General features: G+C 72.5%; 88 protein-coding genes, 3 rRNA genes, 2 pseudogenes and 2 riboswitches (1 of these 95 running past the window's edge). Of the genes and pseudogenes, 71 read left to right on the top strand and 22 right to left on the bottom strand.

The window, feature by feature from the left end; translation table 11 throughout:
- The 11 genes from OG310_RS29005 to OG310_RS29055 all read left to right on the top strand — a co-directional run.
- Positions 1 to 323, top strand: the 3' end of a protein-coding gene (locus OG310_RS29005; RefSeq protein WP_329458795.1) for a PH-like domain-containing protein. The gene continues 358 nt to the left of window position 1, outside the view; only the last 323 of its 681 coding nucleotides appear in the window; its start codon lies off the left edge, out of view; the stop codon is at positions 321 to 323.
- Positions 320 to 1,468, top strand: a complete 1,149-nt coding sequence (gene carA / locus OG310_RS29010; RefSeq protein WP_329458796.1) for a glutamine-hydrolyzing carbamoyl-phosphate synthase small subunit — start codon at positions 320 to 322, stop codon at positions 1,466 to 1,468. The genes OG310_RS29005 and carA overlap by 4 nt, the downstream gene beginning before the upstream one ends.
- On the top strand, positions 1,461 to 4,781 hold the full coding sequence (gene carB / locus OG310_RS29015) for a carbamoyl-phosphate synthase large subunit (RefSeq protein ID WP_329458797.1): 3,321 nt from the start codon (positions 1,461 to 1,463) through the stop codon (positions 4,779 to 4,781). Before carA ends, carB begins: the two co-directional genes overlap by 8 nt.
- Before the next feature lie 8 nt (positions 4,782 to 4,789).
- Positions 4,790 to 5,899 (top strand): quinone-dependent dihydroorotate dehydrogenase, encoded by a 1,110-nt coding sequence (locus OG310_RS29020; RefSeq protein ID WP_329458798.1) that lies wholly within the window; start codon positions 4,790 to 4,792, stop codon positions 5,897 to 5,899.
- Positions 5,896 to 6,753 carry an orotidine-5'-phosphate decarboxylase gene (gene pyrF, locus OG310_RS29025; protein WP_329458799.1) on the top strand — a complete coding sequence of 286 codons (858 nt, stop codon included), beginning with the start codon at positions 5,896 to 5,898 and terminating at the stop codon, positions 6,751 to 6,753. The genes OG310_RS29020 and pyrF overlap by 4 nt, the downstream gene beginning before the upstream one ends.
- 220 nt (positions 6,754 to 6,973) lie before the next feature.
- Positions 6,974 to 7,297: an integration host factor gene (locus OG310_RS29030; RefSeq protein ID WP_329458800.1), complete on the top strand. Its 324-nt coding sequence runs from the start codon at positions 6,974 to 6,976 to the stop codon at positions 7,295 to 7,297.
- Positions 7,298 to 7,335: 38 nt separating this feature from the next.
- Positions 7,336 to 7,899: a guanylate kinase gene (gene gmk / locus OG310_RS29035; RefSeq protein WP_329458801.1), complete on the top strand. Its 564-nt coding sequence runs from the start codon at positions 7,336 to 7,338 to the stop codon at positions 7,897 to 7,899.
- Positions 7,900 to 8,027: 128 nt separating this feature from the next.
- On the top strand, positions 8,028 to 8,300 hold the full coding sequence (gene rpoZ / locus OG310_RS29040) for a DNA-directed RNA polymerase subunit omega (protein ID WP_225015046.1): 273 nt from the start codon (positions 8,028 to 8,030) through the stop codon (positions 8,298 to 8,300).
- Positions 8,301 to 8,442: 142 nt separating this feature from the next.
- A complete protein-coding gene (gene coaBC / locus OG310_RS29045; protein WP_329460449.1) occupies positions 8,443 to 9,651 on the top strand; it encodes a bifunctional phosphopantothenoylcysteine decarboxylase/phosphopantothenate--cysteine ligase CoaBC in 1,209 nt (402 codons plus the stop codon).
- A gap of 283 nt (positions 9,652 to 9,934) precedes the next feature.
- A complete protein-coding gene (gene metK, locus OG310_RS29050) occupies positions 9,935 to 11,158 on the top strand; it encodes a methionine adenosyltransferase (RefSeq protein ID WP_329458802.1) in 1,224 nt (407 codons plus the stop codon).
- A 470-nt stretch (positions 11,159 to 11,628) separates the two neighbouring features.
- Positions 11,629 to 13,764, top strand: coding sequence for a primosomal protein N' (locus OG310_RS29055; RefSeq protein ID WP_329458803.1), 2,136 nt, complete (start codon positions 11,629 to 11,631; stop codon positions 13,762 to 13,764).
- Positions 13,765 to 14,146: 382 nt separating this feature from the next.
- On the opposite strand, the gene OG310_RS29060 is transcribed toward OG310_RS29055, so the two are convergent.
- A complete protein-coding gene (locus tag OG310_RS29060) occupies positions 14,147 to 14,776 on the bottom strand; it encodes a hypothetical protein (protein ID WP_329458804.1) in 630 nt (209 codons plus the stop codon).
- A 329-nt stretch (positions 14,777 to 15,105) separates the two neighbouring features.
- Between OG310_RS29060 and fmt the strand changes: the two genes are divergently transcribed.
- The 9 genes from fmt (at position 15,106) to OG310_RS29105 (ending at position 26,423) form a co-directional block, all read left to right on the top strand.
- On the top strand, positions 15,106 to 16,050 hold the full coding sequence (gene fmt, locus OG310_RS29065) for a methionyl-tRNA formyltransferase (protein ID WP_329458805.1): 945 nt from the start codon (positions 15,106 to 15,108) through the stop codon (positions 16,048 to 16,050).
- Between the two features lie 282 nt (positions 16,051 to 16,332).
- On the top strand, positions 16,333 to 17,793 hold the full coding sequence (locus OG310_RS29070) for an RsmB/NOP family class I SAM-dependent RNA methyltransferase (protein WP_329458806.1): 1,461 nt from the start codon (positions 16,333 to 16,335) through the stop codon (positions 17,791 to 17,793).
- A 125-nt stretch (positions 17,794 to 17,918) separates the two neighbouring features.
- Positions 17,919 to 18,602 (top strand): ribulose-phosphate 3-epimerase, encoded by a 684-nt coding sequence (rpe, locus tag OG310_RS29075; RefSeq protein WP_329458807.1) that lies wholly within the window; start codon positions 17,919 to 17,921, stop codon positions 18,600 to 18,602.
- Positions 18,603 to 18,923: 321 nt separating this feature from the next.
- Positions 18,924 to 19,910, top strand: a complete 987-nt coding sequence (locus OG310_RS29080; RefSeq protein ID WP_443078905.1) for a sugar-binding transcriptional regulator — start codon at positions 18,924 to 18,926, stop codon at positions 19,908 to 19,910.
- 444 nt (positions 19,911 to 20,354) lie between these two features.
- The gene (locus OG310_RS29085; protein ID WP_329458809.1) at positions 20,355 to 21,797 is read left to right on the top strand and encodes a GuaB1 family IMP dehydrogenase-related protein; all 1,443 of its coding nucleotides are present in this window, start codon (positions 20,355 to 20,357) and stop codon (positions 21,795 to 21,797) included.
- A 174-nt stretch (positions 21,798 to 21,971) separates the two neighbouring features.
- Positions 21,972 to 22,892 (top strand): RNA polymerase sigma factor SigF, encoded by a 921-nt coding sequence (locus OG310_RS29090; protein WP_443078750.1) that lies wholly within the window; start codon positions 21,972 to 21,974, stop codon positions 22,890 to 22,892.
- A gap of 151 nt (positions 22,893 to 23,043) precedes the next feature.
- Entirely contained in the window at positions 23,044 to 23,517 is a 474-nt protein-coding gene (locus tag OG310_RS29095) for an Lrp/AsnC family transcriptional regulator (protein WP_329458810.1), read from the top strand.
- Positions 23,518 to 23,718: 201 nt separating this feature from the next.
- Positions 23,719 to 24,534 (top strand): carbon-nitrogen hydrolase family protein, encoded by an 816-nt coding sequence (locus OG310_RS29100; RefSeq protein WP_329458811.1) that lies wholly within the window; start codon positions 23,719 to 23,721, stop codon positions 24,532 to 24,534.
- 182 nt (positions 24,535 to 24,716) lie between these two features.
- Positions 24,717 to 26,423 (top strand): flavin monoamine oxidase family protein, encoded by a 1,707-nt coding sequence (locus tag OG310_RS29105; protein WP_329458812.1) that lies wholly within the window; start codon positions 24,717 to 24,719, stop codon positions 26,421 to 26,423.
- A 453-nt stretch (positions 26,424 to 26,876) separates the two neighbouring features.
- Here the strand turns inward: OG310_RS29105 and OG310_RS29110 are convergent, their stop codons facing one another.
- Both OG310_RS29110 and OG310_RS29115 read right to left on the bottom strand, forming a co-directional pair.
- Positions 26,877 to 27,809, bottom strand: a complete 933-nt coding sequence (locus OG310_RS29110; RefSeq protein ID WP_329458813.1) for an LLM class F420-dependent oxidoreductase — start codon at positions 27,807 to 27,809, stop codon at positions 26,877 to 26,879.
- Positions 27,810 to 28,198: 389 nt separating this feature from the next.
- Positions 28,199 to 29,485, bottom strand: coding sequence for an MFS transporter (locus OG310_RS29115; RefSeq protein WP_329458814.1), 1,287 nt, complete (start codon positions 29,483 to 29,485; stop codon positions 28,199 to 28,201).
- Positions 29,486 to 29,528: 43 nt separating this feature from the next.
- Between OG310_RS29115 and OG310_RS29120 the strand changes: the two genes are divergently transcribed.
- The 12 genes from OG310_RS29120 to OG310_RS29175 all read left to right on the top strand — a co-directional run bounded on the left by OG310_RS29120 (position 29,529) and on the right by OG310_RS29175 (position 40,801).
- On the top strand, positions 29,529 to 29,843 hold the full coding sequence (locus OG310_RS29120) for a hypothetical protein (RefSeq protein WP_329458815.1): 315 nt from the start codon (positions 29,529 to 29,531) through the stop codon (positions 29,841 to 29,843).
- A gap of 68 nt (positions 29,844 to 29,911) precedes the next feature.
- Positions 29,912 to 31,087 carry an ROK family transcriptional regulator gene (locus tag OG310_RS29125; protein WP_329458816.1) on the top strand — a complete coding sequence of 392 codons (1,176 nt, stop codon included), beginning with the start codon at positions 29,912 to 29,914 and terminating at the stop codon, positions 31,085 to 31,087.
- 192 nt (positions 31,088 to 31,279) lie between these two features.
- A riboswitch (FMN riboswitch) is annotated at positions 31,280 to 31,410 on the top strand.
- A gap of 177 nt (positions 31,411 to 31,587) precedes the next feature.
- Positions 31,588 to 32,688, top strand: coding sequence for a bifunctional diaminohydroxyphosphoribosylaminopyrimidine deaminase/5-amino-6-(5-phosphoribosylamino)uracil reductase RibD (gene ribD / locus OG310_RS29130; protein WP_443078906.1), 1,101 nt, complete (start codon positions 31,588 to 31,590; stop codon positions 32,686 to 32,688).
- A complete protein-coding gene (locus tag OG310_RS29135; RefSeq protein ID WP_329458817.1) occupies positions 32,689 to 33,306 on the top strand; it encodes a riboflavin synthase in 618 nt (205 codons plus the stop codon). It abuts the gene before it with no gap.
- The gene (locus OG310_RS29140; protein WP_329458818.1) at positions 33,303 to 33,965 is read left to right on the top strand and encodes a nicotinamide mononucleotide transporter family protein; all 663 of its coding nucleotides are present in this window, start codon (positions 33,303 to 33,305) and stop codon (positions 33,963 to 33,965) included. Before OG310_RS29135 ends, OG310_RS29140 begins: the two co-directional genes overlap by 4 nt.
- Positions 33,962 to 35,260 carry a bifunctional 3,4-dihydroxy-2-butanone-4-phosphate synthase/GTP cyclohydrolase II gene (locus OG310_RS29145; protein ID WP_329458819.1) on the top strand — a complete coding sequence of 433 codons (1,299 nt, stop codon included), beginning with the start codon at positions 33,962 to 33,964 and terminating at the stop codon, positions 35,258 to 35,260. The genes OG310_RS29140 and OG310_RS29145 overlap by 4 nt, the downstream gene beginning before the upstream one ends.
- Positions 35,261 to 35,449: 189 nt before the next feature.
- Positions 35,450 to 35,956: a 6,7-dimethyl-8-ribityllumazine synthase gene (gene ribH / locus OG310_RS29150; protein WP_329458820.1), complete on the top strand. Its 507-nt coding sequence runs from the start codon at positions 35,450 to 35,452 to the stop codon at positions 35,954 to 35,956.
- A 13-nt stretch (positions 35,957 to 35,969) separates the two neighbouring features.
- The gene (locus tag OG310_RS29155) at positions 35,970 to 36,242 is read left to right on the top strand and encodes a phosphoribosyl-ATP diphosphatase (protein WP_329458821.1); all 273 of its coding nucleotides are present in this window, start codon (positions 35,970 to 35,972) and stop codon (positions 36,240 to 36,242) included.
- Positions 36,243 to 36,461: 219 nt separating this feature from the next.
- Positions 36,462 to 37,307 (top strand): ATP phosphoribosyltransferase, encoded by an 846-nt coding sequence (hisG, locus tag OG310_RS29160; protein ID WP_329458822.1) that lies wholly within the window; start codon positions 36,462 to 36,464, stop codon positions 37,305 to 37,307.
- 168 nt (positions 37,308 to 37,475) lie between these two features.
- Complete coding sequence (locus OG310_RS29165) at positions 37,476 to 38,012, top strand: PH domain-containing protein (RefSeq protein ID WP_329458823.1); 537 nt, start codon at positions 37,476 to 37,478, stop codon at positions 38,010 to 38,012.
- Between the two features lie 183 nt (positions 38,013 to 38,195).
- Positions 38,196 to 39,698, top strand: coding sequence for a hemolysin family protein (locus tag OG310_RS29170; RefSeq protein WP_329458824.1), 1,503 nt, complete (start codon positions 38,196 to 38,198; stop codon positions 39,696 to 39,698).
- Positions 39,695 to 40,801 (top strand): hemolysin family protein, encoded by a 1,107-nt coding sequence (locus OG310_RS29175; RefSeq protein ID WP_329458825.1) that lies wholly within the window; start codon positions 39,695 to 39,697, stop codon positions 40,799 to 40,801. Before OG310_RS29170 ends, OG310_RS29175 begins: the two co-directional genes overlap by 4 nt.
- Before the next feature lie 159 nt (positions 40,802 to 40,960).
- Here OG310_RS29175 and OG310_RS29180 read toward each other — a convergent pair whose 3' ends face one another.
- On the bottom strand, positions 40,961 to 42,895 hold the full coding sequence (locus OG310_RS29180; protein WP_329458826.1) for an AAA family ATPase: 1,935 nt from the start codon (positions 42,893 to 42,895) through the stop codon (positions 40,961 to 40,963).
- A gap of 414 nt (positions 42,896 to 43,309) precedes the next feature.
- The gene (locus OG310_RS29185; protein WP_329458827.1) at positions 43,310 to 43,939 is read right to left on the bottom strand and encodes a uridine kinase family protein; all 630 of its coding nucleotides are present in this window, start codon (positions 43,937 to 43,939) and stop codon (positions 43,310 to 43,312) included.
- Positions 43,940 to 44,148: 209 nt separating this feature from the next.
- On the opposite strand from OG310_RS29185, the gene OG310_RS29190 reads away from it, so the two are divergent.
- Both OG310_RS29190 and OG310_RS29195 read left to right on the top strand, forming a co-directional pair.
- On the top strand, positions 44,149 to 45,528 hold the full coding sequence (locus tag OG310_RS29190; protein WP_329458828.1) for a peptidase C39 family protein: 1,380 nt from the start codon (positions 44,149 to 44,151) through the stop codon (positions 45,526 to 45,528).
- Between the two features lie 210 nt (positions 45,529 to 45,738).
- Positions 45,739 to 46,431 (top strand): TetR/AcrR family transcriptional regulator, encoded by a 693-nt coding sequence (locus OG310_RS29195; protein ID WP_329458829.1) that lies wholly within the window; start codon positions 45,739 to 45,741, stop codon positions 46,429 to 46,431.
- A gap of 286 nt (positions 46,432 to 46,717) precedes the next feature.
- Here the strand turns inward: OG310_RS29195 and OG310_RS29200 are convergent, their stop codons facing one another.
- On the bottom strand, positions 46,718 to 47,119 hold the full coding sequence (locus tag OG310_RS29200) for a hypothetical protein (protein ID WP_329458830.1): 402 nt from the start codon (positions 47,117 to 47,119) through the stop codon (positions 46,718 to 46,720).
- Positions 47,120 to 47,324: 205 nt separating this feature from the next.
- On the opposite strand from OG310_RS29200, the gene OG310_RS29205 reads away from it, so the two are divergent.
- The 4 genes from OG310_RS29205 to fxsA all read left to right on the top strand — a co-directional run bounded on the left by OG310_RS29205 (position 47,325) and on the right by fxsA (position 51,496).
- Positions 47,325 to 47,765: an Lrp/AsnC family transcriptional regulator gene (locus OG310_RS29205; RefSeq protein WP_329458831.1), complete on the top strand. Its 441-nt coding sequence runs from the start codon at positions 47,325 to 47,327 to the stop codon at positions 47,763 to 47,765.
- Between the two features lie 31 nt (positions 47,766 to 47,796).
- The gene (locus tag OG310_RS29210; RefSeq protein WP_329458832.1) at positions 47,797 to 49,437 is read left to right on the top strand and encodes an amidohydrolase; all 1,641 of its coding nucleotides are present in this window, start codon (positions 47,797 to 47,799) and stop codon (positions 49,435 to 49,437) included.
- Positions 49,438 to 49,990: 553 nt separating this feature from the next.
- Complete coding sequence (locus OG310_RS29215; protein ID WP_329458833.1) at positions 49,991 to 50,818, top strand: polyprenol monophosphomannose synthase; 828 nt, start codon at positions 49,991 to 49,993, stop codon at positions 50,816 to 50,818.
- A gap of 87 nt (positions 50,819 to 50,905) precedes the next feature.
- Complete coding sequence (gene fxsA / locus OG310_RS29220) at positions 50,906 to 51,496, top strand: FxsA family membrane protein (protein ID WP_329458834.1); 591 nt, start codon at positions 50,906 to 50,908, stop codon at positions 51,494 to 51,496.
- A 343-nt stretch (positions 51,497 to 51,839) separates the two neighbouring features.
- Here the strand turns inward: fxsA and OG310_RS29225 are convergent, their stop codons facing one another.
- The 4 genes from OG310_RS29225 to yczE all read right to left on the bottom strand — a co-directional run bounded on the left by OG310_RS29225 (position 51,840) and on the right by yczE (position 55,392).
- Positions 51,840 to 52,214: an RNA polymerase-binding protein RbpA gene (locus OG310_RS29225; protein ID WP_003959706.1), complete on the bottom strand. Its 375-nt coding sequence runs from the start codon at positions 52,212 to 52,214 to the stop codon at positions 51,840 to 51,842.
- A gap of 267 nt (positions 52,215 to 52,481) precedes the next feature.
- On the bottom strand, positions 52,482 to 53,870 hold the full coding sequence (locus OG310_RS29230) for an MFS transporter (protein ID WP_329458835.1): 1,389 nt from the start codon (positions 53,868 to 53,870) through the stop codon (positions 52,482 to 52,484).
- 68 nt (positions 53,871 to 53,938) lie between these two features.
- Complete coding sequence (locus tag OG310_RS29235) at positions 53,939 to 54,709, bottom strand: glycerophosphodiester phosphodiesterase (RefSeq protein WP_329458836.1); 771 nt, start codon at positions 54,707 to 54,709, stop codon at positions 53,939 to 53,941.
- A complete protein-coding gene (gene yczE, locus OG310_RS29240; RefSeq protein ID WP_443078751.1) occupies positions 54,706 to 55,392 on the bottom strand; it encodes a membrane protein YczE in 687 nt (228 codons plus the stop codon). The genes OG310_RS29235 and yczE overlap by 4 nt, the downstream gene beginning before the upstream one ends.
- Before the next feature lie 79 nt (positions 55,393 to 55,471).
- Here yczE and OG310_RS29245 point away from each other — a divergent pair, with 79 nt between their 5' ends.
- Positions 55,472 to 56,977 carry an SCO1417 family MocR-like transcription factor gene (locus OG310_RS29245; protein ID WP_329458838.1) on the top strand — a complete coding sequence of 502 codons (1,506 nt, stop codon included), beginning with the start codon at positions 55,472 to 55,474 and terminating at the stop codon, positions 56,975 to 56,977.
- 185 nt (positions 56,978 to 57,162) lie between these two features.
- On the opposite strand, the gene OG310_RS29250 is transcribed toward OG310_RS29245, so the two are convergent.
- Together OG310_RS29250 and OG310_RS29255 are read right to left on the bottom strand one after the other, a co-directional pair.
- Positions 57,163 to 59,028, bottom strand: coding sequence for a hypothetical protein (locus OG310_RS29250; protein ID WP_329458839.1), 1,866 nt, complete (start codon positions 59,026 to 59,028; stop codon positions 57,163 to 57,165).
- A gap of 57 nt (positions 59,029 to 59,085) precedes the next feature.
- On the bottom strand, positions 59,086 to 59,280 hold the full coding sequence (locus OG310_RS29255; protein ID WP_329458840.1) for a hypothetical protein: 195 nt from the start codon (positions 59,278 to 59,280) through the stop codon (positions 59,086 to 59,088).
- 257 nt (positions 59,281 to 59,537) lie between these two features.
- Here OG310_RS29255 and OG310_RS29260 point away from each other — a divergent pair, with 257 nt between their 5' ends.
- The 6 genes and pseudogenes from OG310_RS29260 to OG310_RS29285 all read left to right on the top strand — a co-directional run bounded on the left by OG310_RS29260 (position 59,538) and on the right by OG310_RS29285 (position 65,546).
- On the top strand, positions 59,538 to 59,954 hold the full coding sequence (locus OG310_RS29260; protein WP_329458841.1) for an ankyrin repeat domain-containing protein: 417 nt from the start codon (positions 59,538 to 59,540) through the stop codon (positions 59,952 to 59,954).
- A gap of 273 nt (positions 59,955 to 60,227) precedes the next feature.
- Positions 60,228 to 61,643, top strand: coding sequence for a HEAT repeat domain-containing protein (locus tag OG310_RS29265; protein ID WP_329458842.1), 1,416 nt, complete (start codon positions 60,228 to 60,230; stop codon positions 61,641 to 61,643).
- Between the two features lie 294 nt (positions 61,644 to 61,937).
- Entirely contained in the window at positions 61,938 to 63,056 is a 1,119-nt protein-coding gene (locus OG310_RS29270) for a glycosyltransferase family 4 protein (protein WP_329458843.1), read from the top strand.
- Positions 63,053 to 64,234, top strand: a pseudogene (locus OG310_RS29275) (glycosyltransferase); the annotation flags it as partial. The gene OG310_RS29270 and the pseudogene OG310_RS29275, both read left to right, overlap by 4 nt.
- Before the next feature lie 230 nt (positions 64,235 to 64,464).
- Positions 64,465 to 64,782 (top strand): GDSL-type esterase/lipase family protein, encoded by a 318-nt coding sequence (locus OG310_RS29280; RefSeq protein ID WP_329458845.1) that lies wholly within the window; start codon positions 64,465 to 64,467, stop codon positions 64,780 to 64,782.
- Positions 64,783 to 64,808: 26 nt separating this feature from the next.
- Positions 64,809 to 65,546 carry a hypothetical protein gene (locus tag OG310_RS29285; RefSeq protein WP_329458846.1) on the top strand — a complete coding sequence of 246 codons (738 nt, stop codon included), beginning with the start codon at positions 64,809 to 64,811 and terminating at the stop codon, positions 65,544 to 65,546.
- Between the two features lie 148 nt (positions 65,547 to 65,694).
- Here the strand turns inward: OG310_RS29285 and OG310_RS29290 are convergent, their stop codons facing one another.
- Genes OG310_RS29290 through OG310_RS29300 form a run of 3 tightly spaced genes read right to left on the bottom strand, consistent with a single transcriptional unit; the run spans position 65,695 to position 67,984 of the window.
- On the bottom strand, positions 65,695 to 66,603 hold the full coding sequence (locus OG310_RS29290) for a biotin-dependent carboxyltransferase family protein (protein WP_329458847.1): 909 nt from the start codon (positions 66,601 to 66,603) through the stop codon (positions 65,695 to 65,697).
- Positions 66,600 to 67,223, bottom strand: a complete 624-nt coding sequence (locus tag OG310_RS29295; RefSeq protein ID WP_329458848.1) for a 5-oxoprolinase subunit B family protein — start codon at positions 67,221 to 67,223, stop codon at positions 66,600 to 66,602. Before OG310_RS29295 ends, OG310_RS29290 begins: the two co-directional genes overlap by 4 nt.
- The gene (locus OG310_RS29300; RefSeq protein WP_329458849.1) at positions 67,220 to 67,984 is read right to left on the bottom strand and encodes a LamB/YcsF family protein; all 765 of its coding nucleotides are present in this window, start codon (positions 67,982 to 67,984) and stop codon (positions 67,220 to 67,222) included. The genes OG310_RS29295 and OG310_RS29300 overlap by 4 nt, the downstream gene beginning before the upstream one ends.
- 157 nt (positions 67,985 to 68,141) lie before the next feature.
- On the opposite strand from OG310_RS29300, the pseudogene OG310_RS29305 reads away from it, so the two are divergent.
- The 3 genes and pseudogenes from OG310_RS29305 to OG310_RS29315 all read left to right on the top strand — a co-directional run.
- Positions 68,142 to 69,674 (top strand): annotated as a pseudogene (locus tag OG310_RS29305) (hypothetical protein); the annotation flags it as partial.
- 101 nt (positions 69,675 to 69,775) lie between these two features.
- Positions 69,776 to 70,687 carry a hypothetical protein gene (locus OG310_RS29310; protein WP_443078754.1) on the top strand — a complete coding sequence of 304 codons (912 nt, stop codon included), beginning with the start codon at positions 69,776 to 69,778 and terminating at the stop codon, positions 70,685 to 70,687.
- 129 nt (positions 70,688 to 70,816) lie between these two features.
- Positions 70,817 to 75,670 carry a hypothetical protein gene (locus OG310_RS29315; protein ID WP_329458850.1) on the top strand — a complete coding sequence of 1,618 codons (4,854 nt, stop codon included), beginning with the start codon at positions 70,817 to 70,819 and terminating at the stop codon, positions 75,668 to 75,670.
- Between the two features lie 407 nt (positions 75,671 to 76,077).
- Here OG310_RS29315 and OG310_RS29320 read toward each other — a convergent pair whose 3' ends face one another.
- The gene (locus OG310_RS29320; protein ID WP_329458851.1) at positions 76,078 to 76,581 is read right to left on the bottom strand and encodes a hypothetical protein; all 504 of its coding nucleotides are present in this window, start codon (positions 76,579 to 76,581) and stop codon (positions 76,078 to 76,080) included.
- A gap of 483 nt (positions 76,582 to 77,064) precedes the next feature.
- Here OG310_RS29320 and OG310_RS29325 point away from each other — a divergent pair, with 483 nt between their 5' ends.
- The 5 genes from OG310_RS29325 (at position 77,065) to OG310_RS29345 (ending at position 81,770) form a co-directional block, all read left to right on the top strand.
- Positions 77,065 to 79,701 (top strand): nitrate- and nitrite sensing domain-containing protein, encoded by a 2,637-nt coding sequence (locus OG310_RS29325; protein WP_329460453.1) that lies wholly within the window; start codon positions 77,065 to 77,067, stop codon positions 79,699 to 79,701.
- Entirely contained in the window at positions 79,698 to 80,138 is a 441-nt protein-coding gene (locus OG310_RS29330; RefSeq protein ID WP_329458852.1) for a roadblock/LC7 domain-containing protein, read from the top strand. The genes OG310_RS29325 and OG310_RS29330 overlap by 4 nt, the downstream gene beginning before the upstream one ends.
- Positions 80,139 to 80,148: 10 nt before the next feature.
- Positions 80,149 to 80,544 (top strand): DUF742 domain-containing protein, encoded by a 396-nt coding sequence (locus OG310_RS29335; protein WP_329458853.1) that lies wholly within the window; start codon positions 80,149 to 80,151, stop codon positions 80,542 to 80,544.
- 124 nt (positions 80,545 to 80,668) lie between these two features.
- The gene (locus OG310_RS29340) at positions 80,669 to 81,238 is read left to right on the top strand and encodes a GTP-binding protein (protein ID WP_329460454.1); all 570 of its coding nucleotides are present in this window, start codon (positions 80,669 to 80,671) and stop codon (positions 81,236 to 81,238) included.
- Positions 81,225 to 81,770: an NUDIX domain-containing protein gene (locus tag OG310_RS29345; RefSeq protein ID WP_329458854.1), complete on the top strand. Its 546-nt coding sequence runs from the start codon at positions 81,225 to 81,227 to the stop codon at positions 81,768 to 81,770. Before OG310_RS29340 ends, OG310_RS29345 begins: the two co-directional genes overlap by 14 nt.
- Positions 81,771 to 82,000: 230 nt before the next feature.
- Here OG310_RS29345 and OG310_RS29350 read toward each other — a convergent pair whose 3' ends face one another.
- Complete coding sequence (locus OG310_RS29350; RefSeq protein WP_329458855.1) at positions 82,001 to 84,358, bottom strand: glycoside hydrolase family 31 protein; 2,358 nt, start codon at positions 84,356 to 84,358, stop codon at positions 82,001 to 82,003.
- A 422-nt stretch (positions 84,359 to 84,780) separates the two neighbouring features.
- Between OG310_RS29350 and OG310_RS29355 the strand changes: the two genes are divergently transcribed.
- Together OG310_RS29355 and OG310_RS29360 are read left to right on the top strand one after the other, a co-directional pair.
- Entirely contained in the window at positions 84,781 to 86,766 is a 1,986-nt protein-coding gene (locus OG310_RS29355; protein WP_329458856.1) for an acetoacetate--CoA ligase, read from the top strand.
- A 151-nt stretch (positions 86,767 to 86,917) separates the two neighbouring features.
- Positions 86,918 to 87,868, top strand: coding sequence for a hypothetical protein (locus tag OG310_RS29360; protein WP_443078756.1), 951 nt, complete (start codon positions 86,918 to 86,920; stop codon positions 87,866 to 87,868).
- A gap of 94 nt (positions 87,869 to 87,962) precedes the next feature.
- On the opposite strand, the gene ptsP is transcribed toward OG310_RS29360, so the two are convergent.
- Together ptsP and OG310_RS29370 are read right to left on the bottom strand one after the other, a co-directional pair.
- Positions 87,963 to 89,642, bottom strand: a complete 1,680-nt coding sequence (gene ptsP, locus OG310_RS29365) for a phosphoenolpyruvate--protein phosphotransferase (protein ID WP_329458857.1) — start codon at positions 89,640 to 89,642, stop codon at positions 87,963 to 87,965.
- A 74-nt stretch (positions 89,643 to 89,716) separates the two neighbouring features.
- Entirely contained in the window at positions 89,717 to 90,166 is a 450-nt protein-coding gene (locus OG310_RS29370) for a PTS sugar transporter subunit IIA (RefSeq protein WP_329458858.1), read from the bottom strand.
- A gap of 587 nt (positions 90,167 to 90,753) precedes the next feature.
- Between OG310_RS29370 and OG310_RS29375 the strand changes: the two genes are divergently transcribed.
- The 13 genes from OG310_RS29375 (at position 90,754) to OG310_RS29435 (ending at position 106,282) form a co-directional block, all read left to right on the top strand.
- Positions 90,754 to 92,278: ribosomal RNA gene (locus OG310_RS29375) — 16S ribosomal RNA — on the top strand.
- Between the two features lie 321 nt (positions 92,279 to 92,599).
- Positions 92,600 to 95,721 (top strand): 23S ribosomal RNA (locus tag OG310_RS29380).
- A gap of 80 nt (positions 95,722 to 95,801) precedes the next feature.
- Positions 95,802 to 95,918, top strand: a 5S ribosomal RNA gene (gene rrf / locus OG310_RS29385).
- The 16S, 23S and 5S rRNA genes sit together here, the layout of an rRNA operon.
- Positions 95,919 to 96,185: 267 nt before the next feature.
- Positions 96,186 to 96,794, top strand: a complete 609-nt coding sequence (locus tag OG310_RS29390) for a CDP-alcohol phosphatidyltransferase family protein (protein ID WP_329458859.1) — start codon at positions 96,186 to 96,188, stop codon at positions 96,792 to 96,794.
- A gap of 118 nt (positions 96,795 to 96,912) precedes the next feature.
- Entirely contained in the window at positions 96,913 to 99,408 is a 2,496-nt protein-coding gene (locus OG310_RS29395) for a mannose-1-phosphate guanyltransferase (RefSeq protein ID WP_329458860.1), read from the top strand.
- 133 nt (positions 99,409 to 99,541) lie between these two features.
- Positions 99,542 to 100,525, top strand: coding sequence for a DUF881 domain-containing protein (locus tag OG310_RS29400; protein WP_329458861.1), 984 nt, complete (start codon positions 99,542 to 99,544; stop codon positions 100,523 to 100,525).
- Entirely contained in the window at positions 100,522 to 100,854 is a 333-nt protein-coding gene (locus OG310_RS29405; RefSeq protein WP_031069011.1) for a small basic family protein, read from the top strand. Before OG310_RS29400 ends, OG310_RS29405 begins: the two co-directional genes overlap by 4 nt.
- A 4-nt stretch (positions 100,855 to 100,858) precedes the next feature.
- A complete protein-coding gene (locus OG310_RS29410; protein ID WP_329458862.1) occupies positions 100,859 to 101,653 on the top strand; it encodes a DUF881 domain-containing protein in 795 nt (264 codons plus the stop codon).
- A gap of 148 nt (positions 101,654 to 101,801) precedes the next feature.
- The gene (locus tag OG310_RS29415) at positions 101,802 to 102,665 is read left to right on the top strand and encodes an FHA domain-containing protein (protein ID WP_329460456.1); all 864 of its coding nucleotides are present in this window, start codon (positions 101,802 to 101,804) and stop codon (positions 102,663 to 102,665) included.
- A gap of 14 nt (positions 102,666 to 102,679) precedes the next feature.
- Positions 102,680 to 103,426, top strand: coding sequence for a transcriptional regulator FtsR (gene ftsR / locus OG310_RS29420; RefSeq protein ID WP_329458863.1), 747 nt, complete (start codon positions 102,680 to 102,682; stop codon positions 103,424 to 103,426).
- Between the two features lie 54 nt (positions 103,427 to 103,480).
- Positions 103,481 to 103,954 carry a bifunctional nuclease family protein gene (locus tag OG310_RS29425; RefSeq protein ID WP_006123076.1) on the top strand — a complete coding sequence of 158 codons (474 nt, stop codon included), beginning with the start codon at positions 103,481 to 103,483 and terminating at the stop codon, positions 103,952 to 103,954.
- 240 nt (positions 103,955 to 104,194) lie between these two features.
- Entirely contained in the window at positions 104,195 to 104,761 is a 567-nt protein-coding gene (locus OG310_RS29430; RefSeq protein WP_443078758.1) for a MerR family transcriptional regulator, read from the top strand.
- Between the two features lie 144 nt (positions 104,762 to 104,905).
- Positions 104,906 to 106,282 (top strand): DNA polymerase IV, encoded by a 1,377-nt coding sequence (locus tag OG310_RS29435; RefSeq protein WP_329458865.1) that lies wholly within the window; start codon positions 104,906 to 104,908, stop codon positions 106,280 to 106,282.
- Positions 106,283 to 106,742: 460 nt separating this feature from the next.
- On the opposite strand, the gene OG310_RS29440 is transcribed toward OG310_RS29435, so the two are convergent.
- Positions 106,743 to 107,153, bottom strand: a complete 411-nt coding sequence (locus OG310_RS29440) for a PRC-barrel domain-containing protein (RefSeq protein WP_443078907.1) — start codon at positions 107,151 to 107,153, stop codon at positions 106,743 to 106,745.
- Positions 107,154 to 107,323: 170 nt separating this feature from the next.
- A riboswitch (glycine riboswitch) is annotated at positions 107,324 to 107,420 on the top strand.
- A 187-nt stretch (positions 107,421 to 107,607) separates the two neighbouring features.
- Between OG310_RS29440 and gcvP the strand changes: the two genes are divergently transcribed.
- The gene (gene gcvP, locus OG310_RS29445) at positions 107,608 to 110,493 is read left to right on the top strand and encodes an aminomethyl-transferring glycine dehydrogenase (protein WP_329458867.1); all 2,886 of its coding nucleotides are present in this window, start codon (positions 107,608 to 107,610) and stop codon (positions 110,491 to 110,493) included.
- A gap of 204 nt (positions 110,494 to 110,697) precedes the next feature.
- On the opposite strand, the gene OG310_RS29450 is transcribed toward gcvP, so the two are convergent.
- Entirely contained in the window at positions 110,698 to 110,904 is a 207-nt protein-coding gene (locus tag OG310_RS29450; protein ID WP_329458868.1) for a DUF5999 family protein, read from the bottom strand.
- Between the two features lie 426 nt (positions 110,905 to 111,330).
- Positions 111,331 to 111,960, bottom strand: coding sequence for a hypothetical protein (locus tag OG310_RS29455; protein ID WP_329458869.1), 630 nt, complete (start codon positions 111,958 to 111,960; stop codon positions 111,331 to 111,333).
- A 696-nt stretch (positions 111,961 to 112,656) separates the two neighbouring features.
- On the opposite strand from OG310_RS29455, the gene OG310_RS29460 reads away from it, so the two are divergent.
- Positions 112,657 to 114,189 carry a glutamate--cysteine ligase gene (locus OG310_RS29460; protein WP_329458870.1) on the top strand — a complete coding sequence of 511 codons (1,533 nt, stop codon included), beginning with the start codon at positions 112,657 to 112,659 and terminating at the stop codon, positions 114,187 to 114,189.
- A gap of 178 nt (positions 114,190 to 114,367) precedes the next feature.
- The gene (locus tag OG310_RS29465; RefSeq protein WP_329458871.1) at positions 114,368 to 115,177 is read left to right on the top strand and encodes a CPBP family intramembrane glutamic endopeptidase; all 810 of its coding nucleotides are present in this window, start codon (positions 114,368 to 114,370) and stop codon (positions 115,175 to 115,177) included.
- Positions 115,178 to 115,343 lie beyond the last annotated feature (166 nt).

Genomic DNA, 115,343 nt, shown 5'->3' on the forward strand with positions numbered 1-115,343 from the left:
GGCCCGGGGCGAACGACTTCTTCGTACCGGCGGGCCGGCTCCGCGAGGCCCGGCTCGACAAGGGCATCGCGGGCAAGGTGCTCGCGGAGGGCGGCCTGCTGATCGTGACCTGGGAACACGGCGACAGGCTGCTCGACTCCGGCTTCCGCTCCGACCGCTCGGCGCAGCACGCCGCCTGGGTCACCGCCATCAACGCCGCGCGCCCGCCCGAGCGGGCCGCCGCCCCCGGTACCGCCGACGGGACGGCGAGGTCCGTCCCACCGGCGCACGCCACCACCGCACAGACCGCACAGACCGCCACAACGGAAGGCCCCGCACGATGACCCCCTCGTCCACCCGGGGAACCGCCCTCAGCCAGGCGTCCCCCGCCGTACTCGTCCTGGAGGACGGCCGCGTTTTCCGCGGCCGCGCCTACGGGGCAGTGGGGGAGACCTTCGGCGAGGCCGTGTTCTCCACCGGAATGTCCGGCTACCAGGAGACCCTGACCGATCCCTCGTACCACCGTCAGGTCGTCGTCATGACGGCCCCGCACATCGGCAACACCGGTGTGAACGACGAGGACCGCGAGTCGCGCAGGATCTGGGTCTCCGGCTACGTCGTACGCGACCCCGCGCGCGTCCCGTCGAACTGGCGCTCCCGCCGCACCCTCGACGACGAACTCGTGGAGCAGGGAGTCGTGGGCATCAGCGGCGTCGACACCCGCGCCCTCACCCGCCACCTGCGCGAGCGCGGCGCGATGCGCGTCGGCATCTTCTCCGGCGACGCGCTGGCCGGCGAGGACGCACTCCTGGAGCGCGTGCGGCAGGCCCCCGAGATGACCGGCGCGGACCTGTCCGCCGAGGTCACCACCGAGGAGGCCTACGTCGTGCCCGCGATCGGGAGGAAGAAGTTCACCGTCGCGGCGCTCGACCTCGGCATCAAGGGCATGACCCCGCAGCGCATGGCCGAGCGGGGCATCGAGGTGCACGTCCTGCCGGCCGCCGCGAGCCTGGAGCAGGTCTACGCGGTGAACCCGGACGGCGTCTTCCTCGCCAACGGCCCCGGCGACCCGGCCACCGCCGACCTGGGCGTCGTGCGCGGAGTCCTGGAGCGCGGTACCCCGCTGTTCGGGATCTGCTTCGGCAACCAGCTGCTCGGACGGGCGCTCGGCTTCGGCACCTACAAGCTCAAGTACGGGCACCGCGGCATCAACCAGCCCGTGCAGGACCGCACGACCGGCAAGGTCGAGGTGACCGCGCACAACCACGGCTTCGCCGTGGACGCGCCGCTCGACCGGGTCACCGAGACGCCCTATGGGCCGGCCGAGGTCACCCACGTCTGCCTCAACGACGACGTCGTCGAGGGCCTGCGCCTGGTGGACCGGCCGGTCTTCAGTGTCCAGTACCACCCCGAGGCCGCCGCGGGCCCGCACGACGCCGCGTACCTGTTCGACCGCTTCACCAAGCTCATGGAGGACCAGCGTGCCTAAGCGCACCGATATCCAGTCCGTCCTGGTCATCGGATCGGGACCGATCGTCATCGGCCAGGCCGCTGAGTTCGACTACTCCGGCACCCAGGCGTGCCGCGTGCTGCGCGCCGAGGGCCTGCGGGTCATCCTCGTGAACTCGAACCCGGCGACGATCATGACCGACCCGGAGATCGCCGACGCCACGTACGTCGAGCCGATCACCCCCGAGTTCGTCGAGAAGATCATCGCGAAGGAGCGTCCGGACGCGCTGCTCGCGACCCTCGGCGGCCAGACCGCGCTCAACACCGCGATCTCGCTGCACTCGGCCGGCACCCTCGACAAGTACGGCGTCGAGCTGATCGGCGCCAACGTCGAGGCGATCAACAAGGGCGAGGACCGCGACCTCTTCAAGGGCGTCGTCGCGGCCGTGCGCGACAAGATCGGGCACGGCGAGTCCGCCCGGTCCGTGATCTGCCACACGATGGACGACGTCCTCGGCGGAGTCGACGAGCTCGGCGGCTACCCCGTCGTCGTGCGCCCCTCCTTCACGATGGGCGGCGCGGGCTCCGGCTTCGCGCACACCGAGGAGGAACTGCGCCGCATCGCGGGGCAGGGACTGATGCTCTCGCCGACCACCGAGGTGCTCCTGGAGGAGTCCATCCTCGGCTGGAAGGAGTACGAACTGGAGCTGATGCGCGACCGCAACGACAACGTCGTGGTCGTCTGCTCCATCGAGAACTTCGACCCGATGGGCGTGCACACCGGCGACTCGATCACCGTCGCCCCCGCCATGACCCTGACCGACCGGGAGTACCAGACCCTCCGCGACATCAGCATCGCCGTGATCCGCGAGGTCGGCGTCGACACGGGCGGCTGCAACATCCAGTTCGCGGTCAACCCCGAGGACGGCCGGGTCATCGTCATCGAGATGAACCCGCGCGTCTCCCGGTCGTCCGCACTCGCCTCCAAGGCGACGGGCTTCCCGATCGCGAAGATCGCTGCCCGGCTCGCCGTCGGCTACACCCTCGACGAGATCCCCAACGACATCACCGAGAAGACGCCGGCCTCCTTCGAGCCGACGCTCGACTATGTCGTCGTCAAGGTGCCCCGGTTCGCCTTCGAGAAGTTCCCGGCCGCCGACTCCTCCCTCACCACGACCATGAAGTCGGTCGGCGAGGCCATGGCGATCGGCCGCAACTTCACCGAGGCCCTGCAGAAGGCGCTGCGCTCGCTGGAGAAGACCGGCAGCCAGTTCGACTTCACCGGCGGGCCGGCCGCGCACGGCGACAAGGCCGCCCTGCTGCGGACCGCGGCCATCCCCACCGACGGCCGCATCAACACCGTCATGCGGGCCATCTCGGCGGGCGCCACGCAGGAGGAGGTCTTCGACGCGACGCGGATCGACCCGTGGTTCGTGGACCAGCTGTTCCTGATCAAGGAGCTCGCCGACGGGATCGCGCAGGCCCCGGACCTCACCCCGGCCCTGCTCGCCGAGGTCAAGCGGCACGGGTTCTCCGACGCCCAGATCGCCGGCATCCGCGGGCTGCGTGAGGACGTCGTACGCGAGGTCCGGCACGCCCTCGGCGTCCGTCCGGTCTACAAGACGGTCGACACCTGCGCCGCCGAGTTCGCCGCGAAGACGCCGTACTTCTACTCCTCCTACGACGAGGAGAGCGAGGTCGCCCCCCGCGAGAAGCCCGCGGTGATCATCCTCGGGTCCGGGCCCAACCGCATCGGCCAGGGCATCGAGTTCGACTACTCCTGCGTCCACGCGTCGTTCGCCCTGCACGACGCCGGATACGAGACCGTCATGGTCAACTGCAACCCCGAGACCGTCTCCACCGACTACGACACCTCCGACCGGCTCTACTTCGAGCCGCTCACCCTGGAGGACGTCCTGGAGATCGTGCACGCCGAGAGCCAGGCGGGCCCGATCGCGGGCGTCATCGTGCAGCTCGGCGGCCAGACCCCGCTCGGTCTCGCGCAGGCACTCAAGGACAACGGCGTGCCCGTCGTCGGCACCTCGCCCGAGGCCATCCACCTCGCCGAGGACCGCGGCGCCTTCGGCCGCGTCCTCGCGGAGGCCGGACTGCCGGCGCCCAAGCACGGCACCGCCACGTCGTTCCCCGGCGCCAAGGCGATCGCCGACGAGATCGGCTACCCGGTCCTCGTGCGGCCGTCGTACGTGCTCGGCGGGCGCGGCATGGAGATCGTCTACGACGAGACGCGGCTCGCCTCGTACATCGAGGAGTCCACCGAGATCAGCCCCACCCGGCCGGTCCTCGTCGACCGCTTCCTCGACGACGCCATCGAGATCGACGTGGACGCCCTCTACGACGGCACCGAGCTCTACCTCGGCGGCGTGATGGAGCACATCGAGGAAGCCGGCATCCACTCCGGCGACTCCGCCTGCGCCCTGCCGCCGATCACGCTGGGCGGCTACGACATCAAGCGGCTGCGCGCCTCCACCGAGGCCATCGCGCGCGGCGTCGGCGTGCGCGGTCTGATCAACATCCAGTTCGCGCTGGCCGGGGACATCCTCTACGTGCTGGAGGCGAACCCCCGCGCGTCCCGCACGGTGCCGTTCACCTCCAAGGCGACGGCCGTGCCGCTCGCCAAGGCCGCGGCCCGCATCTCGCTCGGCGCGACCGTCGCCGAGCTGCGCGCCGAGGGGCTGCTGCCGCGCGCCGGCGACGGCGGCGACCTGCCGCTGGACGCGCCGATCTCCGTCAAGGAGGCGGTCATGCCGTGGTCGCGCTTCCGCGACATCCACGGCCGGGGCGTCGACACGATCCTCGGCCCGGAGATGCGCTCGACCGGCGAGGTCATGGGCATCGACTCCGTCTTCGGTACGGCGTACGCGAAGTCGCAGGCCGGGGCGTACGGCCCGCTGCCCACCAAGGGGCGTGCCTTCATCTCCGTGGCCAACCGCGACAAGCGCTCGATGATCTTCCCGGCGCGCGAGCTGGTCGCCCACGGTTTCGAGCTGCTGGCCACCTCCGGCACCGCGGAGGTGCTCAAGCGCAACGGCATCAACGCCACCGTGGTGCGAAAGCAGAGCGAGGGCGAGGGCCCGGACGGCGAGCCGACCATCGTCCAGCTGATCCACGCCGGGGACGTCGACCTCATCGTCAACACCCCGTACGGCACCGGCGGCCGGCTCGACGGCTACGACATCCGTACGGCGGCGGTCGCGCGCGCCGTCCCCTGCCTGACGACCGTGCAGGCACTCGCCGCGGCCGTCCAGGGCATCGACGCGCTCAACCACGGCGGCGTCGGCGTCCGCTCCCTCCAGGAGCACGCCGAGCGCCTGATCGCCGCCAGGAAGGACTGAGGCGCCTCATGTACGCCCTCCTCTTCCGGCTCGTCTTTCGGCGCATGGACGCCGAACGGGCCCACCACATGGCGTTCGGGTGGATCAGGCTCGCCGCGCGCGTGCCCGTGCTGCGTACGTACGTGGCGGCCACCCTCGCGCCCCGCCACGAGGAGCTGCGCACCGAGGCCTTCGGGCTGCGGATGCACGGCCCCTTCGGTCTGGCGGCGGGCTTCGACAAGAACGCCGTCGCGATCGACGGCATGGCGATGCTCGGCTTCGACCATGTCGAGATCGGGACCGTCACCGCGCGGCCCCAGCCGGGAAATCCGCGGACGCGGCTGTTCCGGCTGGTGCCCGACCGGGCCCTGATCAACCGCATGGGGTTCAACAACGACGGATCCGTGGCGGTCGCCGGCCGCCTCGGCGCCCGCCGGGAGGTCTTCCGTACGGTCGTCGGTGTCAACATCGGCAAGACGAAGGCCGCGCCCGAGTCCGAGGCCGTCGACGACTACGTCGCCTCGGCCGGGCGGCTCGCGCCGCACGCCGACTACCTGGTCGTCAACGTCAGCTCCCCGAACACGCCGGGGCTGCGCGACCTCCAGGCCGTCGGCCACCTGCGGCCGCTGCTGAGCGCCGTCAGGGAGGCGGCCGACGCCGCCGTGCCCGGGCGGCGGGTGCCGCTGCTGGTGAAGATCGCGCCCGATCTCGCGGACGAGGACGTCGACGCGGTCGCCGACCTCGCCGTCGAACTCGGCCTCGACGGGATCATCGCCACCAACACCACCATCGCGCGCGATGCTCTCGGCCTCGCGTCGCCTGCCACGCTGACCGGCGAGACCGGCGGCCTGTCCGGAGCGCCGCTCAAGGAACGGTCCCTGGAGGTCCTGAGGCGCCTGTACGCACGCGTGGGGGACCGGATCACCCTGGTGGGCGTCGGCGGCGTGGAGAACGCCGAGGACGCCTGGCAGCGGATCCTCGCCGGCGCCACCCTCGTCCAGGGCTACAGCGCCTTCATCTACCAGGGGCCCTTCTGGGCGTGTGCAATCCACAAGGGGCTGGCCGCGCGCCTGTCGGCGAGCCCCCACGCGACACTCGCCGACGCCGTCGGCGCCAATGTCAGGAAGGTGGCCGCGTGAGCCCCGCCGAGGCCTTCGGGGCACGCCTGCGGCGTGCCATGGACACCCGCGGGCCGCTCTGCGTCGGCATCGACCCGCACGCCTCGCTGCTCTCCGCGTGGGGCCTGGACGACGACGTCGCGGGGCTGGAGCGGTTCGCCCGCACGACGGTGGAGGCCCTCGCCGGGCGGGTCGCGGTGCTCAAGCCGCAGTCGGCGTTCTTCGAGCGGTTCGGGTCGAAGGGTGTCGCGGTCCTGGAGCGCACCGTCGCCGACGCGCGCGCGGCGGGCGCGCTGGTCCTGATGGACGCCAAGCGCGGCGACATCGGCTCCACCATGGCCGCCTACGCCGCGACCTACCTGGACCCGGGCTCCCCGCTGTTCTCCGACGCCGTGACGGTCTCCCCGTACCTGGGCTTCGGTTCGCTGCGGCCCGCCCTCGACGCCGCCGCCGCGAGCGGCTGCGGTGTCTTCGTCCTCGCGCTGACGTCGAACCCGGAGGGCGCCGAGGTGCAGCGGGCGACGGCCGCGGGCGGCCGCTCACTGGCCCAGGTGATGCTGGACCACATCGCGGCGGAGAACGCGGGAGCCGAGCCGCTGGGCTCCGTCGGCGCGGTCGTCGGCGCGACCCTCGGCGACGCGGGCGCGGACCTCGCCGTGAACGGGCCGCTGCTCGCCCCCGGGATCGGCGCGCAGGGCGCCACGCCCGCGGACCTCCCGGCGGTCTTCGGAGCCTCGGTGGGCGACGTCGTGCCGAGCGTGAGCCGCGCGATCCTGCGTCACGGACCCGGTGCGGCGGCTCTCGGGGAGGCCGCGGAGCGGTTCTCCGACGAGGTGAGAGCGGCTGTGGGCCACCGGAATGAGAGGTTCAGGTAAAGCCTGGAGTCGAAAAGAGGTGCAAAATGCCGGAAATACACCGGTCGGGCGATGCTGACCAGGGACTTTTCATCTGTTCTCGCTGACTCCGGCGGCCCAGGCCGATAGTCTCCCCACCAGAGCCAACGAGCGGGACATTGCCCGTTGCTCGCCTGGTGTGGGGGCGGAAGTCTCCTCACCGGTCCGTATCCGACAGTTCGACATCCGAGGTGACGTAGGCGTGGCTCTTCCGCCCCTTACCCCTGAACAGCGCAAAGCCGCGCTCGACAAGGCCGCCGCGGCTCGCAAGGAGCGGGCCGAGGTCAAGAATCGACTCAAGCACTCCGGTGCGTCCCTGCATGACGTCATCAAGCAGGGCCAGGAGAACGACGTCATCGGCAAGATGAAGGTCTCCGCACTGCTGGAGTCCCTGCCCGGCGTCGGCAAGGTCCGCGCCAAGCAGATCATGGAGCGTCTCGGCATCTCCGAGAGCCGCCGTGTACGCGGTCTCGGCTCGAACCAGATCGCCTCCCTTGAACGTGAGTTCGGCTCCACCGCGGCCTGACGTTTCCGGGCACGCCCGGGAAGCTGGATAATCGCTGCATGGCAGCAGAGGCACGTCAGCGACTGACCGTGCTCTCCGGACCCTCCGGGGTCGGCAAGAGCACGGTCGTCGCGCATATGCGCAAGGCTCATCCCCGGGTATGGCTCTCGGTGTCGGCCACGACAAGGAAGCCGCGTCCCGGTGAGCGTCACGGCGTCCAGTACTTCTTCGTGACGGACGACGAGTTCGACAAGCTCGTCGCCAACGGGGAACTGCTGGAGTGGGCGGAGTTCGCCGGGCACCGGTACGGAACGCCCCGCACCGCGGTCCTCGACCGGCTCGACGCGGGTGAGCCCGTACTGCTGGAGATCGACCTCCAGGGGGCCCGTCAGGTCAAGACGTCGATGACGGACTCCCGTCTGGTCTTCCTGGCCCCGCCGGACTGGGACGAACTGGTGCGCAGGCTGACCGGGCGGGGCACGGAACCGGCCGATGTGATCGAGCGCCGGCTGGCCGCCGCGAAGGTGGAGCTCGCCGCCGAGTCCGAGTTCGACACCACCCTGGTCAACACCTCCGTCGAGGACGTGGCGCGTGAGCTGCTAGCCTTGATGGAAGTGTCTTGATTCAGGACTTCTCGATCGGCTCGCCCGATCGGTGGCGTCGGCCCGACGGTTCGTCCCGATCCGTCAGGAGCGGCGTTCCACGGCTCCTGAATTCCTGAATCCCTGTTCAATCTTCGGAAGGCCAGAGAGTGTCCTCTTCCATGACCCCGCCCGAGGGCATCATCAACCCGCCGATCGATGAGCTGCTCGAAGCCACGGACTCCAAGTACAGCCTGGTGATCTACGCCGCGAAGCGTGCGCGCCAGATCAACGCGTACTACTCGCAGCTCGGTGAAGGTCTGCTGGAGTACGTGGGTCCGCTCGTGGACACCCACGTGCACGAGAAGCCCCTCTCGATCGCCCTGCGCGAGATCAACGCGGGGCTGCTGACCTCCGAGGCCATCGAGACCCCGGCCCAGTAGCATCGCGGGACGCTCACGCGGGTCGGTCATATGATCGACGCGTTGTCCACAGGCCCGGCAGACGACTGCCGGGCCTGTGGTGTGTCATGGGAGCAGCGGGTACGGGCGGACCGTCCCCCACGGAGCCGGGAGCAGGACCATGGTGGACAGGCCGAAGGTCGTTCTGGGAGTGGCCGGCGGGATCGCCGCGTACAAGGCGTGCGAGCTGCTGCGCAGGCTCACCGAGTCAGGGCACGACGTGACGGTGGTCCCGACGGCGTCGGCGCTGCACTTCGTCGGCGAGGCCACCTGGTCCGCGCTGTCCGGCCGGCCGGTGTCCACGGAGGTCTGGACGGATGTGCACGAGGTGCCGCACGTGCGGATCGGCAAGGCGGCCGACCTCGTCGTCGTCGCACCGGCGACAGCCGACGTCCTGGCCAGGGCGGCGCACGGGCTGGCCGACGACCTGCTCACCAACACCCTGCTGACCGCGCGCTGCCCGGTGGTGTTCGCGCCCGCCATGCACACCGAGATGTGGGAACACCCGGCCACCCAGGAGAACGTGGCCACGCTGCGGCGCCGTGGCGCCGTGGTGGTCGAGCCCGCCGTCGGCCGGCTCACCGGCGTCGACACCGGCAAGGGCAGGCTGCCGGACCCCGGCGAGATCTTCGAGGTCTGCCGGAGGGCGCTGGCGCGCGGCGTCCTGGCGCCCGACCTCACGGGCTGCCATGTGGTGATCAGTGCGGGCGGCACGCGCGAACCCCTCGACCCGGTCCGCTTCCTCGGCAACCGCTCCTCGGGCAAGCAGGGCTTCGCCCTCGCGAGGACGGCCGTGGCGCGCGGCGCGCGGGTGACCCTCATCGAGGCCAACACGGGCATGGCCGACCCCGCGGGTGCGGACGTCGTCCACGTCGGTACGGCCCTGGAGCTGCGGGACGCCGCTGTGAAGGCGGCCTCCGACGCGGACGCGGTGGTCATGGCGGCGGCCGTCGCCGACTTCCGCCCCGCCGACTACGCGCAGGGCAAGATCAAGAAGAAGGACGACGCCGAGCCCGCACCGCTGTCGCTGGTGCGCAACCCGGACATCCTGGCGCAGCTCGCCGCCGAGCGTCCCCTGCCGGGCCAGGTGGTCGTCGGCTTCGCCGCCGAGACGGACGACGTCCTGGCGAACGGCCGGAAGAAGCTGCTGCGCAAGGGGTGCGACCTGCTCGTCGTCAACGAGGTGGGCGCGCACAAGACGTTCGGCGCGGAGGAGAACGAGGCCGTGGTCCTCGCGGCCGACGGCGGCGAGACGCCGGTGCCGTACGGCCCGAAGGAGGCGCTCGCGGACACGGTCTGGGACCTGGTGGTGCCACGGTTGCGCAGGTCATGACAGTTCTGTCCGAATCCTGGGCGGTCATCCCGAGGCGTGGACGGCACGCCGATCGCAGGGGACGGCAAAAAATCCGGCAAAAGTGGTGATAAGCCCTTCCTGGGGCGTTCCGTGTCGGGGTAAGACGGACCACACCGCGCCCACGGAGCGAGATGCCTGGACTCCCGACGTGGGGCGACCGATAAACTGGCGCGAGAGTATGGCCGGGAGCAGCCTCCAGCCGTGCTCCAGCCGTTAATGATCAGCTGATCAGTCAGCAGCCGCTGCAACCCCAGGGAGCGATGTGTCCCGCCGCCTGTTCACCTCGGAGTCCGTGACCGAAGGTCACCCCGACAAGATCGCTGACCAGATCAGCGACACCATCCTCGACGCACTCCTGACCGAGGACCCCTCCTCCCGTGTCGCCGTGGAGACCCTGATCACCACGGGCCTCGTCCACGTCGCCGGCGAGGTGACGACGAAGGCGTACGCGCCGATCGCCCAGCTGGTCCGCAACAAGATCCTGGAGATCGGCTACGACTCCTCGAAGAAGGGCTTCGACGGCGCGTCCTGCGGAGTCTCGGTCTCCATCGGCGCCCAGTCGCCCGACATCGCCCAGGGCGTCGACACGGCGTACGAGAAGCGTGTCGGCGGTGCCGCCGACGGTGAAGAGGTCGACGACCTCGACAAGCAGGGCGCCGGCGACCAGGGCCTCATGTTCGGCTACGCCTGCGACGAGACGCCCGAGCTGATGCCGCTGCCGATCTACCTGGCGCACCGGCTCTCCCGCCGGCTCTCGGAGGTCCGCAAGAACGGGACCATCCCGTACCTGCGCCCCGACGGCAAGACCCAGGTCACCATCGAGTACGACGGCGACAAGGCCGTCCGCCTCGACACGGTCGTCGTCTCCTCGCAGCACGCGTCGGACATCGACCTGGACTCGCTGCTCGCGCCCGACATCCGTGAGTTCGTCGTGGAGCACGTGCTCCAGCAGCTCACCGAGGACGGCATCAAGCTGGACACCGAGGGCTACCGCCTGCTGGTCAACCCGACGGGCCGCTTCGAGATCGGCGGGCCGATGGGTGACGCCGGCCTGACCGGTCGCAAGATCATCATCGACACGTACGGCGGCATGGCCCGCCACGGCGGCGGCGCCTTCTCGGGCAAGGACCCCTCGAAGGTCGACCGCTCCGCCGCGTACGCGATGCGCTGGGTCGCGAAGAACGTCGTCGCGGCCGGCCTCGCCTCGCGCTGCGAGGTCCAGGTCGCGTACGCGATCGGCAAGGCCGAGCCGGTGGGTCTCTTCGTGGAGACGTTCGGCACTGCCACCGTCGACCACGAGAAGATCGAGAAGGCCATCGGCCAGGTCTTCGACCTGCGTCCGGCCGCGATCATCCGCGACCTCGACCTGCTCCGCCCGATCTACGCGAAGACGGCCGCCTACGGCCACTTCGGCCGGGAGCTGCCCGAGTTCACCTGGGAGCGCACGGACCGCGTCGACGCGCTCCGCGAGGCCACGGGCGTCTGACCCGCACCTCCGCGACGCACACCGGGGCCCGGCCCTCCGCCACAGCGGGGGGCCGGGCCCCGTCACGTCGGCGCCCCCCGAACGGGAGCCCACCCGCACCGCCGCGTGGACCGCGCCCGGGCTGCTCGCGCCGACCGGGTGCGGGCGGCCCGGCCGGAACCGGGAGTCGCGGCGGCCCCCTTCCTCGCCCGGGGCCGCCAGGTGCGCCGTGCCGGTGGGCCGGTCCTCCCCCGACCGGGGCCCGACCGGGGACCGAACGCCCCGCGGGTGGGGGCCCGTTCCCCGTCGTGGGCGTATGCGGCGGCCCTCGCGTGGAACACGTTCCGCGGAGGGCGGCTCCGCCACCGTCCGTGTCCCGCGAGCCGTCCGCGACGCAAGGCGGCTCCCACGGGCCCGCTACCCGGCCGGCCCGGTGCGGTATCCGCCCCGGCCCGCCCGCGTTGTCGGACCTGTCTGGTAGGTATGGGGCTGTGAGCAGCGGTGACGAGCACGAGAAGGCGGCGGAGGGGGAGCAGCTCGCGCTGATCCGGGAGACCGTGCGCGAGAGCGACAAGCCGCGCGCCAAGCCACGGACCTGGCGCGGCGCCGCGCTCGCCGAGCGGCTGCCGGTGGCGCGGGTCGTCGTCAACAAGGGCGTGCTCCACCTCGACCAGTTCTTCGACTACGCGGTCCCCGCCGAACTCGATGAGGCGGCGCAGCCCGGCGTGCGGGTGCGCGTCCGGTTCGGCGCGGGCTCCCACTCCGTGCGGGGCGGGCGCCGCGAGGGCGGACGGCTGATCGACGGCTTCGTGGTCGAGCGGCTCGCCACGTCGGACTACTCGGGCCCGCTGGCCGCGCTGGCCGGCGTCGTGTCGACGGAGCGCGTGCTCAGCGAGGAGTTGCTGCGGCTCACCCGTGCCGTCGCCGACCGGTACGCCGGATCACTCGCGGACGTCCTCCAGCTCGCCGTGCCGCCGCGCAGCGCGCGCGCCGAGAGCCGGCCGTCCCCGGAGCCGCCGCCGCCCCCGCCCGCTCCCGTCCCCGGCACCTGGGAGCGGTACGCGACCGGGCCCGCCTTCCTCGACGCGCTCGCGGCCGGCGGCGCCCCCCGCGCCGTGTGGACGGCGCTGCCAGGACCGCACTGGGCGCAGGAGATCGCGCGCGCCGTCGCCGCGACGCTCGCCTCCGGGCGCGGCGCGCTCGTCGTCGTGCCGGACGGCCGGGTCTCCGCCCGCGTCGACGCCGCACTCACCGAACTGCTGGGCGAGGGCAGGCACGCCCTGCTCACCGCCGAGGCGGGCCCCGAGAAGCGGTACCGGGAATGGCTCGCGGTCAGCCGTGGGTCGGTCCGGGCCGTGGTCGGCACGCGCGCCGCCATGTTCGCCCCGGTGCGCGACCTGGGCCTGGTCGTCCTGTGGGACGACGGCGACGGCAGCCACAGCGAGCAGCGGGCGCCCCAGCCGCACGCGCGGGAGGTGCTGCTGCTGCGTGCAGCGCACGACCGCACCGGGTTCCTGCTCGGCGGGACGAGCTGCACGGTCGAGGGCGCGCAGCTCGTCGCCACCGGCTGGGCGTCGCCGCTTGAGGCGTCCCGCGAGCGGGTCCGTGCGGCGGCCCCGCTGGTGCGCACGGTCGGCGACGCCGAGCTGGCCCGTGACGAGGCCGCCCGTGCCGCCCGCCTGCCCAGCCTCGCCTGGGGCACCGTCAGGGACGGCCTCGCGTCGGGCCCCGTACTGGTGCAGGTGCCGCGCCGGGGGTACGTACCGCGGCTGGCCTGCGAGCGCTGCCGGGCACCCGCGCGGTGCGCGCACTGCGCGGGGCCGGTGGAGGCGGCCGGCGCGCACGAGCTGCGGTGCGCCTGGTGCGGACGGGAGGCCCCGCACTGGCACTGCCCCGAGTGCGGCAGCACCCGGCTGCGCGCCCAGATCGTCGGCGCGCGCCGCACGGCGGAGGAACTGGGCCGCGCCTTCCCCGCCGTGCCCGTACGCACGTCGGGACGCGACCACATCCTGGATTCCGTGCCGGGCCGCCCGGCTCTCGTCGTCTGCACGCCGGGTGCCGAGCCTGTCGCGGAGGGCGGGTACGCGGCCGCGCTGCTGCTCGACGGCTGGGCGATGGTCTCCCGCCCTGACCTGCGGGCCGGGGAGGAGGCGTTGCGGCGCTGGCTGCAGGCGGCGTCGCTGGTGCGCGGTCAGGCCGAGGGCGGCCGGGTCGTCGTCGTCGCCGAGCCGACCCTGCGGCCCGTCCAGGCCCTGGTCCGGTGGGATCCGATGGGCCATGCGCGACGCGAGCTGGCGGAGCGCGCCCAGCTCGGCTTCCCGCCGGTGTCCCGGATGGCGTCCGTGACCGGTCCGGGGGAGGCCGTCGCCGGGTTTGTCGCGGGCGCGCGGCTGCCGGCGGATGTCGAGGTGCTCGGGCCCGTACCCGTCCGGAGCGCCCCGCCGGGTGCCCCCCGAAGGGGAGAGGCGCCGCCGGGGGAGAACTGGGAACGGGTCCTGCTGCGGGTGCCGCCCGGCAGCGGTGCGGCGCTCGCGGCGGCCCTGAAGGGGGCCCAGGCGGGCCGGCTGGCCCGGGGCGGTGACGCACCGGCCGTGCGGATCAGGATCGATCCGCCCGACATCGGGTGACCGGGGCCCGTCCGCGGTCGACAACGCCGGGGCCCGGCCCCGGCCGGCGGTGGGGGCGGCGCGCATCGGATCATCGCCGTCGGCGGTCCACGGGCGGCGCGGCCACGCGGTGGACCTCGGCGCCCCGGCCGCTCGTGGGTCCTGGCAGCCCCGGACCGCACGGGGCAGCACCGGGCAGCACCGCACAGCGCCGCGCGCCGACCGATCGCCCCGGCGGGGCGTGTCCGTCTCGCGCGAGCGGGCCCCGGCCGTCGCCGGGCCGCAGGCCGCTGCCCCGTCGGCTCCCGGGCCGCTTCCGGCCGGCGCGGCCCGGGAGCCGACGAACAGGGGGCGGGCTGTCCCGGGGCGGGCGGCCCCTCGCCGGCCGGAGCGGCCCGGCGTGTCAGCTGCCGCGGGGGCTGGGGAACACCGGCGGGCGGGTCTCGTCGTGCAGGTCGTGCAGGTTGTGGACGCCGTGCAGGTCATGCAGGTCGCGCACGCTCTGTGCGTCGTGCTCGTCGTCGGGGCGGTCGGCGTCGCGGGGGTCGCGAACCTCGGCCATCGGCTGCGGCGGCATCGACCGTGCGGCGGGCACGGACGGCAGGGTGCCCGGCGGCGGCAGCGGCCTGCGCGGGGCGGGCGCCGCCGCCTCGGCCGCCGCCTCCACGACCCCCGGTCGGGGCATCGTGCGGCGGGCGCCGTAGCGGCGGTGCACCGCCTGCTTGGTGACACCGAGCGCGGAGCCGACGGCGTCCCACGAGAAGCCCAGCGAGCGGTCGAAGTCCACCGCCGCCGTCACCAGCGTCTCGACGCTGTCTCTCAGCTCCTGCGCGAGTCGGACGGTGGGCGCGGGCGCGCGCCCGTAGACGACGAAGCCCGTGGAGGGGCCCGTCCGCCGCGGCCGGTAGACATTGCCCAACTGGGCGGTGAGGGTGCGCAGGGCGTCCACCTGGCGGCGGACGCGCTCGATGTCCCGCACCAACATGTGCAGACTTGCACGGGCCTGTGCGTCGTGGGTTGCGTGGTCGGCCATGGACGAGCCTCTCGAACCGGCGGGGAAAAGGATCCGGGCCGTACCGGTGCGGCCCGTGTTGGTCAATCTCCCTTGACAACGCGACACCTGGCATGTGGTCACGCTGCGGGGGCGTATGGGCATATGCACGGGGCGCGTGGGACGCCACGCGCCCCGTGGGGCGCCCACGCCCCGACGGGGCGCCCCCGCGTACCGGGGTGCCACGGCCGGTCCGCCCCGCGGAACACGGGCGCCGGCGGCGCCATAAACTGAGAGGCCCCGCAGACCCGTGGTGCGGCCCGCCCGGCGGCACCCGCCACCGTCCCCTTCCGAGAGGCAGCACGCCACCGATGAAGCTCGTCTTCGCCGGCACCCCCGAGGTCGCCGTCCCCGCCCTTGACGCACTCATCGCCTCGGAACGGCACGAGGTCGCCGCCGTGGTCACCCGCCCCGACGCGCCCGCGGGACGGGGCCGTCGGCTCGTCGCGAGCCCCGTCGCCGAGCGCGCCGAGGAGGCGGGGATCGAGATCCTGCGGCCCGCGAAGCCGCGTGACGAGGACTTCCTCGCCCGGCTGCGGGAGATCGCGCCCGACTGCTGCCCCGTCGTCGCCTACGGTGCGCTGCTGCCCCGCGTCGCTCTCGACGTGCCGGCGCAGGGCTGGGTCAACCTGCACTTCTCGCTGCTGCCCGCGTGGCGGGGAGCAGCACCCGTGCAGCACGCGGTGCTGGCCGGTGACGAGGTGACCGGCGCCAGCACCTTCCAGATCGAGGAAGGCCTCGACTCCGGCCCGGTGTACGGCGTGCTGACCGAGACCGTACGGCCCACGGACACCAGCGGGGACCTGCTGACCCGGCTCGCCCTGGCGGGCGCCGGCCTGCTCGTCGCCACGATGGACGGCATCGAGGACGGCACGCTCAAGCCCGTGCCCCAGCCCGCCGACGGCATCACCCTCGCACCCAAGATCAAGGTGGAGGACGCCGAGGTCGACTGGACCGCGCCGGCGCTGCGCGTGGACCGGGTGGTCCGCGGCTGCACCCCGGCACCCGGCGCCTGGACGCGCTTTCGGGGCGAGCGGCTCAAGCTGGTCCACCTCACGCCCGCCCCGGAGCGCGCGGACCTGGCTCCCGGCGTGCTCGCCGCGGGCAAGAACAACGTGTACGTCGGCACCGGTTCGACGGCCGTCGAGCTCCAGTGGGTGCAGCCGCAGGGCAAGAAGCCGATGCGCGCCGCCGACTGGGCCCGCGGCGTGCGGATCACCGCCGGGGAGCGCCTCGGCGCCGCGACGGCCGGCTGAGCCGCCGGGCCCACCGCGTACCGGTGGCTGAACGGCCGGCGCCCGCCGCCCGGCGTACCCTGGGCGGGGCCCGGTCGATGGCCCTGGGCCGTCACCGCAGCGCTGCTCCTGGGCGGAGCGGGGCGGGGAAAAGGCTGGTGGAGCGTGGCCCCGGCGTGCCCCGGCCCTCCGGCTCCCCACGATCCGCGGCCCGCGGCCCATCGTCCACTTACGACCCATCCCGTCCGCGTCACCCCGTACCCCGTCATCCGTCGCACCGTCACCCGTAACCCCGGAGCACCTTTGAACGACCAGGCCCCTCGGGCGCGTCAGCAGCAGACCAGGCAGGGCGCGGGACGCCGGCCGGGCAAGCCCTACCGGCGTCCGAAGAAGGACCCCGCGCGCCTCATCGCCTTCGAGGCGCTGCGCGCCGTCGACGAGCGCGACGCGTACGCGAACCTCGTCCTGCCGCCGCTGCTCGGCAAGGCGCGCGAGCAGCCCGGCTTCGAGTCGCGGGACGCGGCGCTCGCCACCGAACTCGTCTACGGCACGCTGCGCAGGCAGGGCACGTACGACGCGATCATCTCGGCCTGCGTCGACCGGCCGCTGCGCGAGGTCGACCCGCCCGTGCTCGATGTGCTCTCGCTCGGCACGCACCAACTGCTCGGCATGCGCATCCCCGCCCACGCGGCGGTCTCCGCGACCGTGGAACTGGCGCGGGTGGTGCTCGGCGACGGGCGGGCGAAGTTCGTCAACGCCGTCCTGCGCAAGATCGCGGCCGACGAGTTCGACACCTGGGTGGAGCGGGTCGCGCCGCCCTACGAGGAGGACGCCGAGGAGCACCTCGCCGTGGTCCACGCGCATCCGCGCTGGGTGGTATCGGCGCTCTGGGACGCGCTCGGCGGCGGCCGGGCCGGGATCGAGGACCTCCTCGCCGCGGACAACGAGCGGCCCGAGGTGACCCTGGTCGCCCGGCCGGGCCGGTCCACGACCGACGAACTGCTCGCCGCGGCAGGGGTGGACGGCGGACTGCCCGGCCGCTGGTCGCCCTACGCGGTACGGCTCGCCGAGGGCGGCGAGCCGGGCGCGCTCCAGGCGGTGAAGGACGCCAGCGCGGGTGTCCAGGACGAGGGCAGCCAACTCGTCGCCCTCGCTCTCGCCGCCGCCCCGATCGACGGCCCGGACGCGCGCTGGCTGGACGGCTGTGCCGGGCCCGGCGGCAAGGCCGCGCTGCTCGCCGCGCTCGCCGCGCAGCGGGGCGCGTCCCTGCTCGCGGCCGAGAAGCAGCCGCACCGTGCCCGCCTCGTGGAGCGTTCCCTCGCGGGCAACCCCGGACCGACGCAGGTCGTGACGGCGGACGGCACCCGGCCGCCGTGGCGCGAGGGTGCCTTCGACCGGGTCCTCGTGGACGTCCCCTGCTCGGGGCTCGGCGCACTGCGCCGCAGGCCGGAGGCGCGCTGGCGACGGCGGCCCGACGACCTGAACGGTTTCGCGCCGTTGCAGCGGGGGCTGCTGCGCGAGGCGCTGCGATCGGTCCGGGTCGGCGGCGTCGTCGGGTACGCGACCTGCTCGCCCCATCTCGCGGAGACCCGCGTGGTGGTGGAGGACGTCCTGCGGGAGGGCCGTACCAGCGCGGAGTGGATCGACGCGCGGCCGCTGCTGGCGGGCGTGCCCGCCCTCGGCGACGGCCCGGACATCCAGCTCTGGCCGCACCTGCACGGCACCGACGCCATGTATCTGGCGCTGCTGCGGCGTACCTCCTGAGGGAGCGCGCACGGTCGGCGGCCCCGGGTCCGCGGGGGCGGGTGGACACCGTACGCGTGTCCTTGGTCCGTACCGAAGGGTGGACCGGGGCCGGTGCGGGTGCCGGTCCATGGGAGGCTTGTCACATGGCCCAGATCAACCCCAGCATCCTGTCCGCCGACTTCTCCCGGCTCGCCGAGGAGGCGAAGGCCGTCGAAGGCGCCGACTGGCTCCATGTCGACGTGATGGACAACCACTTCGTGCCCAACCTGACCCTGGGTGTCCCGGTGGTCGAGGCGCTCGGCAAGGCCACAGGAACCCCTCTCGACTGCCACCTGATGATCGAGGAACCGGACCGCTGGGCCCCGCAGTACGTGGAGGCGGGCGCCGGATCGGTGACGTTCCACGCCGAGGCCGTCGCGGCACCCGTACGCCTCGCGCGCGAGATCCGCGCCAAGGGGGCGCGCGCTTCGATGGCGCTGAAGCCGGCGACGCCGATCGAGCCGTACGAGGATCTGCTGCCCGAGCTCGACATGCTGCTGATCATGACGGTGGAACCGGGTTTCGGCGGACAGTCGTTCCTCGACATCATGCTGCCGAAGATCCGCAGGACGCGGCAGCTGATCGCCAAGCACGGCCTCGAACTCTGGTTGCAGGTGGACGGCGGCGTCTCCGCCGACACCATCGAGCGGTGCGCGGAGGCCGGAGCCGACGTCTTCGTCGCCGGTTCCGCGGTGTACGGCGCCGACGATCCGGCGGCCGCGGTCCGTATGCTGCGCCACCAGGCCGACGAGGCGACCGCCAGGGCCCCCTGGTCCTGCGGCCACTGAGTTCGCGGCGGCGGGACGCCGCGGCGGCGCGAGGCGCGGTGAGGGAGCGGGCCGCAGGTCCGTTTCGTCGGACCGGGCGGGTCCGGTGTCCCGGCCACCGGCCTGCGGAGCGTCCGTACGGGTGCGGAGCGTGACCGTCGGCGGCCCCCGGGCGCGGGCGGCGTGCGGGGGCACGGCCGGTGAACCACGGTTAAGTGAACGGGGCCCTTCGGGGCTGATCAAGGGCCGTCGCATCTGACAGGATGACGGCGAGTCCGCAGGGTGCGCAGAGTGAAGGAGAACGCGGTGCCTGGAATTTCGGCGGGGCGGCCGGCCCTGCGCATGGGACCCGCGGAACTGGTGCAGGCGGCTGCCATGGCACGCCGCTTCTACCTGGAGGGAAAGTCGAAGATCCAGATCGCCGAGGAGTTCGGCGTGAGCCGCTTCAAGGTGGCCCGGGTCCTGGAGACGGCCCTGGAACGCGACCTGGTACGCATCGAGATCCGCGTCCCGGCCGAGCTGGACGCGGAGCGTTCCGACGCCCTGCGGGCCCGCTACGGCCTGCGGCACGCGGTGGTCGTCGAGTCGCCCGCCGACGGAGCCGACGAGTCCCCCGACCCGGAGAACCTCGGCGAGGTGGCCGCCGACCTGCTGGGTGAGCTGGTCACGGAGGGCGACGTCCTCGGACTCGCCTGGGGCCGGTCGACGATCCACATGGCGGCCGCGCTCGACCGCCTGCCGCCGTGCACCGTCGTCCAGCTGACCGGCGTCTACGACGCGGGCACCGCGGAACGCGGCTCCGTGGAGGCGGTACGCCGGGCGGCGCAGGTGTCGGGCGGGGAAGCGCACCCCATCTACGCCCCGATGCTGCTGCCCGACCCGGCGACGGCGACCGCGCTGCGCAGGCAGCCCGGTATCGCGCGCGCCTTCGACTACTTCGACAAGGTGACCGTCGCCGCCGTCTCCATCGGCTCCTGGGAGGCGGGCATCTCGACGGTGCACGACATGCTCACCGAGGAGGAGCGCTCGCACTACGCGTCGTTGGGCGTCGCCGCCGAGATGTCGGCGCACCTCTTCGACGGCCAGGGCCGCAGGGTGGGCCGCGACCTCGGTGAGCGCTGCATCACCGTCGAGGCCGACCGGCTGCGCCGTATCCCCGAGGTCGTCGCCATCGCGGGCGGTGCGCGCAAGTCCGAGGCGATCGGCGCGGTGCTCCGCTCGGGGCTCGTCACCAGCCTGGTCACGGACACCGTCGCTGCGGACTTCCTGCTGAAGGACTTCGCCCCGGCCCCCCGGCCTGCCCTGGAGCGGGCGGACCCCGACGCCTGACCCGGTCCCACGGCGGGCCGGACCCGGTGGGTCCACGGGCCCGGGACGGCGCGGGGCCCGGCGGGCTCCGCGGCCGGCCGACGCCGTGGTCCACACCCGGTGCCCGGCGGGCCCGTAACGGCCACACCCGGCGGCACTCGGCCGCCGCGCCGACCGCTTCGCACTCGGGCCGCCGCGCGTGCCGCCCCCGTCGGGCCGCTGCGCCCGGCCACCGCATCCGGCCACCGCGCCGAACACTCCGCCGGGCCACAGCGCGGTCCGGGCCGGTGGCCGTCGGGCGGGAGCCGGCTCCCGCCGTTTGGAGCTTCCTCCGAGGGCGCCCCCCGCGGGCTGGACGTTTCTGCCCGGTCGGCCCGAGGCAGTACATGGGAGAATCAAGTACGTGCGTCTGCCGCCGGGCCCAACGACCGGCGGCCTGCTCCGAGCGACTGGGATGTTCCGTACGTGCGTTTTCTCAATGACCTTCAGCCCTCGTACGACCTGACCTACGACGACGTCTTCATGGTGCCGAGCAGGTCGGCCGTCGGATCCCGGCAGGGCGTGGACCTCTCCTCACCCGACGGCACCGGGACGACGATCCCGCTGGTCGTGGCGAACATGACCGCCATCGCGGGCCGCCGCATGGCGGAGACGGTCGCCCGTCGGGGCGGCCTCGTCGTCATCCCGCAGGACATCCCGCTCGATGTCGTCGCGGACGTCACGTCCTGGGTGAAGGCCCGTGACCTGGTCTTCGACACGCCGATCACCCTCACGCCGACGCAGACCGTCGACGAGGCCCTCTCCCTGCTGCCGAAGCGCGCGCACGGCGCGGGCATCGTCGTGGACGACAAGCAGCGGCCCGTCGGCCTCGTCACCGAGCACGACCTGTCCGGCGTCGACCGCTTCACCCAGCTCTCGGTGGTGATGTCCAGGGAGCTGCTGGTGATCTCCGCGGACACGGACCCCCGTGAGGCGTTCAACATCCTGGACGGCGCGCACCGCAAGCTCGCGCCCGCCGTCGACGCGGAGGGGCGCCTGGTGGGCATCCTGACCCGCAAGGGCGCCCTGCGCGCGACGCTCTACACCCCGGCGTCCGACGCGGCCGGCCGGCTCAGGATCGCCGCCGCCGTCGGGGTCAACGGCGATGTCGAGGGCAAGGCGGCGCAGCTGCTGGAGGCCGGGGTCGACACCCTGGTCGTCGACACCGCGCACGGCCACCAGGAGTCGATGCTCACCGCCGTCCGGGCCATCCGCGGCCTCGCGCCGCGCGTGCCCGTCGTCGCGGGCAACGTCGTCGCCGCCGCCGGTGTGCGCGACCTGATCGAGGCGGGCGCCGACATCGTCAAGGTCGGCGTCGGCCCCGGCGCCATGTGCACCACGCGGATGATGACCGGTGTCGGCAGGCCGCAGTTCTCCGCCGTCCTCGAATGCGCCGCCGAGGCGGCGAAGTACGGCAAGCACGTGTGGGCCGACGGCGGGGTGCGGCATCCCAGGGACGTGGCCATGGCGCTCGCCGCCGGCGCGTCCAACGTGATGATCGGGTCCTGGTTCGCCGGGACCTACGAGTCGCCCGGCGACCTGCAGCAGTCCGCCGACGGGCGGCTGTACAAGGAGTCGTTCGGCATGGCGTCCGCCCGCGCCGTACGCAACCGTACGAGCGAGGAGTCGGCCTACGACCGGGCCCGCAAGGCGCTGTTCGAGGAAGGCATCTCCACGTCGCGGATGTTCCTCGACCCGTCGAGGCCGGGTGTCGAGGACCTGATCGACTCGATCATCGCCGGGGTGCGCTCGTCCTGCACGTACGCGGGCGCGGCGTCCCTGGAGGAGTTCACGCAGAAGGCGATCGTCGGAATCCAGAGCGCCGCCGGGTACGCCGAGGGCAAGCCGCTGTCGTCCAGCTGGAGCTGATCCGGCCCCGCCCCCCGCCGACGATCCGCGACCGGTGGTGCGCCGGGACGCCCGATGAGGGCGTCCGGCGCACCGGCATATGCGTCCTCGGCGATTTCCCGGATTCGCACGCATGGCCTCGGCGGCACGGGGTACACGCCACCCACTGAACCATGGATCCAAGGGGAGGCGAACGTGTCGACGGCCAGCGCGGTCCCGTTCGAACGCACGGAATACGCAACCGGAGAAGCCGGAGCGGAGTACCTCAGACTTTCCGACAAGTACGGGCCATCTGCCTCCCGTCACGCCCCGTACGCACTGCCGCACGTCGAGTCACCGGCCGGTATGGCGCCCAAGGACGCGCGGGAGATCTCGCGGCTGTTCTTCACCAGGCTGGCCGAGCTGGAGGAGGGCACCGCGGAGTTCCAGTACGCGCGCAACACCCTCATCGAGCTCAACCTGGCGCTGGTGCGCTACGCGGCCGGCCGCTTCCGCAACAGGTCCGACCAGATGGAGGACATCGTCCAGGTCGGCACCATCGGGCTCATCAAGGCGATCGACCGGTTCGAGTTGAGCCGTGAGGTGGAGTTCGCGACCTTCGCCGTGCCGTACATCGTCGGTGAGATCAAGCGCTTCTTCCGGGACACCAGCTGGGCCGTGCACGTGCCGCGCCGCCTGCAGGAGCTGCGCATCGACCTGGCGAAGGCCGGCGACGAGCTGGCGCAGCGGCTGGACCGGGCGCCGACCACCTCCGAACTCGCCGCCCACCTGCGCATCGACGAGGAAGAAGTCATCGAGGGGATCGTCGCCGGCAACGGCTACACGGCGGGCTCCATCGACATGCCGGCCGACGACTCGGCGGAGACGGTCACGCCGCTCGCCGACCGGCTCGGTGAACTGGACGCGGGCCTTGAGACCGCGGAGAACGTCCAGGCGCTGAAGCCGCTGATCGAGTCGCTGGACGAGCGCGAGCGGCAGCTGCTGCGCATGCGTTTCGGCGACGAGATGACGCAGTCGGAGATCGGCGAGGTCCTCGGCGTCTCCCAGATGCACGTCTCCCGGCTGCTGGCCAGGGTCACCAGCCGGCTCCGCAAGGGTCTGCTGACCGACTGCTGACCGACTGCCGGCCGTGCCGACCGATCGGCGACGGGGGCCGTCGGCCCGCTCCCCGAGGTGGCCGGCGGGACCGCCCTGTGACCGCGCCACGGCGACCGCCCCGGCCCCACGGCCGGGGCGGTCGCCGTGGCGCGCGTGTTCTACTGCACCGGTGCGACTGAACGACCTGGACGAACGCATCCTGCACGCCCTCGCCGAGGACGCCCGCCGCTCCTACGCGGACATCGGCGCCCTCGTCGGCCTCTCCGCGCCCGCCGTCAAGCGCCGTGTAGACCGGCTGCGCGCCGAGGGCGCCATCACGGGTTTCACCGTACGGGTCGATCCCGCGGCCCTCGGCTGGCGCACCGAGGGCTTCATCGAGATCTACTGCGGGCGCAACACGTCGCCCGAGGTCATCCACCGCGGCCTCGAACGCTTCCCGGAGGTCGCGTCGGCGTCCACCGTCACCGGCGAGGCCGACGCGGTGGTCCAGGTGTTCGCCGCCGACATGCGCCACTTCGAGGAGGTCCTCGAACGCATCGCGAGCGAGGCGTACGTGGAACGCACCAAGTCCGTCCTCGTCCTGTCCCCGCTGCTGCGCAGGTACGCGGCGGGCGCTCCGCAGTGGCCCGGATCACGTTCCTGACCGTCCCCGTCGTGCCCGGCGCCCCGGCGCAACGATTCGCCGCGAAACGGCCGGCACACGCAACGGATCGCACGGACAGACGCAACGGTCGCCGCTTGTCGCCGCCCGACGGCCCGCCGTACGGTCTGGGTGGGGGAGCCGAGCGCCCACGGCCGCTTCCCCACCCACCGTCGCACCACCCGTGACCTTCGAGGATCCGCTATGCCCCCGTTGCGCACCGCCCTGCTCCAGAGCTCGGGACGGCCCGGTTCCACGGCCGCGAACCTCCAGGTCCTGGACGACGCCGCGGCCCGCGCCGCGGCAGCGGGCGCGCGGCTGCTGATCTGCCCCGAGATGTTCCTGACGGGGTACGCGATCGGCGACGAGGTGGCCCGCCTCGCCGAGCCCGCCGACGGCCCCGCCGCCGAGGCGGTCGCCGCGACGGCCCGGCGCCACGGCCTCGCCGTGCTGTACGGCTATCCGGAGCGTGACGGCGAACGGGTCTTCAACAGCGCCCAGTTGATCGCCGCGGACGGCAGCCGGCCCGCGAACTACCGCAAGACGCACCTGTTCGGCACGTTCGAGCGCGAACGGTTCACACCGGGGGAGCGAGCGGTGGTCCAGGCCGATCTGGACGGCGTCCGGCTGGGCATCATGATCTGCTACGACGTCGAGTTCCCGGAGAACGTCCGGGCGCACGCCCTGGCCGGTACGGACCTGCTGGCGGTGCCCACGGCGCAGATGCGGCCCTTCGAGTTCGTCGCCGAATCCGTCGTACCGGTCAGGGCGTTCGAGAACCAGATGTACGTCGCCTACGTCAACAGGACCGGACCGGAGGGCCCGTTCGACTTCGTCGGGCTGAGCTGTCTGGCCGGACCCGACGGCACCGCCAGGGCCCGTGCGGGGCGCGGGGAGGAACTGGTCGTCGGGGACGTCGACCCGGCGCTGCTCGCCGCGTCGCGCGCCGCCAATCCGTACCTGGACGACCGGCGGCCCGCGCTTTACGCGAGCCTTCACGACGACCCGCTGACCCGCTGATCCGCTGATCCGCTGACCCGCGCCGCCTGCGCCTCGCACGCGGCACCGCGACGCGCACGGCCGCCTCATCCCACGCACCGCGCGGCGCCGCCCCACCCGGACGCCGGACCACCGCCCCACCGCGCGCCCCCGCCTCACCCACACCCCATGCCTCACGCCTCACGCCTCAGGAGCGTCGCGCCATGACGTCCACGGTGCCCACCGCCGTATCCCACGCCCACCCGCAGCCCGCCGAGGGCGAGCGGCCCCTCACCATGTCGGGTCCCGACTTCCCCTACGCCTACGACGACTACCTGGAGCATCCCGCCGGCCTCGGCCAGATACCCGCGACCGAGCACGGCACCGAGGTCGCCGTCATCGGCGGAGGACTGTCGGGCGTCATCACGGCGTACGAACTGATGAAGGCGGGGCTGCGGCCCGTCCTCTACGAGGCCGACCGGATCGGCGGGCGGCTGCGGACCGTCGGTTTCGACGGGTGCGACCCGTCGCTGACCGCCGAGCTCGGCGCGATGCGCTTCCCGCCGTCGTCGACCGCGCTGCGGCACTACATCGACCTGGTGGGTCTCAGGACGGCCCCGTTCCCCAACCCTCTCGCCCCCGGCACCCCCTCGACGGTGGTGGACCTCAAGGGCGTGTCCCACTACGCCCGCACGATCGCGGACCTGCCGCAGGTGTACCGCGACGTGATGGAAGCCTGGAACACCTGCCTTGAAGAGGGCGCCGACTTCGCCGCGATGAACCGCGCGCTGCGCGAGCGTGACGTGCCCACGATCCGGAAGATCTGGTCGCGGCTGGTGAGGGACCTGGACAACCAGACGTTCTACGGCTTCCTCTGCGACTCGCCAGCCTTCCGGTCCTTCCGGCACCGGGAGATATTCGGCCAGGTCGGCTTCGGCACCGGCGGCTGGGACACCGACTTCCCCAACTCCATCCTGGAGATCCTGCGCGTCGTCTACACCGAGGCCGACGACGACCACCAGGGCATCGTCGGCGGCAGCCAGCAATTGCCCGAGCGGCTGTGGGAGCGCGCGCCGGAGAAGATCACGTACTGGGCGCAGGGCACCTCGCTCGCCTCGCTGCACGAGGGCGGTCACCTGCCGGCCGTGACCGGGCTGCGGCGCACGGCGGGCGGCGGGATCACCGTGACCGACGCGTCCGGCGCCATCCGCACGTACCGCGCGGCCGTCTTCACCGCGCAGTCGTGGATGCTGCTGTCCAAGATCGCGTGCGACGACGCGCTGTTCCCGATCGACCACTGGACGGCCATCGAGCGGACCCACTACATGGAGTCGAGCAAGCTGTTCCTGCCCGTGGACCGGCCGTTCTGGCTGGACAAGGACCCCGTCACCGGGCGTGACACGATGTCCATGACCCTGACGGACCGGATGACCCGGGGCACGTACCTGCTCGGCGACGACCCGGACGCGCCCGCCGTCATCTGCCTGTCCTACACGTGGTGCGACGACGCCCTGAAGTGGCTGCCGCTGTCCGCGAACGAGCGGATGGAGGTGATGCTCGCCTCCCTCGGCGAGATCTATCCCGGCGTCGACATCCGCAGTCACGTCATCGGCAGCCCGGTGACCGTCTCGTGGGAGAACGAGCCGTACTTCATGGGCGCGTTCAAGGCGAACCTGCCCGGTCACTACCGCTACCAGCGGCGGCTGTTCACCCACTTCATGCAGGACACGCTGCCCGCGGACCAGCGCGGGATCTTCCTGGCGGGGGACGACATCTCCTGGACCGCCGGGTGGGCGGAGGGCGCCGTGCAGACGGCGCTGAACGCGGTGTGGGGCGTGCTGCACCATTTCGGTGGCACGACCGACCCGGTGAACCCGGGGCCCGGCGACCTGTTCGACGCGCTGGCCCCGGTCGAACTGCCGGAGGACTAGGCCTCGTCGGGCGGACCAGGGGACCACCGCTCTGCGGCGACGGACCGTCCCACCGACGTGTCCGGGAGTCGCGCCCGGCCCGTGGCCCGGCTGAAGGGACCCTCGGCCTGCCTCCTCCGCCACCCCTGGCCTGCGGTCGACCGGGTGCGCGGCGGTCTCTGCGTCCCGATGAGGCTCCGGCGCGGGCCGCTGCACGCGATGGCCGACGCCTTCGCCACGGCCGCTTCCCGCCTCGCCGACGCCGACGCCGCCGCCGTCAGCGAGCCGCAGCCCGACCCCGGCGGCCCGTGACCTGTTCCCCGACGGCTTCCGTGATCTTCCGACCGGGCCCGGCTTCCTGACCTTCGGCGTCGGGCCGTCGCGGCCGGCCACCGGCTCGGAGTGCCGGGACGCGGACGCGCCCGGGGCCGGTCCTCGTGGCGGCGAGGCCGGACCCCGGTACGGCGGACGGGATCAGACGCCGGCCGCGCGCACCGCCGCGTGGACCTCGCGGGACACGTCGATCAGTTCCTGCGCGTCGCGGGCGGTGTGACACAGGTCGAGCAGGATCTCCCCGATGCCGTCGATCGCCGCGTGCGCGACGACGTCCTCGACGATCTGCTCCACGCTGCCCTGGAAGGGCTGGCGGCCCTCCCCCTCGAACGGCTTCGGCGTGTGGACCACGTTGGCCCGGACGCTGACGTCGAGGGGCCGGGTCCTGCCGCGCTCGTCCGCCAGGTCCCGTACGCCCTGCCAGGCGCCCGCGAGCTGCTCGGCGGACATGCCGACCGGCAGCCAGCCGTCGGCCCGGTCCACCAGGCGGCGCAGTGCCGGTCCGCCGGAGGCCGCGAGGTAGACGGGCACGGGACGGGCCGGCTTGGGGCCGACCTCCGCCGGGGCGATGGTGCTCAACTCGCCCTGGTAGGACACGGGGTCGGGGCCGTGCACCGCGGCGAACACGTCGAGCATCTCGTCCAGCACGGCGCCGCGCTTCTCGATCGGGGCGACCGAGCCCGCCGCGTACTCGTCCCGCGACCAGCCGGTGCCGAAACCGGCCAGCGCGCGGCCGTTGCTCGCCACGTCCAGCGTTGCGAACCAGCGGGCCAGCTGGAACGGGACGTGGTACGGCGCGACCAGGACGCTGCTGCCCAGCCGGACCCGTTCGGTGACCGCCGCGGCCATCGCGAGGGTGACCAGCGGGTCGGCGACGCTCCGGTAGGCGTCGGGCCATTCGAGGCCGGGTACGTCGTACAGGCCCTGGGTCATGGGGGTGGGGTACAGGGTGCGCTCGAACACCCACAGGCTGTCGTAGCCCGTCTCCTCGGCGGCCCGGGCCACGGGGACGAGGTCCTGTGCGAGGTTGAACTGTTTCATCTGCGGAAGGGACAGACCGAGCTTGATCGGCATGCGCGACTCCTTCGTACGAAGATCGAACTGCTCACGGTAGGGCATGGCCTTGTTGAGTGAGCAACGAATCGGCCAATCGGGGTCGTCGCGGGCGGATCCGGGTGGATCGGGTGCCCGCGCGATGAAGGGAACGGCGTTCCGGCTTCCCCGCTTCGTCGCGTCGCGTCGCGTCGCGTCGCGTCGCGTCACGGGACGGGCGGTGTCGACCGCCTTTCGCAGAACCGGAGGACCGGAGGACGGCAGCGGGCAGGTGCTGCCGTCGAGCGGGTGAGTACGACGTGCCGTTGCGTGCGTGCGTGCGTGCGTGCCGGTCGGCAGGACCGGGCCGGGGCCGAGGTCGGGGTCGGGGTGCGGCAGCGCCTCGGGGCCGCCGAGCCGGTGGGCCCGGATCAGGGAGCCGGGCGTGTGGACCGGGGGTCCGTGGGGGCCGGGTCGGCGGCGCCGTGGTCGGCGGGACCGTCGGCCGTCCGGAGTCCGCCGTCCGGGGCGCCGCCGGCCGCGCGGGGGCGGCCGTGCAGTACGCCCGCCCCGGCCAGCAGTCCCACGGCCAGCAACGTCACCAGTCCGAACGAGGCCTGGAGCGAGCTGGCATGGGCCACGCCGCCGATCACCGAAGGCGCCACCAGACCGGAGGTGTACGTGATGGTGGCGACGCCCGCGATGGCCTGGTTCGGGTTCGGCCCGTTGCGCCCGGCCGCCGCGAAGGCCAGCGGCACGACGACCGCCACACCGATGCCCAGCAGCGCGAAACCGCCCATGGCGAACGCGGGTCCGGGCGCGAAGACCACCAGCAGGCCGCCCGCCGTGGCGAAGGCACCGCCCGCCCGCACCGTGCGCACCGGCCCGAACCGGTCGACGAGGCGGTCGCCCGCGATCCGCGTGACCGCCATGGTCAGTGAGAACGCCGTGGTGGAAGCGGCCGCGAGGCCGGCGGAGGTGGAGAGCACGTCGCGGAGGTAGACCGCCGACCAGTCGAGGCTCGCGCCCTCGCCGAACACCGCGCAGAATCCGACCAGTCCGATGAGCAGCGCGGAGCGCGGCGGCAGGGTGAAGCGCGGCGGGGCCTCGGCCTCCGGGGCACTGCGTACGTCCAGGACGGAGCGGCAGGCGACGAGGCCCGTCACGGTCAGCACGACGGCGGCCAGTTCGTGGTGGAGGCGGGCGCCCGCGCCGAGGTTCGCGGCGAGCGCGCCGGACGCGGACCCGATCAGGGCGCCGGCGCTCCACATGCCGTGCAGCCCCGACATGATCGATTTGCCGAGCCGCTTCTCGGTCTCGACGCCGATGCCGTTCATCACCACGTCGGACATACCGGAGGAGGCGCCGTAGACGAACAGTGCCGCGCACAGCGTCCCCAGGTTCGGTGCCAGCGAGGGCAGGACCAGCGAGAGCGTCCAGGCCGCGAGCAGGACACGCAGCGCGTTGCGCGCGCCGAGCCGGTGGGCCACCCCGCCGGCCAGCGGCATCGCGAGGAGCGAGCCGAAGGCGGGGAAGGCGAGCGCGAGGCCGAGCTGGCCCGCGCCGATCCCGGTGTGGTCCTGGATCCAGGGGATCCGGGTGGCGAAGCTTCCGGTGACGGCGCCGTGCGCGCAGAACACCACGGCCAGGGCGATCCTGGCCCTCCGTATGCGGTACAGGCCCTGGTCGTCGGCGTTGGGGATCGCCTGCGCTGCCATGCGTCGTCCTCCACCCGGGGGTGTCCTTGGGGATGTCCGGCCGTTGGTGCTGCGGGTGCTGCGGGTGCTGCGGGTGCTGCGGGTGCTGCGGGTGCTGCGGGTGCTGCGGGTGCTGCGGGTGCTGCGGGTGCTGCGGGTGCTGCGGGTGCTGCGGGTGCTGCGGGTGCTGCGGGTGCTGCGGTGCCGTGTTCTCATCGCGTCCAGCGCGGAGCACTCCCCGCCCGTACCGCGCCCCGGGTGCCTCCCGGAACCGGGACGGGCGGTGCGCCCCCGGGGCGGGCCGAGGGGACGGCCCGGGGCCCGCGGGCGGGAGGTCTCGACGCGCGGTCGGCACGGGAGTCCCGCCGCCGGGACGTAAACTATCAGGAAGCCTGCCTGATAAATAGCGTAATCATGACGCCCGGCCGATCTGGAAGGATCCGCGCCATGCCCGCATCCCCGAGTACCGCGAGGGCCATCAACGACCGGCTCGCCCTGGAACACCTCCAGCGCCAAGGTCCCCTGACGGCGACTCAGCTCAAGCAGCTCACCGGTCTCTCGCGTCCCACGGTGGCCGATCTCGTGGAACGGCTCCAGGGCTCCGGGCTCGTCCACATCGTCGGGGAGAGCGGTGGCGACCGGCGGGGGCCCAACGCGCGCGTCTACGGGATCGTCGCGGACCGCGCCCATCTCGCCGGGCTCGACATCAGGACGGGCAGCGTCTTCGTCGTCGTGGCCGACCTGCTCGGGAACACGCTCGCCGAGGCCGCCGCGCCCATCGACGACCGCACGGATCCGCCGGAGGCGGCGGAGCGGGCGGCGGCCCTGCTGGAGCACACCGTGAAGGAGGCGGGCGCGACCCGGCTGCACAGCATCGGCGTCGGCGCCCCCGGCGTCGTCGACCCGGTCACCGGCGAACTGCGGCACACCACGGGGCTGCCGGCCTGGCACCGGCACCTGGTCGCCGCCCTGCCCGAACGCCTCGCCGCGGCCGTGCTGGTGGAGAACGAGACCAACCTGGCGGCCGTCGCGGAGCAGCGCATCGGCGTGGCCCGCGAGCGCGACGACTTCGCCCTCCTGTGGCTCGGCCTCAGTGTCGGGGCGGCGGTCGTCGTCGGCGGGCGGCTGCGCAGGGGCGTCTCCGGGGGCGCGGGCGAGATCAGCTTCCTGCCCGTGCCCGGCGCGGTGGCGCCCTCGGTGGCCCACTGCGACGGCGGGCTGCACAGCCTGGTCGGGTCCGCCGCCGTCAGTGAGCTGGCCGTGCGGTACGGGATGAGCGCCGACGCCGTGCCCCACGAACCCCCGGCCGCGGCGTACATCCGCGCCGCGCCCGGTGCGGGCGAGGCCGGCTCCCGCTTCCTGGACGAACTGGCCGACCGGGTCGCGCTGGGTGCCGCCGCGCTGACGGCCGTCCTGGACCCGGGCCTCGTGGTGCTCTCCGGCGAACTCGGCCACGCGGGCGGCGCGGCGCTCGCCGGCCGTGTGCAGAAGCGGCTGGCCGCCCTGTGCCCGCTGCGCACCGAGGTGGTCCCGAGCGCGCTGGGCGGTGCCGCCGTGCTGCGCGGCGCGCTGCTCACCGCGCGCGACGCCGTACAGGACGAGCTGTTCCGGCCCGGTGCGTGACACGTCACGCACCGGCGCGTTCACCCCTCGCGTACCGCCCCCGCCTGCGTGCATCCCCGACAGGGAGCCCGGTGCGGGCCGCGGCAGGGCGCCGGATGACCGACCGTGTCGCCGCGCGCACTGTGAGCCAGGGCACAAGAATCACCTGTCCGGGTGATACGGGTCCGTGGCACACTGGTCGCGTACAAGAAGCAGCGCACTCCGGGGTCGGTGAAAGTCCGAACCGGCGGTTATAGTCCGCGACCCGTCCGCCTCCAGCGGCCGGTTGACCAGGTGGAATTCCTGGACCGACGGTTAAAGTCCGGATGGGAGGCAGTGCGCGGCGGGCCCTCATGGGCGCGCCCTCGCTCGGATGTCCGTCCTCGACGGACGGCTTGAGCGACGGGTGCCCGGTGTGGTGGTCCCGTTCTCTCTGTCGTCACCGACAGGCCCCGGAGTCCGTGCCCGAGAGGCAGGAGGACCCGGTGGGACCGGTGACGGACCAGGCCGACATCGACGCCATGCGGCGCGCCGTGGAGCTCGCCGCGCGCGGCCTCGGCTCGACCAGCCCCAACCCCGTCGTGGGATGCGTCATCCTCGACGCCGAGGGGCGCCCCGCGGGTGAGGGGTTCCACGAGCGGGCCGGCGGCCCGCACGCCGAGGTCCACGCGCTGCGCGCGGCGGGGGAGCGGGCGCGCGGCGGCACCGCGTACGTCACCCTCGAACCCTGCAACCACACCGGCCGTACGGGCCCTTGCGCGCAGGCGCTCATCGAGGCCGGGATCGCCCGGGTGCACTACGCGGTCGCCGACCCCACCCCGCAGGCCACCGGCGGTGGCGGCACGCTGCGCGCCGCCGGCGTCCCCGCGACGGCGGGGCTGCTCGCCGGCGAAGCCGAGGAGGGCAACGCCGCCTGGCTGACGTCCGTACGCCGCGGCCGGCCCCACGTCACCTGGAAGTACGCCGCCTCCCTCGACGGCCGGGTCGCCGCCAAGGACGGCAGCAGCAGGTGGATCACCTCCCCCGAGGCCCGCGCCGACGTGCACCGGCTGCGCGCCGAGGCGGACGCCGTCGTCGTCGGCTCCGGCACCCTGCGCACCGACGACCCGCACCTCGCGGCACGCGGCTACCCGGACGACGTCCAGCCGCTGCGGGTCGCCGTCGACACCACCGCGACGGCCCTGCGCCCCGGCGCCCGGATCCTGGACGGCGCGGCACACACCCTGATCGCCGTCGCCGAGGACGCGGGCACCCCCGACGTCGGGCCGGCGGGCGCGCCCGCCGAGGTCGTACGGCTGCCGCGCGACGAACAGGGCCTGTCCGTGCCCGCGTTGCTCGACGCCCTGTACGCGCGCGGCGTGCGCGCCGTGCTGCTCGAAGGGGGACCGGTGCTCGCCGGGTCCTTCGCCGCCGCCGGCGCGATCGACCGCGTCGTCGGCTATCTCGCACCCGTCCTGCTCGGCGCGGGGCCCACCGCCCTGGCCGACGCCGGAATCTCCACCCTCGCCGACGCGTTGCGACTGCGCATGACGCAGTCCGTCCGCGTCGGCACGGACCTGCGGATCACCGCCGTACCTCTGACGGCGGCGGAACCGGCCGCCACCGCACACAAGGAGCGCTGAGTGTTCACCGGAATCGTCGAAGAACTGGGTGAGGTCACCGCAGTCGAGAACCTCGGTGACTCCTGTCGCTTCACGCTGCGCGGGACCGTGGTGACCGAAGGCGCGAAACACGGCGACTCCATCGCGGTCAACGGTGTCTGCCTCACCGTCGTCGAGCACGCCGACGACTGGTTCACGGCCGATGTCATGGCCGAGACGCTGAACCGTTCGAGCCTCGGCGCGCTTGTGGCCGGCTCCCCGGTCAACCTGGAGCGCACCGTCGCCGTCGGCGGCCGCCTCGGCGGGCACATCGTCCAGGGCCACGTCGACGGCACGGGGACGATCGCGGAGCGGAAGGTCTCCGAGCACTGGGAGGTCATCACGATCCGGCTGCCCGAGGGCCTGAGCCGCTACATCGTGGAGAAGGGCTCCATCACGGTGGACGGCGTGAGCCTGACTGTCGTGGACGCGGGCCCCGACTCCTTCACCATCAGCCTCATCCCCACGACGCTCGCGCTGACGACGCTCGGCTCCAAGGGCCCGGGCGACCCGGTCAACCTGGAGGTCGACGTCCTCGCGAAGTACGTCGAGCGGCTGCTCGGCACGGAGCGGCGAGCAGGAGAGGAGCTCCCGCGGTGAGCACGCTCTCCTGGCTGAACGGCGAGGCGTTCACGGCCTTCGGCCAGCACATCCTCTGGTCCGACATGATCGGCAACACCATCGGGCTGATCGCGCTGGCGCTGGGCTGGCGGCGCTCCGTGTGGACGTGGCCCGCGCAGTTCCTCTCCGGCGTGATCCTGGTCGCCGCGTACTCCTCCGCACACCTCAGCGGCGGCATCGGCAAGCAGCTGATCGTCATCGTCGTCGCCCTGTGGGGCTGGCGGCAGTGGCAGGCGCGCGGGGGCAAGGACCGGGCGGCGGACGGCGGCGCGGTCACCGTGCGGTTCGCGACCTGGCGCGAGCGCGGCCTGCTGATCGCGGGCACGGCGCTCGGCACGGCGGCGCTCGGCGCCCTGTTCACGGCCTACCCGAGCCTTTCCTGGAGCCCCTGGCAGGACGCCTACATCTTCGTGGGCACCCTGGCCGCGATGGTCGCCCAGGCACGCGGCCTGGTCGAGTTCTGGTTCGCCTGGCTGCTGGTCGACGTCGTCGGCGTGCCGCTCGCGTTCAGCAGCGGCCTCGCGTTCTCCGGCTTCGTCTACGTGATCTATCTGGCCCTCGTCCTGTGGGGGATGCGCGACTGGTGGCTGCGTTCCCGCCGCACCGGTTCCCTGGCGCTTGGAGGCGCGACAGCATGACAGCAACCACCACACCCACCTGGTACACCACCGACAACGCCGAGGACTTCACCCTCGACCCGGTCGAGCAGGCGATCGCGGACATCGCCGCGGGCCGCCCCGTGGTCGTCGTGGACGACGAGGACCGGGAGAACGAGGGCGACCTCGTCATCGCCGCCGAGAAGGCCACACCGGAGATCGTCGCCTTCATGATGTCCGAGTGCCGGGGCCTGATCTGCGCGCCGATGGAGGGAGCCGAGCTCGACCGGCTCGAACTCCCGCAGATGGTCGGCCAGAACACCGAGGCCATGCGCACGGCGTTCACCGTCTCCGTCGACGCGGCCCCCGGGCACGGCGTCACCACCGGCATCTCCGCCGCTGACCGTGCCACCACGCTCAGCCTGCTCGCGAGCGGCTCGGCGGGCCCCGCCGACTTCGTCAGGCCCGGCCACGTCTTCCCGCTGCGCGCCCGGGCCGGCGGTGTCCTCGTGCGCAACGGCCACACCGAGGCCGCCGTCGACCTCGCCCGCCTCGCCGGGCTCAGGCCCGCGGGCGCCATCGTGGAGATCGCCGGTGAGGACGGCGCCATGCTGCGGCTGCCGCAGCTCCTGGCGTTCGCCCGCAAGCACGGCCTGACGATCATCTCCATCGAGGACCTGATCGCCTACCGGCGCCGCGCCGAACCGGTCGTGCACCGCGCCGCCGAGGTGCGACTGCCCACCGCCTTCGGGCAGTTCACCGCGTTCGGCTACCGTTCGGCGGCCGACGGCGTCGAGCACGTGGCGCTCGTCCACGGCGACATCGGCGACGGCGAGAACGTCCTCGTGCGCGTCCACTCGGAGTGCCTGACCGGCGACGTCTTCGCCTCGCAGCGCTGCGACTGCGGCCCCCAGCTGCAGGCCTCCATGCGGCGCATCGTCGAGGAGGGCCGCGGCGTCGTCGTCTACCTGCGCGGCCACGAGGGGCGCGGCATCGGTCTGCTCTCCAAGCTCCGCGCGTACGAACTCCAGGAGCGCGGCCTCGACACGCTCGACGCCAACCTGGAGCTCGGGCTGCCCGCCGACGCCCGCGACTACGCCGCCGGCGCCCAGATCCTCCAGGACCTCGGCGTGCGCAGCCTCACCCTCATGACCAACAACCCCGAGAAGACCGAAGCGCTCAGCAACCACGGCCTGGTGGTGGCCGGGCGTGAGCCCATGCCCGTCACGGCGGGGGAGCACAACCTGCGCTACCTGCGCACGAAGCGCGACCGCATGGGTCACGACCTGCCCTGGCTCGACGCCCCCATCCCCGCCTCGGCCTGCGGCAACCAGTGAGCCGTGGCGGCCCGGCCGCCACGGGCGCGCCGGGGGAGCGCGCCACCGGCCGGCCGGACCGGTGCGGCCGGGGAACGCCGCGGGAGCGTACGGGACGTCACGAACCGAACGGCCCGATGGCCTACAAGAAACAACCGAAGAACGTCATGGACGTCATGGACGTCATGAACCGAGAGAACAGGGACCGAAGTGAGCGGTAAGGGCGCGCCCGAACTGACCGTCAAGAACTGCGGAGACCTCAGGGTCGCCGTGATCGCGGCCAGCTGGCACGAGAAAGTGATGGACGGCCTCGTCGACGGCGCGCTGCGCGCCCTGCACGAGCTGGGCATCGAGGAGCCGACGCTGCTGCGGGTCCCGGGCAGCTTCGAGCTTCCCGTGGTCGTCAAGGCCGTAGCGGAGCGCGGCTATGACGCGGTCGTGGCGCTCGGCGTCGTCATCCGGGGAGGCACACCGCACTTCGACTATGTGTGCCAGGGAGTCACCCAGGGGCTGACCCAGGTCTCCGTGGACACCGGTGTCCCCGTCGGCTTCGGTGTGCTGACCTGTGACACCGAGCAGCAGGCGCTGGACCGCGCGGGCCTTGAGGGCTCCACGGAGGACAAGGGCCACGAGGCGGTCACCGCCGCGGTCGCCACGGCGACGATCCTGCGCACCGTCGCCGAACCCTGGCGGCAGTCGTCGGGGGCATCCCGATAGAGTGAGCCGCACCATGTCCAAGAAGACGTTCGAGGAGCTTTTCACCGAGCTCCAGCAGAAGGCCGCCACGGGCGACCCCGCCACCTCCCGCACCGCCGAACTGGTGGACAAGGGCGTTCATGCCATCGGCAAGAAGGTCGTCGAGGAGGCCGCCGAAGTCTGGATGGCCGCCGAGCACGAGGGCAAGGACGCCGCCGCGGAGGAGATCTCCCAGCTCCTGTACCACGTACAGGTGATGATGGTCGCCCGCGGTATCAGCCTGGACGACGTGTACGCGCATCTGTGAGCCGCCGCTGTCCGCGCTCCCCGGCGCCGTCCGGGGAGGCGCGGGCTCCGGCGCCCGCGCGTGGGGCCCGCACCGCCGTCGCCACGACGGCACAGCGGCATGACGCTCCGGCGGCATCCTGCGGCACCGCACCGCACCGCATCAACACCATCGCACCGCATCACACCAGCACCACCGCACCGACTCCGCACCCACCCCGCACCGAAGGAAGCCGTTCCCATGCTGCGCATCGCCATTCCCAACAAGGGTTCACTGTCCGGACCTGCGTCGGCGATGCTCCATGAGGCCGGCTACCGGCAGCGCAAGGAGTCCAAGGAGCTCGTCCTCGTCGACCCGGCCAACCAGGTCGAGTTCTTCTACCTGCGCCCCCGGGACATCGCGATCTACGTGAGTTCGGGCCGGCTCGACATCGGCATCACCGGCCGGGACCTGCTGGTCGACTCCGGCGCCGACGCGGAGGAGATCCTGCCGCTCGGCTTCGCCCGCTCCACCTTCCACTACGCCACGAAGCCGGGGGCGGCGAAGGGCATCGAGGACTTCGGCGGGATGACGATCGCCACCTCCTACGAGGGCATCGTCGCCAAGCACCTCGCGGACAGCGGCATCAACGCCTCCGTCGTCCACCTGGACGGGGCCGTCGAGACGGCCATCCAGCTCGGCGTCGCCCAGGTCATCGCCGACGTGGTGGAGACCGGCACCTCGCTGCGCAACGCGGGCCTGGAGGTGCTCGGCGAGCCGATCATGACCTCCGAGGCGATCGTCGTCCGCCACACGGGCGCTGAGGAGGACCCCAAGGTCGGGCAGTTCCTGCGCCGCCTCCAGGGCGTCCTGGTGGCCCGTACGTACGTGATGATGGACTACGACTGCCGTGCTGAGCACCTGGAGCGCGCCGTCGCCCTCACGCCCGGCCTGGAGTCGCCGACCGTCTCGCCGCTGCACAACGAGGGCTGGGTCGCCGTCCGGGCGATGGTGCCCACCGTCGACGCACAGCGGATCATGGACGACCTCTACGAGCTCGGCGCCCGCGCCATCCTCACCACCGCCATCCACGCCTGCCGGCTCTGACGGTCCTTCCCGCGCCGCCCCGGGGCGCCACGCGACACGGCACCGTCCCGGGGTCCGCACGGCACCGCCCCGCCGGGTCCGTGCCGGTACGATCCCGGGCGGCCGGGATCGCGTCGCGCGTCCCCGGCAGGTCCAGCGAATCCCGCACGTGAGGAACGAGCCCAGCCGATGCCGTCGTCGACGCCGCCCGAGGAAGACCGGGACCACACGCCCGCCGCGCCCGCCCCGCAGGGACCGCCGGTGCTGCCGGTCACGTTCCGGCCGCAGCGCACCCGGATCGTGGCTCTGTGCGTCGGGGTCGTCATGTTCGTGGTCATCACGGTCGTCTCCCTGCTGCTCGACAGCGCGGCGCCCTGGGAACAGGCCAGCTTCGTCGTCCTCGCCGCGATCTTCCTCGGCGTCCTCGCGGTGCTCAGCCGGCCCAAGGTCGTCGCGGAGGCCGGCGGGCTGACCGTGGTGAACCTCACAAACGTCCGGCGGCTGGCCTGGGCGGAGGTCCTGCGGGTCAATCTGCGCCAGGGCGACCCCTGGGTCTTCCTCGACCTGAGCGACGGCACCAGCCTGCCCGTGATGGGCATCCAGCCCGGTATCGCACGGCAGAGCGCCATCCGCGACGCCCTCGCGCTGCGGGCGCTCGTCGACGCGTACGGTACCGGCACCGAGTCCGCGGGGCCGTCCGGCGGCACCGGCGGCGACGCCCGCTGAGGCACGCGCCCCGCAGCGCAGTCTTGACTACTCTGTGGGGCGGGGCCCCTGGCGCGCCCCGCCCCGCAACCCGTGGCCGGTACCGGCCCGCGGGGAATCGTCTCGAATCGAGGAGTGACTCCCTCCAGCAATGGACGGAAAGTCCGGTAGTACCTGCGCCGTCCCCTCTCCGGAGGCGGCGGCATGATCGTCCCCCTGTTGCTGCTCGCAGCGGCACTCGTCCTGATCCTCGCCAACGGCTTCTTCGTGGCCGCCGAGTTCGGCCTCGTCACGGTGGAGAAGGCGGACGCCGAGCGCGCCGCCGCCGCCGGTGACCGGCGTGCCGGTGTCGTCGTCAAGTCCGTACGGGAGCTGTCCTTCCAGCTCTCCGGCACCCAGCTCGGCATCACCGTCACCTCACTGGTCGTCGGCATGCTCGCAGAACCCGCTCTCGACGACCTGCTCGCACCACCGCTGTCCGCGACCGGACTGCCCCAGGGCGCGGTCGACGCGATCGCCGTCGTGCTCGGCATGCTGATCGCGTCCGGCGCCCAGATGGTGATCGGGGAACTCGTCCCGAAGAACTGGGCGGTGTCCAAGCCGCTCCAGGTCGCGCGGTTCGTGGCGGGCCCGCAGCACCGCTTCACGCTGCTGTTCCACCCCGTCATCGCCCTGCTGACGAGGGTCGCGAACCGCATCGTCCGGATGCTCGGAGTCGAGCCGGCCGACGAGCTCGCGTCGGCCCGTACGCCCGGCGAACTGGTCTCGCTCGCCCGCCACTCGGCGCAGGCGGGCACCCTCGAACAGGACACGGCCGACCTGTTCGTACGGTCCCTCGGCCTCGGCGGCCTCACCGCCCAGCACGTGATGACGCCGCGTGTGAAGGTCAGCGCCCTGCAGAGCGACGCGACCGCCGCGGACGTCGTCAACCTCACCCGCGCGACGGGCCTGTCGCGCTTTCCCGTCTACCACGACCGCATCGACGAGATCGTCGGCATGGTCCACCTGAAGGACGCACTGGCCGTGCCCTCCCACCGGCGGCTGCGCACGCCCGTCTCCCGTATCGCCATACCCGCGCTGCTGGTGCCCGAGACGCTTCCCGCGCGGCAACTGCTCGCCCGGCTGCGCACGGAGCAGCCGATAGCCGTCGTCGTCGACGAGTACGGCGGCACGGCCGGTGTCGTCACGATCGAGGACATCGTCGAGGAACTGGTCGGCGAGGTCCGCGACGAGCACGACGCCGAGGGCGACGCCCGGCCGGAGATCGTGTCCGTGGCGGCGGAGGACGCACGCCCCGCCTGGGAGGTCGACGGCAGCACCCGGGTGCTCACCCTGCGGCGCATCGGCCTGGAGGCGCCCGACGGGCCCTACGAGACCCTCGCCGGCCTCGTCGCCGACCTGCTGGGCCGGATCCCGGTCCCGGGCGACCGTGTCGAGCTCCCCGGCTTCCGGCTCTCCGTACGCCAGGTGGACCGCTACCGCGCAGAACGGGTCAGGATCGTCCGTACGGGCTCCCCGTCGATACCGGACGGGTCCCCGGCGGACCGGCCGGAGGGCGCCGAGCAGGACGCTGCGCCGGCGCGGGCCGGGGAAGCCGCGCCTGCCGGCGGCCGGACGGCGAAGACCGCCGATCGCGCGGAGTCCGGCGGGCGACGCCCGGCCGGTACCCGTACGAGGGCCGGCGCCGGCGCGGGAGGCCGTCGATGAGCGCCTTCCAGCTGATCTGCGCCCTGCTGCTCGTCCTCGCCAACGGCTTCTTCGTGGCCGCCGAGTTCTCCCTCGTGTCGGTGCGCCGCAGCCAGATCGAGCCGTACGCGCGCAAGGGCTCGGCCCGCGCCCGCAGGACCCTCTACGGACTGGAGAACCTGCCGCAGATGATGGCCGCCGCGCAGTTCGGCGTCACGGTCTGCTCGCTGACGCTCGGCGCGGTCGCCGAGCCCACCGTGGCCGAGCTGCTGGAGCCGGCCTTCCAGGCCGTGCGCCTGCCCGACGCCTTCGTGCACCCCGTCGGCTATGTGATCGCGCTGGCACTGGTGTCCTTCCTGCACCTCGTGATCGGCGAGATGGTCCCGAAGAACCTCGCCATGGCCGCACCCGACAAGGCCGCGCTGTGGCTGAGCCCCTGGCTCGTCGCCTTCGCCCGGCCCTGCCGCCCGGTGACGGCCGCGCTCGGCTCCTGCGCACGGCTCGTGCTACGGCTGTTCCAGGTGGAGCCCAAGGACGAGATCGACGCGGTGTACACCAGTGTCCAGCTGGGCCGCCTGGTCGAGGACTCGGGCCAGGCGGGCCTCCTCGAACCGGAGGCGCAGGAGCAGTTGGAGGACGCGCTCGAACTGGGCAGCAGACCGGTCACCGACGTGCTGCTCACCCGCGCCTCGCTGATCACGGTCACCGCGGCCGTCACCCCCCGGGAGATCGAGGAGCTGACGGTACGCACCGGCTACTCGCGCTTCCCGGTGTGCGCGGCCGCGGGCGGCGCCTTCATGGGCTACCTGCATGTCAAGGACGTCCTCGATCTGGAGGCGCCGGAACGCGCCGTGCCGCAGCACCTGTGGCGCCCGATGACCACGCTGCGCGCGGAACTCCCGCTGGACGACGCGCTCACCGTGATGCGCCGGGCCGCGACGCACCTGGCGCAGGTCGCCGACGCCTCGGGCCGGGTGATCGGCCTGGTGGCGCTGGAGGACGTCCTGGAGACCCTGGTGGGTGAGGTGCGTGACCCCTCGCACCGGGACACGGGCCCGCTGCTGCCGGCCCGGGACGCCCTGCCCGGCGGCGAGAGCGACCTGGCGCTCAGCCCCCGGACGTGACCCGGCCGCCGCCGGCCTCCGCACACCGGGACCGGCGGCGACCGGGCACCGGGGGCGTGGGCCGTCCGCGTGCGGCCCCGCCTCTGACGAGCGCAGGGGCTTACGGGCGTACGTGAGGTCGCACGCCCGGCCGCCTCTCCCGCCCCGCGACCGGGTGCGTCAGTCCTGCTCCTCGCCCTCCGGCCGGCCCCGGCCGCGGCCCCGGGCCGACAGGACCTCGCCGTACGCCTGCATCAGGTCCGGGAGCCGCAGGGTGGAGAGGTCCTCGCGGGTCGGCGTGCCCGGGTAGCCGGCGAGGCGCAGGTCGCGGTACGCACAGCTCTTCTCGTACAGCGTCCGCAGGAAGCGCCCGTTGCCCAGGTCGTCGATCCAGCCCTGGTCGACGACGTGGCCGCTGATGGAGCGCAGCTCGTCGAGCGCCTCCTCGTCCCAGATGTCACCACCGTCCGCCGCCAGGACCTGGCCGATGGCGGTCAGTTCCAGCGGCCGGTAGCTCGGGAAGTCGACGCGCGTGGTGAACCGGGACGACAAACCCGGGTTCGCCTCGAACAGCCGCTCCATGCCCTCGGGGTAGCCCGCGAGGATCACCACCAGGCTGTCCCGGTTGTCCTCGGCCCGCTTCAGCAGTGCTTGCAGGGCTTCCTCGCCGTACGCGTCGCCCTTGCTGTACCCGGCGTTGGACAGGCTGTACGCCTCGTCGACGAACAGCACCCCGCCGATCGCGGAGTCGATCAGCTCGTTCGCCTTCACCGCCGTCTGGCCGAGGAACTCACCGACGAGGTCCGCCCGTTGGGCCTCCACCAGGTGATCGCCGCCGAGCAGCCCCAGCGCGTGGAAGACCCGGCCGAGTATCCGGGCCACCGTGGTCTTGCCGGTGCCCGAGGGGCCGAGGAAGACGAAGTGCCGCTTCGGCGGCTGGACGGGCAGGCCCTCGTAGGCCCGCAGCCGGGCCATGTTCAACTGCGCCGAGAGCGCTCTGACTTGGCGCTTCACCGGTTCAAGGCCCACCATCCGCTCCAGCTGGGCCAGCGCCTCCGCGAGCAGCACCGCGTCGGTGGGCGACTCGGGGAAGGCCGGAGGAGCGGGCTGCCGGAGCGGCGGATCCGTCCGCTCGCGTATCTCGTCGGGGAAGACCGGGGGAGCGACGGGACCCCCGGCGCCGGGCACACCGACGCCGTAGCGCGGGTCGACGGTGAAGGCCGCGTCCGGCTCGGTCTGCGCGTCGGACAGGGCGTCGCCGCCGAAGCCCGTCAGCGCGACCGGTATCGCCCCGGCCGGATCGGCGAGGTCGAACGGGCCCCCGTCCGCCGGGTCCAGGCCCTCGTAGCCGTCGGCGTCGGCGATCGCCGCGAGCCGCGCCGCCGTGTCCATGAACGAGGGGTCGAGCCGGTGCACCGCCCGGTACAGGGGTAAGGCCGCCGCGCTGCGTCCGGTGCCCTCGTGCGCGCGGGCCAGCCAGTACCGCAGCTCCTTGCGCTGCGGCTGCTCGCTCCTGCACCGCATGAGCGCGGTGGCGAGCAGCGGCTCGGCCTGCCCGTACATCTCCAGTCTGATCCTGGCCATGCCGCCGAAGAGTCCCGCCTCGGTGCCCAGTTGGGGATCGTCCAGCAGCGGGTCGGTGCAACGGGCCAGCAGTTCCCAGTCCTTGACGAGGTAGGCCCGGCAGGCGCTCAGGAACCGCACCTGCGGGTCCGCGTCGGCGGACGGCAGCGAGGCGAGTGCGTGGTCCAGTTCGGGTACGCGGCGGCCGTCCAGCCAGTGCGAGGCATGGGCCAGCAGCAGGTCGCGCCCGGTCTCCAGGATCGGCTGGACCCACCAGCCGAGCCAGTACCAGGAGTTGAGGGTGCGTCCGTGCAGCGCGCGCTGTTCGCCGAAGCGGTCGCGGCCCGCGTACATCCGCAGCAGGGCGGTGGAGGTGTCCACGCGCAGCGCGTGGAGTCCGAGCCAGCCGTCGGCCATACCCGGGTCCAGCCTCACGGCCGTCCGGAACTCCTCCTCGGCCTGCTGGTAGGCGCCCATCGTGTACGCGTCGACGCCGCGCACCCAGGCGAGGTCCGCCGGGGCCGCCCAGCCCTGCGTGCCGCCGATGTCCATCCAGGCCCCCCACCCGCACCGTGACCCCGTGGTGTCCCGGCGGGCGGTTGCCCGTCGGCCGCTGCTGAACCACCTCTTGGCGGACGGGATATGACCGCACCGCAGTGCATCGTACCCGCGTGGGCGGCGGCCGTACTCGGACCGGGCCCGATCACCGGGGCGCCGTACGCGCTCACTCAGGGTGAGGAAAAGAGGGGTGCGGAACGCGCGGCGGGGCCGGGGGAGGCCCCTCGGGCGGTGGAGGACAGAACGAAGCCCCCGATCACGGGGGAACGACCGGGGGCTTCGTGTCTCGGGGCGGCCGAACCAAAGCCGCACATTCAGAACGTAAGACCAGTACCGCCCCCCGGTCAAGCCGAGTTGGACCGCTCGCCGCCGCCGGCGCCCAACCGTCGCGGAACGACTACCCGGGCATCACGGTGCGTGACGATTTCGCGGGCAGGGCGTCCTGCGGGCGGCCTCGGTGAGTCTGCCTCCCGTCACGGGCGTCACCGCGTATCCCGCGGGTGTCTCCCGCACCAGCGCGTCGGCGAACGGCCGGGACGGGTCGGCGGCGAAATGATCCGACTCGGCGCGGGTCCAGCCCTCCCAGAAGGCCGTCAGCTCCGGCCCGTCCCGGCGCCGGCCCCGCTCCCAGGAGCCGGCGGCGTCCCGCTCCATCCACAGCAGCGCGGCGAGCCACGGCCGCAGCCCGGCCCGTCCGGCGCCCACCCCCTCCAGTACGACGACCGGAGCGGCCGCCAGGGTGCGCGCGCCCTCGAACCGGCGAGCGGTCCAGTCGTACGGCGCGTACCGCGCGTCCCGCCCGCGCGCCAGCGGTGCGAGGACCTGTTCGTGAAGGCGGGGCAGCCAGGCGAACAGCTCGTCGTGCGTGGCGACGTCGTCCAGGCGCAGGACGGGCGCCCCGCCGAGCGCTGCCGCGAGCCGCCCGGTGAACGTGCTCTTGCCCGAGCCCGCGTGCCCGTCCACCGCGACCAGCCGCACCGGCCCCAGGGAGGGCGCCGCGGCGGCCAGCAGGGCGGCGGTGGCGGCCAGGTCGTCCATCCGCCCAGCCTACGTGCGGTGCCCCGCGCGGGGGGCCTCCCGACCGTGTTGTCGCAGGCAGCGCCAGTGGTTCAGACCAATAGTGGTAGGGGCGAGTCGGCGCCGATGTGTGGCATCGGACCGGTGGGAGAGGCAATAGTGGGCGCGAGCCGCACCGTTCGACCAGTCGACACCCGCCGTCTGCCGCGCCACCTCCGAACAGGAGTCGTATGTCCATGCACACCTCGCGCAGAACCGTCCTCGCCGCCGCCGTCGCGGTGGCAGCCGCCGCGGGCACCGGTGCCGCATCCGCGGCCCCCGCGCTCGCCGCGAGCCCGGGCACCGACGCGGCTCACCGGCCCGGGGGCGCTGCCGCGTCCCTCGTGGACAACGCGTTCTTCGCCGGCCGCCACGACTGGGAGTCGGGCAGCGGCCGCGGCACCCTCGTGCTGCCCGGGTCCACGGCCGGGATCGCCATCGGCCGTGCCGCGGGCCGCACCGACTACGCGGACCCGCACACCGGCACCACTGCCGCCTGGGAGTACGCGACCTGGACCAGCCCGGTCCACCGCTCCTCCGTGCCGGCCACTGAGATCGTCGCCCACTGGAACGCCGACACCCCGGCGGGCACCTGGCTCCAGGTGGAGCTCCAGGGCCGCTACACGGACGGCACGCTCACCCCCTGGTACGTGATGGGCCGCTGGACGGCGGGCGACGCCGACGGGGACATCCGGCGCACCTCCCTGGACGGGCAGGCCGACGGGCGCTCGTCCATCTCCACCGACACCTTCGCGCTGGACGACGAGTCGGGAACCCTGCGCGTCCCCTCGTACCAGCTCAGGCTGACCCTGTACCGCACGCCCGGCACCCGCCTGACGCCCGTCGTGCGCCGCCTCGGTGCGATGGCGTCCGCCGTCCCGGCCCGCTTCACGGTGCCCGCCTCGAAGCCGGGCCTCGCGCGCGAACTGCGGGTGCCGGCCTACTCGCAGGACATCCACAAGGGCCAGTACCCGCAGTACGACAACGGCGGCGAGGCGTGGTGCAGCCCGACGTCCTCCTCGATGGTCCTGGACTACTGGGGACACGGCCCGACCCGTACGGACGTGGCCTGGGTCGACCCGTCGTACGCGGACCCGCAGGTCGACAACGCGGCCCGCTTCACCTACGACTACCAGTACGAGGGCTGCGGCAACTGGCCCTTCAACGCCGCCTACGCGGCGAGCCGGGGCATGAACGCCGCCGTCACCCGGCTCGGTTCGCTCACCGACATCGAGACGCTGATCGGCGCCGGCGTCCCCGTCATCACCTCGCAGTCCTTCCTCGCCACCGAGCTGACCGGCGCGGGCTACGGGACCTCGGGCCACCTGATGGCGATCGTGGGCTTCACGGCCGACGGTGACGTGGTCGCCAACGACCCGGCGTCGGAGGACGACGCGGCGGTGCGCAACATCTACAAGCGCTCCGAGTTCGAGACCATCTGGCTGCGCACCAAGCGCTACAACGCCACCGGAGGCGTCTCCTCCGGCTCGGGCGGCGTCGTGTACGTCTACTGGCCGCCGCGGCCGACAAAGGCACAGGAGCGCGCCCTGAGGTCGTTCGGGCTGCTCTGACCGTCGCGTTGTGTCCCCGGCGTCCGACGGGCGCCGGGGACACACGGCCGACACACCGCGAGCACACTGCCGGCGGCCCGTGGCATCGGTTCGCGCCCCGGTTCGCGCCCCACGCGACCTGCGGTGTCCGGCGGTAACCCCTCGGGGCGGGGTGGTGTGCGGACTCTGACATACTGCCGTTCCGTGACAGCCGGAGGGCAGGGCGCGAGTGTGAACGGTAGTCAGCAGAGCGGCGCTTCGGCGCGATCGCAGCTGAGGCGCACGGAACTCATCGCCACCGGACGGAAGTTGTTCGCCAAGACGTCCTACGACGCACTGTCTATGGACGACATCGCGAGCCACGCCGGGGTCGCCAAAGGGCTGATCTACTACTACTTCAAGAGCAAGCGCGGCTACTACCTCGCCATCGTCGAGGACTCCGTCCACGAACTCGTGATGCTCGCCGCGAGCGACCCCGGCCTGCCGCGCACGGTCCGGGTGCAGCGCACCGTCGAGGCGTACCTCCGCTTCGCGCAGGAGAACGAGTCCGCGTACCGCACGATCATCAATGGCGGGGTGGGCTTCGACACCCAGGTGCAGGCGATCAGGGACGCCGTGCGGGAGGGGCTCGTCCTCACGCTCGCCCAAGGCGCCTACGGCACGCAGGACATGCCGGCGATCGCCCGGCTCGCTCTGCTCGGCTGGCTGAGCAGTGTGGAGTGGCTCACCCTCGAATGGCTCGGCCACCAGGACCTCGCCCTGGAGATCCCGCGCGACCTGCTCGTCCGGATGCTCCGGCACACGCTGGACACCATCGAGGAGTTCGCGCCGGAGTGCCCCTCACCGCCGCCCGACCCCGACTGGCGGCCGGTCACCGGCCGGGAGCCCGCGCCGGACGGGCCGAGGGACGCGACGGGGGAGTGACGGGCGGACGGCCCGCACGCCGCCCGCGGGGTGAGTGAGGGCGTGGCCATGCGGCCGCGGCCGCACGCGCCGAGGCGTTCAGCGCCCCGGCGCCCCTGAGGGCGCGTCAGAACTCCTTGTACGGGCCGCTGGAGCCCCGGCGGCTTCCCGTGGCTTCCCGGTGGTGACCCGCGCGGCCTCAGCGGCCCACGGGGCCGTACGGGCCCCTGACGGACCCGCTGGCCGTCGGGGGACCCCGCGAGGGCGCACGCGGGTCCCGTCCGGCTGCGCGGGCCTTCCGTGCCCGTCAGGCGGCGCTGGGGTGGACCACCACCACCGGACGCGATCCCGGGCCGCCGACGTGCGAGAAGGGCTGCGTGCGCCAGTCGAGCCCCTGAGGGAGCGTCAGCAGCAGCCCCGCCTCCTGCTCGTGGGCCTCGGCGGTCGCGTCCGCCGGCCGGGCGTCCGCGGCCGCGCTGCCCGTACCGGCGCAGACGGACAGCACGAAGGGGTTCCAGCGCGTCGGGCACAGGGCGTGCTCCGGGAGGCTGTCCTCGTCCGCGAGCAGGGCGATCGGCTGCGCGCACGCGGGGCAGATCACCCGGTACATCTCGAAGGTGTCGTCGAACTCGCCGTCCTCGTAGGCGGAGAAGTCGCCGGGATCGACGGGCGCCGGTGTGGACGTACCGGTGCGCTTGAGGCTCTGCATTGGAGTCATTCCCCCTCGGATGGGCCGACCAGGCTCGTGTGGTCTCGACCACAGCAAGCACTTCCCGCCGCGCGCGCCAGGTAACCGCGAGGTCTCCATCGACCCCCGGCCGAACCTGTGGTCTTCGTCACACGGGATGCCTGTGGATCATCGCACTTCCGGCCCGGCTGTGCCAGGAGCGACCTGGGGGAATAGGTTGATCCGTATGGAGGAGCTGGATCGTCGGATCGTGGAGTTGCTCGTCAAGGACGGCCGGATGAGTTACACCGACCTGGGCAAGGCTACGGGCCTTTCCACGTCGGCGGTGCACCAGCGGGTCCGGCGGCTCGAACAGCGCGGTGTGATCCGCGGTTACGCGGCGGTCGTGGACCCGGAGGCCGTGGGCCTGCCGCTGACCGCTTTCATCTCGGTCAAACCGTTCGACCCGAGCGCCCCCGACGACATCGCGGAGCGCCTCTCCGGCATCCACGAGATCGAGGCGTGCCACAGCGTGGCCGGTGAGGAGAACTACATCCTCAAGGTCCGGGTCTCCGCCCCGGTCGAGCTGGAGGACCTGCTGACCCGGATCCGTACGCTCGCCGGTGTCTCCACCCGCACCACCGTCGTGCTGTCCACCCCCTACGAGTCCCGGCCGCCCCGGATCTGAGCGGGGCGGGGGAGGCGCCAGACTGGTACCCATGAACCCGAGCACCGCCCCCGAGAGCGAACTCCGCACCGTGCTGCTGCGCGGCGGAGAGGTCCACAGCCCCGCCGATCCGTTCGCCACCGCGATGGTCGTGGAACGCGGGCACGTCGCCTGGGTCGGCTCGGAGGGCGCGGCCGACTCCTTCGCGACGGGCGTGGACGAGGTCGTCGACCTCGACGGCGCGCTCGTCACCCCCGCGTTCACCGACGCCCACGTCCACACCACCGCGACCGGCCTCGCCCTGACCGGGCTCGACCTGTCCGGCGCGCGCGACCTCGCCGACGCGCTCGGCAGGGTCCGGGCGTTCGCCGCCGCACGCCCCGCCGACCGCATCCTCCTCGGCCACGGCTGGGACGCGGCGCGCTGGCCCGGCCTGCGCCCGCCCACCCGCGCGGAACTGGACGAGGCCGCCGCCGGCAGGCCGCTCTACCTCACGCGCGTCGACGTGCACTCCGCCGTCGTCACCACGGCCCTGCTGGAGCTCGTTCCCGGCGTCACGGGCCGTACGGGCTACGCGGCCGACGGGCCGCTCACCGGCGACGCGCACCACGCCGTGCGGGCCGCCGCGCTCGGAGCCGTGACCGCGGCCCAGCGGGCGGACGCGCAGCGCGCGGCCCTCGCCCGCGCCGCGTCCCTCGGCATCGGCTCCCTCCACGAGTGCGGCGGGCCCGAGATCTCCGACGAGGACGACTTCACCGCGCTGCTCGCCCTCGCCGCGGGCGGCCGGTACCCCCGCGTGCAGGGGTACTGGGCACAGGAGGTCGCGGACGCGAAGGAGGCCCTGCGGGTGCGCGAACTCGGCGCGCTGGGCGCGGCGGGCGACCTGTTCGTGGACGGCTCGCTCGGTTCCCACACGGCCTGCCTGGCCGAGCCGTACGCCGACGCCCGGGGCACCGGCACCGCCCACCTGGACGCCGCCGCCGTCGCCGCGCACGTCGCCGCCTGCACCGAGGCCGGGATACAGGCGGGCTTCCACGCCATCGGGGACGCCGCCCTCGCCGTCGTCGTCGAGGGGGTGCGCGCCGTCGCCGATCGCCTGGGCATCGGGCGGGTGCGGGCCGCGCGTCACCGGATCGAGCACGCCGAGATGCTGACCCCCGAGACGGTCGCGGCGTTCGCGGAACTCGGTCTGACCGCCTCGGTGCAGCCGGCCTTCGACGCCGCCTGGGGCGGCGAGGACGGCATGTACGCCGCGCGCCTCGGCGCCGGGCGGGCCAGGACGCTCAACCCGTACGCGGCGCTCCTGAAGGCCGGGGTGCCGCTCGCCCTCGGCTCCGACAGCCCGGTCACCGCCCTCGATCCCTGGGGCACCGTCCGGGCCGCCGCCTTCCACCGCACCCCGGAGCACCGGGTCTCCGTGCGGGCCGCCTTCACGGCCCACACCCGCGGTGGCTGGCGGGCGATCGGCCGGGACGACGCGGGCACCCTTGTGCCGGGCGCCCCCGCCGACTACGCGATCTGGCGTACCGGGGAACTCGTCGTGCAGGCGCCGGACGACCGGGTGGCCCGCTGGTCGACGGACCCGCGCTCCGGGACGCCGGGACTGCCCGACCTGACGCCCGGCCGTCCGCTGCCGGAGTGCCTGGAGACCGTGGTCGGAGGACAAACCATCTTCAGGCACCCGAACGGGTGAGGTCCGGGACATTTCGCACCTCTGAGCGGGGGCCCGGGGCTGCCCGGCGACCTGCGGATCTTCGGCGCTGACCTGCTGGTTCGCCGAAGCGTTGCAGGTGGAACGCGTGTTGACAGTGAGGCGCCGGGGGCGGGTAGGTTCGGCGAGTCCACCACAGCACGACCGTCCGGCGATCTCCACGCCCCGCCGAACGCCACTGGGTCAGGGGCGGTGCGCCGCACCGGCGCACCTCCACTGGGAGCCAGGCCCAGCCTCGGCGCACCAGCGGTGCGGGAAGGTTTCAGCCGGTCGGCGGGTGCGACCCGGACGGGGCCCCGGCGTTCAGTAGACAACGGCTTTCGGACGGCCCGCAGCCAGCGGGCCCCAGGTCGGCCCGAAGGACGCCGGGGCCCGGTCCGCAGCCCGCGGCCCGCGCCGGGCCCCCGGCCGACGGGGCGTCAGCGCGCCCCGCCCGACGCCCTGCTCGCGGACAACATGCCCCCGTGGAAGCGACCCCCGCCGCGGTGCTCGCTATGGTGGTCCCCCGGCGCGGCACGACGAAGGGGCAGCACAAGTGAACGACGGCGGTCAGAGGCGGTTCGGCCCGCTCGGCTCGGCCTTGGTGATCATCCCGACCTACGACGAGGCGGGAAACATCGAGACCATCGTCAAGCGCGTGCGCTCCGCGGTGCCGGATGCCCACATCCTGGTCGCCGACGACAACAGCCCGGACGGTACCGGCGTGATCGCCGACGGCATCGCCGCCGCCGACGGCCATGTGCACGTGCTGCACCGCAAGGGCAAGGAAGGCCTCGGGGCCGCCTATCTGGCCGGTTTCCGCTGGGGTATCGACCACGGCTACGGCGTCCTCGTGGAGATGGACGCCGACGGCTCCCACCAGCCCGAGGAACTGCCCCGCCTCCTCACCGCCCTCAAGGGCGCCGACCTGGTCCTCGGATCCCGCTGGATGCCCGGCGGCCGGGTGGTCAACTGGCCGCGCACCAGGGAGCTCATCTCGCGCGGCGGCAGCACCTACTCGCGGCTGCTGCTCGGCGTGCCCATGAAGGACGTCACCGGCGGCTACCGCGCCTTCCGCAAGGAGACCCTGGAGGGCCTCGGCCTCGACGAGGTCGCCTCGCAGGGCTACTGCTTCCAGGTCGACCTGGCCCGGCGGGCCGTAGAGGCCGGGTTCCATGTGATCGAGGTGCCCATCACCTTCGTGGACCGGGAGGTCGGCGACTCCAAGATGAGCAGGGACATCTTCGTGGAGGCCCTGTGGCGGGTCACCGCGTGGGGCGTCGAGACCCGTGCCAACCGCCTGCTCGGCCGCCGCCCCTTCGGCGGCGGGCCGGCCGCCCGGGAGGACGGCGCCGCCGAGTCCCGGCCGGCCGAGACGTCCTGAGCCTGCCGCGCACCGCCGGCCCGGCGGGCGCGGGATCCTGATCACCCTCTTACGCCGCACGGACGTGCCGGAAGGCACACTGGAGAGATGACCACCGCTATGCCGCAGGGGACCGCGCCGAAGCGCTCCCGCGCCCGGGCGCTGCTGCCGCTCGGCATCCTCGTCTGGATCGCGCTGGAGATCTGGCTGCTGACGCTCGTCGGCGGCGCCACCAGCGGGCTGGTGGTCTTCCTGATCATCGTGGCGGGGATCGTCGGGGGTTCCGTGGTCGTGAAGACGGCGGGTCGGCGTGCCTTCCAGAACCTGCGGGCGACCCTCCAGCAACAGCAGCAGGGCGGGGTGAGCCCCGAGCGGAGCGCCCACTCCAGCAGGAACGGCTTCCTGATGCTGGGCGGCCTGCTGATCATGATCCCCGGTCTGCTCACCGACGTGGTGGGCCTGCTCCTGCTGATCCCGCCGGTCCGCTCGGTCGTCGGCCGGTTCGCGGACCGCTCGATGGACAAGCGGGTCCGCGCCTCGGTGCCCGACGATCTCCAGGACGCCTTCCAGCAGGCTCAGCGCACCCGGATGAGCCAGGACGGCAAGGTGGTCCAGGGCGAGGTCGTCCAGGACGACGAGCCCGGCGGCGAGCGCCCGTCGCGCGAGGACGAGGGGCCGAGGCCGCCGCTCACCCCGTGAGGCCCTCTGCGGCCTCCGTGCGGCCCACGGAGCGCCCGGTGTCCGGAGGCCGACCTTCGGGCGGGGCATCGGCGCCACGGCGCCGGTAGGGCGGCCCCGGGCCCCGGGCGGCCCTCAGCACGGTTGTGCAGCGCGCGAGCTTGCGCCCTCCGCAGGACGTCACCGCCGTGTCGCCGTCGACCCGCACCCTCACCGCGCCACCGGCGTGACGGGCGCGAACCCGACAGGCGCGAGCGTGAGAAGGCGGAGCGTACGGGAAAGCCGCGGGCCCCGGCACCGGAAAGGTGTCGGGGCCCGCGGCTTGTCGTTCACGGTCACGATCTCGCGCAGGGGTGGTCCGGCGTCAGGCTGACTTCCGGCTGTCCCGCGGATGTACGGCGATGTTCATGGCACCGGACCGAAGAACGGCGAGCCGCTCGGCCAGAACCTCTTCGAGCTCCTCGCGCGTACGCCGCTCCATGAGCATGTCCCAATGCGTACGAGCAGGCTTGCCCTTCTTCTCCTCGGGGCCGTCCCCGTCCACCAGGAGTGCCTGGGCGCCGCACGCCTTGCACTCCCACTCCGGCGGAATTTCTGCCTCTACCGAGAACGGCATCTCAAAACGATGGCCGTTCTGGCATGCGTACTCCACCGCCTGGCGCGGGGCCAGATCGATGCCGCGGTCCGTCTCGTAGCTGGTAACCACAAGTCGCGTGCCGCGGAGAGCTCGCTCACTCATGAATCGTGCCTCCCGGGCTTGTCGCCCACAGGACAAAGTGTCACTGTCGTCGTCATCCGGTCAACGTCCGGTCGGCGGTAAAGATTCCCGTTCCGGTGCTGCGTCGCCCGTCGTAGCGCTGGTCCTCATTGGTGTTCGCGTACCCGCCAGCGCCCGGATTGTCACCTCTGACTAGAGATGTCACCCCGTATTTTACATACAGAACCACGCAGGAACGGTACGGCTGGCAGACCAAACGCGTACACTACCGCCCTTTCAGCCCGGCGTCTAAATCCGCTCGGGTACGGCGTTGCCCGCTTCGGCCACCGCCTGTCTCACCCGTACCCGCGCGAGCAGCAAGGAACCCGCCACGAAGAACACCAGAAGTGAGACGATCGCCACCCGGTAGCTGCCGGTCAGCTGGTACGCCAGGCCGAAGGCGAGCGGCCCGAGCCAGCTCAGGCCCCGGTCACTCAGCTCGTACGCGGAGAAGTACTCCGCCTCCTTGCCCGCGGGCACCATGTGCGAGAACAGCGAACGGGACAGGGCCTGGCTGCCGCCGAGCACCAGCCCGATCGCCGCGGCGAGCCCGAAGAACCAGACCGGCGCCTTCGACGGCAGGAAATACCCGCCCACCAGGATGAAAATCCATACGCCGAGCGATGCGAGGATGGTCCGCTTGCTTCCGTACACCCGCGCGAGGCGGCCCATCGCGAGGGCGCCCGCGACCGCGAGGATCTGTACCAGGAGCACCGCGACGATCAGCGTCGTCTGCCCGAGCCCCAGCTCGTCGGAGCCGAAGACGGACGCCTGCGAGATCACGGTCTGGATGCCGTCGTTGTAGATCAGGTACGCCAGCAGGAAGGCCAGCGTCAGCGGGTGGCGCCGCATGTCCCGCAGGGTTCCCGCCAGCTGCCGCCAGCCACCCCCCGCCCCGCCGCGGGCACCCCCGGCCGGCCCGTTCGTGGCGCCGCGGGCGGCGGCGCGGCGATCGCGCAGCCTCCGCAGCGGCACCACCGTGAACACGCCCCACCACACGCCGGCCGACGCCAGGCAGATCCGCACCGCCGTCGACTGCGTCAGGCCGAAGGAGTCGTGCCCGGAGTACAGCACCAGGTCGAGGATCAGCACGAACGCGCCGGACGTGTAGCCGAAGGCCCAGCCGCGGGAGGAGACCCGGTCCCGCTCCTCGGGTTCGGCGATCTCCGGCAGGTAGGCGTTGTAGAGCGCGGACGAAACGGGCAGGGCCACGTTCGCCACGATCAGCAGACCCGCGCCGAGCAGATAGCGGTCCCCGTCGAGGAAGAACATGCCCGCCGTGGCCGCCGCGCCGACATACGCGGCCGCGGCGAGCAGGGGCTTCTTGCGGCCCGTCCGGTCGGCGATAGCGCCGACGAACGGCATCAGCAGCACCGCGATCACGATCGACACGGAGATCGTGTACGCGTAGAGCGACCCCGCCCGGACGGGTATGCCGAGCGGATGCACGAAGCCCTGCGCGTCGGACGCGTGGCGCGTGACCGAGGTGAGGTAGGGCCCGAGGAAGACCGTGAGCACGCTCGTCGAGTAGACCGAGTTGGCGAAGTCGTAGAAATACCATCCGCGTTGCTCGCGCCTGCGGGCCCCTGGCCCGTCCTCGGCAGCGGCCTTGTCCGCGTCCACGGTGTCGGCGGTCAACCCGTGTCCCTCCCCGTCCCCCGTGCGCCGGTCCGCAGCCGTCGGCCGGAGCGGTCGGCGCCGGCCGGTCAGCGCCACACCCCGCGCGAGGCGAACACCGCGCGGAGCGTCTCCAGATGATCGGTCATGATGCCATCCACACCGAGGTCGAGGAGCGCGCTCATCCGATCCGGGTCGTTGATCGTCCAGACATGCACCTGGAGTCCGCGGGCGTGCGCCTGAGCGACGAAGCGGCGGTCCACCACCCGTATCCCGGACTGCTCGACGGGCACCTGCGCGCACACCGCGCCCCTGCGCACCGGGGCGGGCACCCCCAGCGACCGCAGCCGCAGGCCGAGGACGCCCCGCACCCCGTACGAGGTGGCCAGGCGGGGTCCCGCGAGCCGGGCCGCGCGCGCCACGCGCCTCTCGGAGAACGAGCCGACGCAGACGCGGTCCCAGCTGTCGGTCGAGCGGAGCAGGTCGAGAAGAGGCAGGAGCGCGGACGCCGCTTTGACGTCGACGTTCCAGCGGGCGTCCGGGAACTCGGCCAGCAGGTCCTCGAAGAGGGGGAGCGGCTCCCGCCCCCCGACCCGGGCCCGGCTCACCTCGGCCCAGGACAGGTCGCCTATGCGGCCCCGCGCGTCGGTCATCCGGTCCAGCGTCTCGTCGTGGAAGGCCACGAGGCGGCCGTCGGCGGTGGCGTGCACATCGGTCTCGAAGTAGCGGTATCCGAGCTCCGCCGCGCGGCGGAAGGCGGCGGCCGTGTTCTCGACGCCGTCGGCGGCGCCGCCCCGGTGGGCGAACGCCAGCGGCGTCGGACGGTCCAGGTAGGGATGGCGGTGGCGTACGGGGGTCACGGGCGAAGTATGGCCCCCTGTGGTGTCGCCCCGGCGACGGCCGCGGGCCCGCCGTCCCCCGCCGGGATGGCGAAAATCCGCAGGAACAATTGGGCCAGCGGCCCGATCGCCAGCGCGTACGCGACGGTGCCGGCGCCAAGTGACCCGCCGAGCGCGAAACCGGCGACGACCACGGTGACCTCGATCGCCGTGCGGATCAGCCGGATCGACCGGCCGGTCACCCGGTGCAGGCCCGTCATGAGGCCGTCGCGCGGCCCCGCGCCGAACCGCGCCCCGATGTACATCCCGGTCGCGGCGCCGTTGAGCACGATCCCGGCGACCAGCAGGGCGATGCGGGCGGCGAGGGCGCCGGGATGCGGCACCACGGCCGTGGTCGCGTCGATGGCGAGACCCACCACGACGACGTTGGAGACGGTGCCGAGCCCTGGGCGCTGCCGCAGCGGGATCCACAGCAGCAGCACGGCGGCCCCCACGACGATCGAGACCGTACCGATGGACAGTCCCATCAGGTGGCCGACGCCCTGTCCGAGGACGTTCCACGGTTCGAGCCCGAGATCGGCGCGAATGATCAGGGCGGAGGACGCGCCGTACAGCACGAGTCCCGCGTAGAGCTGCGTGAGACGGCGCGGCAGTCGCCGGGCCGGCCGGGGCGTGAGGGGCACGGCGTACCCTTTCCATGACATCGGTGGACCGGACATCGCCAGCCTGTGGCAGGCCGATCGGTGCCAACCATGGCCAATCCGGGGAAGGTGGCCCGCTTTCATGGCCCAGTGGACATCCGCGGTCGGTGCGACCCAGCTCGCCCGGCAACTCGCGGCGCAACGCCCCGGCCCGTCGAGCGCTCCGGCGGCCCGCGCGCGCAGGCAGCCCGCCTACCGGGCGCTCGCCGACGGCATCAGACTGCTCGTCCTGGAGGGCCGGGTACCGGTCGCCGCCCGGCTGCCCGCCGAACGCGAACTCGCGGTGGCGCACGGCGTGAGCCGTACGACGGTCGCCGCGGCCTACGAGGCGCTGCGCTCCGAGGGGTTCCTGGAGTCGCGCAGGGGAGCGGGCAGCTGGACGGCCGTCCCGGCGGGCAACCCGCTGCCCGCACGCGGGCTCGAACCGCTCCCGCCCGAATCGCTGGGCTCGCTCATCGACCTGGGTACGGCCGCGCTGCCCGCGCCCGAGCCCTGGCTCACCCGGGCGGTCGGCGGCGCGCTGGAGGAACTCCCGCCGTACGCCCACACGCACGGCGACTACCCGGCGGGGGTGCCGGCGCTGCGGCAGCTGCTCGCGGAGCGCTACACCGCGCTCGGCGTACCCACGATGCCCGAACAGATCATGGTCACCACCGGCGCGATGGGCGCCATGGACGCGATCTGTCACCTGTTCGGCGGGCGCGGCGAGCGCATCGCCGTCGAGTCCCCCTCCTACGCGAACATCCTCCAGCTGATGCGCGAGGCGGGCGCCCGCCTGGTGCCCGTCGCGATGGCCGAGGGACTTCAGGGCTGGGACGTGCCGCGCTGGCGGCAGGCGCTGCGCGACGCGGCGCCCCGGCTCGCGTACGTGGTCGCGGACTTCCACAACCCGACCGGCGCGCTGGCCGACGAGGACCAGCGCAGGCAGCTGGTGGACGCGGCCCGCTCGGCCGGCACGGTGCTGGTGGTCGACGAGACCATGACGGAGCTGATCCTCGACGAGGACGTCGACATGCCGCGCCGCGTCTGCGCGTTCGATCCGGCGGGCAGCACGGTGATCACGGTCGGCTCGGCGAGCAAGGCGTTCTGGGCCGGGATGCGGATCGGCTGGGTCCGGGCGGCGCCCGACGTCATCCGCTCGCTGGTCGCGGCGCGCGCCTACGCGGACATGGGCACACCCGTGCTCGAACAGCTCGCGGTGCACTGGCTGATGAGGACCGGCGGCTGGGAGGAGGCACTGAAGCTGCGCCGTACCCAGGCGAAGGGCAACCGGGACGCGCTCGTCGCGGCGGTCCGTGCCGAGCTGCCGGCCTGGGAGTTCCACGTCCCGGCCGGGGGCCTGACGCTCTGGGTCCGCACGGGCGGCCTGTCCGGCTCGCGGCTCGCGGAGGTCGGCGAGCGGATGGGCGTGAGGGTGCCGTCGGGGCCGCGCTTCGGGGTGGACGGCGCCTTCGAGGGGTACGTACGGCTGCCGTTCACGGTGGCGGGGCCGGTGGCCGTCGAGGCGGCGGCGCGGCTCGGCCGGGCGGCGGCGCTGCTGGAGTCGGGCGCGGCGCCGCACGTCTCGCCGCGCACGTTCGTGGCGTGAGCGCCGGGCGGTCCGCCCCGGTGGGAGGTGCGCGCGCCCGCTGCGTGCGCGAGCGGCTGGCGGCCGTCCGCGTACGTGCGTAGCGCGCCTGACCCGCGTCCGGGTGCGGCACGCGGGCGAGGGGCGGGCCGGTCGGTACGGGGACCTTGTTCCGCGCGCCGGCCGGCCGGCCCGCCGGTGTCCTGTCAGCCCTCCGCCGCTACCGGGGCCGCGGCCGGTCGCACCAGGCCCGACGCGCGTGCCGTCGGCGCCACCGGTGCGACGACCGGGAGGGACTCGGTGTCCGGCGCGGACTCCGGCTCCGTGTCCCGCGCGCTCCCCCCTGGGGCCTCGGACGCGGACACGGCTTGGGACGAGCCCGTGGTCGCGGGCGTGAACAGGGTCCCCCTCGCGGCCTCGGACGCGGACGCCGACCCGGACTCGGTGCCGGCGAGGTTCTCGGCGTCCTCGGCGCGCGCCTCCTGCCCCCGGCCCCGGCCCTGGTCTCCTCCCCGCTCCGGCCCCTGCTCCGGTTCCTGTTCCTGTTCCTGTTCCTGGGGAGCGTCACGGCGCTGCGGCAGCAGGGCGAGTACCGCCTGCCGCCCGGCGTCCGTGGCCGCCTCGTCGTAGGGGTCGGGTGTCGCGGGCACCTGCACCCGCAGCACCTCGCAGGACGCTCCGAGGCGCGCGTACCCCCTGCCGGGTGGGACGTCCGGCGTGGGGGTGGTGTGCGGGGGCGCCCCGAGCACCGATTCGACGAGTTCGGCGGGGAGCGCGCCGAGCACGACCCGAGCGGGGGTGTGCGAGGTCACGCTCTCGTCGATCCAGCTCAGCGCGTCGGCGTGGTCGGCCACGACGACGGTCACACCGGCGGCCCGGCCGTGCCGCAGCGGAACCGTGAGGAGTTGCTGCGGGTCGCGCCTGCCGTCCGCCGCCGCGAGGTGCGCGAAGACGCTCGGCCGGTCGACGAGGATCCACAGCGGGCGCTTGACGTCTTCCGGCAACGGGGTGCCGCTCTGCCGTGCCCGGTTCGCGGCGATCAGCCGCCGCTCCGTCTCGTGCGAGGCCCATTCCAGGGCGGCCAGCGCCCCGCTGAGCGCCGATTCGACCGCGAGGACCCCCGGCCGCTCGGCGAAGCAGGCGAACTCGCCCGTGCCACTGCCCTCGACCACCACCACGTCGCCGTGCTGGAGGGCCTGGAGCGTGATCGAGCGCAGCAAGGTCGTCGAGCCCGCGCCGGGCCGGCCGACGATCAGCAGGTTGGGCTCCGTCGAGCGGGGGCCCGTCCGCCAGAGGACCGGCGGCTTCTGGAGCGTCTCGCCGTCCGCCAGCACCGGCACGGTGCGCCGCACCGACGCGTCGTCCGTGAAGCCGAGCACCGTTTCGCCGGGGACGGTGACGAAACGCTGCGCGACGATCGACGTGGACAGGGCAGGCAGCACGCTCATCACGAGCCGGTTGTCCTCCTGCTTCCAGTCGAAGTGGTACTCCCTGCCGCGCCCGGACTTGGCGTGCAGGAGCCGTTCCACCGTGGTGCGGGCCACGGCGTCGCCGTCGGTGAAGTACGGCGGGTACGTCACTTCGAGGCGCGTCAGGCGCCCCTGGTCATCGAACTCGTGTTCTGCGAACGCGGAACTCCACGCGCCGCCGTGGGCGAACAGCGGACTCGGGTCCTCCGGTACGGAGAAGTACGGCACCAGTGCCTCGTAGAGGGACTGGAGCCGCAGCACCTCCGCCTCGTCGGGCCCGGTCCGCCGGGGCGCGCGGCCGTTTCCCTTCCACGCGGCCAGCGCCATGACCGTGACGAGGGCGAGCAGCGGCCCGTACGGCATGAGCGCGACCACCAGCACGCAGGCCGCCACCAGGAACAGCGCGGGACCGCGCCGTTCCCTCGGGGTGCCGGCCCACTTCTGCCGTGCTGACACGGCGAGCAGCCGCAGTCCACGGGAGACCGTGATCAGCGGATGGAGGACGTCCGTGGCGTTGTCGGCGGCCGTACGCGCCATCTCGCGGCCTTGTGCGAGACGGGTGGTGCCGCTGCTCAGAATGCGGGGGAGTGGGCGCCGGGCCACAGCTGTCTCCTGGAGGTGCGGAAGTGATCGACGGGCGGGGGACGGGACGGTCAAGGGTCAGAACTTGAGCCCGCCCAGCAGTCCGGCGAGGCTCGCCCCTCCCGCCGTGATGCTCGGCGCGATGGCCGTTCCCGCCAGGTAGAAGCCGAACAGGGCACACACCATGGCGTGCGAGGCCTTGAGCCCGTCCTTCCTGAAGAAGAGGAAGACGATGATGCCCAGCAGCACGACGCCGGAGATGGACAGAATCATGTGGGTTCTCCTGGTTGAGGGGACAGTCACCATGAGTTGTTCCATCCTGACGGAAAGTATCTATGTGACTAAAGGTGCAAATGAGTGAAAGATTGGATTTATCACTGAACTGGCCCAACGAGCGGCGCCTGTCGAGCGGCGCGTGAGCGCGGCGCAGGTGCCGGGGGCGGAACCCGGAGCCACCGCAGTACCCTTCCGTTCATCCGTACGGCGCACGCGCCGTACGTCCTGGCAGGCCGCGTGAGAGGCGATCGAAGATGAGCGAGAACCCGGGTGTCCCGGCGGGCTCCGAGCCCGAACCGGAAGTGATCGAGCTGGCCACGAAGGTCTTCGACCTGGCCCGCCAGGGGCTGACGGAGACGCTGGCCGCCTACGTCGACGCCGGCGTGCCCGCGAATCTCACCAATGACAAGGGCGACTCCCTCGTCATGCTCGCCGCCTATCACGGCCATGCCCCCGCGGTCGAGGCCCTGCTGGTGCGTGGCGCCGACCCCGACCGGGCCAACGACCGTGGACAGACCCCGCTCGCGGGTGCCGTCTTCAAGGGCGAGGACGCCGTGGTGGCCGCGCTGGTCGCCGGCGGCGCGAATCCGGAAGCGGGAACTCCGTCTGCTGTGGATACGGCGCGCGTGTTCGGGAAAGAGGACCTCCTGAAGCTGTTCGGGGCCCACTGAACGATCCCGCGGCCGCCAGGCGCACGCCCGGGGCGCGCAGGGCGGGAAGCCGATCGGCACCCGTACCGGAAGCGCTGGGACGGGTCCGGCTAAATGTGGTCGCGGTGGCGAAAACGCTGGGTCATCATGACGACGGGCCCGCTCCGGGTCACCGACGAGAGGCAGAGGAAATGGTCTACACCAAGCAGGCGACGACGGCGGGTCCCCCTTGTTGCCGCGCGGCCTAGGCAGGAACCCCCGGTTGCGTCGACAGCTTGATGTGAGGCTCTCCCCATGTTCGATCCGGTCATAGCGCCGAGCGGCACACTGCTCGGCCTGCTCCAGCGAGGCCGCGGCGACGGCACGCTGCACGCGCTCGCCGCGCCCCGGGCAGAGGCACTCGCCGCCCTCAACCACTGCGTGCTCCACGACCCCCGCCACGACTGGCAGGCCGAGAACCGCTCCCTGTACTACGCGCGCCTCTACCTGGACCTGCACGGCGGCCTCGAAGCGGTCGAAGCGCACCTCTTCCGCGCCGAGGACCAGTTCGACACGGAGGAGGAACGCACGGGGCTCGCGCTCGCCGTGCTCGGCCACCTCGCGTCGTACGGCCGCCTCGACGCCCTCGAACTGCTCCGCCGCTACGCCGCGGCGGGCACCAACTGGGCCTGGGCCCTGGACGAACTGGCGCTGCGCGACGACGACCAGGGCCTGCGCGCCCTCGCCCTGCCGGTCCTCGCGCGCTTCCCGGCCACCCCGGACGGCGAGAGCGCCCTCGCCGCCGCCGTGCGCGACGCGTTCGAGCCACGCCCCTGGCGGCTGTGGGCCGACGACCCGCGCACGACGGTCGGCGGCCGGATCAGGGCCGCGGGCGAACGCGGCTCGTTCGACCGGTGGCAGCGCCAGCTGCGACCCGAGGGCCCCCGCCCCGGCTGGAGTGTCGGTGCGGTCCTCGACTGGGCCCAGCAGGGCCAGGAGCGGGGGAGCGAGCTGTACGTGCCCGCCGCCCGATGTCTGCTCGCCGTCGCGGGTTCCGAGGACCGCCCCGAGATCCTGGCGGCCGCCCGCAGCGGCCCCACCGGCGCGCGCGGCGCCGGCCTCCACTACCTCGCCCAGATCGGCGACCCCGCGGCCCTGGACCTGATCGAGGCCGCGGCTGGCGACGGCCGGGAGGTCGCCGACGCGGCGGTCGCGGCCTTCGAGCGGATGTGTTCGACCGCCGCTGTCGACCGGGCCCGCGGCTGGGTCCACCGGCCCGACGCGCTCGGCTCGGCCGCCGCCGGGGTGCTCGCCGTGCGGGGCGCCGCGCAGGACGCGCCGCTGGTGCTCGGCGCGCTGCGCGAGACCGTACGGTCCGAGGGTCCCGACGCCCCCGCGCTGTGGACGCTCGTCGACGGCACGGGCCGGCTCGGCATCGCCTGCGCGGCGCCCGTCCTGCGGCACGTCTACCGTGAGACCGCCTCCTCCCAGCTGCGCGGCCGGGCCGCCCGCGCCCTCGCCGCGACCGACCCCTCGTACGCGACGGGCTTCGCCTTCGAATGCCTCTGGGACTGCGAGGAGACGACGCGGGAGATCGCCGCGCTGCACGCGGAGATGGGTGACGTGCGCGTCGCGGAGCGGCTGCGCAGGCTGGCCGCCGACCCCGTCGAGGAGGACGAGGTGCAAAGCGCCGTACGCAGCAGGTTCAAACCGGACGCCACCGCCCTGTAGGGCGCGCTCCTGCAGGGCGCGCCCCGCTCCCGCGGGCGCCCTCGCCGGCGCGGGGCGTCCGGTCGCCCCGGGGCGGGCCCGGGGGCGCGTCGTGGGCGCGCCGGCCCGCGTTCCGCGGGAGCAGGGGCCCGCTGGTCCCTGGCCGGACCCGGCCTCGTGGACGACACGGACGACTGCCCGCAAGCCCCTTCGCGGCGGCCCGCGCGGGCAGCGACGTCAAGTGCTCACAGGACGTTTCCCACCAGGAAAGATCCACGTTGGCAGGGACACGTCCCGCCCGACGACAACACGGGTATGCGTGTCGTCATCGTCACCGAGTCCTTCCCGCCCGATGTCAACGGCGTGGCCCACTGCGCCCTCCAGACGGCCCGGCACCTGGTCGCCCGCGGCCATGAGCCCCTCGTCATCGCCCCCACCGCGTCCGACGCGTCCGTGCACGACGCGCCCTGCGAGATCATCCGTGTCCCCTCCGTGCCGCTGCCCGGCTACTCCCAGGTGCGGGTGGCCCTGCCCGGGCGCCGCCTCGCCGCGGCGCTCGCGGGGCACCGCGCCGACCTGGTCCACCTCGCGGGCCCGTTCGTGCTCGGCGCGCGCGGCATGGCCGCCGCGGCCCGCCTCGGCCTGCCGGCCGTCGCGGTCTACCAGACCGACATCGCCGGATACGCGCGCACCTACGTCGGCACGGGCCAGTCCGCGGCGTGGCGCAGGCTGCGCACCGTGCACTGCGCGGCCGACCTGACCCTCGCGCCCTCCACCTCCGCCGTACGCGACCTCACCGAACACGGCATACCCCGCGTCGCGCTGTGGCGGCGCGGGGTCGACGCGCAGCGGTTCCGGCCCCAACTGCGCAGCGAGACGCTGCGCCGCACCTTCGCGCCGAACGGCGAACTGATCGTCGGGTACGTCGGCAGGCTCGCGCCCGAGAAGCACGTCGAACTGCTCAGGGGCGTCAGCGAACTGCCCGGCGTACGCCTCGTGGTGGTCGGCGACGGTCCCAGCGAGAGCACCCTGCGCGCCCTGCTGCCCCGCGCCGCGTTCCTCGGCCGCAGGACCGGCGACGAACTCGCCAGGATCTTCGCGTCGCTCGACGTGTTCGCCCACACGGGCCCGTACGAGACCTTCTGCCAGACCGTCCAGGAGGCCATGGCCAGCGGCATCCCCGTCGTGGCGCCGGCCGCCGGCGGACCGCTCGACCTCGTCGACCACGGCGGTACCGGATTCCTCGTCACTCCCCAGGACGAGGAGGCCGTGACCCGCGCGGTGCTCGACCTCGCCCACGCGCCCGTCCTGCGCGCCGCGTTCGGCGCCGAGGGCCGCGCGAGCGTACGGAACCGCACGTGGTCCGTGATCGGCGACGAACTCCTCGACCACTACCACGCCGTCCTCGACGCCCGCGCGGCGGTGGTCGCATGAGCGGCCTGCGCATCGTACGGATGGCCAACTTCGTCACCCCCTCCTCCGGTGGCCTGCGCACCGCGCTGCAGGAGCTCGGCAGCGGCTACCTGGCCGCGGGACACGAACCGGTCCTCATCGTCCCCGGGCCGTCCGCGTCCGACGAACAGACCGTCCAGGGCCGCGTCATCACCGTGCCCGGGCCCGTCCTGCCCGGCACCGGCGGCTATCGCGTGCTGACCGCGCGCCGGGCCGTGCGCCGCGTCCTGGAGGACCTCGCGCCCGACCGGCTGGAGGTCTCCGACCGCACCACCCTGCGCTGGACCGGCGAATGGGCCCGCCGCCACCGCGTCCGCTCGGTGATGGTCTCCCACGAGACCGCGGACGGGGTCCTGCGCACCTGGGGCGTCCCCGGCGCCGCCGCCGGACGCGCCGCCGACCGGATCAACCTGCGCAGCGCCTGGGCCTATTCGAAGATCGTCTGCACCACCGAGTGGGCCGAACGGGAGTTCCTGCGCATCGGCGTGCGCAACGTCCTGCGCGCGCCCCTCGGCGTGGACCTGGAGCGGTGCAGGCCCGAGCGGCGCAGCGAGCGGCTCCGCGCGCGGTACCTGCGCTGCTTCGACGGCGACAGCGGCGACGACGGCGTGCTGCTGCTGCTCGGTTCGCGGCTGTCCGTCGAGAAGCGTCCCGGTACCGCGCTCGACGCGCTCGCGGCGCTGCGCGCCCGCGGCGTGCGCGCGACGCTCGTCGTCGCGGGCGAAGGACCGCTGCGCGCGGGCCTCGTCCGAAGGGCGCGGGCCCAGCGGCTGCCCGCGCTGTTCCTCGGGCACGTGGCGGACCGGCAGTCGATGGCCGACCTGCAGGCCGCGGCCGACGTGTGCCTGGCGCCCGGCCCCGCCGAGACGTTCGGGCTGTCCGCGCTGGAGGCCCTCGCGTGCGGCACACCCGTCGTGGCCAGCCGCTCCTCCGCGCTGCCCGAGGTGATCGGGGACGCGGGCATCGCCGCCGCCGACAACGGGGCGGCCTTCGCCGACGCGGTCGGGGAACTGCTCGCCCGTGACCCGGCCGACCGGCGGGAGGCCGCCCGCGCCCGGGCCGGACTCTTCGGCTGGGACGCGGCGGTGCGAGCGTTCCTCGCCGCGCACGAGGCGCCCGCGGCGCACCCGGCCACGCCCGCGCAACCCGTCGCGGTCGCGGCTGCGCCCGTGTTCAGGGCCGCGGGCGCGGCGGGGGCGCCGGACCCGGCGCAGCCCTTCGCGGGGCCGGACACGCCGGGAGGCCCGACCGAGCAGGGCCCGACGGCACACGGCGCAGGACCGGCCCGGCCCCGACCCGCCGTCACCGGGCAGGACACGCCGGACCCGGCGCCTTCCGGCCCGGCGCCTTCCGGCCCGTCCGCCGCCACCGGCCAGGAGGGGGCGCCGGCATGACCGGTCCCCGGTTCGCCGCGCTCGGGGACTCCCTCACCTCCGGCATCGGCGACCCCGTCGGGGACGGCCTGCGCGGCTGGGCCGCGCTGCTGGCCGGGGAGGGGGCGGTGTTCCGCGACTTCGCCGTGAGCGGCGCGCTCACGGCGGATGTCGAGCAGCGGCAGGCGCCGGCGGCGCTGGACTTCGGCGCCGACATCGCGTCCGTCGTCGTCGGCGTCGATGACACCCCGCGGGCCGCGTTCGACATCGAGGCATCGCGCTGCGGCTCGACCGGGTCTGCCGCGCGTTCGCCGGCCAGGGCGCCGTCCTGCTGACCGCGTGCCTGCCGGACCCCGGCGCGATGCTCGGCCCCCCGGGTCCGCCGGCCCGGCCGCCGGGGCGCCGTCAGCACGCGCTGAACGCCGTGGTGCACGCGCTCTCGGCACGCTACGACACCGTGCACCTGCACATGTCCGACACCGCGTGGGTCGCGGAACGGGGTCTGTGGAGCGCCGACCGGCTGCATCCGGGGGAACGCGGCCACCGCATGATCGCCGCCCGCTTCCCCGCGCTGCCGTCCGAACGGGGCCTCGTCCTGGGGGCGGTGCCGTCGCCGCGCGCGCAACGTACGCCCCCGGGCCGGCTGGAGTCCGCGCGCCGGCTCGCGACCAGGGGGACGGCGTGGGTGGCCCGGCGCTGCCGCGACCTGCTCCCCGAACTGCTGCGCCTCGCGGCGGCCGAACTGCGGCACGCGGCGCGGGGCACGCCGTGGCGGCTGGAGGCGCTGCCCGACCGCTCGCAGGCGGCGGCGCTCGCGGCGCTCGGCGCGGGGTCCGGGCCGGATCGGGTCGCGCCTGGCCGGGTGCCTTCGCCGCCGGTGTCTTCAGGGTCACCGCCTCCGGTACCGCCGGTGTCCCTCGCATCGCCCGCATCGGCGGAGGTCGCGCCTGGCCGGGTACCCTCGCCGCCGGTGTCTTCAGGGTCACCGCCTCCGGTACCGCCGGTGTCCCTCGCATCGCCCGCATCGGCGGAGGTCGCGCCGTCCCCGCCTGCGGAGGCCGCGCGGGCCGTCGGCCTGGGCAGCGCCGCCACCGGGTGACCGGCGCCGCCCGGACCGTACGCCCGCTCCGTCCTGCGGGGCAGCAGTCGGGCCCGGGCCTCTCAGCCGGCCAGGAGTGCCTGCCCGGCTTCCCGGACCATCCGTGCCGAGGGGCGCGGACGGCGAGGCACGACAGCGCGCGCGGCGCTCACCGTCCGCCGCGTACCGGGACGAACCTGACCGGCGTGCCCGGTGTCGCCTGCGCCGCCGCCGGCAGGTCCGCCACCCGCACGACCGCGACCACCGGGTAGCCCCCCGTCGTCGGATGGTCGGCCAGGAAGACCACGGGGCGTCCGTCGGGCGGCACCTGCACCGCGCCCGTCACCATGCCCTCGCTCGCCAACTCGCCGTCCCGCGCGCGCTGGAGCGAGGGTCCCTCCGTGCGCAGGCCGATGCGGTTGCTCGCCGAGGAGACCCGGAAGGCGCCGTCCGCCAGCGTCCGCAACCCGCTCTCGGTGAACCAGTCGGCGCGCGGCCCGAGCCGTACCCGCAGCACCAGTTCCTCCGGCGGCGCGGGCCACGGCATCGCGTCCACCGGCGCCCCCGGTCCCGTCGGGGCACCGAGCGGCAGGACGTCGCCGTCGCGCAGCGGGGCGGGGCCCAGCCCGGACAGCAGGTCCGCCGAGCGGCTGCCGAGTACGGGATCCACCGCGACGCCCCCGCCGAACGCCACATACGCGCGCACACCGGCCGCGGCCGGCCGTACGTCCAGCAGCGCGCCCGCCGGCACCAGGACCGGTGCGCCCCACGCCACCGCGCGCCCGTCCACCAGGACCGGCCCCGGCGCGCCCGCGACCGCCACCGTCACCGGCCGGTCGGGCCGCAGCGCGCAGCCGGTCAGGGTGGTCTCCAGGACGGCGGCACCGTCGTCGTTGCCGACGATCCGGTTCGCCAGCCGCGCCGCGGGGGCGTCCAGGGCGCCCGCGTGCGGTACGCCCAGATGGGCGTGGCCTGGTCTGCCGAGGTCCTGCACGGTGGTCAGCGCCCCGGCCCGTACGACGGTGAACCGTCCCGCAGCCGCGTGCGAAGGACCGGCCTCCACAACCTCGCCGCTCACGCGTCCACCGCCACGAACCGCACGCGGGTCCCGGGTGCCAGCAGCGCCGGAGGGTCACGCTCGGGGTCCCACAGCACCGCGTCCGTCGTGCCGATCAGCTGCCAGCCGCCCGGCGACGAGCGCGGGTACACGCCGGTGTACGGGCCCGCCACCGCGACGGACCCCGCGGGTACGGACGTCCGGGGGGTGGCCCTGCGCCGGACCGCGTACCGCTCGTCCTGGCCCGTCAGATACCCGAAGCCGGGGGAGAAGCCGCAAAAAGCCACCCGGAACGAGGTCCCGGCGTGCAGCCGTGCGGCCTCGGACGGGCTCACACCCCACATCGCGGCGACATCCGCGAGGTCGGGCCCGTCGTAGCGCACGGGCAGGTCCACCGACGCCGCAGCGACCGTGCCGGCCGCCGCGAGCCGCCAGCTCGCCACGTCCGCGGCGAACCGCGCCGGATCCGCCAGCCCGTCGAGCAGCACCGTGCGTTCGGCGGGCACGATCTCCCCCACCGCGGGCAACGTCCCCGCCGCGCGCCGCCGCAGCAACTCGGCGTGGAGCGCCGCCGTCTCCTCGCCGTCCGCGAGTTCCACGAGCAGCGCGTGGTCGCCGACCCGCACCGTCCTCACACTCATGCGAACGGCTCCACACGCACCCCCGCGCCCTCCAGCGCCCGGCGCACGTTCCGCGCCAGCTCCACCGCGCCCGCCGTGTCGCCATGGAGACAGAGCGACCTCGCGCGTACGTCCACCCGTTCACCCGTCAGGGCGGTCACCACGCCCGAGGTGGCCATCCCCACGGCACGCTCCACGACCGCGCCGCCGTCGCTGACGACGGCGCCCTCCTGGGTACGCGGCACCAGCGTTCCCCGCGCGGTGTACGCGCGGTCCGCGAACGCCTCGGTGACCACCGGCAGTCCCGCGTCCGCCGCCCGCGCGAGCAGCAGGGACCCCGGCAGACCGAGCACCGGCAGGCCGCCCCCGGCGAGGACCACACCCTCGACGACCGCGCCCGCCTGCTCGTCGTCGTGCACCGCGCGGTTGTACAGGGCGCCGTGCGGCTTCACGTACGCCACCGACGCGCCCGACGCCTCGGCGAACACCCGCAGGGCGCCGATCTGGTAGGCCACCTCCGCCGCGAGCTCCGGCGCCGGCACATCCATCGACCGCCGGCCGAACCCCGCCAGATCGCGGTACGAGACCTGCGCGCCGATCCGTACGCCGCGCTCCGCGGCCCACCGGCAGACCCTGCGCATCGTCAGCGGATCGCCCGCGTGGAAACCGCAGGCCACGTTGGCGCTGGTGACGACCGAGAGCAGCGCCTCGTCCTCCGTCAGGTGCCAACGGCCGAAGCCTTCCCCCAGGTCGGCGTTCAGATCGATGTTCCTCGACTCCATTGCGTCATCTTCTCAGGTCAGATGGCGCCCGGGCGCGGCGGGGGAGCGGTCCGCCGCGGCCGGGCGCGTCGCGGCCGGGCCTCGGGGAGGCCTTCGCCGGCTGGTCTGTTCTGCGCCGTTTCGACCCCTGTCGGTGCCAGGACCTAGTCTGTGCACCGTGACTTCGTCCGCCCCCACGGAATCAGTTCCGTCCCAGCTCAGCGCCGGGCCGCGGCCCGGCCAGGGCCCGGCAGCCGACGAGGGCCTCGCGCGCCGCCTGCGCGCCCTGGCCTGCACGGCCCCGCTGCACGACCTGGACGCGCGCAAGGCCAACCTCGCGGGGGAGTACGGCGGGTACGCGATGGCGGAGGTCGCCCTCGCCGCGATCGACGTCGTCACACTGCACATGGACTTCGACACCGGCGCGGACCACGAGCAGATAGTGGCGAGACTCCTCCCGCGCGTCGCGGCACAGGCACCGGGCCGTCCGGCCGTCGAGCACGAGCGGGTGGCCCGCTGGGTGCTGGAGAACCTCATCAACGTCGGCAGCGTCGACCGGGGCTTCCGCGCCGTCTACGGCACGTTCGGCACCGACGGCGTCTACCGCCGCAGGGACTACGACTTCAAGCTCATCGAGGAGGTCCCGGGCGACGGCGGCACCGTCTACCTGCGCACCACGGACGAGGCGGTCAACGTCCTGGTGGGAGCGCTCGACACGGATGTGACGAGCGCGCAGATCGCCGCCGAGGTGAAGCTGGAGGTGCTGATCAACCGGGGCCGCCTCGCCGACGCCCAGCTCGCCGCCGAGCAGGCCAGGTACCGCACCGTGCAGTACGCCGAGACCCTGCGCAGGACGCTGGAGGCCACCCGGCGCAACGTGCGGGCGGTGGACTGGCTGCAGGCGGTGCCCGACATGATCGACGAGGCGCTGGACCACGTCGCCGACCGCTACCGCCACGAGAACGCGATCCTGACGAACATCCGCAAGGCCCGCGACGAGGCGGAGACCGGCGCCGACCCGAAGACCGCCGAGCACAAGCGGCGCGCCGCCGAACTGGTCGACATCGTCAAGGACTGCATCCGCCGCCACACACAGCTCCAGTCGAGGCTGCTGGAGGCGGGCCCGCTGTTCCGGGCGGAGCAGGACAGGCAGGCGTTCGCGCGGCCCGCCGCCCGCGCGGGACTCGACCTGTACGGGCAGCTCCTCGCGCCCCTGCTGCCGCTGCCCGTCCAGGACGCGAGCCGTGTCACCGACGCCTACTTCGCCCACGGCACGGGGCTGCGCACCTCGGCGGCCGTCCGGGTCGGGGACCTGGTGGACCTGCTGCTGACGCCCCCGGTCGAACGGGCGCACCTGGGCGCCGAGATGCCGGAACCCGACCTCGTCGCCACGCCCGACGACAGCCGCTTCAGCGAGGAGCAGCTCGCGAGCGCCATGGAGCTGCTGACCCTCGAACACGACGCGCCGCGCCGGCTCTCCGGTCTGCTCGCCGAGGCGCGCCGCCGCGATCCCGACCTGCCGTACCTGATCGCGCTGCTCGCGGTGCACGCCGCCAGCCCGCCGGTCGGCACGGCGTACCGGCAGGGTGAGGAGCGCCTGCTGTTCGCGGTGGACGACGGCACCGCGCTGGAGGACCCCGAGTTCGGCGGCGCCGACCTGATCGTCGGCACGGCTCTGCTGGACGCCGCCGCGATGGCCACGGCCAGGACGCCGGGCCGTGTGGACACGGCCGCCCCGCGCCGGGACCGCACCGACCGGCCGGCCCCCGCGCCGGCCGACGCACTCGTCAACACCCCCGAGGAGCCCCGTCCGTGACCGAGCAGCACGCGAGCGCCCCCGACACCTGGGCCGGCGCCGTGCCGGACGCCGCCGAGCGGCCCGCGCCCGCGCCGCCGGCCACCGGCGTCACCCCCGCCGACACGGCGGACGCGGCCCGGCTCGTGTCGTTCGGCCTGCAGCCCCGGCTCGTGCCCGCGCGCGACGCCGAGTACACCGAACTGCTGCGGCGCTACCGCGAGGACCCCCCCTTCGCCCGGATCGCCGACGCGGTGGCCACCGGCCTCGGCCTCGTCGTGCTGGAGGTCTCCACCCGCGCCGGCATGGCCGTCACGGCGGCGGAGGACTCCGTCTTCGCCGTCCGCATGGGCGAGTACGCGCGCCGCGCCGCGACGGACTCCGCCGACCGGTTCCTGCACGGGCTCGCCCATCTCGCCGTCGCCGCGCTCGCGTTCCCCCGGCCGGAGGACCTCGCCGACGACGGGTACATCGGCCGCATCACCGTCAATGGCGTCGACGCGTTCGTCCGGCAGGCGTGCCGGCGCCTGGAGGAGCGCGCGGAGGAGGCCGGGGAGAACACCGACCCCGCGAGCGAGGCACCGGGACTGGAGGCAGCCTGGCGTGTCTACGCGCGCCGCAGCGCCACCGGCGCGACGAAGGACGCGCGCCGCCTCGCCGGGTCGACCACCGGCATCGTCGGCAAGGCCGTCGCCTTCCTCACCGAGTCCGGATTCCTCCAGCGCACGGGCGACGACGCGGGAGGCGCGTACCGCACCACCGCGCGCTACCAGCTCCAGGTCCGTGACATGGCGGGTTCCGCGGCCCTCGGGGAACTCGCCGAACTCGGCGTCGTACCGGTCACGGACGGCACGGCGACGCTCCTGCCGCCGCCAGGCGCCGACGACACCGAGCTGGTGGCCGACGCGGGACTCCCCTTCCACTCCTGAGCGCCCGCCGCCGGGCCACCCCGGCGCCGCGCCGCGCCCGACCCCGCCGACCGCCACTGCCCCACCGGCGACCGCCGAAGCGCAACCGAACCGACCACCCCCACGAACCGTTCACGAGAGACCGCCGCCATGTACGAGCTGTCCAGGGTCCGCCTCTACTCCATCGGGCCCGCCGGAGCGCGCTACGCCGACACCGTGCTCGACCTGCGCGGCGTCGGCGCCGCCGTGCCCACGCCCGCGCCCGTGCAGAGCGAGTTCTTCGCGGACGAACCGGTGGGCCCGCCGCGCCGCCCCGCGCCCGCGGGCGTGCTGTTCCTGGAGAACGGCGGCGGCAAGTCCGTCCTGCTCAAACTGATCTTCTCGGTGATGCTGCCGGGCCACCGCAACACGCTCGGCGGCGCGAGCTCCGGCGTCCTGCGCAAGTTCCTGCTCGCCGACGACTGTGGTCACGTCGCCCTCGAATGGCAGCACACGCTCACCGGTGAACTCGTCGTCGTCGGCAAGGCGAGCGAATGGCGCGGCCGGCAGGTCTCCGGCGACCCGCGCAAGTTCGCCGAAGCCTGGTACTCCTTCCGGCCGGGACCCGGCCTCAGCCTGGACTCACTGCCCGTGGCCGAGGCGCAGTCCGTACGGCCGCCCGCCGAGGGCAGCTCCGGCGCGCGGGGCCGCCGCCGCACCATGAAGGGCTTCCGGGACGCCCTCACCGAGGCAGGCAGGTTCTACCCGCACCTGGAGGTGTACTGGGAGGAGATCCACGACCGCTGGAACGAGCACCTCGGCGAGCTCGGACTCGACCCCGAACTCTTCCGCTACCAGCGCGAGATGAACTCCGACGAGGGCGAGGCCGCCGGCCTCTTCGCCGTGAAGAAGGACTCCGACTTCACCGACCTGCTGCTGCGCGCCGTCACCGACACCCGCGACACCGACGGCCTCGCCGACCTCGTGGGCGGCTTCGGCAGCAAACTGGGCCGCCGCGCCGAACTCACCGCCGAACGCGACTTCACCGCGGGCTCCGTCGACCTCCTGGGCCGCATCGTGGAGGCCGCGGAGGTCCGCGCGCGCACCCGTGAGATCCACACGGCCTCCGAGCGCAGGGCCCGCGCGCTGGTGCGCCGGCTCGCCGCGCGTGCCGGGGAGGAACGCGCGCGTACGGGCGACCTCGCGGGCCGGGTCACCGCGGCCGCGCACACCGTCACCGGGGCGCAGGACGCGCGCCTGCACAGCTCGCTCATCGCCTCGGAGATCGCCTACCGGCACGCCTCGCTGGCCCTCGCCGCGGCGGAGAAGCGCGCCGCGGCCCAGCGCCGCGAGCTGACCGACGCGCGCACCCTGCACCTGGCCTGGCAGGCCGCGGAGGCCGTGCTGCGGCACCGGGCCGCCGCCGACCGGTCCGCCCGCGTCGCCGTCGCGATCCGCGAGGCCGAGCGGGACGCCGCCCCCGCGCTCGCCGCACGGGCGACCGCCGCCGCCGACCTCGTACGGGCCCTGCACGCCGCCGCCGAGGACGCGGAGAGCCTGGCCAACGAGGAGGAGGCCCGCTCCGCCACGCTCCAGGAGGCGGGCGAGGCCGCCCACCGTGACGCCACGTCCGCCGCCACCGGGGCCCAGCGCGCCCGCAGTGAGTCCGAGCACCTGCGCCAGCGGCTCGGCGAGGTCGAGCAGGAGACCGCGGAGGCCGTACGCGCGGGCTGGCTGGACGACACCGCGCCCGACGCGGATCCGGCGCGCGCCGCCCTCGCGGCGAGCGACGCCGAGAAGAGCGCCGCTGCGGCGGACGAGACCGCCCGTGACGCGGCCCGCGCGGCGGCCGAGCGCGCCCGCGAGGCCGCGGCGGCGGAGGCCCGCGGCGACCTGGCCGCCGCCCGTGCCGAGGACGCGGCGCGGGCCGCCGAACGTGCCTACGAGGCGGAGCGCCGCGCGGCCGAGTCGATCGCCTCGGACCGCCGGCTCACGGAACTGCTGAGCCTGCCGGACGGGGCCGCCGCCGTCCTGGACCGCGCCGGGTCCGCCGAACGGGCCGGCGTACCGGGCCCGCGGACCGGGGAGGGTCCGGGCGCCACCCCGCCCGGGGGACGTCCGGCCGCGCCCCGGCCCGCCGTCGCGGGAGCGCTGTGCGCCGAGGACTTCGACCGGCACGCCGACGACCTGCGGGATCTGCTCGACCAAGGCGTCGCCGCCGGCGAGCGCCGCCTGTTCGACCTGCGGACCGGCGCCGCCGACGACTCCCGCATCCTCGGCGCCCTCGGCGACGGCGGGCTGCTGCCGCCCGGGCCCGACGTCCTCGCGACCGTCGAGTACCTCGGCGAGCACGGCATCCCCGCACTGCCCGGCTGGCGCTACCTCGCGCAGGCCGTCGACCCCGCCGACCACGCCGCCGTGCTCGCCGCCCGGCCCGAACTGGTCGACGGCGTCGTCATCACCGACCCGGCGGCGCACGCCCGCGCCCGCGCGACCCTCGCCGACGCGGCGCTGCTGCCCCGCTCCACCGTCGCCGTCGGTACGGCCGCCGCGCTGCTCGCCCCCGTTCCCCGTACGCAGGACGGGGACGACGACGTCTTCCTCGTACCGCCCAACCCCGCCATGCACGACGAGCACGCCGCCGACGAGGAGCGGCGCGCCCTGCGGACCAGGGCCGCCGCGCGGGACGGGGAGATCAAGGAGGTCGCGGCGCGCCTCGCGGGCGACCGCGCGCTCGCCGCCCGCATCGGCTCCTGGCGCGCCGACTGCCCGCCCGGCACGCTCGCCGAACTCGCCGCGGCGGCCGGCACGGCCCGCGCGGCCGCGCGGACGGCGGCGGCCGAGCTGACCGAGGCCCGCGCGGCGCGCGCGGAGAGCGAGCAGTCCGCCGCGGAGATGGCGGCCGTGGGCGAGGAGCGGCAGGAGGCGCTGCAGCGCGCCCGCCGCGCGGCCGACGCCCTCAAGGGGCTCGCCTTCCGGCTGCGTGAACGGCCCGCCTGGCAGGCCAGGCTCCGCGAACTCGCCGACGACGCCACCGAAGCGCAGGCCCGCGCGAGCGGCTGCCTCGACCTCGCCCGCGCCGCCGACGAGGACCGCCGTGCCGCCCAGCGCGCCGCCGACGACGCCCGCCGCACCGCACGCACCCTGCGCGCCGAACGCGCCGAGATCGCGGGCGCCCCCGAGCGCCTGCCCGAACAGCCGGCCGGCACCCCCCGCGTCGCGCTGGCCGCCCTGCGCGAGGCCTACCGCGCCGCCTCCCAGGTGTACGAGAAGGTCGGCGTCGGCGCCGACCTGCGCGCAGAACAGGCCCGTGCCGAGAGCGACGAGAGCGCGGCCCTCGCCGAACTCGACCGGCTCAGCAACAAGGTCCGCAGCCGGGCGGGCCAGCTCCTCGAATCGCCCGACGGCGCCGACGGCCCGTCCCGGCAGGCCGCCGCGGCCCGCGCCGAATCGCTGGTGCAGATGCTGGAGTCACGCGCGTCCGCCGCGAGCGAGCAGCTCGGCCGGCTGCGCGGCGACGCCGAACGCCTCGCCCCGGCCGAGGGCGACACCCACACCGCGCTGCCCGAGGACCAGGTCCCCGCCGACGCGGAGGCGGCCCAGGCGCTGCTGCGCACCGCCACCAGGGAACTGGCCCTGCGTACCGACGCGCTGGCGACCGCGCGTGCCGCGCACGATGAACTGCTGCGCGCCCACCGGGCCGCCGAGGACGCGGCGGGTGGCTTCGACGAGACCGCCGCGCTCCTGCGCGACCTGCTGCGCGGCGCGCCCACGGAGGACGACCACGGCGCGCCGGGCGGCTCCGGCGACGAGCCGGCCCAGCAGCCCGAGCCGTACCCAGGCGACCTCGAAGCGGCCCGTCGCGACGCGGCGGAGGCACGCAGGTCGGTGCGCGGCTGCGCCCAGGACCTGTCGGCGGCAGACGTCTGCGTGCGGGAGGCGAGCGACATCCTCGTCCGGCACGCCAACGCCACCCGCTACGAGCAGGTGCGCACGCCCGCACGCCAGCAGATCCGGGAACTGCCCGCGGCGGCGCTGCCGGAACACGCGGGGCGGTGGGCCGAGGCGTTCGCCCCCCGCCTGCGCGTCCTCACGGACGAACTGGCCCAGTTGGAGCGCAACCGCGACTCCATCGTGGACCGGCTGCGGGGTCTCGTGGAGTCCGCGATGACGACGCTCCGCTCGGCGCAGCGGCTGTCCCGGCTGCCCGAGGGCCTCGGGGAGTGGTCAGGGCAGGAGTTCCTGCGTATCCGCTTCGAGGAACCGGACCGTACGACGCTGGCGGAGCGCCTCGGCGAGGTCGTCGACGAGGCGACCCACGCGGCCCTCAAGAAGAACTCCGACCTGCGCCGGGACGGCATGTCCCTGCTGCTGCGCGGGGTGGCGGCGGCGCTGCGGCCGAAGGGTGTCGCGGTGGAGATCCTGAAGCCGGACGCGGTCCTGCGCGCGGAGCGGGTGCCCGTGGGGCAGATGGGCGACGTGTTCTCCGGCGGGCAGCTGCTGACCGCGGCGATCGCCCTGTACTGCACGATGGCGGCCCTGCGCAGCAACGACCGGGGCCGCGACAAGCACCGGCACGCGGGCACGCTGTTCCTGGACAACCCCATCGGCCGGGCCAACGCCACGTACCTGCTGGAGCTGCAGCGCGCGGTATCCGACGCGCTCGGCGTCCAACTGCTCTACACGACCGGCCTGTTCGACACCACGGCACTGGCGGAGTTCCCGCTGGTGATCCGGTTGCGCAACGACGCGGACCTGCGGGCCGGCCTCAAGTACATCCGTGTCGAGGAGCACTTGCGGCCCGGGCTGCCCGTACCGGACCCGGACGGCGACCAGGTGCACGGCGAGATCACCGCCACGCGCGTCTTCCGCCGCACCCCGGCCCACGGTCCCGGGGCTCGCACGGGGGAGGGGCGCTCCGGTCGGAGCGGGGCGCGTCAGGCCGGTCCGGAGCAGGCCCGGGCGGCCGGGACCGGTACGGTCCCGGCCCAGGAGGCCGCCCCGTCCGACCGCCAGGACGTGTGAGCGGCCGGCACACGTGCCGAAGAGGGCGCGCCGCGGCAACACCCGGTGCCCGCGCGGCATACGCACGCCGTCGCGGTGACGCACCCGGCCCGAAGCCGTACGTCGCCGGCGCCCGGCCGCGGCGCGGACGTGGTCACGGACGTGTCCGGGCGTCGCCCTACTCCCGGCCGCGGAAGCGGTCCGACGCCGTGCGGCCTCTACGTCTCGACTGCCTCGCCGTCTCGACCGCCTCGGCGGCCTCCACGGCGGGGACGTGACGCCCGTCCCGTCCCCGCCGAACGAGGACGGGACGCGCCGACCCCGGGCAGCGAGGCCGCCCGCGGCGGTCACGCTCTCGGTGCGGGTGCGGGTGCGGGTGCGGGTGCGGGTGCGGGTGCGGGTGCGGGTGCGCGTGCGGGTGCGGGCGCTCAGCGCGTCGCCGCCGAGTGTGCCGCGTGGTGGTGGCCGCTCCGCTCCACGCGGGTATGAGCGCGCTCCCCGTCCCGCCGCCGCGCCGCGGCATGCGCCGCGCGGTCCTCCTCGCGCTGGGCGCTGCGCGCCGCCCGGCGCGCGCCGCGGCGCTCCCTGCGCAGGCGGCGCGCCGTGCTGCTCGGCAGGGAGACCACGCCGTGGCGCTGGTTGTGGACCTGCCGTGTCACCCAGACGTCGAGCACGGCCCAGGTCGCCCCCACCGTGGAGGCTATGCCGGCGATCACCATCGGGAACGCGAGCCACGAGTCGGCGAGCGTCGCCAGCAGTGCCACCATGCCCTCGATCAGCGTCACGGCCGTCACGATCACCGCGCGTACCGCGGCGGTCCTGACCGGATCGGGCATGCGGAAGCGCACCGCGGGCTCCTCCACCCACAGCGCACGGGTGACCCCCGTGAAGCCGCCTGCCGACGTCCTGCCACGCCGTTCGTCCCTCTTCATGGACCGTCACTCCCCACCGGAACAAGACCCCACACCGACTGCCCGGCAACGGTCCGGTCACTCACCGCCCGCGCCCCCGGGTTCCGGCCACGCCGACCGCCGCCCGGCCCGACTCGTCTCGCCCGGGCCGAACGGACTCCCCTTCACCAGACGCGTCGTCCGGGTGGAGGGTTCCCGGATCACCGCCCAAGAACGCCCCGTTTCCTGACTGTTTGAACGGTACGTGAGTGAGCGCCTGTGCACGCTCCGCACAACGCGCTGCGCGCGCCGCCACTCCGAGTGAAGGTTTTGCGTCCGTGTTTGAATCGACGAACGCCGTTGACCTGCAACTTCGTTGAAGGGGGCACATTCTCGTCCTGGCAAAACGGGACAACACCCCGTCAATTGATCCGGGATCGGCGGGTGCGGTACTGGACATGCCTTCGAGTTGCTGGTGTGACAGTAGTAGGCTCACGCCGTTTGCTGCCGGAGCTGGGGGAGGCCATGCGCTTTCGCGGGAAGTCCATCCGCAGGAAGATCGTGGCACTGTTGCTCGTGCCGCTGATATCGGTCACCGCCCTGTCCACCCTCTCGGGTGCGCTCACCGGCAGCGAGGCCCTCGACCTGCGCCACCTCAAGGACGCCGTCGCCAGGGTCGGGGACCCCGTGCAGCGCGCGGTCGCGGCCGTCCAGCAGGAACGCCTCGACACGCTCATCCATCTCGCGGCCCCCAGGGACGCGAACACGGCGAAGCAGCTCCGCGGCGACCGGACCGTGACCGACGACGCCGTCACCGACGTCCGGGCCGGCGACTCGCCCGCTCTGCGCGGCAGCCTCGACGCGACCGCGAGGAAGCACCTCGACGCGTTCACGGCGGCGTCCGGAAAACTGGCCGGAGTCCGCGCCGCCGTCGACAAGGCCGGCGTCAGCCGCGGGGCGGCCCTGGACTTCTACGACGGGGTCGTCGACCCCGGATACCTCTTCCTGTCCACCGTGTACGGCAAGGAGGACGTGGACGGCGACAACCAGGGCCGCGCCCTCGTCGGCATCTTCCAGGCCCAGGAGATGTTCTCCCGCGAGAACGCCCTCGTCACCTCCGCCCTCGTGGCGGGCGAGCTGAGCCCCGCGGAGCGCCGCACCGTCTCGGGCCTCGTCGCCGACCGCCAGCTCCTGTACGCCACCAGCCTCGCGGACCTGCCGTCGCAGGAGGCCGCCGTCCTCAGGGCGTACAACGCGGGCCCCGCGAACGACAAGCTCGCGATGCACGAGGACGAGATCGCCACCACCGGTGCCATGGTCAACGACCGGACGATGACCGCGCAGCAGTGGCGCGACCTCACCGAGTTCGTCGTGGACGGCATCCGCAAGGAGAGCGCCAAGGCCGACGACCTCTTCCAGCAGCACGTCGGCGGCGCCCGCCACGCCGTCTACCTCCGTTTCCTCGCGGCGACCGCGCTCGGCCTCGTCGCGCTCATCGCCTCGGTCGTGGTGTCCGTACGGGTGGGCCGCGCGCTCATCCACGACCTGTCCGAACTTCGCAAGGAAGCAGGCGAGTCGGCCGGCGTGCGCCTGCCGTCCGTCATGCGCAGGCTCGCCGCGGGCGAACAGGTCGACGTCGAGACCGAGGCGCCCAGGCTCGCGTACGAGGACCACGAGATCGGCCAGGTCGGCCAGGCGCTCAACACGCTGCAGCGCGCCGCTGTCGAGGCGGCCGTCAAGCAGGCCGACCTGCGGCGCGGCGTGGCCGAGGTGTTCGTCAACCTTGCCCGCCGCAACCAGGTCCTCCTGCACCGGCAGCTCGGTCTCCTCGACGCGATGGAGCGGCGCACGGAGGACGCCACGGAACTGGCGGACCTCTTCCGGCTCGACCACCTCACCACGCGCATGCGGCGCCACGCGGAGGGCCTGGTCATCCTGTCCGGCGCGGTGCCCTCCCGGCAGTGGCGCAAGCCGGTGCGGCTGATGGACGTCGTACGCGCCGCCGTCGCCGAGGTCGAGGACTACGAGCGCATCGAGGTGCGCAGGCTGCCCCGCATCGGCGTGGGCGGCCCGGCGGTCGCCGACCTCACCCACCTCCTCGCGGAACTCCTGGAGAACGCCACGGTGTTCTCGCCCCCGCAGACCGCCGTGCAGGTGGGCGGCGAGCGCACCGCGGGCGGATTCGCCCTGGAGATCCACGACCGTGGCCTCGGCATGGCGCCCGAAGCGCTCCTCGAAGCGAACCTCCGGCTCGCGGAGACCCCGGAGTTCGAACTCTCCGACACCGACCGGCTCGGCCTGTTCGTCGTCAGCAGGCTCGCCCAGCGGCAGAACGTACGGGTGTCGCTCCAGCCGTCCCCGTACGGCGGGACCACCGCCGTCGTCCTGCTGCCGGCCGCACTGCTGACCGACGCGCCGGACACCGAGACCGGACTGCGGCTCGACCGGATCCCCGACCGGTCGGCCAAGGACAGGCCGGGCCCGGACCGGTCAGGACCGGGCGCCGCCGCCTGGTCGCGCGCGGATGCGGGAATCAGGCTCGCTCCGCTCGGGGCTCCCGAACTGCCCGCGCCGGGCGACCGGGCCGCCGCACGCGACGCCGCGGCCCGCGCGCGGGCCGCCGCCGAGGACCGCGACGACCAGCACCAGCAGGCGGCGGGACCCGCCGGCGAGCGGCCCGACGACGGGCGGCGCGGCGAGCGCACCCCGCCCGAACTGCCCCGCCGAAGGTCGCCGAAGCTCGTGGCCGACCGTGGCAGGCGGCTGGACGAAGGCTCCGGCAGGACCCACCCCGATGAGGCGTCCACCGGGCGGGGGCGGCCGCACGGGGTGGCGGGAGGTCGGCCGGAGTCCGCCCGTCCCGGGCCCGGCGCGTCAGGCCGTCCCGCCGCCGAAGCGCCGGACGGGCTGCCCCGCCGCGTACGGCAGGCCAGCCTCGCCCCGCAGTTGCGGGAGGCGGGGACCCTCTCGCCCGGCACCGGATCGCGCGACGCGCCCGAGGACACCGAACGCGACGCCGAGGCCGTGCGCGCCCGGATGGCCTCGCTCCAGCACGGCTGGCAGCGGGGACGCCGACAGAACGAAGCCGAGGAATCCGCCGGCGGCACCGGCGCGACGCCCGGCGGAACACCAGGAACGACATCGGAGGGGAACGGTCGATGACCGCACCGTACACATCACGAGGCACCGCTCAAGCGGGGGTCGGCCGCGAACTGGACTGGCTCCTCGACGAGCTGGTCGAGCGGGTCGCCAGCATCCGCAAGGCCCTGGTGCTCTCGGGCGACGGCCTGCCCACCGGTGCCTCCAAGGACCTGAGCAGGGAGGACGGTGAGCACCTCGCCGCTGTCGCCTCCGGTTTCCACAGCCTCGCGAAGGGCGTCGGCCGGCACTTCGACGTCGGCCGGGTCCGGCAGACCGTCGTCGAACTGGACGGTGCCTTCCTCTTCGTGACCGCCGCGGGCGACGGCAGCTGCCTCGCCGTGCTCGCCGACGCCGACTCCGACGTCGGCCTGGTCGCCTACGAGATGACGCTCATGGTCAAGCGCGTGGGCACCCACCTCGCCACCGCCCCCCGCACCGGCCTGCCCGCCGGGGGATGAGCACCGGCGCATGAAGGAAACAGGTCAGGACCCGCACGCGTGGTTCGACGGCGAGGCCGGGCCCGTGGTGCGGCCGTACGCGATGACGCGCGGCCGCACCGAGAGCGGGAGCCGGCACCGGCTCGACCTGATCGCCCTGGTCGTCCCGGAACCGGCCGCCGGGGAGTCCGGCCTCGACAGGAACCTCTCGCCCGAACACCTGGACATCGTCGAACGCTGCTCCGAGGCGCCCCAGTCGATAGCCGAGCTCGCCTCGGGCCTCGACCTGCCCGTCGGGGTGATCCGCGTCCTCGTCGGTGACCTCCTCGACGACGAACTGGTCCACGTAACCCGCCCCGTTCCGCCGGCCGAACTGCCGGACGTGAACATTCTCCGCGAGGTGATCAATGGCCTTCGGGCGCTCTAGCTCGTCCGGCGGAACGGCCCGGAACGGGCCCGCCGGCAGCTCCGACGCATCCCTCCCCTCCCGCCCGGGCGGTGGTGACGGGCCGGGCGCTGTCGGCGCCGCGGAGGGCGGCGACGTCCGCGGCCTGCACCCCGTGACCTTAAAAATCCTCGTCGCGGGCGGATTCGGGGTGGGCAAGACCACCCTGGTCGGCGCCGTCAGTGAGATACAACCGCTGCGCACGGAGGAGATGCTGACCGAGGCGGGGCGGCCGGTGGACGATGTGCACGGCGTCGAACGCAAGACCACCACCACGGTCGCGATGGACTTCGGCCGGATCACCCTGCGCGCGGATCTGGTGCTCTACCTGTTCGGCACACCGGGGCAGGACCGCTTCTGGTTCCTGTGGGACGAGCTCTCACAGGGCGCTCTCGGCGCGGTCGTGCTCGCCGACACCCGGCGCCTCGGGGACTCGTTCGCCGCCATCGACTACTTCGAGCGCCGGGGCATCCCGTTCGCCGTCGCCGTGAACCATTTCGACGGCGCGGACCACTATCCGGCCCAGGCCGTACGGGACGCACTTGACCTCGACGGGGGTGTCCCGCTGGTGATGTCCGACGCCCGCGACCGAGAATCGGTCAAGGAAGTCCTGGTGACGGTCGTGGAACACGCCATGACCCTGGCGACCGGGCCGCGCGCACATGCCCCGATCTGACAGGTTCACGAAGACCCCCGAGCCGGGCTCGCACTGCGCGAGCTGCGGTACCTCCTACCCGACCGGTGTCGGCTGGCCCCGCGAATGCTCCGCATGCGGCACCACCGCCTACCGCAATCCCCTGCCCGTCGCCGTCGCCCTGCTCCCCGTCACGGACGAGCAGGGCTCCGCGCTCATCACGATCCGCCGCACCATCGAGCCCCAGAGCGGCGGCATGGCCCTGCCCGGCGGTTTCATCGACGCCGACGAGACCTGGCAGCACGCCGTCGTACGCGAACTCGCCGAGGAGACCGGCATCGAGGCCGCCGAGGAGGACGTCCGGCTCGCCGACGCGCTCAGCTCGACCGACGGTCACCTGCTGCTGTTCGGTCTGCTCCCCGCCCGCCGCGCGGACCTCCTGCCGCCGTCCCGCCCCACCGCGGAGACGTCCGGCACCCATCTCCTGCACGAACCGCGGGACCTGGCGTTCCCCCTCCACACGACGGCGGTACGCAACTGGTTCGCGGGCCACTACCACCTGCCGGCGCTGTAGGCCCTCGCCGCCAAGTCGCCTGCGGTACGGGCGGCTTGGCGGTCACCGCAGGACCCGCGCCGCCGCATCCGCCGCGCCGGCACCGTCCGGTCCGGCACCGCCGGCACCGCGCGGGCCCGGGCCCGGCTGCCCCGCCCCGCCCCACGCGGGCCGTCACCCGCGCGCCCCGTCACCGTCCCGCCCCGTCGGCCACCGCCGTAGGTACCACTCCCGCCGTCCCACTCCGGCCGTCACTCCCCGGTCCCGCGCACCCGCACCGGCCACTCCGGTGTCTGCGTGCCCTCCTTCGTCACGCGCGCCACGCGCACCTCACCGCCCCGAAGTCGCGTCACATAGCGCTCCGTCTCGGGCTCCTTCCAGCCGTCGCCCGGATCCCGTACCACCAGCCCCCCGCCCGTACGGCCCGGCGCCGGCGCCCACGCCTCCAGTTCGAGCCCGCCCCCGGGGCCCCGCACCGGCAGCACCGACCCGGCGCGGGCCAGCACCGGCACCCGTGACAGCGGCGCCTCCAGCCGCACCGGCCCCGGTCCCTCGTAGGGCCGCTCGTCCGCCGTGTCGTACCAGCGCCCCCGGGGCAGCCGTACGAGCCGGTGCCTCGCGCCCTCCTCCAGTACCGGCGCCACCAGCAGCGCGTCGCCGAGCAGGAACACGTCCTCGCAGTCCCGCAGTGCCCGGTCCTGCGGGTGGCTCCACCACACCGGCCGCGCGTACGGCGCGCCCGTCAGACCCGCCAGCTGAGCCAGCGTCACGAAGTAGGGCTGCAGCCGTTCCCGCTCCAGCAGCGCGGCCCGCGCGGGCTCCGGCACGTACGGGCCGCACTCCCCGGACTCCGCGCGGTCCGGCTCCAACGCCCCGTGAATACGCAGCAACGGCAGGTGTGCGGCCAGTTGGAGCCACCGCACGTACAGCTCGCGCGACACGCTCCCCGCGGGGCCGCCCACGTCCCCGCCCGAGTACGGCACCCCGCACAGGCCGAGCCCCAGCACCAGCGCCAGCGAGGTGCGCAGCCCCTCCCAGCCGGACGCCGCCTCCCCCGACCGGACGCCGCCGTAGCGCTGCGACCCCGCCCACCCGGACCGGGAGAGGACGAACGGCCGCTCGTCCGGACGCAGCCGGGCCAGCCCCTCGAACCCGGCGCGCGCCATCGCCAGCCCGTACACGTTGTGCGCCTCGCGGTGGTCACCGCCCCGGCCCTCCAGCGCGTGCCGCGCCGACCGGGGCAGCGTCCGGTCGCCGAACGGCGCGAACGACACCGGCTCGTCCAGGTCGTGCCACACCCCGGCGAAGCCCTGCGCCAGTCGCTCCTCATACAGGGCACCCCACCACTGACGCGCCGCGGGCGCCGTGAAGTCCGGGTACACGGCCTCGCCCGGCCGCGCCGTCCCCCGCACCTCGCTCCCGCGCGGATCACGGACGAAGGCGTCCGCCGCCCGGCCCGCCGCGTACACCGCGTCCGCCGGATCGGCCCGTACGGCAGGCGCGACGACCGACACCAGCCGCGTGCCCTGCGTCCGCAACTCCTCGGCGAGGGACGCGAGATCGGGGAAGCGGTCACGGTCCACCGTGAACACGCGGTGCCCGTCGAGATGACCCGTGTCCAGGTGCACCGCCGACAGCGGCAGGCCACGCTCCCGGTACCCGGCGACGATCCGGCGCACCTCTCGCTCACCCCCGGACCCCCGGTGCGCGTGCTGCGGGCCCAGCGCCCACGCGGGCGGCGGCACCGGCGCCCCCGTCAGCTGCGTCCAGCAGTTCAGCACCCGCGTGGGCGTCCCCGTCATCACCCAGCAGCGCAGCGGACCGCCCTCCATCCGCAGGTCGCTGGTGCCCGGCCGGTCGTGCCCGGAGCCCGCGCCCTCCCTGCCCTCCCGCAGCGTGACGCGCCCCTCCCACGTGTTGTCGTGGAAGACCAGATGCGTGCCGCCGTCCGCCACCACGAGCTGCACCGGCATCCTCAGGGACACCGGCTCGTCGCCGGTCGCGAACCCCGCCTGCCGGGGAGCCGAGTTCCACAACCGGTACGTGCCGTCCCGCAGCCGGGGCCCCGACGCCAGGCCCCCCGGCCCGAAGAACCGTGCGTCCGCCGCCACCTCGGAACGCTGCGACCAGTGCGCGGGAGCCCCGTCCGCCGTCTCCCACCAGCGGGGCGGCAGCTCACGGCGCAGCGCCACACCACCGGGAGTGCGCACCTCCACACGTCCCTCGCGGGACACCGCGACCGTCACCCGCTCCGCCACCACCCGCCAGCCACCGTCCGTGTCGGGCTCCAGCACGGCCCGCTGGTCAGCCTCCGGCGCCCGCCCCGCCAACGCGTACGAGGGGCCGGGCAGCGCCCCGTCCCAACCCCAGAAGACCGCGCCACCCACCGTCACCCGTATGTACAGCTCCGCCCGCGCGAAGCGCACCGTGCCGCCACCCGGCCCCGGCTCGGCACCGCGCACCTGCCCGGGCACCCGCGCCCGCTCGGCGCCCCTGGGCACGAGCTCCCGCGCGTCCGTGCGCCGGTGCCGCCACGCCGTGCGGGCGCCCAGCAAATCCTGGACCGGTCCCGTCTCCCTCATCGAACGCACCAGCTCACGACCGTCCATGCTGATCAGCCTGCCATCCGTCGCGTGCCACGGGTGCTTCGTTCAACTGCCGTTCACCCACGGCCGCGGCCGTCACCCGGCGAAGACCGGGATCGCGCTCCGCCCGCCACCGCCGAGGAGCACGGCGCGAGCACCCCGCACGCGCCGTACCGGCGCGCCGGGGGAACGCCCAGGAACCCCGGGAGCACCCGGTGGACACCCCGGGAAGACCCCGGCAGGGACGCCGGGCGGACTCCCGAGCAGGACTCCTGAGCCGTTCCCGGGTCCTTCGCAGGCGGCCCGGGCCACGCACCGGGGCACCCGCGGCGCAACCTGGTGCGAAAGACGATCACGTGGCATCGTCCCTGTCAGCCGTTCACCGCGCGCGCCCGGGCACGCGCGCCCGCACACACTCAGCGTCGAGCCAGGTCGGGAGCCGCACCATGATCTCAGAACCCACCCCTGCCCCCCTCTGGCAGCCCACCCCGGAACGCGTCGCCGCTGCGCAGGTCACCCGCTTCCAGCACTGGGCGGCGGCGCGGCACGGGGCTCCGGCCGACGGCGGCTACCCGGCCCTGCACCGCTGGTCCGTCGACGACCTCGACAGCTTCTGGACGGCCGTCGCCGAGTGGTTCGGCATCCGCTTCGCCACCCCCTACGAGCAGGTCCTCGGCGACCGCTCGATGCCCGGCGCCCAGTGGTTCACCGGCTCCACCCTGAACTACGCGGAACACGCGCTGCGCGCGGGCGAGGACGCCGACCGCGCCGCGCTGCCCGCGATCGTGCACGTCGACGAGAGCCGGCAGCAGACCCTCATGAGCTGGGAGGAACTGCGCCACCAGGTCGGCGGGCTCGCCGCCCGCCTGCGCGAGTTCGGCGTGCGCCCCGGCGACCGGATCAGCGGCTACCTCCCGAACATCCCCGAGGCCACCGTCGCCCTCCTCGCGAGCGCCGCGGTCGGCGCCGTCTGGACCTCCTGCGCCCCCGACTTCGGCGCCCGCAGCGTCCTCGACCGCTTCCAGCAGGTCGAGCCAGTCGTGCTGTTCGCGGTGGACGGCTACCGCTACGGCGGCAAGACCCACGACCGCCGCGACGTCGTGGCCGAGCTGCGCCGCGAACTGCCCACCCTGCGCGCCGTCGTCCATGTGCCCCTGCTCGGCACGCAGGCACCCGAGGGCGCCCTGGACTGGGCCGGCCTCGTCGCGGGCGACACGGAACCCGTCTTCGAACACGTCCCCTTCGACCATCCGCTGTGGGTCCTGTACTCCTCGGGCACCACCGGGCTGCCCAAGGCCATCGTCCAGTCCCAGGGCGGCATCCTCCTCGAACACGTCAAGCAGCTCGGTCTGCACTGCGACCTCGGGCCCGACGACCGGTTCTTCTGGTACACGTCCACGGGCTGGATGATGTGGAACTTCCTGGTCTCAGGACTCCTCGTCGGAGCCACAATCGTGCTCTACGACGGCAGCCCCGGATACCCCGGCACCGACGCCCAGTGGGACATCGCGGAACGCACGGGGACCACCCTCTACGGCACCTCCGCCGCATACGTCATGGCCTGCCGCAAGGCCGGGGTGCACCCCGCCCGCGACCACGACCTCTCCCGCCTCACCTGCGTCGCCACCACCGGATCACCCCTGCCGCCGGACGGATTCCACTGGCTTCACGACGAGTTCGCCGACGTCGGGGCCGACCTGTGGATCGCGTCGGTCAGCGGCGGCACCGACGTGTGCAGCTGCTTCGCGGGCGCCGTCGCGACGCTGCCCGTGCACACCGGCGAACTCCAGGCCGCCTGCCTCGGCACCGACCTGCAGGCATGGGACCCCGAGGGCCGGCCCGTCGTCGACGAGGTCGGCGAACTCGTCGTCACCCGGCCCATGCCGTCCATGCCGGTCCGGTTCTGGAACGACCCGGACGGCAGCCGCTACCACGACAGTTACTTCGACACCTACCCCGGCGTCTGGCGGCACGGCGACTGGATCACGCTCTCCGGCCGGGGCTCCGTCGTCATCCATGGCCGCTCTGACTCCACGCTCAACCGGCAGGGCGTGCGCATGGGCTCCGCCGACATCTACGAGGCCGTCGAACGGCTCCCCGAGATCCGCGAGTCGCTCGTCATCGGCCTCGAACAGCCCGACGGCGGCTACTGGATGCCGCTGTTCGTGCACCTCGCGGAGGGCGCCACCCTCGACGACGCCCTCGTCGCCCGCGTCAAGCAGGCCATCAGGACCCACCTCTCACCCCGCCACGTACCCGACGACATCATCGAGGTCCCGGGCGTCCCGCACACCCTCACCGGCAAGCGCATCGAGGTCCCCGTCAAACGCCTCCTCCAGGGCACCCCCCTGCGCAAGGCCGTCAACGCGGGATCCGTCGACAACCTCGACCTCCTGCGCTTCTACGAGCGGCTCGCCCGCGACCGGCACTGACCGCGCGGGCCCGCGGCACCCGGGTACGGGCCCGCCGCCGCGGCGCACTGTCAGACCCCCTCATTACGCTGAGTGAAGACGTGACGCGCCGCCGCGACGGTGCGTCACGGCGCGCGTGTCCGCGCACGGGCACGCGTCCACCCGAGCACGCGTGACACCAGGGGGAGCCACGACAGCCCACACCGACCGGCGCGGCCGGCCGAACAGCCGGCCCCGGGGCCGGTCCACGGCCAAGAACCTGCGCAGAGCACTGCGGCGTGAAGTCCCCAGCACCGTCGGCCTCCTGGCCGACGGGGAGGACTTCGCGGCCATGCGTCCCTACGACAGCTTCCCCTTCGACGACCACACCACCTACCTGCGGCACACCGCAGGCCTCCTCCAGCAGCTGACCGCCCGCCAACTCCACACCGAGGTGGCCCTGTTCGACCCGGTGGACTTCGCCTGGGACTGCGCCGAGACCGGCCGCGACCCCGACTCGCCCGCCCAGCGCGCCCGGTACACGGCGGAGATCGCCACGTCCGGCGGCGCCGTCGTCCCGTACACGGGGGAGCCGCTCGGCGCCCTGCTGCCCGCGCTCGTCGACACCGCCGTCCGCAGGGCGACCCACGCGTACGCCACGGCGATCCTCGAAGACCTCGGCCCCTGCGCCCACTGCGACGACGACATCGGGCGCGCCGCCCACGACCACGCCTCCGGGCTGCTGTGGCGGCTGCTGGAGAGAGCAGGCGCGGGCGTCCACCAACTGGTGTGCAGCGCACCGGCCGCCGACGACCCGCTGGTGGGGGTCCTGCGCGCCGAACAACGGGAGGGACCCGCCCTCCTCGACGCGGGGCGGACCGCGGAGTTCGTGACGGTCCTCGCCGTCGCCGTGGCCCTGGACACACCGGCCGGCCTGGTCATGCGCACCGTCGTCGACGGCGCCCCCGACCGACTGTACGGCTGGCGTCTCTCCCGGGGCCGGCTGGTCCCGCTCTCGGCGGCCGAGGTGTTCAACGCGTACTGCACGGACGCCGAGACCGGCGAACCCATCGGTCCCGAACCGGGCGTCGACTACCGTGCGGGCTTCGATCCCGGCCCCGACGACGGGGGCTTCGTCCACTGACGCACCGTCGGGACGGCGAAAGGGCCGTCCACCGGAATCCGGTGGACGGCCCCACGGCCCGGTGGGGCGCGCACCCGCGCGCCCCACTGGCCCGCTACGGGTGCGACTCTCCCGACAGCACCGCCTGCGCAGCCTGCCTGGCCTCGTCGGCCGAGTCCGTCGCCCGTGCCGCCGCCGCGGCGCGCTCGCACTGCGCCAGCGTGTGCTGCGCCAGCGTCGCCCGCACATACGGGATGGACGCGGCACCCATCGACAGCGACGTCACGCCGAGGCCGGTCAGCACGCACGCGAGCAGCGGATCCGCCGCCGCCTCACCGCACACACCGCAGCTCTTGCCCTCGGCCCGCGCGCCCTCCGCCGCCAGCGACACCAGGTCCAGCAGCGCGGGCTGCCACGGGTCCTGCAGCCGCGACACCGCGCCGACCTGCCGGTCCGCGGCGAACGTGTACTGCGCCAGGTCGTTCGTCCCCAGCGACAGGAACTCGACCTCCTGAAGGATCGACCGGGCCCGCAGCGCCGCGGAGGGAATCTCCACCATCGCGCCGACCGTGGCCCGCAGCCCCGCCTCACGGCAGGCGTCCGCGAACGCCTTCGCGTCTGTGCGGTCCGCCACCATCGGCGCCATGACCTGCAGATACACCGAAAGCCCCTCGGCCGCCTCCGACAGCGCCGTCAGCTGGGTCCGCAGCACATCGGGGTGGTCCAGCAGACTCCGCAGTCCGCGCACTCCGAGCGCCGGGTTCGGCTCGTCCGCCGGCGTCAGGAAGTCCAGCGGCTTGTCGGCTCCCGCGTCCAGCACGCGCACCACGACCCGCCCTTCCGGGAACGCCTCCAGCACGGTCCGGTAGGTGGCGGCCTGCTTCTCCCGCGACGGGGCCTGCCTGCTGTCGTCCAGGAACAGGAACTCCGTACGGAAGAGACCGATGCCCTCCGCACCGGCCTCCACCGCCGCCGCCACATCGGCGGGCCCGCCGATGTTCGCCAGCAGCGGCACCTTGTGCCCGTCCGACGTCGCGCCGGGGCCCGTCGCCGTGCCCAGCGAAGCCTTCCGCTCCGCGGCCAGCCGCTCCAGCCGCGCCCGCAGCTCGGCACCGGGCTCCACGAACACCTCACCGGTGCTGCCGTCGACCGCGACCGACGCTCCCTCGGGCAACTCCGTCGCCCCGGCCAGCGCCACCACGGCGGGCACACCGAGCGCTCGCGCCAGGATCGCGCTGTGGCTGGTCGGCCCGCCCTCCTCGGTGACGAACCCGAGCACCAGCGCCGGGTCCAGCAGGGCCGTGTCCGCCGGCGCGAGATCCCGCGCGACCAGTACGTACGGCTCGTCACTGTCGGGCACGCCCGGCATCGGAACGCCCAGCAGCCGGGCGACGATACGGTTCCGGACGTCGTCCAGGTCGGCGACCCGGCCCGCCAGGTACTCACCGGCGCCCGCGAGCAGTTCCCGGTACGAGGCGAAGGCGTCGTACACGCCGCGCTCGGCGCTGCTGCCGCCGGCGATCCGGCGTTCGACGTCCGCGATCAGCTCGGGGTCCTGCGCCATCATCGCCTGCGCCTCAAGTACGGCCTGGGCCTCGCCGCCCGCCAGGTTCCCGCGCGCGGTCAGATCCGCGCCGACAGCCTCGACGGCCTGCCGGGCCCGCCCTTGCTCGCGCTCGGCCTCTTCCGGGGAAATCTGCTTGGCGGGCGGTTCGAGGACCGCCGTCCCCATGTGCCGGACCTCGCCGATGGCCACCCCTTGGCTCACACCGACGCCCCGCAGCGTTGTCTCCATTTCACCGTCTCCGATAGTGCGATGGCCCCCGCATCGCGGTTGATGTGCCGTACAGCGGTGACCGGATAACCGGTTCACCGCCAGTCGAACAGCGTGTCCCCGGCGGCGACGTCTCCGTCCTCCCGCAGTCCGGACAGGGAGTCGGCGCTCGCCTCCAGGGCGACGACAGGACAGATGGGCGACTTGCCGGCCTTCTCGACACCGGCCGGGTCCCAGCGCACGACGGCCTGGCCGCGTGTCACCGTGTCCCCCTTGTTGACCAGGAGCTCGAACCCGGCCCCGTTGAGCTGCACCGTGTCGATGCCCAGATGGGTGAGCACGCCATGACCGTCGGGGTCCACGACGACGAACGCGTGCGGGTGCAGGGAAACCACGATCCCGTCGACCGGCGCGACGGCCTCGGTCGGCTCACGCAGCGGGTCGATGGCGGTGCCGGGCCCCACCATGGCCCCGGCGAAGACGGGGTCGGGTACGGCGGTGAGACCGATGGCGCGGCCGGGCAGCGGAGCGGACACGAGGGTCATGGGACCTCCCAGTGGGCGGAGTGAGAACGGATCCGCCGTCACTGTGAGTAGTAAAGACGGCGTGCAGTTCAGAGCCTAAGTCATGGTCAGTGGCGGTCCCGTGTGGGCGGGCGGGCACGCCAGCGGGTCATCGATTTGCTTGCGCCGACAGGCCGCCTGTACTGTCACACCCCTGCCCGGCACCGACCGACGGAGCGACTTCGCTCCACAGGACGGATGCCGGCGGACTCCTCTACAGGCTGTATTGCCCGGACCGGGTGCTGCTTCTGCATGTTTGCAGAACGGTGGTCAGGGAAGACGAAAAGGCCTGCTAAGGTTTAGGAACACCGAAGGGAAAGCCCGGAGGAGCCCCGGAAGGGAATCCAAAGGAAGCGTCCGTTCCTTGAGAACTCAACAGCGTGCTAAAAGTCAACGCCAGATATGTTGATACCCCGTCCATTATGCCGGGCGATCCGAATCTTCGGATGGTTCCGGTGGACGAGGTTCCTTTGAAGTAACACAACACAGCGAGGACGCTGTGAACCGCAGGGATTATTCCTTCCTGTGGTTCCGCTCCGAGTGGTGTCACCCCGTTTACGGGGAAAGCATTCACGGAGAGTTTGATCCTGGCTCAGGACGAACGCTGGCGGCGTGCTTAACACATGCAAGTCGAACGATGAAGCCTTTCGGGGTGGATTAGTGGCGAACGGGTGAGTAACACGTGGGCAATCTGCCCTGCACTCTGGGACAAGCCCTGGAAACGGGGTCTAATACCGGATATTGACGCACTCCTGCATGGGATGTGCGTGGAAAGCTCCGGCGGTGCAGGATGAGCCCGCGGCCTATCAGCTAGTTGGTGGGGTAATGGCCTACCAAGGCGACGACGGGTAGCCGGCCTGAGAGGGCGACCGGCCACACTGGGACTGAGACACGGCCCAGACTCCTACGGGAGGCAGCAGTGGGGAATATTGCACAATGGGCGAAAGCCTGATGCAGCGACGCCGCGTGAGGGATGACGGCCTTCGGGTTGTAAACCTCTTTCAGCAGGGAAGAAGCGAAAGTGACGGTACCTGCAGAAGAAGCGCCGGCTAACTACGTGCCAGCAGCCGCGGTAATACGTAGGGCGCAAGCGTTGTCCGGAATTATTGGGCGTAAAGAGCTCGTAGGCGGTTTGTCACGTCGGATGTGAAAGCCCGGGGCTTAACCCCGGGTCTGCATTCGATACGGGCAGACTAGAGTGTGGTAGGGGAGATCGGAATTCCTGGTGTAGCGGTGAAATGCGCAGATATCAGGAGGAACACCGGTGGCGAAGGCGGATCTCTGGGCCATTACTGACGCTGAGGAGCGAAAGCGTGGGGAGCGAACAGGATTAGATACCCTGGTAGTCCACGCCGTAAACGTTGGGAACTAGGTGTGGGTCACATTCCACGTGGTCCGCGCCGCAGCTAACGCATTAAGTTCCCCGCCTGGGGAGTACGGCCGCAAGGCTAAAACTCAAAGGAATTGACGGGGGCCCGCACAAGCGGCGGAGCATGTGGCTTAATTCGACGCAACGCGAAGAACCTTACCAAGGCTTGACATACACCGGAAAGCATCAGAGATGATGCCCCCCTTGTGGTCGGTGTACAGGTGGTGCATGGCTGTCGTCAGCTCGTGTCGTGAGATGTTGGGTTAAGTCCCGCAACGAGCGCAACCCTTGTCCCGTGTTGCCAGCAGGCCCTTGTGGTGCTGGGGACTCACGGGAGACCGCCGGGGTCAACTCGGAGGAAGGTGGGGACGACGTCAAGTCATCATGCCCCTTATGTCTTGGGCTGCACACGTGCTACAATGGCCGGTACAATGAGCTGCGATACCGCGAGGTGGAGCGAATCTCAAAAAGCCGGTCTCAGTTCGGATTGGGGTCTGCAACTCGACCCCATGAAGTCGGAGTCGCTAGTAATCGCAGATCAGCATTGCTGCGGTGAATACGTTCCCGGGCCTTGTACACACCGCCCGTCACGTCACGAAAGTCGGTAACACCCGAAGCCGGTGGCCTAACCCTTGTGGAGGGAGCTGTCGAAGGTGGGACTGGCGATTGGGACGAAGTCGTAACAAGGTAGCCGTACCGGAAGGTGCGGCTGGATCACCTCCTTTCTAAGGAGCATTTCTTACCGGGTCCTTCGGGGTCCGGTCAGAGGCCGGTTCATCAGCGAATGTCTGGTGCCGGTTGCTCAAGGGTGGAACGTTGACTATTCGGCAGGGCCGGTCGGCTGCTGCTGTGAGTACTGCTCCTTCGGGGGCGTGGAAAGCAGTGGGTGGTGGGCTGGGTTTGTCGGGCACGCTGTTGGGTGTCTGAGGGCATGGGCGAAAGCTTGGTGTCTTCGGGTTGCCGGCCCCAGTGAACTCGCCTGTTTGGGTGGGGTGATGGGTGGCTGGTCGTTGTTTGAGAACTGCACAGTGGACGCGAGCATCTGTGGCCAAGTTTTTAAGGGCGCACGGTGGATGCCTTGGTACCAGGAACCGATGAAGGACGTGGGAGGCCGCGATAGGCCCCGGGGAGCTGTCAACCGAGCTTTGATCCGGGGGTGTCCGAATGGGGAAACCCGGCAGTCGTCATGGGCTGTCACCCGCACCTGAACTCATAGGGTGTGTGGAGGGAACGAGGGGAAGTGAAACATCTCAGTACCCTCAGGAAGAGAAAACAATAGTGATTCCGGGAGTAGCGGCGAGCGAAACTGGATCAGGCTAAACCGTTCACGTGTGATACCCGGCAGGGGTTGCGTGGGCGGGGTCGTGGGAGTGGACTTTCATTGTCTGCCGGCAGTGAGGCGAGTCAGAAACCGTATGGATAGGCGAAGGGCATGCGAAAGGCCCGGCGTAGAGGGTAAGACCCCCGTAGCTGAAATCTGTACGGCTCGTTTGTTTATTTCCCAAGTAGCACGGGCCTCGAGAAATCCTGTGTGAATCTGGCGGGACCACCCGCTAAGCCTAAATATTCCCTGGTGACCGATAGCGGATAGTACCGTGAGGGAATGGTGAAAAGTACCGCGGGAGCGGAGTGAAATAGTACCTGAAACCGTGTGCCTACAAGCCGTGGGAGCGTCGCATGCAAGCTTGCTTGCATGTCGTGACTGCGTGCCTTTTGAAGAATGAGCCTGCGAGTTTGCGGTGTGTTGCGAGGTTAACCCGTGTGGGGGAGCCGTAGCGAAAGCGAGTCCGAATAGGGCGATTTAGTAGCGCGCTCAAGACCCGAAGCGGAGTGATCTAGCCATGGGCAGGTTGAAGCGGCTGTAAGAGGTCGTGGAGGACCGAACCCACCAGGGTTGAAAACCTGGGGGATGACCTGTGGTTAGGGGTGAAAGGCCAATCAAACTCCGTGATAGCTGGTTCTCCCCGAAATGCATTTAGGTGCAGCGTCGTGTGTTTCTTACCGGAGGTAGAGCACTGGATAGGCGATGGGCCTTACCGGGTTACTGACCTTAGCCAAACTCCGAATGCCGGTAAGTGAGAGCACGGCAGTGAGACTGTGGGGGATAAGCTCCATGGTCGAGAGGGAAACAGCCCAGAGCATCGACTAAGGCCCCTAAGCGTGCGCTAAGTGGGAAAGGATGTGGAGTCGCAGAGACAACCAGGAGGTTGGCTTAGAAGCAGCCACCCTTGAAAGAGTGCGTAATAGCTCACTGGTCTAGTGATTCCGCGCCGACAATGTAGCGGGGCTCAAGCGTACCGCCGAAGTCGTGTCAATCCAGCGTATAGCCCCAACGGGTGCTGGGTTGGGTAGGGGAGCGTCGTGTGCCGGGTGAAGCCGCGCCGGAAGGCAGTGGTGGACGGTTCACGAGTGAGAATGCAGGCATGAGTAGCGATTCACACGTGAGAAACGTGTGCGCCGATTGACTAAGGGTTCCTGGGTCAAGCTGATCTGCCCAGGGTAAGTCGGGACCTAAGGCGAGGCCGACAGGCGTAGTCGATGGATAACCGGTTGATATTCCGGTACCCGCTGTAGAGCGTCCAGTATCGAATCCTCTGATGCTAAGGCCGTGAAGCCGCCCTGATCTCTTCGGAGTTGAGGGGAGTGGTGGAGCCGCCGGTCCAAGGTGGTAGTAGGTAAGTGATGGGGTGACGCAGGAAGGTAGTCCATCCCGGGCGGTGGTTGTCCCGGGGTAAGGGTGTAGGACGTGTGGTAGGTAAATCCGCCATGCACGTGTCTGAGACCTGATGCCGAGCCGATTGTGGTGAAGTGGATGATCCTATGCTGTCGAGAAAAGCCTCTAGCGAGTTTTATGGCGGCCCGTACCCTAAACCGACTCAGGTGGTCTGGTAGAGAATACCGAGGCGTTCGGGTGAACTATGGTTAAGGAACTCGGCAAAATGCCCCCGTAACTTCGGGAGAAGGGGGGCCATTCTTGGTGATCTGTCTTGCACAGTGAGCTGGGGGTGGCCGCAGAGACCAGCGAGAAGCGACTGTTTACTAAAAACACAGGTCCGTGCGAAGCCGTAAGGCGATGTATACGGACTGACGCCTGCCCGGTGCTGGAACGTTAAGGGGACCGGTTAGTCACATTTCGGTGTGGCGAAGCTGAGAACTTAAGCGCCAGTAAACGGCGGTGGTAACTATAACCATCCTAAGGTAGCGAAATTCCTTGTCGGGTAAGTTCCGACCTGCACGAATGGCGTAACGACTTCTCGACTGTCTCGACCATAGGCCCGGTGAAATTGCAGTACGAGTAAAGATGCTCGTTTCGCGCAGCAGGACGGAAAGACCCCGGGACCTTTACTATAGTTTGATATTGGTGTTCGGTTCGGCTTGTGTAGGATAGGTGGGAGACTGTGAAGCTTGGACGCCAGTTCAGGTGGAGTCATTGTTGAAATACCACTCTGGTCGTGCTGGATGTCTAACCTGGGTCCGTGATCCGGATCAGGGACAGTGTCTGATGGGTAGTTTAACTGGGGCGGTTGCCTCCCAAAGGGTAACGGAGGCGCCCAAAGGTTCCCTCAGCCTGGTTGGTAATCAGGTGGTGAGTGTAAGTGCACAAGGGAGCTTGACTGTGAGACTGACGGGTCGAGCAGGGACGAAAGTCGGGACTAGTGATCCGGCGGTGGCTTGTGGAAGCGCCGTCGCTCAACGGATAAAAGGTACCCCGGGGATAACAGGCTGATCTTCCCCAAGAGTCCATATCGACGGGATGGTTTGGCACCTCGATGTCGGCTCGTCGCATCCTGGGGCTGGAGTCGGTCCCAAGGGTTGGGCTGTTCGCCCATTAAAGCGGTACGCGAGCTGGGTTTAGAACGTCGTGAGACAGTTCGGTCCCTATCCGCTGCGCGCGCAGGAGTCTTGAGAAGGGCTGTCCCTAGTACGAGAGGACCGGGACGGACGAACCTCTGGTGTGCCAGTTGTCCTGCCAAGGGCATGGCTGGTTGGCTACGTTCGGGAGGGATAACCGCTGAAAGCATCTAAGCGGGAAGCCTGCTTCGAGATGAGGACTCCCACCCACTTGATGGGGTAAGGCTCCCAGTAGACGACTGGGTTGATAGGCCGGAGATGGAAGCCAGGTGACTGGTGGAGTTGACCGGTACTAATAGGCCGAGGGCTTGTCCATAGATGCTCGCGTCCACTGTGTTGGTTCTGAAACCACGAACAGCTGTGTTTATTCCGGTTGTGTTGATTGTTTCATAGTGTTTCGGTGGTTATAGCGTAGGGGAAACGCCCGGTTACATTCCGAACCCGGAAGCTAAGCCTTACCGCGCCGATGGTACTGCAGGGGGGACCCTGTGGGAGAGTAGGTCGCTGCCGAACAATCTTTAGATCGGGAAGGGCCCGCACATGGTGCGGGCTCTTTTCGCGTTCCCGGACCCTTTTTCACGTCCCTCCCGCCTTGCCCGCATCCCGTGCGCGGACGTGCGGGCGGCGAACGAGGCCGGGGCGTGGACGCATTCAGGCCCGGCGGAGGCGCGAGCCCATGCCGGGGCCGGCCGGCCTTCCTCACCCCGTGGCTCCGGTCGTATCACCCTGCAGGTAGGGTCAGGAAGCATTGTTGGCTCGTTTCCCACAGGAGGCCCCCGGGTGGAGGTCCAGGAGACTCGCGTTCAGACGGACCGGGTACTCACCATCCCCAACATCCTCAGCATGGCCCGCCTCGTCGGCGTGCCGGTGTTCCTGTGGCTGATCCTCCGGCCCGAGTTCGGACAGTCCAAGGCCGACGGCTGGGCACTGCTGATCCTGGCGTTCAGCGGGGTCAGTGACTACCTCGACGGCAAGCTCGCCCGCCGCTGGAACCAGATCAGCAAGCTGGGGCGGCTCCTCGACCCCGCCGCGGACCGCCTGTACATCCTTTCCACCCTGGTCGGGCTCACCTGGCGGGACATCCTGCCGCTGTGGCTGACAGCCGCTCTCCTGGCCCGCGAGCTCATGCTCCTCGTCATGGTCGGCATTCTCCGGCGGCACGGCTATCCGCCTCCCCAGGTGAACTTCCTCGGGAAGGCAGCTACCTTCAACTTGATGTATGCCTTCCCGCTGCTGTTGCTCAGTGACGGAAGTGGGTGGCTTGCGTCACTCGCCGAAGTTTTCGGATGGGCGTTCGCAGGATGGGGTACAACGCTCTATTGGTGGGCAGGGATTCTGTACGTGATCCAGGTCCGCCGGCTTGTCAGCGCCGATGCGGTGACCGGCTGATCCCGTCATCGTGGCCTTGCACCGTCGCAGAGCCGCTGCCGCCCGCCTGATCTCAGGCCTGGTCGCTCATGACGGGTGAAGTCGGCGAGATCGTCTCTTCGAGGAGGACGCTTCCGACATGAAGGCCGTCGTAATGGCCGGTGGTGAAGGTACTCGGCTTCGCCCCATGACCTCAAGCATGCCCAAGCCGCTCCTGCCGGTCGTGAACCGGCCCATCATGGAGCACGTGCTGAGGTTGCTCAAGCGCCATGGACTGACCGAGACCGTAGTGACCGTGCAGTTCCTGGCATCGCTCGTCAAGAATTATTTCGGCGACGGCGAGGAACTCGGCATGGAGCTCACCTATGCCAACGAGGAAAAGCCGCTCGGCACCGCCGGCAGCGTGAAGAACGCGGAGGCTGCCCTCAAGGACGACGCGTTCCTCGTGATTTCGGGTGACGCCCTCACCGACTTCGACCTCACCGACCTCATCGCTTTCCACAAGGAGAAGGGCGCACTCGTCACGGTGTGCCTGACCCGGGTGCCGAACCCGCTGGAGTTCGGCATCACGATCGTGGACGAGGAAGGCAAGGTCGAGCGTTTCCTGGAGAAGCCGACCTGGGGGCAGGTCTTCTCCGACACGGTGAACACCGGAATCTATGTGATGGAGCCGGAGGTCTTCGACTACGTCGAGGCCGATGTCTCCGTGGACTGGTCCGGTGACGTCTTCCCGCAGCTCATGAAGGAGGGCAAGAAGGTCTACGGCTACATCGCCGAGGGCTACTGGGAGGACGTGGGCACCCACGAGAGCTACCAGAAGGCGCAGGCCGACGTCCTGGAGGGCAAGGTCGACGTCGAGATCGACGGCTTCGAGATCTCGCCGGGCGTCTGGGTGGCGGAGGGCGCGGAGGTCCATCCCGACGCGGTGCTGCGCGGCCCGCTCTACATCGGCGACTACGCCAAGGTCGAGGCCGACGCGGAGATCCGGGAGCACACCGTCATCGGATCCAACGTCGTCGTGAAGTCCGGGGCGTTCCTGCACCGCTCGGTCGTCCACGACAACGTCTACATCGGGCAGCAGTGCAATCTGCGCGGCTGCGTGATCGGCAAGAACACCGACGTCATGCGTGCCGCAAGGATCGAGGACGGCGCCGTCATCGGAGACGAGTGCCTGGTCGGTGAGGAATCGATCATCCAGGGCAACGTCCGCGTCTACCCGTTCAAGACGGTCGAGGCGGGCGCGTTCGTCAACACGTCGGTGATCTGGGAGTCCCGAGGACAGGCGAACCTGTTCGGGGCCCGCGGCGTCAGCGGCATCCTGAACGTGGAGATCACCCCCGAGCTGGCGGTACGTCTCGCCGGCGCGTACGCCACCACCCTGAAGAAGGGCTCCACGGTCACCACTGCGCGTGACCACTCCCGTGGTGCGCGTGCGCTCAAGCGCGCGGTGATCTCGTCGCTGCAGTCGAGCGCCATCGACGTCCGCGACCTGGAGAACGTGCCGCTGCCGGTGGCCCGCCAGCAGACGGCGCGCGGCAGCGCCGGCGGTATCATGATCCGTACGACGCCCGGTGTGCCGGACTCCGTGGACATCATGTTCTTCGACGAACGGGGATCCGACCTCTCCCAGGCCGGGCAGCGCAAGCTGGACCGCGTCTACGCACGCCAGGAGTACCGCAGGGCGTTCCCCGGTGAGATCGGCGACCTCCAGTTCCCCTCCAGCATCTTCGACTCGTACACCGGCGCCCTGCTGCGCAGCGTGGACACGACGGGGATCGCCGAGGCCAACCTGAAGGTCGTCGTCGACGCGTCCAACGGCAGTGCGGGTCTCGTCCTGCCGAGCCTGCTGGGGCGCTTGGGCGTCGACTCGCTGACGATCAACCCGGGCCTCGACGAGTCGCGGCCCACCGAGACCGCCGAGTCGCGCAGGTCCGGGCTGGTACGGCTGGGGGAGATCGTGGCCTCGGCCCGTGCCGCCTTCGGCGTCCGGTTCGACCCCGTGGGGGAGCGGCTGTCCCTCGTCGATGAGCGGGGCCGCATCATCGAGGACGACCGTGCCCTGCTGGTCCTGCTCGACCTGGTGGCCTCGGAGCGGCGCAGCGGCCGGGTCGCCCTGCCGGTCACGACGACGCGCATCGCCGAGCAGGTCGCCGCGTACCACGGCACCCAGGTCGAATGGACGACGACGTCGCCCGACGACTTGACGCGGGTGGGCCGCGAGGAGACCACCATCTTCGGCGGAGACGGCCGCGGCGCGTTCCTCGTGCCCGAGTTCAGCAGTGTGCTGGACGGCTCGGCGGCGTTCGTACGGCTGATCGGCCTGGTCGCGCGTACGCAGCTCACACTGAGCCAGATCGACGCGCGGATCCCGCGGGCCCATGTGCTGCGGCGCGACCTCGCCACGCCGTGGGCCGTCAAGGGACTCGTCATGCGGACCGTGGTGGAGGCCGCCGGCAACCGGCAGGTCGACACCACGGACGGCGTACGGGTGGTGGAGACCGACGGGCGCTGGGTCATGGTGCTGCCCGACCCGGCGGAGGCCGTGACGCATCTGTGGGCGGAGGGTCCGGACGACGCGTCCGCCCAGGCCCTGCTCGACGAGTGGGCGGCCATCGTCGACAGCGCCGGGCACTGATCCTCGCGCCGGGACCGCTGCGGACCCGGGCCTGCCGTCGGGCAGGAGGGGACACCGGACAGGGCCACGTCTTCGGACGTGGCCCTGTCCGCTGCCGGGGCCGTTTCGTCGGCGGTGGTGGCGACATGCGACGATGTGCGGCATGCCGCAGCAGTCCCCCACACGGAGCACCGACGCGGGCCGTGCGCGCCCCGACGCGTCGATGTCGCTGCTGACCAACGTGATGGACCACAGCCTCGACGACGGGTATGCCGAGGCGGCGGCCCGCAGGCGGTCGGGGGAGGGCGGCCTGACGCGCACGCTGCGGGCGAGACTGTGGCTCGGCGCGGGGCTCGTCCTCGCGGCACTGGTGGTCACGTTGGGTGCGGCGCAGACGCGGCACGCGGCGCCCGTGGTGGCCAAGGAGCGCCAGGAGCTGATCGACCGGGTCGGCAGCGAGACGAAGCACGCGGACGGCCTGGAGCGCGACGTCAAGGGGCTGCGCAGCGACGTCAACCGTCGTCAGCAGGCCGCTCTCAAGCAACACGGCGGGGACAGCGGACAGTTGGTGTCCCTGCTGGCCGGTGCCACCGCGGTGCACGGGCCCGGTGTGCGGCTCGTCGTGGACGACGCGAAGGACACCGAGACGGGTGGGGACGGCAACCCGCGGGAGAACGACGACTTCTCCGACACGGGCCGGGTGCGCGACCACGATCTCCAGCGTGTAGTCAACGGCCTGTGGGCGTCCGGTGCCGAAGCGGTCTCGGTCAACGGCCAGCGCCTCACGGCGCTTTCGGCCATCCGCGCCGCCGGTGACGCCATACTGGTCGACAACAGGCCACTGGTGCCGCCGTACACGGTGCTCGCGGTGGGGGACGGCGCCAAGCTGGCGTCCGCGTTCCGGCGCAGTGCGGACGGCGTGTATCTGGGGTCGCTCAAGGGCGACTTCGGTATCCGTACGTCCCTGTCCGCGCGGGACGACGTCCGGCTGCCGGCCGCGCCGAGCCTGATCGTACGGACCGCGAAGCCGCTGCTGTCCGGAGCGGCGACGGGCGGTGGGGGTGCACCGGCCACGGCGTACCCGGGGAACGCAGAGAACGCAGGGAACACGCAGAACATGGGGAAGGGCACATCGTGATCGCCGTACTGGGCCTCGTCGTGGGAGTCGTGGTGGGACTGTTCGTCCGCCCCGAGGTACCGGCGGTGGTGGAGCCCTACCTGCCGATTGCCGTCGTCGCCGCGCTCGACGCGGTCTTCGGCGGCCTGCGGGCCATGCTCGACGGCATCTTCGTCGACAAGGTCTTCGTCGTGTCGTTCCTGTCGAACGTGGTGGTGGCCGCGCTCATCGTCTTCCTCGGCGACAAACTCGGCGTCGGCGCACAGCTGTCGACGGGGGTCGTCGTGGTTCTCGGCATCAGGATCTTCTCCAACGCGGCGGCGATCCGCCGGCACGTCTTCCGGGCGTGACGACATGAGTACGCACAACACGCCCGGGGATCCGGGCACTTCGGCGGGCGGTACGGGCGACGGCGGCGGCACATCGCGCCCGACGGGGCGCCAGCGGCTCGCGGCGGGGCTGTGGCCGCCGCGCCTGACCCGCGCCCAACTGACGGTGGCGGTGTTGCTGTTCGTCCTCGGCCTCGGACTGGCCGTCCAGGTCAGGTCGCACAACGACACCAGTGCGCTGCGCGGTGCCCGTCAGGAGGATCTTGTCCGTATCCTCGATGAACTGGACAACCGCACACAGCGTCTTGAGGACGAGAAGCAGGATCTCGTGGACCAGCGGACGGGTCTTGAGAACAGTTCGGACCAGGCGGAGGAGGCCCGCAAGCAGACGCGTGAGAAGGAGCAGCAACTCGGTATCCTCGCCGGCACGACGGCGGCCGAGGGTCCGGGGATCACCCTGACCGTGCGGGACGCACGGCACTCGGTGGAGGCCGACATGCTGCTCGACACGGTCCAGGAACTGCGGGCCGCGGGCGCCGAGGCGATCCAGCTGAACGGGGTCCGCGTGGTCGCGGACACCGACTTCACGGGAACGGGGGACGACGTCGAGGTGGACGGCAAGGCGGTCGCCCCGCCGTACCGTTTCACCGTGATCGGCCGGCCCCAGGATCTGCAGCCGGCGCTCAACATCCCGGGCGGAGTGGTGCAGACACTGGAGAAGGAGCAGGCCACGGCCACGGTGACCGGCTCCGGGAAGGTCGTCGTGAACGCCTTGCGACCGGCGAAGCAGCCTGGTTACGCTCGGTCGTCCTCGCCGTGACGCGGGGGTGCATGGCGCCGGTGCTGCCCGGGCAAGAGGTTGCGGGGGGTCGACGCACGATCGGCGTGATGTGTGGTGGAAACTGTTCGGTGCGTACGGACGCTGTCAAGATGTCCGGGTCGGCAGGCGTGTTCAGTGATATGTCGTCCTGCCCCACGGGCGGGTCTGTTTCGGTCAAGGGGAATCGCCCGTGAATTGGTTTGCGAAGTTGTTCGGCAAGAGGTCCCGCGAGGAGGGCGGCAACGCCCGTCATCGTGCCGCGCGCCAGGGGCAGAGCGAGGAGCAGGGCGGTGAGCGCCCGCTCTTCCGCGACCAGGTCGGCGGCCAGGGACCCGGCGCGTCGTCTGTTGACCCTGCCGGGCAAGGCCGCATAGGTTTCGGGGAACCGTCAGCCTCAAGTACGAGTGGAGACTTTCCCACGGCCTCGTTCGCGACCGACCCACGGGCGGGGCAGCCACGGCAGGAGGACCCCGGCATGTCGGCCCTGGTATGCACGAGATGTGGTCATCGCAACGCCGAGGCCAGCCGCTTCTGCTCGAACTGCGGCGCGCCGCTGCGGGCGGGTGTGCCGAGCGAGCGAGCCGCGGAGACGACGTCGACGATCTCGATCTCCGGCCTGGAGGCGTACGACCCGGAGACCACGGGTCAGACGCAGCTGCCGACGCTGAGTCCGGAGGCGCAGGCCGCCGTCGAGGCGCTGCCGTTCGGCTCCGCGCTGCTCATCGTGCGCAGGGGGCCCAACTCGGGCAGCCGCTTCCTGCTGGACGGCGAGCTGACGACGGCCGGCCGCCACCCGCAGAGCGACATCTTCCTGGACGACGTGACGGTCTCACGACGCCATGTGGAGTTCCGCAGGGGTACGGACGGCCTGTTCACCGTCTCCGATGTGGGCAGCCTCAACGGCACCTACGTCAATCGTGAGCGGATCGACTCGGTCCTGCTGGCGAACGGCGACGAGGTCCAGATCGGCAAGTACCGACTGGTCTTCTACGCGAGCCAGCGGGGCGTGTGACCCCCGGAGAGTCCATGTTGCTTACCCCGAAGGGCGGTGCCGAACGCGGCACCGCCCCGGCGGCGGATCCGCTGGTGAGCATCGGGGCGGTGCTCGGGCGGCTGCGCGACGAGTTCCCCGAGGTCACCATCTCGAAGATCCGCTTCCTTGAGGCGGAGGGCCTGGTGGAGCCGCGCAGGACGCCGTCGGGCTATCGCAAGTTCAGCCCCGAGGACGTGGAGCGGCTCGGGCTGGTGCTGCGCATGCAGCGTGACCACTATCTTCCCCTGAAGGTCATCAAGGAGCATCTGGAGGCGCTGGCCCGTGGCGAGCAGGTGGCGCTGCCGGGCCCCCAGCGCGACCGCAGGGACGTCTGGCCGGTCCCGGAGGACCCCGCCGACGACCAGCCGACAGCCGCCCGGCTGGGGCGCGCGGAGCTGCTCGCCGCGCTGGAGGTGGGCGAGGACGAGCTTGCCGAGTGGGAGTCGTACGGCCTGATCGCCGCGCTGGAGGACGGCAGCTACGACGCGGACGCCGTCACCGTGGCCAGGCTGGTGGCGGATCTCGGCCGTTTCGGTCTGGAACCACGCCATCTGCGGGTGATGAAAGCGGCTGCCGAGCGGGAGGCCGGGCTGGTCGAACAGGTCGTCGCGCCGCTGCGCAGGCACCGTAACCCGCAGACCAGGGCCCATGCGGAGGCGACCACAAGAGAGCTCGCGGGGCTGTCCGTACGGCTGCACGCGGCGCTCGTGCGTACGGCCCTGGGTGGCCGACTCCACTGAGCACGACGGTGCCCCGACTACCCAAACCTGCCGGGCACGTCCTAGGGTTGCTGTGTGAACGAGCTCGACGTTGTGGGTGTCCGGGTGGAAATGCCCTCCAACCAGCCGATCGTGCTCCTGCGCGAAGTGGGAGGCGATCGGTACCTCCCCATCTGGATCGGACCTGGGGAGGCAACCGCCATCGCCTTCGCTCAGCAGGGCATGGCACCGGCAAGACCGCTGACGCACGACCTTTTCAAGGATGTCCTTGAAGCGGTGGGCCAGGAGCTCACGGAAGTACGCATCACGGATCTCCGCGAAGGGGTCTTCTACGCGGAGCTGGTCTTCGCCAGTGGAGTCGAGGTGAGCGCACGGCCGTCCGACGCCATAGCGCTCGCCCTGCGCACGGGAACGCCGATCTACGGCAGCGACGGAGTACTCGACGACGCCGGAATCGCGATCCCCGACGAGCAGGAGGACGAAGTGGAGAAATTCCGCGAGTTCCTCGACCAGATCTCGCCGGAGGATTTCGGGACGAACAGCCAGTGAGACCGGAGATCGGGGCCGGGCGGCCGGGTCGGCCGCCCGGCCTTCGATGCCCTGACGTCCGGCGGTGCCGCACCCGCTAGCATGCTCTGGCTCAGGCGATTCGAGCAGCCTTTCCCGGTAATCGGGCACGCTAAACCACCCTCAGGGTGATTATCACTCGGCGTGGCGAGTGCGGCGATCGTTGACGCACCCCTGGTGACTGCCTACCGTCGTGAAGGCAGGTCAAGGACGGAGGTCGGCGTGAGAAGCAGCGGCGACGGTACGACGGCGAGTGCGTACCGGCTTCACGGCAGTTCGGTCGATCCCACCCACGAGAGTGTCGGGTACCGGGGACCTACGGCCTGTGCGGCGGCGGGAATCACTTACCGCCAATTGGACTACTGGGCGCGTACGGGGCTCGTCGAGCCGAGTGTGCGGCCCGCCTACGGCTCCGGCACGCAGCGGCTCTACGGCTTCCGCGATGTCGTGGTGCTCAAGATCGTCAAGAGGTTCCTGGACACCGGAGTGGCCCTGCAGAACATCCGGGCCGCCGTCCAGCACCTGCGCGACCGCGGCTTCCAGGACCTCGACCGGATGACGCTGATGTGCGACGGCGCGACCGTCCACGAGTGCACGTCCCCAGACGAGGTCGTCTCGCTGCTCCAGTGCGGCCAGGGCGTCTTCGGGATCGCCGTCGGCGTGGTCTGGCGGGACGTCGAGGCGGCGCTCTCCCAGCTGCACGGGGAGCGCGTCGACACCGGTGAGACGCTGATCGGCAACAACCCGGCGGACGAGCTCGCGCGCAGGCGCCGCGACCGCGCCGTCTGAACCCCGAGAGACGGCGTCCGCCGGGCTCCGGCCCGGCGGACGCCGGCCTCTCCCGGGGCGGCCCGGGCGGCACGCTCGCCGGGTGACACGCGCTCCGCGCCCGCGAGGGCGCCGTTGTCAGACCTCTGCGGCAGCATCGAGGTCATGAGACCCGCGCCGACGATCCTCCACCTGGACATGGACGCGTTCTATGCCTCGGTGGAGCAGGCGTCCAAGCCGAGCCTGCGGGGCAAGCCCGTGGTGGTCGGCGGCCTGGGGCCGCGCGGGGTCGTCGCGACCGCCTCCTACGAGGCCCGGCGGTTCGGTGTCCACTCGGCGATGCCGATGGCGCAGGCCAGGCGGCTCGCGCCGAACGCCGCGTACCTGGTGCCGCGCTTCTCCTTGTACCGGACGATCAGCGGGCAGGTGATGGAGCTGCTGGGGCGGCTCTCACCGCTCGTCGAGCCGCTGAGTCTGGATGAGGCCTTCGTGGATCTGGAAGCCGGCGGTACGGCCAGTGACAGCGCCTCGGCGCGCGCCACGGGCGAGCGGCTGCGTGCCGACATCCTGGCGGTGACCGGCCTGCGGGGGTCCGTGGGCCTCGCGGGTTCCAAGATGCTCGCGAAGATCGGCTCGGAGGAGGCCAAGCCCGACGGGCTGGTGCTGATAGAGCCGGGCACCGAGCGCGATCTGCTGGCGCCGATGTCCGTGCGGACGCTGCCCGGCGTGGGCCCGGCCACGGGTGACCATCTGCGGCGGGCCGGCATGACGACCGTCGCGCACCTCGCGGAGGCGGGCGAGGACGAACTCGTACGCCTGGTCGGCAGGGCGCACGGCCTGTCGCTGTACCGGATGGCGCTCGGCCTCGACGAGCGGCCCGTGGTCTCCGACCGGGACGCCAAGTCCGTCTCCGTGGAGGACACCTTCGACGTGGACCTGCACGACCGGGTCCGGGTGCGGGCCGAGGTGGACCGGCTGGCGGAGCGGTGCGTGCGCAGGCTGCGCGAGGCCGGCAGGTCGGGGCGGACGGTGGTGCTCAAGGTGCGCAGGTACGACTTCTCGACGCTGACGCGCTCGGAGACGCTGCGCGGTCCCACCGACGACGTGAGCGTGGTGCGGGAGGCGGCGGGGCGGCTGCTGGAGGGGGTGAACACCACGGGCGGCGTCCGGCTGCTGGGGGTGGGCGTGACGGCGCTCGCGGACTTCACCCAGGAGGACCTCTTCGCGCAGGCCGCCGCGGGAGCGGTGGAGACGCCGCTCCCGCTGCCCGACGAGCCGACCGTGGCCCCGGAGCGGGTGCCGCTGCCGGTGACCGCTGTTCCGGCACCGGAGACGTCACGGGCCGAGCGGCGCTTCCCGGCGGGTCACGACGTGCGGCACGCCGTGCACGGGCCCGGCTGGGTGCAGGGGAGCGGGGCGCGGCGCGTCACGGTGCGCTTCGAGCAGCCGGGCTCGGCCGTGGGCCGCGTCCGCACCTTCTGGCTGGACGATCCGGACCTGGAGCCGTCGGACCCGCTGCCGCTGGTGTCCGACGACACATAGGCCGGGGGCGTTCCCCGCGTCCGCGACGTCGGGCGCGCCCCTGTCGGGTCTGGGGGCTCGCGGACGCGAAGGGGCTTTCCCCGGTGCTCGACGGCCGGGGGGCGTTCCCCGCGTACGCGACGTCGGGCGGGGGCTGTGCCGGGTCTGCGGGGCTCGCGGACGCGAAAGCGGACTTCCCCCGCTGCTCGACGCGCCCGCAAGGAGGCGTGTGACGGCTCTGTGGAGGCCCTGAGGCCCCGCGAAGACGCCCGGGGGTCCGGAACGCCGGGCAGGCGGGTGGCAAGCGCTCCTGGGCCGTCCGAGGGCCGGGCCGTCCGAGCGCCGGGCCGCTCCCGATCCGGGCGCCGGGCTGTTCCCGGTCCGAGCGCCGGGCCGCTCCCGATCCGGGCGCGGTCCGCGAACGGCCGGCGGGGCCGTCCGTCGTGGCCGGGATGGACGGCGGTGGTTCGGTGGCGCCGGCTCAGTCGTCCTGGCCCGCGACCTTGCCGAAGTCGCGTTCCCGGTCCTTCTCGGAGAGCGACGCCGCGTCCTCGGGCGACTCGGCGGCGGGGATCTCCAGGCCGTAGTGGTGGTAGAGCTGGAGCTCCTGTTCCGGGGAGAGGTGGCGGCCCACCCCGAAGTCCGGCGCGTCCTTGATCAGGGAGCGCTCGAACGGGATCCGGAGGGTGTCGTCGACCAGGGTGCTGGGTTCCAGCGGGACGAACGCGTCCCTGCTGAACAGGCCCGTGCGGACGGCCGCCCACTCGGGCACACCGGTCGCGTCGTCCAGGTACACCTCGTCGACCGTACCGATCTTGTGCCCCTCGCGGTCGAACGCCTTGCGGCCGATCAGGCTGCGCGGATCGATGTCTGTCTCCACGGTCCCTCCAATGAGTCGCAACCGGTGGTAAATACTACAAAAGGGCACTCCGGGGTGTGCGTCCACTCGGGGTTCCTGGGTAGGGACCCCAGGGCTCCGGGCCGCAGGGCCCCGCGGCGGACCTGGGCGGGGCGGCCGGAAAGTGGACCTCAAGGCTCCGCTGGTAGGCTGGCCGTGGCTACTGACCCCGCGCGGGAGAGTCCTCCGGCAGCCCGCCGGAGGCGCCGAAGGAGCAAATCCTCCCCGGAATCTCTCAGGCCCCCGTACCGCGCGGACGAGGTCACTCTGGAAAGCAGGACGGACGTCGACGGCTTCCGCCCTCACCGACGGTGAAAACCGGCGCGCGGCACATGCCCGCGAGCCGGTGAAGCTCTCAGGTCGTATGACAGAGGGGGAGGCCGTCCGGGTAGCACTCATTGCCGAGTGACGCCCCACGCAGGTCGCGTCGACCAGGAGGCCTCCGCACATGACCGCCCACCGCATGACGCTCGCACAGCTGGAGCGCGGCATTCCCTTCGAGCACCGCCACATCGGACCCGACGCGGCGGCGCAGGCCAAGATGCTCGCCCAGGTCGGCTACGGCTCGCTGGACGAGCTGACGGCCGCCGCCGTCCCCGACGTGATCAAGAGCGCCGAGGCGCTCAACCTGCCGGAGGCCCGCACCGAGGCGGAGGTGCTCGCGGAACTGCGCTCGCTCGCCGACCGCAACCAGGTGCTCGCGCCGATGATCGGCCTCGGCTACTACGGCACCTACACACCGCCGGTGATCCTGCGCAACGTGATGGAGAACCCGGCCTGGTACACCGCGTACACGCCGTACCAGCCGGAGATCTCGCAGGGCCGCCTGGAGGCCCTGCTGAACTTCCAGACCGTCGTCGCGGACCTGACGGGGCTGCCCACCTCCGGCGCCTCGCTGCTCGACGAGGGCACGGCCGCAGCCGAGGCCATGGCGATGGCGCGGCGCGTGGGCAAGGTCAAGGAGGGCGTCTTCCTGGTCGACGCCGACACCCTGCCGCAGACCGTCGCGGTCATCCGCACCCGCGCGGAGCCGACCGGGGTCGAGGTCGTCGTCGCGGACCTCGCGGACGGCATCCCCGCCGACGTCGCCGAGCGCGGTGTCTTCGGTGTGCTGCTGCAGTACCCGGGCGCCTCCGGCGCGGTGCGCGACCTGCGCCCCGTCGTCGAGCGGGCCCACGAACTCGGCGCGATCGTCACCGTCGCGGCCGACCTGCTGGCCCTCACACTGCTCACCCCGCCCGGCGAGCTGGGCGCGGACATCGCGGTGGGCACCACCCAGCGCTTCGGCGTCCCGATGGGCTTCGGCGGCCCGCACGCCGGTTACATGGCGGTCCGGGAGAAGTTCGCCCGCAGCCTGCCGGGCCGGCTGGTCGGCGTCTCCGTGGACGCCGACGGCAACAAGGCGTACCGCCTCGCCCTGCAGACCCGCGAGCAGCACATCCGGCGCGAGAAGGCGACCAGCAACATCTGCACCGCGCAGGTGCTGCTCGCCGTCATGGCCGGCATGTACGCCGTCTACCACGGTCCGGACGGTCTGCGGGACATCGCGCGGCGCACCCACCGGTACGCGACGCTCCTCGCGGCGGGCCTGAGCGCCGGCGGTGTGGAGATCACCGAGGACGCGTACTTCGACACCCTCACGCTCCGCGTGCCGGCCCGGGCCGCCGAGGTCGTCGCGGCCGCGAGGGAGGGCGGGGTCAACCTGCGCCTGGTCGACGCGGACCACGTCTCCGTCGCCTGCGACGAGACCACGGGGCGTGCCCAGCTCACCGCCGTCTGGGCGGCGTTCGGTGTGCAGGGCGACGTCGAGGCGCTCGACGCGGCCGCGACCGAGGCGCTGCCCGCGTCCCTGCTGCGAAGCGACGACTACCTGACGCACCCGGTCTTCCACAGCCACCGTTCCGAGACGTCGATGCTCCGCTACCTGCGGCGCCTGTCCGACCGGGACTACGCGCTCGACCGCGGCATGATCCCGCTCGGCTCCTGCACGATGAAGCTGAACGGCACCACCGAGATGGAGCCGGTCACCTGGCCGGAGTTCGGCGCGCTGCACCCGTTCGCGCCCGCCGAGCAGGCGCAGGGCTACCTCACCCTCATCCGTGAGCTGGAGGAGCGCCTCGCCGAGGTCACCGGCTACGACGCCGTCTCCCTGCAGCCCAACGCCGGTTCGCAGGGCGAACTCGCGGGTCTCCTCGCCGTACGCGCGTACCACCGTGCCAACGGCGACACCGGCCGTACGGTCTGCCTGATCCCGTCCTCCGCGCACGGCACCAACGCGGCCAGCGCCGTGATGGCGGGCATGAACGTCGTCGTGGTGAAGACCAGCGACTCCGGTGACGTCGACGTCGACGACCTGCACGCGAAGATCGATCGGTACGGTTCCGAGCTGGCCGTCCTCATGGTCACCTACCCGTCCACGCACGGTGTCTTCGAGGAGCAGATCGGCGACATCTGCGCGGCCGTGCACGACGCGGGCGGCCAGGTCTACGTGGACGGCGCCAACCTCAACGCGCTGGTGGGCCTCGCGAAGCCGGGCCGCTTCGGCTCGGATGTGTCGCACCTGAACCTGCACAAGACGTTCTGCATCCCGCATGGCGGCGGTGGCCCGGGCGTCGGCCCGATCGGTGTGCGCGCGCACCTCGCTCCGTACCTGCCGAACCACCCCCTGCAGCCGGCCGCGGGTCCCGAGACGGGCGTCGGCCCGATCTCGGCGGCGCCCTGGGGCTCGGCGGGGATACTGCCGATCTCCTGGGCGTACGTGCGGCTGATGGGCGGCGAGGGTCTCGCCCGCGCCACCCAGGTCGCGGTGCTCGCGGCGAACTACATCGCCAAGCGTCTGGAGCCGCACTTCCCGGTGCTGTACACCGGACCGGCCGGCCTGGTGGCGCACGAGTGCATCGTCGACCTGCGGCCGCTGACCAAGGCGACCGGCGTCTCGGTCGACGACATCGCCAAGCGCCTGATCGACTACGGCTTCCACGCGCCGACCATGTCGTTCCCGGTTGCCGGAACGCTGATGATCGAGCCGACGGAGAGCGAGGATCTGACCGAACTCGACCGGTTCTGCGAGGCGATGATCGCGATCCGTGCCGAGATCGAGAAGGTCGGCTCCGGCGAGTGGGCCGCCGACGACAACCCGCTGCGCAACGCGCCGCACACCGCCGCCGCACTCGGTGGCGAGTGGACCCACCCGTACAGCCGTGACGTGGCGGTCTTTCCGCCCGGGGTCTCGGTAGCCGACAAGTACTGGCCGCCGGTGCGGCGCATCGACGGCGCGTTCGGGGACCGCAACCTGGTCTGCTCCTGCCCGCCGCTGGACGCGTACGAGCACTGACGGACGTCGAAGGCCCGCGGGCGGCGGCGTCCGCCGCTCGCGGGCACAGGGCCTGATGCCCTGCGAGCGGGAGTAAGGCGTGCCCGTACGGCACCGGAGCGGGCAGCCCGCCACAGCGACACCGAGGGGCCGGTCAGGAGCGCATGCTCCGGACCGGCCCCTCGCTCATGCGCCCGGCGCCTCGGCCGCAGGAGCGCCGCCGCGTCACGCCGCCGCTGCCACCTGGTCGGCCCGGAGCGGCCGGTGCGGGGCGATGATCTGCCCGTCGGGCAGCAGTTCACCGGTGTCCTCGAACAGGACGACGCCGTTGCAGAGCAGACTCCAGCCCTGCTCGGGACGGCTCACCATCGGATGGGCCGCCTCGCGGTCGGCGGAGTCGGCGCTCGGACAGGCTGGCTGGTGCTGGCACATGGGCGGGTTCTTTCGCTGCGTGGTGGGGACTGACGTACTCCGGGCCTTCGTGTCCTGGCTTCTCGTGCGTGGCTGATCGCCGTGCGGCTGATCGCTGTGCGGAGGACGCGTACCGTCCGGTGCCGCGCGCTGTGCGGGATACATGACCGCCCCGTCTCTGTTGTCCGGACCCAGTGTCGTCCCGCGCGAAGTGATCCACGGGGATTTCACGGCAGCACGGTGTCGTGGGCCAGGACGCCATCACCCGGTCGGCCGGTTCTGCTCAACTTAGCGGTCCTTGATGACCGTTGGCGAACCGTGACCGGAGCGTTCGATGAACCGCACGAGGGCCGTCGGCGCGTACGCCGTCCCGGCCCTCGTCCCGAACACGCGAAGCGCCCCGCGGCCGGGAGGCCGCGGGGCGCTGGGGGGCCGCTGCGCCGCAGGTCAGACGGGGGTACGTAGAAGAGGCGCGGGTGCGAGAGGTGCGGGAGCGAGCCGCAGACCGATCACGGGAAGCAGTTCCGCCGCACGGTGCGGCCGGTGCGCCGCGAAGCCGGGAGGCGCCGGCGCGAGAGGCACCAGCAGGTCGCCCGGGGCCACGGCGCCGGTGGCCGGGTCGGCGTCCGTGTCCTGGTGCAGCCACAGCGTCAGCATGTACAGCCCCGGTACGGAGAGCAGGCGTGGCTGGTAGGCGGTGTGCAGCACCTCGGCCTGGCGCAGAGCCCGCTCCGTCGCCGTCACGTACGGACCCTCGAAGAACCGGGAGAAGGCCCAGCCGTCGGCGGTGAGCATCGTGTCGGCGGCGGCCACCATGCGCTCCCCGGCGCTGATGGTGAACCGCCATCCCGTCAGCCGCGTGTGGGGAGCGGCCTCGGCCCCGTCGAGCAGCGCCGGTGCGGCGAGCACCTCGGGGGCGTCGAGTACATGGAGCGGAAGGGGGAGTTCAGGGCTCAGCGGTCCTTGCGCGGACCGCAGAGCCGGGGTCGGGGCCTCTCGAACGGCGGTGGGGGAGCCGAGAGCGGTCAAAACGCTGCGCAGGGCGGGTGCGGGTACTGGAGGGACATGCAGCGGCATGGTGGATTGCCTCTCGCTCAGGAGACAGGGTGCAGCGCGGGTGCGAAGGGAGGTGCGGACAACTCTGTCGGCGTGCGGGCTCGGAAACGTGATCCGGGGCCTGGGCCTTGCGCCCGCTTTCCACCTCGTCCGCGAAGTTTATACGACCCGTGTTCACACGATGTTTCTTCTAGCTGTCGCGACGATTGCGGACAAGCCACTATTCAGCCGGATTTCGGCGGTGATTTGCTGGACGCATTGTGAACGGGTGGCATCCGGCCTGCGGTGATCCCGCTCAGTCGGACGGCCGAAACCTGTCCGGCATTTTCGCCGGTCATTGCGTACCCTGCGGCACGGACGTGCTCGCTCGGTATGCCACGGGCACATGCTCGCGCGGCAGCCGCGTACCGGTGCCCGACCTGGCCCGTGCCGGGGAAAGGACGACCCTTCGCCGACCGGTGCATGCCTATGCTACTGAACCCGAGGCTATGCCAGAAGGGCGCGTCCCGGAGGTGCCCGGCGAATGTGACGCCAGAACCTGCCCGGGGAACGCGTGAGCCGGATATGAGTCACGTATGTGCCGTGCGTGCGTGTCCGGGGACAGTCTAGCCGCGGGCGGGGGTCCGGGGGAGGACGTTAGGGATCAACGCGCGGGGGCATTATCGAGCGAGACACGCGCACTGTTGTGGGGCCGTCAACGCCGAGGAGGACACGTCGATGGGTGAGAAGGTCGACGCGGGGGGCTTTGACCTGGCCGGCCGCGAGCAGTACCGGAAGAGGCTCCGGCAGTGCCTCTCGGTGCTCGGGAAGCTGCTCGCGGAGAAGCGGTTCGACAAGCCCAGGAATCTGATCGGGCTGGAGATCGAACTCAATCTCGCGGGGTCCGACGGCCTGCCCCGCATGATGAACAACGAGGTGCTCAGCCGCATCGCGAGCCACGATTTCCAGACCGAGCTCGGCATGTTCAACCTCGAAGTGAATATCGCGCCGCACCGTCTGAACGGACGGGTCTTCGACCAGCTCGCCGAGGAACTGCGCGCGGGCCTCGGATATGCGCACCGCAAAGCGGAAGAGGTCGACGCCGGGATCGTGATGATCGGAATTCTCCCGACGCTCGCCCACCACGACGTCGGATCGGGAAGCCTCTCCGCCGTCGACCGCTACACCCTTCTCAACGACCAGATGAGGGACGCGCGCGGAGAGGACTTCCTCCTCGACATCGAGGGGGCCGAACGGCTGGTCGCGACCTCCCCGTCGATCACACCGGAGGCCGCCTGCACCTCCGTCCAGCTGCATCTGCAGGTGACGCAGGAGCGGTTCGCCGACGTCTGGAACGCGGCGCAGGCGGTGGCGGCGGTGCAGATCGCGCTCGGGGCCAACGCGCCGTTCCTGTTCGGCAAGGAGCTCTGGCACGAATCACGGCCGCCCCTGTTCGAGCAGGCCACCGACGTACGGCCGCCCGAACTGCGGGTCCAGGGCGTCCGTCCGAGGACCTGGTTCGGCGAGCGCTGGATCGACTCGCCCTACGACCTCTTCGCGGAGAACCTGCGCTACTTCCTGCCCCTGCTGCCGATCATGTCCGACGAGGATCCCCAGAAGGTACTGGACGACGGGGGCGTGCCCGCCCTGCAGGAGCTGTCCCTGCACAACGGCACCATCTACCGCTGGAACCGCCCGGTGTACGAGGTCGCCGAGGGCGTGCCCCACCTGCGGGTGGAGAACCGGGTGCTGCCCGCGGGGCCGACCGTGACCGACGTCATCGCCAACGCCGCGTTCTACTACGGGCTTGTGCGCGCCCTCGCCGAGGACAGCCATCCGCTGTGGCACCGCATGCCCTTCTCCGTCGCGGCGGAGAACTTCGACACGGCCTGCCGGCACGGCATCGAGGCAGAACTGCGCTGGCCCCGGCACGGCAGGTCGTCCGGGCTCGCCACCCGGCCCGCCGTGGATCTCGTACGTGACGAGCTGCTGCCGCTCGCGGCGGCCGGACTCGACGCGTGGAACATCGAACCGGCCGACCGGGACCTGTACCTCGGGGTGATCGAGGAGCGCTGCAAGCGGCGGACGAACGGGGCAGCGTGGCAGATCGGCACGTTCCACCGGGCGCTGGACGCGGGCCTCGAACGGGACGCCGCCTTCGCCGCGACGACCCGCAGGTACAGCGAACTGATGCACCACGGCAGCCCGGTGCACACCTGGCCCGTCGGCTTTCCGGGGCCCGGGGAGTCAGGGCGGCTGCCCACCCGGTAACAGCCGCGGCGCGGTAGCGGGCGGTGCGGGCGGGGGGCGACGTGCGGTGGGCGGCGAACGGCCGCGACGGCCCGGGGCCGCCGCGGCCGGGTCGCGGGAGGGGTTGCACAGCCGCCGGGCGTAACTTGTGCACGTCGGCCGCGCGCGCCGGCTGTGACACGTACCCGTGGAGGCCGGTGTGCAGGTGGAGGCAGGGCCCGTGACCGATTCCCGCCCCGGACAGACGCCTGGGGACCTGACCCGCGGAGCGCTGCGGACCGAGACCCTGATCGTGCTCGCCTTGTCCCTCGGGGCGAGCGGTGTGTCCGCACTCATCAGCTTCGTCGGCTCTGTCACCAAGGGCGGTTCGCTCAAGAGCCAGGCCGCCAACCTGAACGCGTCGGCCGCGCCCGGCCGGCCGTGGCTCGATCTGACCTGGCAGCTGTTCGACATCGCCACCGCCCTCGTGCCCGTGGTGCTCGTCGCGTATCTGCTGTTCCGGGAGGGCAGCAGCCTGCGCGCGATCGGCTTCGACCGGCGCAGACCCCTCTTCGACCTCGGCTGGGGCGCGGCGATCGCGGCGTGCGTGGGCGGCATCGGCATCGTCTTCTACCTGTTCGCGCAGGGTTCGGGCGCCAATCTGACGGTGGTGCCCGAGTCGCTGCCCGACGTCTGGTGGAAGTTCCCTGTCCTCGTGGTGTCCGCGGTGCAGAACGCGATCCTCGAAGAGGTCGTCGTGGTCGGCTACCTGCTGCGGCGGCTCGACCGGCTGGGCTGGACCCCGCTCGCCGCCCTCGCCGGCAGCGCCCTGCTGCGCGGCTCCTACCACCTGTACCAAGGCCTCGGCGGCTTCGTCGGCAACATGGTCATGGGCATCGTGTTCGTGCTCCTGTACCGCAGGTGGGGGCGGGTCGGGCCGCTGGTCGTCGCGCACTCCCTGATGGACATCGGTGCCTTCGTCGGGTACGCGCTGCTCGCCGGACACGTCAGCTGGCTGCCCACGCTCTGACGGTCCGCGCGGAATACCACGCGCCGGGCGCCGCCCGGGCGGTCCGGGCAGCGTCGCGCCGTCGATCGCGGTGACTGCCGAGGGGCGGGCGCGGGGCGGTGCGGAGCCGTACGCGCGAAGCCGAGCCCCCGACCCGCCAAGGCGCGGGGAACCGGGCGTTCGGGGC

Origin of the sequence: Streptomyces sp. NBC_01497 (assembly GCF_036250695.1) — a bacterium.
Lineage (GTDB): Bacteria > Actinomycetota > Actinomycetes > Streptomycetales > Streptomycetaceae > Streptomyces.

What these genes read in the sequence shown, in the direction of transcription:
- OG310_RS29155 (WP_329458821.1), top strand. Translation starts at nt 35,970, where the DNA reads ATGTCCAAGAAGACGTTCGAGGAGCTTTTCACCGAGCTCCAGCAGAAG.
- OG310_RS29225 (WP_003959706.1), bottom strand. Translation starts at nt 52,214, where the DNA reads ATGAGTGAGCGAGCTCTCCGCGGCACGCGACTTGTGGTTACCAGCTAC.
- OG310_RS29185 (WP_329458827.1), bottom strand. Translation starts at nt 43,939, where the DNA reads ATGGACGACCTGGCCGCCACCGCCGCCCTGCTGGCCGCCGCGGCGCCC.
- OG310_RS29020 (WP_329458798.1), top strand. Translation starts at nt 4,790, where the DNA reads ATGTACGCCCTCCTCTTCCGGCTCGTCTTTCGGCGCATGGACGCCGAA.
- carA (WP_329458796.1), top strand. Translation starts at nt 320, where the DNA reads ATGACCCCCTCGTCCACCCGGGGAACCGCCCTCAGCCAGGCGTCCCCC.
- ftsR (WP_329458863.1), top strand. Translation starts at nt 102,680, where the DNA reads ATGTTGCTTACCCCGAAGGGCGGTGCCGAACGCGGCACCGCCCCGGCG.
- OG310_RS29350 (WP_329458855.1), bottom strand. Translation starts at nt 84,358, where the DNA reads ATGGACGGTCGTGAGCTGGTGCGTTCGATGAGGGAGACGGGACCGGTC.
- OG310_RS29435 (WP_329458865.1), top strand. Translation starts at nt 104,906, where the DNA reads ATGAGACCCGCGCCGACGATCCTCCACCTGGACATGGACGCGTTCTAT.
- OG310_RS29315 (WP_329458850.1), top strand. Translation starts at nt 70,817, where the DNA reads ATGTACGAGCTGTCCAGGGTCCGCCTCTACTCCATCGGGCCCGCCGGA.
- OG310_RS29460 (WP_329458870.1), top strand. Translation starts at nt 112,657, where the DNA reads ATGGGTGAGAAGGTCGACGCGGGGGGCTTTGACCTGGCCGGCCGCGAG.
- OG310_RS29145 (WP_329458819.1), top strand. Translation starts at nt 33,962, where the DNA reads ATGACAGCAACCACCACACCCACCTGGTACACCACCGACAACGCCGAG.
- gcvP (WP_329458867.1), top strand. Translation starts at nt 107,608, where the DNA reads ATGACCGCCCACCGCATGACGCTCGCACAGCTGGAGCGCGGCATTCCC.
- OG310_RS29245 (WP_329458838.1), top strand. Translation starts at nt 55,472, where the DNA reads ATGGCCCAGTGGACATCCGCGGTCGGTGCGACCCAGCTCGCCCGGCAA.
- OG310_RS29330 (WP_329458852.1), top strand. Translation starts at nt 79,698, where the DNA reads ATGACCGCACCGTACACATCACGAGGCACCGCTCAAGCGGGGGTCGGC.
- OG310_RS29280 (WP_329458845.1), top strand. Translation starts at nt 64,465, where the DNA reads ATGACCGGTCCCCGGTTCGCCGCGCTCGGGGACTCCCTCACCTCCGGC.
- OG310_RS29110 (WP_329458813.1), bottom strand. Translation starts at nt 27,809, where the DNA reads ATGCCGATCAAGCTCGGTCTGTCCCTTCCGCAGATGAAACAGTTCAAC.
- fxsA (WP_329458834.1), top strand. Translation starts at nt 50,906, where the DNA reads ATGACCACCGCTATGCCGCAGGGGACCGCGCCGAAGCGCTCCCGCGCC.
- gmk (WP_329458801.1), top strand. Translation starts at nt 7,336, where the DNA reads ATGGCAGCAGAGGCACGTCAGCGACTGACCGTGCTCTCCGGACCCTCC.
- OG310_RS29100 (WP_329458811.1), top strand. Translation starts at nt 23,719, where the DNA reads ATGCCCCCGTTGCGCACCGCCCTGCTCCAGAGCTCGGGACGGCCCGGT.
- OG310_RS29295 (WP_329458848.1), bottom strand. Translation starts at nt 67,223, where the DNA reads ATGAGTGTGAGGACGGTGCGGGTCGGCGACCACGCGCTGCTCGTGGAA.
- OG310_RS29105 (WP_329458812.1), top strand. Translation starts at nt 24,717, where the DNA reads ATGACGTCCACGGTGCCCACCGCCGTATCCCACGCCCACCCGCAGCCC.
- OG310_RS29125 (WP_329458816.1), top strand. Translation starts at nt 29,912, where the DNA reads ATGCCCGCATCCCCGAGTACCGCGAGGGCCATCAACGACCGGCTCGCC.
- yczE (WP_443078751.1), bottom strand. Translation starts at nt 55,392, where the DNA reads ATGTCATGGAAAGGGTACGCCGTGCCCCTCACGCCCCGGCCGGCCCGG.
- OG310_RS29170 (WP_329458824.1), top strand. Translation starts at nt 38,196, where the DNA reads ATGATCGTCCCCCTGTTGCTGCTCGCAGCGGCACTCGTCCTGATCCTC.
- ribD (WP_443078906.1), top strand. Translation starts at nt 31,588, where the DNA reads ATGCGGCGCGCCGTGGAGCTCGCCGCGCGCGGCCTCGGCTCGACCAGC.
- OG310_RS29410 (WP_329458862.1), top strand. Translation starts at nt 100,859, where the DNA reads ATGAGTACGCACAACACGCCCGGGGATCCGGGCACTTCGGCGGGCGGT.
- OG310_RS29210 (WP_329458832.1), top strand. Translation starts at nt 47,797, where the DNA reads ATGAACCCGAGCACCGCCCCCGAGAGCGAACTCCGCACCGTGCTGCTG.
- OG310_RS29400 (WP_329458861.1), top strand. Translation starts at nt 99,542, where the DNA reads ATGTGCGGCATGCCGCAGCAGTCCCCCACACGGAGCACCGACGCGGGC.
- OG310_RS29270 (WP_329458843.1), top strand. Translation starts at nt 61,938, where the DNA reads ATGCGTGTCGTCATCGTCACCGAGTCCTTCCCGCCCGATGTCAACGGC.
- OG310_RS29320 (WP_329458851.1), bottom strand. Translation starts at nt 76,581, where the DNA reads ATGAAGAGGGACGAACGGCGTGGCAGGACGTCGGCAGGCGGCTTCACG.
- fmt (WP_329458805.1), top strand. Translation starts at nt 15,106, where the DNA reads ATGAAGCTCGTCTTCGCCGGCACCCCCGAGGTCGCCGTCCCCGCCCTT.
- OG310_RS29355 (WP_329458856.1), top strand. Translation starts at nt 84,781, where the DNA reads ATGATCTCAGAACCCACCCCTGCCCCCCTCTGGCAGCCCACCCCGGAA.
- OG310_RS29175 (WP_329458825.1), top strand. Translation starts at nt 39,695, where the DNA reads ATGAGCGCCTTCCAGCTGATCTGCGCCCTGCTGCTCGTCCTCGCCAAC.
- OG310_RS29450 (WP_329458868.1), bottom strand. Translation starts at nt 110,904, where the DNA reads ATGTGCCAGCACCAGCCAGCCTGTCCGAGCGCCGACTCCGCCGACCGC.
- OG310_RS29335 (WP_329458853.1), top strand. Translation starts at nt 80,149, where the DNA reads ATGAAGGAAACAGGTCAGGACCCGCACGCGTGGTTCGACGGCGAGGCC.
- OG310_RS29115 (WP_329458814.1), bottom strand. Translation starts at nt 29,485, where the DNA reads ATGGCAGCGCAGGCGATCCCCAACGCCGACGACCAGGGCCTGTACCGC.
- OG310_RS29080 (WP_443078905.1), top strand. Translation starts at nt 18,924, where the DNA reads ATGGGACCCGCGGAACTGGTGCAGGCGGCTGCCATGGCACGCCGCTTC.
- OG310_RS29285 (WP_329458846.1), top strand. Translation starts at nt 64,809, where the DNA reads ATGCTCGGCCCCCCGGGTCCGCCGGCCCGGCCGCCGGGGCGCCGTCAG.
- OG310_RS29165 (WP_329458823.1), top strand. Translation starts at nt 37,476, where the DNA reads ATGCCGTCGTCGACGCCGCCCGAGGAAGACCGGGACCACACGCCCGCC.
- OG310_RS29205 (WP_329458831.1), top strand. Translation starts at nt 47,325, where the DNA reads ATGGAGGAGCTGGATCGTCGGATCGTGGAGTTGCTCGTCAAGGACGGC.
- OG310_RS29260 (WP_329458841.1), top strand. Translation starts at nt 59,538, where the DNA reads ATGAGCGAGAACCCGGGTGTCCCGGCGGGCTCCGAGCCCGAACCGGAA.
- OG310_RS29190 (WP_329458828.1), top strand. Translation starts at nt 44,149, where the DNA reads ATGTCCATGCACACCTCGCGCAGAACCGTCCTCGCCGCCGCCGTCGCG.
- OG310_RS29180 (WP_329458826.1), bottom strand. Translation starts at nt 42,895, where the DNA reads ATGGACATCGGCGGCACGCAGGGCTGGGCGGCCCCGGCGGACCTCGCC.
- ptsP (WP_329458857.1), bottom strand. Translation starts at nt 89,642, where the DNA reads ATGGAGACAACGCTGCGGGGCGTCGGTGTGAGCCAAGGGGTGGCCATC.
- OG310_RS29060 (WP_329458804.1), bottom strand. Translation starts at nt 14,776, where the DNA reads ATGGCCGACCACGCAACCCACGACGCACAGGCCCGTGCAAGTCTGCAC.
- OG310_RS29370 (WP_329458858.1), bottom strand. Translation starts at nt 90,166, where the DNA reads ATGACCCTCGTGTCCGCTCCGCTGCCCGGCCGCGCCATCGGTCTCACC.
- hisG (WP_329458822.1), top strand. Translation starts at nt 36,462, where the DNA reads ATGCTGCGCATCGCCATTCCCAACAAGGGTTCACTGTCCGGACCTGCG.
- OG310_RS29325 (WP_329460453.1), top strand. Translation starts at nt 77,065, where the DNA reads ATGCGCTTTCGCGGGAAGTCCATCCGCAGGAAGATCGTGGCACTGTTG.
- rpe (WP_329458807.1), top strand. Translation starts at nt 17,919, where the DNA reads ATGGCCCAGATCAACCCCAGCATCCTGTCCGCCGACTTCTCCCGGCTC.
- OG310_RS29345 (WP_329458854.1), top strand. Translation starts at nt 81,225, where the DNA reads ATGCCCCGATCTGACAGGTTCACGAAGACCCCCGAGCCGGGCTCGCAC.
- OG310_RS29200 (WP_329458830.1), bottom strand. Translation starts at nt 47,119, where the DNA reads ATGCAGAGCCTCAAGCGCACCGGTACGTCCACACCGGCGCCCGTCGAT.
- OG310_RS29255 (WP_329458840.1), bottom strand. Translation starts at nt 59,280, where the DNA reads ATGATTCTGTCCATCTCCGGCGTCGTGCTGCTGGGCATCATCGTCTTC.
- OG310_RS29265 (WP_329458842.1), top strand. Translation starts at nt 60,228, where the DNA reads ATGTTCGATCCGGTCATAGCGCCGAGCGGCACACTGCTCGGCCTGCTC.
- OG310_RS29455 (WP_329458869.1), bottom strand. Translation starts at nt 111,960, where the DNA reads ATGCCGCTGCATGTCCCTCCAGTACCCGCACCCGCCCTGCGCAGCGTT.
- OG310_RS29395 (WP_329458860.1), top strand. Translation starts at nt 96,913, where the DNA reads ATGAAGGCCGTCGTAATGGCCGGTGGTGAAGGTACTCGGCTTCGCCCC.
- OG310_RS29300 (WP_329458849.1), bottom strand. Translation starts at nt 67,984, where the DNA reads ATGGAGTCGAGGAACATCGATCTGAACGCCGACCTGGGGGAAGGCTTC.